The following is a 113,042-nucleotide window of genomic DNA, read 5'->3' as shown; positions in this document are numbered from 1 at the left end:
GGATATCCCGGCCATTGGCAGCAATCTTTTGTGCGACCGGCGCACAATTGCCACGGTCTGGAAGCATCGTTTTCGTCGCCCGGAGTAGACTGCATGACTGAGCCCGGCCCGGATCCTGAACAGGCTCGCCAGGAATCCGGTAATGCCTCCGTGCACGTTTGCTATCGTATCCCCGCCGCACGATTGCCCGCGATGAATCAGCACGGTTGGCGCTAGAATGGCTTTCATGAAGATCAAAGTCGCCACCTACAATATCCACAAGGGCGTTTCCTACCGCAGCAAGCCACGCGTGCTGGCGCTCAAGCAGGCCATCGCGGCATTCGATGCCGACCTGATCTTCCTGCAGGAAGTGCAGGGCCAGCATGACCGCATCGCCGCCCGCTTCGGCGAAGAGCGCCATGGAGCGAAGCACTGGCCAGGGGGCGGCCAGCACGAATTCTTCGCCGGCGAATCGCACCAGTCCGTCTATGGCCTGAACGCGCAATACGACCATGGCCACCATGGCAACGCGCTGCTGTCGAAGCACCCCATCGCCAAGTGGACCAATACCGATATTTCCGACCATGCCTACGAGGCGCGCGGCATCCTGCACTCGATCGTTGAAACGCCGAAAGGCGTGGTGCATTGCTATGTGATCCACTTGGGCCTGTTCGAGCGCAGCCGCGTGCGGCAGGTGGAAGCGCTGATCGATGCGGTGAACCTGTCCGCACCCAACAACGAGCCGGTGATCATCGCCGGCGACTTCAACGACTGGCGCAACACGCTGAGCGCCAAACTGCGCAAGGCCCTGGGCGTGGTGGAGGTGTTCGACGAAATCGGCGCCGGTTCGAGCCTGGGCGACCTGGTCCGTACCCTGGCCCGCAGGCAGGCGGCGGTCCACCCGGCCCGCACGTTCCCATCCGCCTTGCCCTTCTTCCGCCTGGATCGTATCTACGTTCGCGGCTTCGAGGTAGAATCGGCGCAGGTCCTGCATGGCCCGATCTGGGCCAAATTGTCGGACCATGCACCGCTCGTCGCTACCCTGAAACTGTTATAGCGTTATGCGCCCTGTCGATTTCATCGCCGACAACGAAGTCAGACTCCTGCACTGCGGTACCGAATTCTTCCCCGGCCTGATGGAAGCGATCGATGCCGCGCAGTATGACGTCTATTTCGAGACTTACATCTTCGCGGACGATGAAACGGGGCAGGCCGTGCTGGCCGCGCTGATGCGCGCGGCGCAGCGGGGTGTCACGGTGCGCATGATCACCGACTGGTTCGGCACCGGTGCCGGGCGGGTCAACCGCATGCATGCGCAGCTGCAGGCCGCCGGCGTCGAGCACCGCATCTTCAATCCCTGGTTCAAGCGCGGCGTCTCGCGCACCCACCGCAAGATCTGCGTCGTCGACCGCTGCATCGCCTTCGTGGGCGGCATCAATATCAACGACGACATGTTCTGCGATTACGACCACAGCATCAGCCTGTCCGCGCCGCGCTGGGACTTTGCCGTGGCGGTCAAGGGGCCGCTCGTGGCGAATATCCACAAGGAAGCCGTCGCGCAGTGGCGCCGCCTGGGCAAGATGCCGCTCACCGAGCGTATCGGCCTGTACCAGGAAACGCGCCGCGCCAACAAGGCGGCCGCCGAAGCCAGTACCACCGTGCAGGCGGGCTTCGTGGTGCGCGACAATTTGCGCAACCGTCACACTATCCAGCGGGCCTACCTGAAGGCGATGGGTGCCGCCAAGAAAAGCGTGCTGCTGGCGAACCCATATTTCGCACCCGGCCGCAAGTTCCGGCGCGCGCTGTCGCAAACGGCGCAGCGCGGCGTGCAGGTGACACTGCTGATCGGCGTGGGCGAGCACTGGCTGCAAGATGCCGTGGCGCACTCGTTCTATCCCAAGCTGCTCGCTTCCGGCGTGCGGCTGGTGGAATATCGCAAGACCCAGCTCCATGCCAAGGTCGCCGTCATCGACGACGAGTGGGCCACGGTCGGTTCCTCCAACGTGGACGGGCTGAGCCTTTTCTTGAACCAGGAAGCGAACGTCGTGATCAAGGATGCCGCCTTCGCCAAGGACTTGCGCAAGCATATCGATGCGGCCGTCGCCGAAGGCGTGGAAGTCCACGCCCACGAGTTCGAGCACATCGGACGCTTCCGCCGCATCGGCTACGAGATCGCCTACGTGGTGTATCGGACGCTGATGCGCATTTTTGCAGTGGGAAAATATGCCTGATGAAAGCTTGAAATACGCATGGATAACGTAAGGATCGACAAATGGCTGTGGGCCGCGCGCTTCTTCAAGACGCGCAATCTTGCCATCGACGCGATCGACAGCGGCAAGGTCAAGGTCAACGGCGACCGGGTGAAACCGGCGCGGGTCGTGAAACTGGGCGAGAAGCTGCACATCGATAACGGCTCGGACGAATGGGACGTGCTGGTGGTGGGCATCTCGGACAAGCGGCAGGGTGCCCCCATCGCCCGTACCCTGTACGAGGAAAGCGAGGAATCGATCGCCCGGCGCATCAAGGAGGCCGAACGGCGCAAACTGTTCCACGAACCGGCCGCTGACCTGAAGGGCCGCCCCACGAAGCGCGACCGGCGCATCCGCGACCAGATCGACCACGGCGAATAGTTGCCCGGAAAAGTGCCTACGGCGATCCGTCATACCCCCTGTTTCCACGGAAACTGTTGCTTCAAAAATGGGGTACGTCCCCATTTTTTAGGAAATTATTGCCGAAAAAATGGGGTACGTCCCCATTTTTGAAGCAACTTCTGTGATTCTTAATTTGCCTGTCAACCCCCGCGCGCAACGCCGGGCGCAAAATAGAACGCCACCTCTAACGATCCCGTTTGACATTTATCCAGCCCTGGATAATAGTACGAGCGTTCGTAATTTTTTTCACACGGAGCAAACCGGCCGGGGGAAAATCAAAGTTCCTTTCTCCCATGAAGCCGGATGCCAAAGTGAGTAATTTAGCCATCAATACCTCGACAAAATTCATGCGCAAGGGCGAAATGACCCGCGCCGCCATCCTGGACGTGGCGTTGGACCTTGCCAGCCGTGACGGGCTGGAAGGGCTGACCATCGGCCTGCTGGCGGACCGGATGAACATGAGTAAATCGGGCGTATTCGCCCACTTTGGTTCGCGTGAAGATTTACAGCTGGAAGTGTTGAAGCTTTACCACCGCCGTTTTGAGCAGGAAGTGTTCTATCCCGCCATCAAGGAACCCCGCGGCTTGCCGCGCCTGCGGCTGATGTTCGCGCAGTGGGTCAAGCGCGTGTCGATCGAGATCGCGTCGGGCTGCATCTACATCAGCGGCGCCGTCGAGTATGACGACCGCCCCGGTCCGATCCGCGAAGCGCTGGTGGCGATGGTGAGCGCATGGCAGGGCGCCCTGTTGCGGGCGGCCGAGCAGGCGATCGAATGCGGTCACTTGAAAGCGGGTACCGATGCGCAGCAGCTGGTCTACGAGATGTATGGCCTGATCCTGGCCGTGCACCACGATGCCCGTTTCCTGCGCATTCCCGGCGCCGTCGATCGCGCCACGGTGGGCTTCAACCGCCTGATCGAAAACTATCAGTCTTAAACCTGGCCGCATCCACAAGGTGCGGCAACCAATCACACTTAGCCTTAGTCGCAGGAGATAAACATGGGTCAATACGTCGCGCCAATCCGGGATATGCAATTCGTTCTGCATGAGTTCCTGAAGGTGGAAGAGCAGCTGAAGGAACTGCCGGCCCACGCCGAGACCGATGCCGACATCATCAACGCGGTGCTGGAAGAAGGCGCGAAGTTCACGTCCGAAGTGCTGTTCCCGCTGAACCATTCCGGCGACCGCGAAGGCTGCCACCACGACGCGCAAGCCAAGACCGTCACCACGCCGAAGGGCTACAAGGAAGCGTACAAGCAGTACGTGGAGGGTGGCTGGGCCGCGCTGGCGTGCGATCCGGAATACGGCGGCCAGGGCCTGCCGGTGGTGCTGAACAATTCGTTCTACGAGATGCTGAACTCGTCGAACCAGGCATGGACCATGTACCCGGGCCTGTCGCACGGCGCCTACGAGTGCCTGAAGGAACACGGCACCGACGAGCAGAAGGCAACGTACCTGCCGAAGCTGGTCTCCGGCGAGTGGACCGGCACCATGTGCCTGACCGAACCGCACTGCGGCACCGACCTGGGCCTGCTGCGCACGAAGGCACTGCCGAACGACGACGGCTCGTGGACGATCACCGGCAACAAGATCTTCATCTCGGCCGGCGAGCACGACATGTCCGAGAACATCCTGCACCTGGTGCTGGCCCGCGTGCCGGACGCACCGGAAGGCTCGAAAGGCATCTCGCTGTTCCTCGTCCCGAAATTCCTGCCGGACGGTAACGGCGGCATCGGCGAACGCAACCCGATCTTCTGCGGCGCCATCGAAGAAAAGATGGGCATCCACGGCAACTCCACCTGCCAGATGAACCTGGACGGCGCGAAAGGCTGGATCATCGGCCAGCCGAACAAGGGCCTGAACGCCATGTTCGTGTTCATGAACGCGGCCCGCCTGGGCGTGGGCATGCAGTCGCTGGGCCTGACCGAAGTGGCGTACCAGAACGCGCTGGTCTATGCAAAAGACCGCCTGCAGATGCGCTCCCTGTCGGGCGTGAAGGCGGCCGACAAGCCGGCCGACCCGATCATCGTGCACCCGGACGTGCGCCGCATGCTGCTGACGGCGAAGGCGTTCGCCGAAGGCGCCCGCGCGCTGACCAGCTATGTGGCGCTGCAGATCGACCGCGAACTGAACCACCCGGACGAGGAAGTGCGCAAGGAAGCCGCCGACGAAGTGGCGCTGCTGACCCCGATCGTGAAGGCCTTCATCACCGACAACGGCTGGATCGCCACCTCGGAAGCGATGCAGGTGTTCGGCGGCCACGGCTACATCGCCGAATGGGGCATGGAACAGTATGTGCGCGACGCGCGCATCAACATGATCTACGAAGGCACGAACACGATCCAGTCGCTCGACCTGCTGGGCCGCAAGATCCTGATGGACAACGGCTCGAAGCTGCGCAAGTTCGGCGAGAAGATCCGCGCGTTCGTGGAAGACAACGGCACCGATGAAGCGATGTCCGAATTCGTCACCCCGCTGGGCGACCTGGGCGAAAAGGTCACCAAGCTGACGATGGAAATCGGCATGAAGGCCTTCCAGAACCAGGATGAAGTGGGCGCCGCCGCCGTGCCTTACCTGCGCGTTGCCGGCCACCTGGTGTTTTCGTACTTCTTCGCGCAGATGGCCAAGATCGCGCTGGAAAAGCAGGATTCGGATGACAAGTTCTACAAGGCCAAGCTGGCGACCGCACGCTTCTACTTCGGCCGCCTGTACCCGGAAACCGCCATGCTGATCCGCCAGGCACGCTCGGGCGCATCGAACCTGATGGCGCTGGACGCCGACCTGTTCTAACAAATCAAGGAACAAGAAATGACGAACTTCAGTGTGAAAAAAGTCGCCGTGCTGGGCGCCGGCGTGATGGGCGCGCAAATCGCCGCCCACTGCGTGAACGCCAAGGTGCAGGTCGTGCTGTTCGATTTGCCTGGAAAAGAGGGAACGCCGAAGAATGGCATCGTCCTGAAGGCCATCGAAGGCCTGAAAAAGCTGTCGCCGGCACCGCTGGGCGACAAGGAAGACGCGTCACTGATCCAGGTCGCGAACTATGAAGACAACCTGGACCAGCTGGCCGACTGCGACCTGATCATCGAAGCGATCGCCGAGCGCCTGGACTGGAAGCACGACCTGTACAAGAAGGTGGCCCCGCACATCGGCGCCAACGCGATCTTCGCATCGAACACGTCCGGCCTGCCGATCGAGCAGCTGGCGCAAGGCTTCGACGCGGACCTGAAGGCGCGCTTCTGCGGCGTGCACTTCTTCAACCCGCCGCGCTACATGCACCTGGTGGAACTGATCCCGACCGAGGCGACCCGCCCGGAAATCCTGGACCAGCTGGAAACCTTCCTCACGTCCGCGCTGGGCAAGGGCGTGGTGCGCGCGAAGGATACGCCGAACTTCATCGCGAACCGCGTGGGCATCTTCGGCATGCTGGCCACGATCCATGAAGCCGAGAAGTTCGGCCTGTCCGTGGACGTCGTCGACGACCTGACCGGCGCGAAGCTGGGCCGCGCCAAGTCCGGCACGTTCCGCACGGCGGACGTGGTGGGCCTGGACACGATGGGCCATGTCATCAAGACGATGCAGGACAACCTGAAGGACGATCCGTTCTTCAGCGTGTACAAGACCCCCGACGTGCTGGCGAAGCTGATCGAGAAGGGCGCGCTGGGCCAGAAGACGGGCGGCGGCTTCTACAAGAAGGTGGGCAAGGATATCCAGCGCCTGGACTTCGCCACCGGCGAATACGTGGCCGGCGGCGGCAAGGCTGCCGACATCATCGCCCGCATCCTGAAGGAAAAGGATCCGGTCAAGAAATTCAAGGCGCTGCGCGAATCGACCAACCCGCAAGGCCAGTTCCTGTGGGCGATCTTCCGCGACGCGTTCCACTACATCGCCTACCACCTGGACTCGATCGCCGACAATGCGCGCGACGTGGACTTCGCCATGCGCTGGGGCTTCGGCTGGAAAGTGGGCCCGTTCGAAACGTGGCAGGCCGCCGGCTGGAAGCAGATCGCCGAATGGGTGAAGCAGGACATCGAAGAAGGCAAGGCACTGACCGACGCACCGCTGCCGGCATGGGTCTTTGACGAAAAAGTGGCCGAGAAGGGCGTGCATACGCCGGAAGGCTCGTACTCCGCCAAGTCGAACAGCTATGTGCCGCGCTCGAACCTGGCCGTCTATGAACGCCAGGCATTCCGCGCACCGGTACTGGGCAGCGGCGACACCGACCCGTCGAAAGCCGGCACCACCGTGTTCGAAGACAACGACGTGCGCCTGTGGCACTCGGGCGACGACGTGCTGGTGATCTCGCTGAAGACCAAGATGCACGTGATCGGCCAGGGCGTCATCGACGGCCTGAAGCGCGGCCTTGCCGAGGCGGAAAAGAACTTCAAGGGCCTGGTGATCTGGGGCACGGATGCGGCCGAAGGCGGCGCGTTCTCCGCCGGCGCCGATCTGCAATCGGCCCTGCCGACCTTCATGGCCGGCGGCGCCAAGGCGCTGGAACCGCTGATCAGCGACCTGCAGAATACGTTCATGGCGTTGAAATACTCGAACGTGCCGGTGGTGGCCGCTGTTGCGGGCCTGGCGCTGGGCGGCGGCTGCGAGCTGGCGCTGCACGCTTCGCGCCGCGTGGCGTCGATCGAGTCGTATATCGGCCTGGTGGAAGTGGGCGTGGGCCTGATTCCGGCCGGCGGCGGTCTGAAGGAAGCGGCGGTACGCGCCGCCAAGGACGCCAAGGGCAACGACATCCTGCAATTCCTGAAGACGGGCTTCATGAACGCGGCCACCGCGAACGTGTCGAAATCCGCACTGGAAGCGAAGGCGATGGGTTACCTGAAGGAAGACGACATCATCGTCTTCAACCCGTATGAACTGCTGCACGTGGCGAAAGTGACGGCGCGCGCCATGTTCGATTCCGGCTACCGCGCACCGCTGCAGCGCCCGGTCACGGTCACCGGCCGCTACGGCTGGGCCACGATCCGCGGCCAGCTGGTCAACATGCGCGACGGCGGCTTCATCTCCGCACACGACTACAAGCTGGGCGACATGATCGCCGAGATCGTGAGCGGCGGCGACATCGACCAGGGCAGCGTGGTCAGCGAGCAGTGGATCCTGGACCGCGAACGCAAGGCCTTCCTGGAACTGCTGAACCACCCGAAAACGCAGGAGCGGATCATGGGCATGCTGCAGACCGGCAAACCGGTACGCAACTAAGCCGCCCACCTAAAGGACGAACAACATGAGCAAACAACTTCAAGACGCATACATCGTCGCCGCGACCCGCACCCCGATCGGCAAGGCGCCGCGCGGCGTGTTCAACAAGACCCGCCCGGACGACCTGCTGGTGCACGCGATCCGCGGCGCCATGGCCGCCGTGCCGAACCTGGACCCGGCCCTGATCATCGACGCGATCATCGGCTGCTCGTTCCCGGAAGCGGAGCAGGGCTTCAACGTGGCCCGTAATGCCGTGGTGCTGGCCGGCCTGCCGAACACCGTGGGCGGCGTTACCGTCAACCGCTACTGCGCATCGGGCATCACCGCGCTGGCGATGGCGGCGGACCGCATCCGCGTGGGTGAAGCCGACGTGATGATCGCCGGCGGCGTGGAATCGATGTCGATGGTGCCGATGATGGGCCATCACCCGTCCATCAACATGGACACGTTCAAGGATGAAAACGTGGGCCTGGCCTACGGCATGGGCCTGACTGCCGAAAACGTGGCCAAGCAGTGGAAGATCTCCCGCGAAGACCAGGATGCGTTCGGCCTGGAATCGCACCGCCGCGCCATCGCCGCCCAGCAGGCCGGCCTGTTCAAGGACGAGATCACGCCGGTGGAAGCCATCACCCGTACGCCGGACCTGAAGACCGGCGAGATCAAGGTCGGCAAGCGCCTGGTCGAGAACGACGAAGGCCCGCGTGCCGACGCGTCGATGGAATCGATGGGCAAGCTGAAGCCGGTATTCGCCGCCAAGGGCTCCGTGACGGCGGCCACGTCGTCGCAGATGTCCGACGGCGCCGGCGCGCTGATCGTCGTCTCCGAAAAGATCCTGCGCGAGCACAACCTGACCCCGCTGGCCAAGTTCTCGTCGTTCGCCGTGCGCGGCGTGCCGCCGGAAATCATGGGCATCGGCCCGAAGGTGGCGATTCCCGCCGCACTGGCCGCTGCCGGCATCACGCAGGAACAGCTGGACTGGATCGAACTGAACGAAGCGTTCGCGGCGCAGGCGCTGGCCGTGATTCGCGACCTGAATCTTGATACGAGCAAGGTCAACCCGATGGGCGGCGCGATCGCGCTGGGCCATCCGCTCGGCGCGACCGGCGCTATCCGCGCCGCGACCGTCGTGCACGCACTGCGCCGCAACAACCTGAAGTACGGCATGGTCACGATGTGCGTGGGTGCCGGCATGGGTGCGGCGGGCATCATCGAGCGCGTGTAATCCACACGGCAGGCATGAATTGACAAGGGCGCCGCGGACACAATCCCGGCGCCCTTCATCATTGCGCCGTCAATATCACAACAAAGGAAAGAGACAATGGCAATCGAAGTCACCAAGGCAGACGGCATTCTCACGCTGGCGTTCAACCGCATCGAGCGCAAGAACGCCATCACCTCCGCGATGTATCAAACGCTGGCCGATGCGATCAACGCCGCGCAGGACGATACCGAAGTACGCGCCATCCTGCTGGCCGGCAAGCCCGAAGTGTTCACGGCCGGGAACGACCTGGAAGACTTCATGAAGACCACCCGCGCCAACGACGGCGTGGCCTTCGGCGACCGCCCCGTGTTCCAGTTCATGCGCGCGCTGTCCGGTTCGGCCAAGCCGGTCGTCGCGGCCGTGGGCGGCCTGGCGATCGGCATCGGCACCACCTTGCTGATGCACTGCGACCTCGTGTACGCCGCCGACAGCGCGAAATTCTCCGTGCCGTTCACGCAGCTTGGCCTGTGCCCGGAATTCGGCTCGTCGCTGCTGATGCCGCTGGCCGGTGGCCACGCGCGCGCCGCCGAGAAGCTGATGCTGGGCGAACCATTTGGTGCGCAGGAAGCTTATGACATGGGCATCGTATCGAAAGTGCTGCCCGCCGCCGAGGTGCTCGACCACGCGCGCGCGCAGGCCGCCAAGCTGGTGGCACTGCCCGCCGCATCGATCCGCACCACGAAGCGGCTGATGACCACGTCGCGCAAGGCACAGCTGGAAGCGATCATCGCCGAGGAGAGCAAGTTGTTCTTCGAGATGCTGCAGGGCGCGGAAGCAAAGGAAGCCTTCACGGCGTTCTTCGAGAAGCGCAAGCCGGACTTCACGAAGTTCGCCTGAAGCTCGCCGGAGTTCGCCGCCGGCCGGGTAGGTATCCAAGCCGGGCCGGCGGTTTTCCGGTGTTGCCCTTGCGGCGGTGCAGTGCCGCCAGGCCTGCCCCTGTGCCGACAAGGCGCGGATAACGGTAGGGGATTGATCTTGCTTAATAACTGAACTATCGGCGAAAAGTGCTGCGGAAATTATCGGCTGCCGTGTAAAAGTTCCCGACAATAACTATTAAGTGGGAAGCCAGGCCGGCGGATGCCTATTTTTTCCTTGCGCCGCGAAGTCGTGTGCCGCATGCATGCCTCATCCATATATACTCGGCTGCCCGGGCAGTCGTTGCGCCCGCCACCTTCTGACGGACCGCCGTGCCCATTGCCCCCGACCAATTCGATTACGAAGCCGCCTTGCGCGGCTGCGCGCGCGGCGACCGGCAGGCATTGCGCAGCCTGTACGACCAGGAAGCGCCGCGCCTGCTGGGCGTGGCCTTGCGCATCGTGCGCGAGCGCCAGGCGGCGGAAGATGTGGTGCACGATGCCTTCGTCAGTATCTGGACAAAGGCCGGCACGTTCGACGCGGCGCGTGGCGCGGGCCGCGGCTGGATCTACAGCATCGTGCGGTACCAGGCGCTCGATGCGATCCGTGCCGGCACCCGCGAAGTCCTCGTCGATGACGAAGAAGCGCTGGATGCCATCGATCCGGAAGCTGCCGTGCACATTGCCGACGCCTTCGAACTGCGCCAGGATCTCGGTCGCCTGGAACATTGCCTTACCCAGCTCGATGCCGCGAAGCGCAACAGCATCCTGTATGCCTATGTGGATGGCTGCTCGCACAGCGAGATCGCCGAGCGCCTCAAGTCGCCGCTGGGCACCGTCAAGGCCTGGATCAAGCGCGGCATGAACGCGCTGCGGGAGTGCATGGTATGAGCCCGATCCGCGATCCCCACGAGCTGGCCGGCGAGTACGTGCTGGGCACGCTCTCCGCCGCACAGCGCCGCGAAGTCGAACAGGCATTGCCGCATGACGCGGCACTGCGCGCGGCCGTCGAATACTGGGAACAAAAGCTGCTGCCGCTGGCGGCGCTTGCCGAGCCGGTCGAACCATCCGCCGCGCTGTGGGCGCGCATTGAGCGCAGCGTGGCTCCGGCCCCGGCACCGGCGCGGAATGTGCCGGCCAAGGCCCGCTGGTGGGACAAGGTCACGCTGTGGCGCGGGCTGGCCGCCGGCGGCTTCGCGGCCGCCGCCATCATGGCGGCGGTGGTGGGCGTGCGCATGCAGGCGCCGCTGGCGCCCGACTATATGGTGGTGCTGGCCACGCCGCAGAATGCCGCGCCGGGATGGGTGATCCGCGCCACCGGGCCGCAGACGATCCGCCTCGAACCGCTGGTGAAGACAGCCGTGCCGGCGCAGCGCGCGCTGCAGCTGTGGACCAAGGCCGATGGCTGGAAGGGCCCCGTATCGCTGGGCCTCGTCACGCCGGGCAAGGCGGTCGACGTGAGGCTCGACAAGCTCCCGCCGCTGCAGCCGAACCAGCTGTTCGAGATCACGCTGGAACCGGAACAGGGTTCGCCGATCGGGCGTCCGACGGGGCCGATCCTGTATATCGGCCGTGCCGTGAAAGTGATGTAGGTACCGCCTCGGTCACTGCGCCGGATCGCCGTGTCGTGCGATCCGGCGCAGTGACCGGTCCTGGCCGATCCTGGCCATCGGCCGCGCCGCCAGGGAATGGGGCGCGGCCAGTCTCCCGCTTACTTGATCACGATGGCGATGTCGCGCAGGCCCGGCACGCCATTGCCGATCACGGAGGTGGCCGGCGTGGCTGCGCCATTGACCGGCGTCGCGGTGCCCGACATCAAGTCGACGCGGTACAACGTGCTGGGGCCCGTGGCGGTCGTGCGCAGCGCCGCCAGCACCAGCCCGTTCCCGCCGCCGGCGATATCGAACCCGGCATCGCCGGCCACGTCCACGCCCAGCCGGCCCACATCCACCAGCGTCCCGTCGTTCGGCGGCGTCTGCATCGCCAGCACGTCGGTGGCGCTGTCCAGGTCATACAGGATCGTCGTCGCCGTGCCGGCAATGCTGTTGTTGTAGGCGGCGGCGGTGATCGTGGCCGCGCCGCTGGCGCGGTTGATGGCACCGTCGGTCGTCGTCGCGCCGGTATCGACGTTGATGCGCAGGCTCTGGCCCGTGTTGCCGATCACGCGCAGGCGGTCCGCCACCGGGTTGAAGTCGACGGCGAACGCCGTGCCCGCGATCGCCGAGTAGGGCGCCGTCGTATCGGCCGCATCGGCCATCAGCGTGGCTTTCGCGGTGGCCGCGCCCGTGGCCGGATCGATCGTCACGATGCGCGCGGCGGAAGTCAGGCCATACAGCATGCCATCCTTCGGGCGCACATCGATGCCCAGCAGCGTTTCGCCGCTGTTCAGGCCCGTGATCGCCACCGTGGTGTCGATCGTGTTCGGGGTCGCCACCTTGAAGGCGACCAGGCGGTTGTCGTCCGTGAGGCCGTGCACCATCGGCACTGCGGCCGGGCGCAGCGCGATGCCGCGGATCTCTTCGGTCCCGCCCACCGCGCCCACCAGCATGGCCGGGGTCGCCGTGGCCGCCAGGTTGATGCTGTACAGGTTGCGGGCGCCGCCCACTGTGCCAACCATATAGCCCATGTTCGTGCGCGCATCGATATCGAACCCGTTGGCGCTGCCCGTGTCCACGCCCAGCGGCACCGGCGTGGCCAGCGTGCCGTTGTTCGGCGGGTTCTGGATGTACAGCATGTCCGTGACGGTATCGAGTGCATACAGCGTGGTGGTGCCGGTGCCCGCGAAGGAATTCGTGTAGGCCGATGCGGTGATCTGCGTGGTGGCCGCGCCGCCATTGATGGCGCCATCGGTGGTGGTGGCGCCGGTATCGACGTTGATGCGCAGGTTCAAACCCGTATTGGAGACGATGCGCAGCCGGTCGGCGACCGGGTTGAAGTCCACGCCGAAATCGGTGCCGGCCAGCGCCGTGAACGGTGCCGTGGTATCGGCCGCATCGGCCATCAGCATCGACTTCAGCGTGGCCACGCCGCTTTCCGTGTCGATCGTGTACAGCCGGCCGGTGGAGCCCACGCCATACAGCTTGCCGTCCGCCGGGCGGTAATCGATGCCGAGCAGGTTTTCGCCGCTCTGCAGGCCGGAGACCGTGGCGGTAGTGCGCACCGTGCCCGGCGTCTCGCGGTTGAACGAAATCAGCCTGTTGCTGGCGGTCAGGGCAAACACGTCGCCCGGAGCGACCGGCACGCCCGGCGTCGGCGTCTGGGGCGGGACGCCGGTATCGTGGTCGCTGCCGCCACCGCCGCAGGCGGCCAGGGTCAGGGCGATCGAGGTGGCAAGGGCAAGCGTGGAAAGCTGGGGTCGGTTCATGATCGGTCCTCGGTAGTTGTGGGCTCAACAGCTGCCGGGATGGCAATGTTGTGCGTGTACTACGCGCGGGCAGCCCGATTGGATGCAGGCGGCGTGAATTATTTTTGCAAGCGATAATGGCTGAGCACCGGGCCGGTGCCGCGCAGCAAGTCGATGCGCGATCCGAACATCCTGGCCGAGGCGGCCAGCACCAGGTCTTCGCCAGCCGCGGGCAAGTCCAGCATGGTGGACGTGGCCCGCGCCAGCACGGGCACTTCTTCGGGCAGCGGTACCCCGCTGTCCACGAACACGCCGTCTTCGGCCGAGCCGGCAACGGTGCGTATGCGCCGGGCAGCGCGATAGGCGCTGAACCCCCAAAGGCTGTTCACGCAATGCAGCGCGAGCGACATCACTTCGCCACCGGGGAACAGGTGCAGCACGGTTTCCCGGAAATCGGGCCGCAGGCTGCGATTGACGCGCGACCAGGCATTGCCATGGATGAGCGCCCCGGCCAGGTCGGCGTGACAGATCAGCACACCGCCGGGGTAGGCGCCGACGCACATGCTGTCGTCTTCCGGATACAGGGCGTTCCACAGGCTGACTTCGCCGGCATGGCGGTAACCGTCGACAGCGATCGCGCGCTGCAATTGCGCTGCGCGCTCCGGAGCGTTGTCCATGTCGGCGCCAAAGCTGCCCGGCCGGTTCGTGACGCACACGATGGACAACTCCCAGCGCAGCAGGCCGTTGCCGCGCATTACCCCGCGTCTCCGCCCGTATCGGCGTCCTCGGGCACCGACGTATTCACGGCCGGCGCGTCATGCCCGGCGCGGTGCGCCGCGAGGGCGCCCAGCACGATAGGGTCGAGGCCCTCGCCACGTGCCGTATCCATGTGCAGGTAAAGCCGGCTGCGCATGCGCGGCGCCCAGTAGCGCTGGATGTGCTGGGCGATGCCCGTCTGGGCTTCCTCGCGGTCGGGGAAGGAAGCATAGAAACTGCCGATCTGGTTGGCCATCGTGACCAGGTTGTCGATGTTCATCCGCGCACCTCCAGCAGGGCATCGTCCGCCCCGTCCATGACCAGCCCCGGGTCGGCCAGCCCCAGCTGCGCCGTATTGAAGCGCCGGTACTCGCGCTGCCATTCGGAAGGCTGCTGCACCGGCATCACCTGCACGGCGGTCACCTTGTACTCGGGGCAGTTGGTGGCCCAGTCGGAGTTTTCGGTCGTGATCACGTTGGCGCCCGATTCGGGGAAGTGGAAGGTGGTGTAGACCACGCCCGGCTGCATGCGCTCCGTCACCAGCGCGCGCAGCACGGTCTCGCCGGCGCGGCTCTGGATGCCCACCCAGTCGTCGTCCCGGATGCCGCGCTCCTGCGCATCGTGCGGGTGGATTTCCAGCCGGTCTTCCGCATGCCACTGCACGTTCTCGGTGCGGCGCGTCTGCGCGCCCACGTTGTACTGGGACAGGATACGCCCCGTGGTCAGGATCAGCGGATACTTGCGCGTGACCTTTTCGCTGGTGGCCACGTATTGCGTGATGATGAAGCGGCCCTTGCCGCGCACGAACGCATCCACATGCATCGTCGGCGTGCCTTCCGGCGCCGCGTCGTTGCACGGCCACTGGATACTGCCCAGCTCATCGAGCCGGCGATAGCTGACGCCCGCGAACGTGGGCGTCAGCCGCGCGATCTCGTCCATGATCTCCGAAGGATGCCGGTAATTCATCGGATAGCCCAGCCGGTTCGACAGCGCCATCGTCGCTTCCCAGTCCGCCAGGCCGGCGCGCGGCGGCATCACCTTGCGCACGCGCGAGATGCGCCGCTCGGCATTGGTGAACGTGCCATCCTTTTCCAGGAACGAGGAGCCGGGCAGCAGCACGTGCGCGTACTTCGCCGTCTCGTTCAGGAAGATGTCCTGCACCACGATGCACTCCATCGCCGACAGTGCCGCCGTCACGTGCTGCGTATTGGGATCGGACTGCACGATGTCCTCGCCCTGGCAGTACAGGCCCAGGAAGCTGCCATCGAGGGCCGCATCGAACATGTTCGGGATACGCAGGCCCGGCTCGTCCTGCAGGGGCACGCCCCAGGCCTGTTCGAACAGGCCCCGCACGGTACTGTCGGAAACGTGGCGATAGCCGGGCAATTCGTGGGGGAAGGAGCCGATGTCGCACGAGCCCTGCACATTGTTCTGGCCACGCAGCGGATTGACGCCCACGCCTTCGCGGCCCACGTTCCCCGTGGCCATGGCCAGGTTGGCGATGGCCATCACGGCCGTCGAACCCTGCGCATGCTCCGTCACGCCCAGGCCATAGTAGATCGCCGCGTTGCCGCCGGTGGCATACAGCCGTGCCGCCGCGCGCAGTTCCGCAGGGGGCACGCCCGTCACGCTTTCCGTCGCTTCCGGCGAATTGGCCGGCTGGGCCACGAAGTCGCGCCACTGCAGGAAGGCGCGGTCCTCGCAGCGTTCTTCGATGAATGCCTCGGCCAGCAGGCCCTCGGTGACGATCACGTGGGCCAGCGCGGACAGCACGGCCACGTTGGTGCCCGGCCGCAGTTGCAGGTGGTGGTCGGCGCGCACGTGCGGCGACTTGATCAGGTCGATGCGGCGCGGGTCGATGACGATCAGCCGCGCGCCCTGGCGCAGTCGCCGCTTCATGCGCGAACCGAACACCGGGTGCCCGTCCGTGGGGTTGGCGCCGATCACAAGCACCACGTCGGTATGCTCGATCGACTTGAAGCTCTGCGTGCCGGCCGATTCGCCCAGCGTCTGCTTCAGGCCATAGCCGGTGGGCGAGTGGCAAACCCGTGCGCAGGTGTCCACATTGTTGTTGCCGAATGCGGCGCGCACCAGCTTCTGCACCAGGTAGCCTTCCTCGTTCGTGCAGCGCGACGACACGATGCCGCCGATCGCATCGCGGCCGTGTTTCGCCTGGATGCGGCGGAATTCCGATGCCGCGTAATCGAGCGCCTCGTCCCACGACACTTCGCGCCACGGATCGGTGATCTTCGCGCGGATCATCGGCTTCGTGATGCGGTCCTTGTGCGTGGCATAGCCCCATGCGAAGCGGCCCTTCACGCACGCATGGCCTTCGTTGGCCTTGCCGTCCTTCGCCGGCACCATGCGCACCACCTCGTTGCCCTTCATTTCCGCGTTCAGCGAGCAACCCACGCCGCAATAGGCGCAAGTGGTCGTGATGCTGTGCTCCGCCTGGCCCAGCCAGATCACCGACTTTTCCGTCAGCGTCGCCGTCGGGCAGGCTTCCACGCAGGCGCCGCACGACACGCACTCCGATTCCATGAACGCTTCGCCCTGGCCGGCCGACACGCGCGACTCGAAGCCGCGGCCGGAGATCGTCAGCGCGAACGTGCCCTGGGTTTCCTCGCAGGCGCGCACGCAGCGGTTGCAGACGATGCATTTCGACGAGTCGAACGTGAAGTAGGGGTTCGATTCGTCCTTCTTCAGCTTCAGGTGGTTGTCGCCCTCGTAGCCGTAGCGCACCTCGCGCAGGCCCGTCACGCCCGCCATGTCCTGCAGTTCGCAGGCGCCGTTGGCCGGGCAGGTGAGGCAGTCGAGCGGGTGGTCGGAGATGTACAGTTCCATCACGCCCTTGCGCAGCTGCTGCAGCTTGGCGGACTGTGTGCGCACGACCATGCCTTCCTCGGCCGGCGTGGTGCACGAGGCGGGATAGCCGCGGCGGCCGTCGATCTCCACGAGGCACAGCCGGCAGGAGCCGAACGGTTCCAGGCTGTCGGTGGCGCACAGCTTGGGGATATTGATGCCGGACAGCGCGGCCGCGCGCATTACCGACGTGCCGGCGGGCACGGTCACGCGCTGGCCGTCGACCTGCAGCGTGACGTAGTCGGTGATCACGGCCGGTGGCGGTGTGCCCAGGTCGCGGGCCAGGATGGTTTCGATCATCGTGTTCTCCTCAGGCGGCATGTTGCGAAGTGTCGGCCTGGCCGAAATCTTCCGGGAAGTGGTTCAGGGCCGACAGCACGGGATAGGGCGTCATGCCGCCCATCGCGCACAGCGAACCATTGAGCATGGTGTCGCACAGGTCGCGCAACAGCACCACATGTTGCGTGCGCTGCGTGCCTTCGCGGATCTTGTCGATCACCTCCACGCCACGCGTGGAGCCGATGCGGCACGGCGTGCATTTCCCGCACGATTCGATGGCGCAGAATGCCATCGCATAGCGGGCCAGCTTCGCCATGTCGGCCCGGTCGTCGTGCACCACGATGCCGCCATGGCCCAGCACCGCCCACAGCGCCGCGAAGGCTTCGTAGTCGAGCGGGGTGTCCCACTGCGACTCGGGCAGGTAGGCGCCCAGCGGCCCGCCCACCTGCACGGCCTTGATGGGCCGGCCCGACGCGCTGCCGCCGCCGTAGTCGTACAGGATCTCGCGCAGCGTGACGCCGAAGGCCAGTTCGATCAGGCCCCCATGCCTGATGTTCCCGGCCAGCTGCACGGGCAGGGTGCCGCGCGAGCGGCCCATGCCGTAGTCCTGGTAGTAGGCGGCGCCCTTGTCCAGGATGATGGGCACGGTGGCCAGCGACAGCACGTTGTTGATCACGGTGGGCTTGCCGAACAGCCCCGCCAGCGCGGGCAGCGGGGGCTTGGCGCGCACGATGCCGCGCTTGCCCTCCACGCTTTCCAGCAACGCCGTTTCCTCGCCGCAGATGTACGCGCCGGCGCCCTTGCGCACCTCGAGCTCGAACGCACGGCCGGAGCCCAGCACGTTCGCGCCCAGGTAGCCATGGTGGCGCGCCAGGGAAATGGCAGCTTCCAGCCGGGCGATCGCGTGCGGGTATTCGCTGCGCACATAGATGTAGCCACGCGCGGCGCCGACGGCGATGCCGGCGATCGTCATGCCCTCGACGAGCACGAAGGGATCGCTTTCCATGATGATGCGGTCGGCGAACGTGCCGGAATCGCCTTCGTCGGCATTGCAGACGATGTATTTTTCGCTGCCGGGCGCCTTGAGCACGGTGTTCCACTTGATCCCGGTGGGGAAGGCGGCACCGCCACGGCCCCGCAGGCCCGATGCGGTCACTTCCGCGACAATGGCCGCCGGGGCCATGTCGAGCGCCTTGCGCAGGCCACGATAGCCATCGTGGGCGATATAGTCCGCCAGCGAGCGGGGCTCGGTGATGCCGACGCGGGCGAACGTGAGCCGCTGCTGGCGCGCCAGGTAGGGAATCTCCGCCACGAGGCCGAGGGCGAGCGGATGGCCCGGCGACCAGGCGGCATCGAACAGCGCCGGCACGTCCGCCGCTTCCACCGGCCCGAAACCGAACCTGCCGGCCGGGGTTTCCACTTCCACCAGCGTTTCAAGCCACAGCAGGCCGCGCGTGCCGTTGCGCAGCACGCGGATGTCGAGACCGCGTCGCAGCGCCTCGGCGGCAATGGCCGCCGCAACCTCGTCGGCGCCGACCGCCAGCGCCGCGGAATCGCAGGGCACGTGGATACGCATCGTCGTCATACGGCCTCCTGTACGGTGCTTGCCTGAATGCTGCTTGCCTGAATGCTGCTCGCCTGCATTGCGCTTGTTCTCATATCGTCCGCCAGCACGCCGGCGACGAGCGCATCGAAGCGCGCCGGCGTCACGCGGGCGAACACGGCCTCGTTGATGGTCAGCGCCGGCGCGCTGGCGCACTGCCCCAGGCAGTACACCGGCTCCAGGCCGAACGCGCCATCGGCGCTGTGCCCATGCAGGCTGCAACCCAGCGCGGACTGCGCATGTTCGAGCAGCTGGTCCGCCCCCATGCTCTGGCACGCCTCCGCGCGGCACACCTGGATCACGCAGCGGGGCGGCGGCTCGCTGCGGAAATAATGGTAGAAGGTGATCACGCCATGCACCTCCGCGCGGGACAGGTTGAAATGCCGGGCGATCTCCGGCACGCGTTCCGGCGGAATGTAGCCAACGCCATCCTGCAGGCCGTGCAGCACGGGCAGCAGCTGGTCCTGGCGGTCGCCGAGGCGGGCGAACACGTCGGCCAGGATACCGTCGATGGCCGCGAGGGCGGCAGCGGTGACGGGAGCGGAAACAGGCGCAGGAACAGAAGCAGGAGCAGGGGAAACTGTGGCGGTGGGCATGGCGTCTCCTTGGTGAATGCATCCGCTTATGTTCGGGCTTGCATATGCGGCACATGTTTTATCGTGTAAATTCAGACTATCACCCTATAAACACGGCTTCAATAGGAAGGATTTTGCATATGCTCAAAGTCGAAATCCGGCCCGACTGGTTCCTGCGCGACGCGCGGGGAAACGCCACCGCGCTGCCTGCGCTGCTGTCCTTGCTGGCCGCCGTCAGCGAAACGGGCAGCATCAGCAAGGCGGCGGCCCAGGGCCGCATGTCGTACCGCCACGCCTGGGGCCTGCTGCAGCAGTTCAGCGAACAGTTCGGCGCTGAACTCGTGCACAAGGTGCGCGGGCAGGGTACCGTGCTGACCCCGCTGGCCGAGAAGCTGATGTGGGCGGACCGCCGCATCAATGCGCGGCTCTCTCCGCTCCTCGACAGCCTGGCGTCCGAGCTGCAGCAGGAGCTGGTGCGCGTGCTGGCCGCCGATGCGCAAGGCGTGCGGCTGACGGCATCGCACGGCTTTGCCGTGGCGGCGCTGGTGGCGCAGCTGCGCGACGAGGGCGTGACCGTGGACATCAATTACCGCAGCAGCACCGAGGCGGTGGCGGCCCTGGCCCGGGGCGAGTGCGACCTGGCCGGTTTCCACCTGCCGGTGGGGCGGTTCGAGGAGGCGGCCGCGGCGAGCTACCGCCCCTGGCTGAACGAAGAACGCCATGCCTTCCTGCACCTGGCCTACCGCGAACTGGGCCTGTTCGTGGCGCGCGGCAATCCGAAGGGCGTGACGGGGCTGGCCGACCTGGCACGGGACGACCTGCGCTTCGTCAACCGGCAGCAGGGCTCGGGCACCCGCGTGCTGCTCGAGCTGCTGCTGGCGGAGCAGGGGGTCGACCCGGCAGCCATCGTCGGCCACGACAGCGCCGAGTTCACGCACGCGGCGGTGGCGGCCTACGTGGCGAGCGGCATGGCGGACATCAGTTTTGGCGTGGAGACGGCGGCGCGCCGCTTCGGCCTCGAATTCATTCCCGTGTGCCGCGAGCGCTATTTCCTCGCCTGCGACAGGGCGGCGCTTGCCCAGCCCATGCTTGCCACGGTTGCCGCGGCGATGACCCACGACCGGTTCCGCGCCGCGCTGGCCGACCTGCCGGGCTACGATGGCGCGCTGGCCGGCACGCGCGCCGACCTGGCCGCGCTGTTTTTACCTGGCCAGGCTCTATCTGGCCAAACTTAACCGCGGTCAATGATCGGGCGTGTGCCGGGCCGTTATGATGGGTTGCATCCGACACAGGACAAATGATTGCCCGGGCTCATCGGGCAGCGCAGAATAGAAAAAAATCAGCCCATCAACCGAGGAGACCGGCATGAGCAAGGCTTTGGAAGGCATTCGCATTCTCGATTTCACCCATGTGCAGTCGGGCCCCACCTGCACCCAGCTGCTGGCCTGGTTCGGCGCCGACGTGATCAAGGTCGAACGGGCCGGCGAGGGCGATGCCACGCGCGCCCAGCTGCGCGACATTCCCGAGGTGGACAGCCTGTACTTCACGATGCTGAACCATAACAAGCGCTCGATGACGCTCGATACCAAGCAGCCGGCCGGCAAGGCGGTGCTGGAAACGCTGATCCGCGACTGCGATGTGCTGGTGGAGAATTTTGCGCCCGGCGCGCTGGACCGCATGGGTTTTTCGTGGGAGCGCATCAGCCAGCTGAACCCGCGCATGATCGTCGCCTCCGTGAAGGGCTTCGGTCCGGGACCCTACGAGGACTGCAAGGTGTACGAGAACGTGGCGCAATGCGCCGGCGGCGCCGCCGCCACGACCGGCTTCGACGACGGGCCGCCCGTCGTCACGGGCGCGCAGATCGGCGACAGCGGCAGCGGCCTGCACCTGGCGCTGGGCATCGTCACCGCGCTGTTCCAGCGCACCGCCACCGGCCGCGGTCAGCGTGTGCAGATCGCCATGCAGGATGCGGTGCTGAACCTGTGCCGGGTGAAGCTGCGCGACCAGCAGCGCCTGGCGCGCAATGGCGTGATGGAAGAGTATCCGCAATTCGCCACCGGCCAGTTCGGCGACTCGGTGCCCCGCGCCGGCAACGCGTCCGGTGGTGGTCAGCCTGGCTGGATCCTCAAGTGCAAGGGCTGGGAGAGCGATCCGAACGCCTACATCTACTTCATCGCCCAGGCCGCGGTGTGGCCGGCGATCTGCCGCGTGATCGGGCGTGAGGGGTGGATCAGAGACCCGGCCTACGCCACGCCGCGCGCCCGGCTGCCGCACCTGATGCAGATCTTCGCCACCGTCGAGGAATGGACGAAGACGCTGACGAAGTTCGAGGTCATGGACATCCTCAACCGCGACGACATTCCCTGCGGGCCGATCCTGTCGATGAAGGAACTGGCCGAGGAACCTTCGCTGCGGGCCACCGGCACGATCGTCGAGGTCGATCATCCGGAGCGCGGCCCCTACCTGACGGTCGGCAATCCCATCAAGCTGTCCGACAGCCCCACGGTGGTGCGGCGCTCGCCGCTGCTGGGCGAGCATACCGAGGAAGTGCTCGGCCAGCTGGGCTACGGCGACGAAGAGATCGCGGCGCTGCGGGCCGGGCGCGTCATCTGACACGGAGACATCATGGACAAGCCAGGCACGATGGTCATGTTCCATCCCGACTGCCTGGAGCATCTTCCAGGCCCCGGCCACCCGGAGTCGCCCGAGCGCCTGCATGCGGTGATGGGCGCGTTATGGAAACCGGAATTCACGGCGCTGGCGTGGCGCGAGGCGCCGCGCGGCACCCGCGAGCAGGTGCTGCTGGTGCATGACGCGGACTATGTCGATACCGTCACGGCGATGGCGCCCCGGCAGGGCGTGGTGCTGCTCGATGGCGGCGACACGGCGATGTCGCCCGGCTCGCTCGACGCGGTGATGCGCTGCGTGGGCGCCGCCTGCGCCGGCGTCGACGCCGTGCTGGCGGGGGAAGCCCTGAATGTGTTCTGCGCCACGCGGCCGTGCGGCCACCATGCCGAACCGGATCGGGCGATGGGCTTCTGCATCTTCAACCAGGTGGCGATCGCCGCCATGCACGCGCTGCATGCCCACGGGCTGGCGCGGGTGGCCGTCATCGATTTCGATGTCCACCATGGCAACGGCACGCAGGCCGCGTTCTACGACGAGCCGCGGCTGTTCTTCGGCTCCAGCCACCAGTCGCCGCTGTACCCGGGCACGGGCGCGGCGCACGAGCGGGGCGGCAGCGGCAACATCGTCAACGTGCCGCTGCCGCCCGGCTGCGGTTCGCAGGCATTCCGCAACAGCATGGCGATGCGGCTGCTGCCGGCCCTGCGCGCGTTCGCACCGGAGCTGATCCTCGTCTCGGCGGGCTTCGACGCGCACCGTCTCGACCCGCTGGCACAGCTGGCGCTGGACGACGAGGACTTTGGCTGGATCACGCGGGAAGTGATGGCGATCGCCGCGGACGTGTGCGCGGGGCGTATCGTTTCCGTGCTCGAGGGCGGCTACAGCGGCGCCGGCCTGGCCGGCGGCACTACCGAGCATGTGCGGGCGCTGATGGGCAACTGAGGACATCGAAGGCTGTCGCACCGCCAGTGCCGCCGGTGGCTGGCGCCATGCCGCCACCGGCAGGCCCGCCTCGCGGGCTGCCTCATCCTGCCGTCGGAATCAGCCGCCCGATCCACTCCGCGCCATCCTCGAGGAGGAACTGGCGGAACGCGTGGGCCACGGGCGGCAGGCGCTTTTCGCGGCGGTGCACCACATACCAGTTCAACATGAGCGGAAAACGCTCGGCGGGCACCACCACCAGGCTGCCTGCCGCCACCTCGCGGCCGATCGTATGCGCCGACAGGAAGCCCAGGCCGATCCCCGCGATCACGGCCTGCTTGATCGTCTCCGTGCTCTTGATTTCCATGGCCACCTGCAGCTCGTCGAGCCGGGTGCCGAATGCATCCTCCATCGAATGCCAGGTGTCCGAGCCGCGTTCGCGCACCACGAACGGGTGCCGCACCAGCTCGCGCAGGCCGATCGGCTCGCGGCCGGGCGCCGCCAGCGGGTGCTGCGGCGCGGCCACGATGACGTAGGGGTGGGGGGCGAACGCGTCGTTCTGCGTGTCGTGCACGGGCGGGCGCACCATCACGGCGAGATCGGTGCGGTTGTCCGACAGCTGCTCCAGCAATTCTTCGCGGTTGTGCACCGTCAGGTTCAGTTTCACGCCGGGATGGCGGCGCGCGAACGCCATCATCAGCTGGGGAAAGAAATAATCGCCGGCGCTGATCACCGCCACGTCCAGGCGGCCGCCGGCGATGCCGCGATGCTGGGCCATCGCCGTGTCGGCCTGCTCGAACTGGGCGATGATGGCGCGGCAATAAGGCAACAGCTCGGCGCCCGCCTGGGTCAGGTAGGTCTTCTTGCCGAGCTGCTCGAACAGCGTGGCGCCGGCGTGGGCTTCGAGCGTGCGGATCTGCGTCGATACCGCCGGCTGCGTGAGGTGCAGTTCCGTGGCAGCCCTGGAAAAACTCAGGTGGCGGGCTACCGCCTCGAAGATCTTCAGCTGGCGCAGTGTCGCATTCCGCATGGCGCTCCCGGTGGGATGTTGCAGGTGTGGTTGCAGGCAAGGTTGCAGCTATAAACGATGCTTGATGATTATCCCTAAAAACTTTGAATTTTGCTAATCATCCAGCATGCTTAATATGGACTTCTCGGTATCACGACAACGGAGGAGACCATGACGAACACCAGCGACGCCGCCGCGGCGCAACGCAATGCCTGGAATGCGGCCTTCCATGAACTGGACCTGCCCTGGTACTGGGAAGCGGGGTGCCGGTTGCCCGATATCGGCGCGGAGCGCGCCTGCATCCACGACTATCTGGCGCGCCACCAAGGGCACCTTCTCGCCGTCTACGACGCGGACTTCCTCATCGACGCGATCGTCGCCACCAAGGACCGCTGCGAAGAGCGCTGCCAGGCGGCCGGCAGCGATCCGGCGGCGGCGATCGACTGGCGCGAACTGCGCCAGCCGCAGATCGGCGTCTGATGTGCGACGTGTGTGCGGATGCTACTACTTGTAACGATTTTTTGATTCTTAACCGCGGTCAAGGAGTTGCGAAATATGTTCTTTCACAATCGGTTCATCTGTTGAACTTCAAATAAGGGATCGGGGCGCGGCCAAGCGGCCGTGGCCCGATCCAGGTTCCAGAGTCTTTCGGCAGCTTCCGCGCGGATCCACAGATTCATAGAGGAGACAACAACATGAGCCACCTACTGCACCGCAGCATCGCCAGGCACCGTTTGCGAAGCCCCATTCCGTTGCCGGGCGAGCCACCCGCCACGCGATCCGGCCACTGATGCAAGCACACAGCGGTACCCGCACAGGGATACCAGAACAGCGCTGAAAAACCAGATGGGAGACATTGCATGAAAACCGACGCACCGACCGCTATCGAAAGGCCAGCATCGTTCCGCTGGATGCAACTGATCATGGGCATCATCTGCATGGCCATGATCGCCAACCTGCAGTATGGCTGGACCCTGTTCGTCAATCCCCTCGCCGAAGCCCATGGCTGGACCAAGGCATCGATCCAGGTGGCGTTCACGATCTTCATCCTGACCGAAACCTGGCTCGTGCCGGTGGAAGGCTGGGCGGTGGACAAATGGGGCCCGCGCCCCGTGGTGCTGTTCGGCGGCCTGCTGTGCGCAATCGGCTGGGTGATGAACTCGTATGCCAGCACCCTGGCCGTGCTGTACATCGCCGCAGCCGTCAGCGGCATCGGCGCCGGCGCCGTCTACGGCACCTGCGTGGGCCAGTCCCTGAAATGGTTCCCGGACCGCCGCGGCCTGGCCGCGGGCCTGACCGCGGCAGGCTTCGGCGCCGGCTCGGCCGCCACCATCATCCCGATCTCGAACATGATCGCGGAACGCGGCTACCAGGACACGTTCCTGTACTTCGGCATCGGCCAGGGAGCGATCGTCATCCTGCTGGCACTGATGATGGTGCGTCCGCCCCACACCGCAAGCAAGGCCGTCAAGAAGAAGGTCAATCCGAACGTGCTGCAGACAACGGCCGACTTCAAGCCCTCGCAGATGGTGCGCACTCCGGTGTTCTGGGTGATGTACACGATGTTCGTGCTGGTCGCCGCCGGCGGCCTGATGGCCACCGCGCAAATGGGCCCGATCGCAACCGACTTCGAGATCGACGGCGTGAAGTTCAACGTCATGGGCATGGTCCTGCCGGCCCTGACGTTCGCCCTGGCGATCGACCGGGTGCTGAACGGGTTGACGCGGCCATTCTTCGGCTGGGTATCGGACCAGATCGGCCGGGAAAAGACGATGTTCATCGCCTTCGCACTGGAATCGGTGGGCATCATCCTGCTGTACTACTTCGGTCGTGACCCGATCATGTTCGTCATCCTGACCGGGCTGGTGTTCTTTGCCTGGGGCGAGATCTACAGCCTGTTCCCTGCCACCACGGCCGACACGTTCGGTACCCGCAACGCCGCCGGCAACGCCGGGCTGATGTATACGGCGAAGGGCACGGCATCGATCTTCGTGCCGATCTCGAGCATCATCACCGCCATGACGGGCAGCTGGGAAGCGGTGTTCTTCGTCGGCTGCGGCATGAACGCGGTGGCCGCCATCATGGCCTGGTGGGTACTGCGCCCGATGCGCAAGCGCTTCATCGAAGAGTCTTCCGGCATGGTCAGCGTGCATGACGACGACAAGGTCATGAGCGCCAGCGCCGGCACGGCCACCGCGGCCCGCATCATCACCTGATCCACGTTTCTCCTCGGGGTCCCGCGTGCGCCATCCGCGCGCGCGGGCTTCCCACGCCCTTATACCTGCTCGCCGCCATCCCACGGAGGCTTCCATGATCCAGCACTGGATTCGTTTCAGGCATCTCGATACCGTTCGCTTTGGTACCCTCGAGGGCGACAAGATCCGCGTCTTCAAGGGCGACATGTTCGACGCGCCGCAACGCACCGACATCGCCCTCCATCTTGCCGACGTCGAGCTGTACACCCCGGTCGTGCCGGGCAAGGTGCTGGCGATGTGGAACAATTTCCACGCTCTTGGCAAGAAGCTTGGCCTGCCGCCGCCGGCCGAACCGCTGTACCTGATGAAACCTCCCACTTCGTTCCTGGCGCCGGGCGGCACGATCCGCAGGCCGCGCTGCGAAGGCAAGGTGGCCTTCGAAGGCGAACTGGCGATCGTGATCGGCCGCACATGCAGCGGCGTCGCCGTCGAGCATGCGGCGGAGCACATCTTCGGCTACACCTGCGCCAACGACGTGACCGTGAGCGACATCATCGGCCGCGATCCCACCTTCCCCCAATGGGTGCGCGCCAAGGGCTTCGATACGTTCTGCCCGTTCGGCCCCGTGGTCGCCACCGGGCTCGATCCCGCGATGCTGGTGGTGCGCACGATCCTGAACGACGAGGTGCGCCAGGACTACCCGGTCAACGACATGGTGTTTTCCGTCGCCGAACTCGTCAGCCGCGTGTCGCAGGACATGACGCTGGAACCGGGCGACCTGCTGCTGTGCGGCACGTCGGTCGGTGTGGGCTCGATGCGGCCGGGCAGCACGGTCGTCGTGGAGATCGACGGCATCGGCCGGCTCAGCAACCGTTTCGAGTAAAACCAAGGAGCATATGATGAAGATCGCAGTGATTGGAGCGGGTGCCATCGGCGGCCTGGTGGGCGCGCGGCTGGCGCTGGCGGGCGAGGACGTGACCTTCCTCGTGCGCGGCGCGAACCTGGAGGCCATCCGCAACCGCGGCATCAGGCTGATCGAGGCGTGCGGCCAGGTGCAGGTGGCGGCCCGGGTGCGCGCCACGAACGACTATGCCGCGGCCGGGCCGCAGGATATCGTCATCGTCGCGCTGAAGGCGCACCAGGTGGTGGACGTGGCGGACAGCATCGGCCACCTGTTCGGCCCCGATACGGTCGTGGTGACGATGCAGAACGGCATTCCGTTCTGGTACTTCCATCGCCATGGCGGCGCGTTCGAAGGGCGCCCCGTGCTCAGCGTGGACCCGGCGGGCGTGCTGGCGCAGCGCATCCCGCCCGCGCGCATCCTCGGCTGCGTGGTCTACCCGGCCGCCGAGCTGGTGTCGCCGGGCGCGATCCGCCATATCGAAGGCAATCGCTTCCCGCTCGGCGAGCTCGATGGCAGCACCAGTGCGCGGGCGCGTGCCGTGGCCGCGTGCTTCGAACACGCGGGCCTGAAAGCCCCCGTGCTGGAAAACATCCGGGCGGAAATCTGGCTGAAGCTGTGGGGCAACCTCAGCTTCAATCCCATCAGCGCGCTGGCACATTCCACGCTGGTGGACATCTGCCAGCATCCACTGGCGCGCAACCTGGCGGCGAACATGATGCGCGAGGCGGAAGACGTGGCCGCCAAGCTGGGCATCGCCTTCCGCGTCACGCTCGATCGGCGCATCGAGGGGGCCGAAAAAATCGGCAAGCACAAGACCTCGATGCTGCAGGACGTGGAAGCGGGCAGGGGACCGGAGATCGATGCGCTGGTGGGCTCGGTGATCGAGCTGGCACGCCTGACCGATACGGCGACGCCCCATATCGACTCCGCCTATGCGCTCGTGAAGCTGCTGGAGCAGGCGATGGTACAGGCCCGGGGTGGCGTGCGGCTGCAGAAGGCCGTGGCCGCATAAGGGCACGCCGCCAGCGCGAAAAAAAACCGGGACAGCATGCTGTCCCGGCCTCGGTATCGCTGAAGCGATGTCCTGTTTTGTCGCGCTCTTACAGGCCCCAGGTATAGGCCGCTTCTTCGCGGTCCTGCTGCTGGTCGCTCAGTTTGTCGCGCACGTCCAGCTGGAACAGCGACAGGAGGAATTCACCCAGCGAAAAGCCGTTGGTTTGCTGCTTTGTACTATCAGTGAGACCGTTCATGTGCTGCTCCTTGAATGGTTGAAAGCGTGTATGCCTTTGATTATAAAGGCAGCACACCCCCGGTCCAATTGACGGCAGCCATATCTGTCATTCAATGTATGAATGACTGTCTATGAAAAAGCGCTCAAAAATAAGGCAAAAATATTTCTCGCTTGTTACAGAGAAACTGTTGCTTTTCAGATTTTCCCCTGGTGCTTCAAACGGCTCAGCGTTTCCGGCGACAGGTTCAGGTAGTAGGCGAGCTCCTTTTTCGGCAGCCGCTCGAACAGGTCGGGGAACTTGCGCATGAAGCGGTGCACGCGGCCCGGCGCATCGAGCAGGTGCAGCGTGATGGTGTGCGCCATGATGGCGCTCATCAGGTTCATCACCTCGTACTCGAAAGCCTGCTTCACCACGCTGTGGCTTTGCAGGAAATTCACCCACTGCGACAGCGGCATGCTGGCGACCCTGGCCTTCGTCATGCACACGATGCTGTAGGGCGTCGGCGTCTTCAGGCACCAGGCGGCGTAGCTCGTCTCGATGTCGCGTTCCGACGAGAAGCGCAGGATCATCTCCTTGGCCTCGTGGTTCGTCACCTGCCGCTTCAGGATGCCATCCAGGATGAAGTACTGCTGCATGTCGTACACGCCCTGGTTGAGGAGGAGGTCGCCCTTCTGGTGATTCGTCACCGTGAGGTAGGGCTCCAGTGCGGCCATTTCGCTGTCGCGCAATTCCTTGAGAACGATGTTCTGCTTGAGCTGGGCGCGAATGATGTTTCGTTCCGGGTGGTTGGCAATGAGCGTCATGTCGGGCCGTGGAACTGCATGAATTCACATCATGCGGTGAATCTTGACCGCGGTCAATGATTGAAACGATTGGCGCTGGCTATGATCAATTCCAGGCGATCCAGCTGGCCATGTCGCCCGAACCGACAGGCATCCCGACAATAACCGGAGACAATCATGACCCATAATGTATCGGTAGAAGTCACCGACGGCTTCCACCTCGTGATCGATGCGCTGAAGCACAACGACATCGATACGATTTTCGGCCTGGTCGGCATACCGATCACGGATCTCGCCCGCCTGGCCCAGGCCGAAGGCATGCGCTTCATCGGCTTCCGCCACGAGCAGAACGCCGGCAACGCCGCCGCCATCGCGGGCTACATGACGAAGAAGCCGGGGATCTGCCTGACGGTTTCGGCGCCCGGCTTCCTGAACGGCCTCACGGCACTGGCGAATGCCACCACGAACTGCTTCCCGATGATCCTCATCTCCGGTTCCAGCGAGCGCGAGATCGTCGACCTGCAGCAGGGCGACTACGAGGAGATGGACCAGCTGAACATCGCCCGCCCGCACGCCAAGGCGGCATTCCGCGTGCTGAAGGCGGAGGACATCGGCGTCGGCATCGCGCGCGCCATCCGCGCCGCCGTGTCCGGCCGGCCCGGCGGCGTGTACCTCGACCTGCCGGCGCAACTGCTGGCGCAGACGATCGAAGCCGGTCATGCCAAACGCTCGCTGATCAAGGTAGTCGATGCGGCGCCGCGCCAGCTGCCGGCCCCCGACTCCGTGGAGCGCGCGCTGGCGTTGCTGAAAGAGGCGAAGAAGCCGCTGATCCTGCTCGGCAAGGGAGCCGCCTATGCGCAGGCCGATGCCGACATCCGCGCCTTCGTGGAACGCACCGGCATTCCTTACCTGCCCATGTCGATGGCCAAGGGCCTGCTGCCGGACACGCATGCGCAATCGGCATCGGCCGCCCGCTCGTTCGTGCTGGCCGAGGCGGATGTGGTGGTACTGGTCGGGGCCCGCCTGAACTGGCTCCTCTCGCACGGCAAGGGCAAGACGTGGGGCAAGCCGAAGCAATTCGTGCAGATCGATATCGCGCCCACGGAAATCGACAGCAACGTGGCGATCGCCGCGCCGCTGATCGGCGACATCGGTTCCTGCGTGGGCGCCTTGCTGGCGGGCCTGGACAGTGCCGGCATCGACAAGCCCGACGCCGAATGGCTCGGCGCGATCGCCCAGAAGAAGGAACAGAACACGGCGAAGATGGCGGCGCTGCTGGACAGGAATCCCGACCCGATGAACTTCCATAGCGCGCTGCGCGCCATCCGCGACGTGCTGAAGGACTACCCGGATATCAACCTCGTCAACGAAGGCGCCAACACGCTCGATTTCGCGCGCAGCATCATCGACCAGTACCAGCCGCGCAAGCGCTTCGATTCCGGCACGTGGGGGATCATGGGCATCGGCATGGGCTTCGCCATCGGCGCCGCCGTCACCAGCGGCAAGCCGGTGGTGGCGGTGGAGGGCGACAGCGCCTTCGGCTTTTCCGGCATGGAGCTGGAAACGATCTGCCGCTACCAGCTGCCCGTCACCACGATCGTCTTCAACAACAACGGCGTGTACCGCGGTACCGACGTCAATCCCACCGGCGGCGCGGACGTGGCGCCCACCGTGTTCGTGAAGAATGCGCGCTACGACAAGATGATCGAGGCGTTCGGCGGCATCGGCTACCACGCCACCACGCCCGAGGAACTGACGCACGCACTGGCCGAGGCGATCGCCGCCGGCAAGCCGGCGCTGATCAACGCCGTCATCGATGAAACAGCCGGTACCGAAAGCGGGCGCCTGACGAACCTGAACCCGCAAAGCGCCGCCAAGAAGTAGAGCGCCCTGTAAGCCGCCACCACATTGAATTGCCACGACGCCGGCATCACCCGTGCCGGCGCGGGGACCGCTACGCCCTCAGTTATTACCTCAGTAACAACACTAACAAGGAGACCGCACCATGAGCAAGCCACTGGAAGGTATCAAGATCATCGACTTCACGCACGTCCAGGCCGGCCCCGCCTGCACGCAGATGCTGGCCTGGTTCGGCGCCGACGTCATCAAGGTGGAGCGGCCCGGCGCGGGCGACGTGACCCGCTCGCAGCTGCGCGACATTCCCGGCGTCGACGCGCTGTACTTCACGATGTTGAACAGTAACAAGCGTTCGCTGACGCTCGACACTAAGACGGCCGACGGCAAGGAAATCCTGACGAAGCTGATCAAGGAATCCGATGTGCTGGTGGAGAACTTCGGTCCCGGCGCACTGGATCGCATGGGCTTCACGTGGGAGCACATCCGCTCGCTGAATCCCGGCATGATCGTCGCCTCCGTGAAAGGCTTTTCCGACGGCCACCACTACGAAGACCTGAAGGTGTACGAGAACGTGGCGCAGTGCGCCGGCGGCGCGGCATCGACCACCGGCTTCGACGACGGTCCGCCGACCGTCAGCGCCGCCGCCCTGGGCGACAGCAACACGGGCATGCACCTGGCCATCGGCATCCTCACGGCGCTGCGCTCGCGCGACGTGACGGGCCGGGGGCAGAAGGTGGCCGTGTCGATGCAGGACAGCGTGCTGAACCTGTGCCGCGTGAAGCTGCGCGACCAGCAGCGCCTGGACCGCGTGGGCTACCTGGAAGAATATCCGCAATATCCGCACGGTACCTTCTCCGACGTGGTGCCCCGCGGCGGCAATGCCGGCGGTGGCGGCCAGCCGGGCTGGGTGCTCAAGTGCAAGGGCTGGGAAACCGATCCGAACGCCTACATCTACTTCACGATCCAGGGCCACGCCTGGGCGCCGATCTGCCGCGCGATCGGCAAGGAGGAGTGGATCGACGATCCCGCCTACATGACGGCCCAGGCGCGGCAGGACAAGATCTTCGCCATCTTCGGCACCATCGAGGAATGGCTGAAGGACAAGACCAAGTTCGAGGCGGTGGACGTGCTGCGCAAGTTCGACATCCCGTGCTCGCCCGTGCTGTCGATGAAGGAGATCGCCAACGATCCGTCGCTGCGCGCCAGCGGCACGATCGCCGAGGTGGACCACAAGGAGCGTGGCAAGTACCTGACGGTGGGCAGCCCGATCAAGTTCTCCGACCTGAAGGTGGAGATCAAGGGATCGCCGCTGCTGGGCGAGCATACCGACGAGATCCTCGAGTCGCTCGGCTACAGCCAGAACCAGATCGCCGCGCTCCACGAACAGCGCGTCGTCTGACCCCGGGTCGGCTTTTTCGGTTCTTCCCGTTCGCGCGCCTGCCACAAGCAGGTGCGCATTTTTTCTTCGAGGAGCTCACATGACAACCGGGATCGACTTCGAACAACTGGTGCGCGGCATCGGCGACGGCGTCATCGTCTGCGACGCGGCCGGCGCGATCACATTCTGGAACGACGCGGCCACGCGCATCTTCGGCTTCACGGCAGACGACGCGCTGGGCCATTCGCTCGACCTGATCATTCCCGAGCGCCAGCGGCAGCGCCATTGGGACGGGTATCACAAGACCGCGTCGACCGGCGAAACCCGCTACGGCAACGACCTGCTGCGCGTGCCCGCGCTGCACAAGGAAGGCAAGCCGCTGTCGATCGCCTTCACCGTGGCGATGCTGTACACGCCTGCCGGCGCCGTGTCGTCGGTCATCGCCGTGGTGCGCGACGATACCGCGCGCTGGAGCGAAGAACGGACATTGCGGGCCCGCGTGCGGGAGCTGGAGACGGCCGCGCGCGCGGAGCCGGTCGCTTCCTGAACGATCAGGGCGCCGTGGCGGTGACGTCCCAGCACGCCGCCGTGTAGCGCACGCTGTCGCCGTCGACGAACGGCGCGAAGGCCGCCACGGCCTGCGGCACGATCGCCGCGCGTTCGGCGGCATCGAGCTGCGGCAGCGCGCGGCCCACGGGGCCCATCATCGTGGCATAGCGGGCCAGGTCGCGTTGCGGGAAAACGCACGGCACGTCGCGCGGATCGATGCGAATGTCCCGCCAGCCGGCAGCGGCGAGGATGTCATGCACGCGCCGTGCATCGGCGAACGAGAACTGCCCCGGATCGTCCGCCTTGCGCGGCGGCGCCGGCGGCAGTTGCGTGCCCACGGCACGCTCGGCGGCGGTCATGAACGGGTTTTCCTCCGCCGCGCGCCAGGCGAAGAAGCGCAGCGTGCCGCCGCTGCGCACCGCATGCCGCAGGTTCGCGAACGCGGCCACCGGATCGTCGAAGAACATCACCCCGAAGCGGGACACGAGCGCATCGAAGCTGCCTGGCGCGAAGCTGTACTGCCGGGCATCTGCGCACACGAATTCGGCCGGCACGCCCGTGGCGGCGGCGGTGTCCCGCGCCACCGCGATCATCGGCGCCGAGATGTCGATGCCGGTAGCGTGCCCCGTGCGGCGCGCCAACGCGAGCGTGGCGCCACCGGTGCCGCAGCCTGCGTCCAGCACCCGCTGGCCGGTGCCGAGCCCTTCCACCATTAACGTCTCGATATTGCGGAACATGTCATCGAGCAGTTCGCGCAGGTCGACCCATGCATTGCCCGACGGGCCATTCCAGTGTTCTGACTGGGAAACGGGAATTGCATCCATCATGCCTCCTCCATTCGGTGACCCACCATCATGCCACGCTGGCGCGGTCCGGCGAGCCAGGCTACGCACGCGCCGCATATCGATATACCGCGACCGCCTGAGGCACTTCCCGCATTAGCAAAACCGAAACGATTCGTTTCCACGTCCGGACCCCGTCGATACCATTCTTGCATCGTCATCACCTGTCATGACAGGGAAAACCAGACATGCAAGGACACCGCACATGACCCCTTTCCGGGCCCTCGAATCCTCCGCCGCGCCGCTGTACTCGCAAGTGCGCGAACGCCTGCGCGAGCGGATCGCCGACGGTACCTATGAGCCCGAGTCGCGCCTGCCGGCCGAGAGCGAGATCGGCGCGATCTTCAGCGTCAGCCGCATCACGGTGCGCCAGGCGCTGGCCGACCTGCAGCACGAAGGCCTGATCGTCAAGGTACCCGGCAAGGGCACCTTCGTGGCCCAGCCCAGGCCGAGCCAGGACCTGGCGCGGCTGGAAGGCTTCGGGGAGGCGATGTCGCGCCGCGGGCATACCGTCGTCAACCGCGTGCTCAGCCACCTGACGGTACAGGCGGAAGCCCACGTGGCCAGCCGGCTGCAGGTGCCGGCCAGCGCGCGGGTCACGGAAATCCGCCGCGTGCGCCACGTCGACGATGCGCCGGTGTCGTACGAGATCACGTACCTTCCCACCCGCATCGGCGACCGGCTGCGCGGCGAGAACCTGGCCGAACGCGACATCTTCCTGATCCTGGAAACGGATTACGGACTGGCGCTGTCGCATGCGGACATCCAGATCGGCGCGATCGCCGCCGACGCCGGGCTGGCGGCGGCACTGGAACTGGCGCCGGGCACCGCGCTGCTGCGGATCGAACGCCTGACCTGGACGGCCGATGGCATCCCGCTCGATTTCGAATACCTGTACGTGCGCGGCGACGCATTCCAGTACACGCTGCGCCTGCCGCGCCGCACCCCAACAACCACTGAGGGAAATTGAATATGGAGACAATCGAACAAACCGTCGACGTGCTCGTCATCGGCGGCGGCACCGCCGGGCCGATGGCCGCCGTCAAGGCGAAGGAAGCCAATCCGGCGCTGCGCGTACTGCTGCTGGAAAAGGCCAACGTCAAGCGCAGCGGCGCGATCTCGATGGGCATGGATGGCCTGAACAACGCCGTCGTGCCGGGCTTCGCCACGCCCGAGCAGTACGTGAAGGAGATCACGGTCGCCAACGACGGCATCGTCAACCAGAAAACCGTGATGGCCTACGCCCGGAACAGCTACGCGATGATCGAGGAGCTGGACCGCTGGGGCGTGCGCTTCGAGAAAGATGAAACGGGCGACTACTCGATGCGCAAGGTGCACCACATGGGTACCTATGTGCTGCCGATGCCCGAAGGGCACGACATCAAGAAGGTGCTGTACCGCCGCCTGAAACGCACCCGCGTCGAGATCACCAACCGCCTGGTGGCCACGCGCCTGCTGCTGGCGGAAGACGGCAGCATCGCCGGCGCAATGGCGTTCGACTGCCGCACCGCGGACTTCCACGTGATCCGCGCGAAGTCGGTCGTGCTGGCCACGGGCGCGGCGGGTCGCCTCGGGCTGCCGGCGTCGGGTTATCTGTTCGGCACCTATGAAAACCCGACCAATGCGGGCGATGGCTACAGCATGGCGTACCACGCCGGCGCGGAACTGTCGGGGATCGAGTGTTTCCAGATCAATCCCCTGATCAAGGACTACAACGGCCCATCGTGCGCCTACGTCACCGGACCGTTCGGTGGCCATACGACCAATGCCAAGGAAGAGCGCTTCATCGAATGCGACTACTGGAGCGGCCAGATGATGCAGGAGTTCTACAACGAACTGCAGGGCGGCAACGGCCCCGTGTTCCTGAAGCTGAACCACCTGGCCGAGGAAACCATCCAGACGATCGAGACGATCCTGCACACGAACGAACGTCCGAGCCGGGGCCGGTTCCACGATGGCCGCGGCACCGATTACCGCCAGCAGATGGTGGAAATGCACATCTCGGAAATCGGACTTTGCAGCGGCCACTCGGCATCCGGCGTGTGGGTCGATGAAAATGCCCGCACTACCGTTGCGGGCCTGCATGCCGCCGGCGACCTGGCCTGCGTGCCGCACAACTACATGCTGGGTGCCTTCGTCTACGGCAAGCTGGCCGGCGAAAGCGCGGCCGCCTACTGCGAAGCGAACGAGTTGCCGGCGGTGGACGCGGCACAGGTCGAGGCGGAGCGCGAGCGCGTCTGGGCACCGCTGCACCGCGAGGACGGGCTGCCGCCGAACCAGGTCGAGTACAAGCTGCGGCGCATGGTCAACGACTACCTGCAGCCGCCGAAGGTCACGAAGAAGATGGAGATCGGCCTGCAGCGCTTCGAATCGATCCGCCAGGACCTCGACCGCATCCAGGCGCGCAATCCGCACGAACTGATGCGCGCGATGGAAGTGCATGCGATCCGCGACTGCGCCGAGATGGCCGCGCGCGCTTCGCTGTACCGCACCGAGAGCCGCTGGGGCCTGTACCACAACCGCGTCGACTACCCGCAGCGCAACGACCAGGACTGGTTCGTGCACGTGCAGCTGCAAAAGCAGGATGGCGAAATGGTGTGCTTCAAGCGCGCGATCGAACCTTACATCGTGCCGCTGGAAGACAAAGAAAAAACCGCATACCAACGGCTTCGGGTTGCCCAACCCCTGGCCGCATAAGGAGAAGCAATGCCCACCACGATCAACATCACCAGCGTGCCCGTCACCGTGGACGCCGACAAGTGCATCGCCCACAAGGGCTGCACCGTCTGCGTGGACGTGTGCCCGCTCGACGTCCTGGCCATCGACCTGTCGAAGGGCACTGCCTACATGAAGTTCGACGAATGCTGGTACTGCATGCCTTGCGAGAAGGATTGCCCCACCGGGGCGGTACACGTCGATATCCCTTACCTGCTGCGCTGACTCTCGCCATAGCTTCTTGGAGAACAAAAAATGACATTGTCCAGACACCTGATCGGTCTTTCCCTTGGACTTTCCCTGTCCATCGCCTTCGGTGGCGCCAGCGCCGAAACGATCCGCGTCGCCATCGGCACGCAGGACACCACGATCAACTGCGCCACCGGCGGCCTCTTGATCCGCGAGCTGAACCTGCTGCAGAAATACCTGCCGAAGGACGGCAAGTACAAGGATGCCAAATACGACATCGTGTGGAAGAACTTCACGTCCGGTGCGCCGCTGACGAACGAGATGGTAGCGGGCAAGCTCGATATCGGCTCGATGGCGGATTTCCCCGGCTCCTTCAACGGCGCCGCGCACCAGAAGGCGGGCAAGAAAAGCATTTTCGTCACCGTGCTGTCCGGCAGCACGCTCGGTTCGGGCAACGGCATCGTCGTGCCGAAGGGATCCAACGTGCAGTCGCTCGCCGAACTGAAGGGCAAGACGATCTCGGTGCCGTTCGCATCGACCGCGCACGGCATGCTGCTGCGGGCCGTGAAGGCGCAGGGCTGGGATCCGGAAAAAGACGTGAACATCACCACGCAGGCGCCGGAAATCGCCGGGTCTGCCCTGCAAAGCAACAAGATCGAAGCGCACGCCGATTTCGTGCCGTTCGCCGAGCTGTTCCCGCACCGCGGCTATGCGCGCAAGATCTTCGATGGTTCGCAGGCCAGGGCGCCCACGCTGCACGGCAGCCTGGTGGATTCGGCCTACGCGAAAAAGTACCCGGAAATCGTCGTGGCTTACCTGCGTGCCGCCCTGGAGGCGGACCGGCTGATCGCCGCCGAACCGGAAAAGTACAGCGAGCTGATTGCCAAGGTCACCGGCATCGAAGCGGAAGTGAACTACCTGTTCCACGGCCCGGTGGGATTGCAGACGCGGGACTTCACGTGGAAGCCCGAGTACCGCCAGGCGGTGGCCACGTCGATCCAGACGCTGCGCCTGCTCAAGCGCACGGAAAGCGACATCGACGTCAACAGCTTTATCGACGACTCCTACCTGCGCACGGCGTTCAAGCAGTCGAACCTGGACTATGAAAAAGCGCTGAAGAACTACGCCAAGCTGCCGCTCTCCGCCAAGGACGCGGTGAGCGGCAAGCCGATCGCGGACTTCAGGCAGCTCACGCAGATCTGGGTGCAGGGCGAGCCGCTGGTGCGCCACTATGCGAACGCCGATACGGCCTTCGCGGAACTGCGCAAGCTGAAAAGCGGCGGCAAGAAGGTACGCACCGTGTATGCGCACGACCAGGGCACGGGCCTGAAGCTGCTGGCGGCCGATGCGTGGTTCGTCGTCAAGGGCAAGGAAACCGGCGCGTTCCTGCTGAAGGCCGATGCGGACGCGTGGGCGAAGAAGAACGGCGGCCAGGTCGTCGATTACGACAAGCTCAAGGCCGGTACGGTCATCTGATCGGAATCATCGTGAACACGACCGCATCGAAAACCCTCCGCGCGATCGTCGGATTGCTGTCGATCGCCGCCTGCGTGGCCGCCTGGCAGGTGGCCGCGTCGAAGCAGGCCGACCTGGGGCTCGTCACGTTCCAGAACGTGCCGGCACCCGTCGACGTGGTGGCCGCGGCGAAAGACCTGATCGAATCGCCGAAGCTGTCGCAGCACCTTTCCGCCAGCGTCTACCGCGTGTTCTCCGGCTTTGCCGGTGCTGCGGCGATCGGCATCCTGCTGGGCCTCGTCATCGGCCGCTCGCGCTGGATCGAGGATGTGCTGATGCCGCCGCTCGAAGTACTGCGTCCCATTCCCGCCGTGGCGTGGATTCCGCTGGCGATCCTGATGTTTCCGTCGTCCGAGGCGTCTATGGTGTTCATCACCTTCATCGGCGCGCTGTTCCCGATCCTGCTGAACACGATCCATGGCGTGGAAGCCGTCGACCAGCGGCTCGTCGCCTCGGCCCGCAGCCTGGGGGCAGGGCGGTGGAGCATCTTCGCCGAAGTGATCCTGCCGGCCGCCGCGCCCAGCATCGTCACGGGCCTGGCGATCGGCATGGGCACGGCGTGGTTCTGCCTGGTGACGGCGGAGATGATCTCCGGCCAGTTCGGCATCGGCTACTACACGTGGGTGTCGTACACGATCCAGAACTACCCTGAAATCGTGGTGGGCATGCTGCTCATCGGTGCCATCGGCATGGGCAGCAGCGTGCTGGTGAAAAGAATCGGCAACCTGTTCCTGCCTTGGTACCTGATGACGAGGACGAAATCATGAACCGTGAATCAATCGCTGAACTATCGCTGATCGAAGAACGCGCCCTTGAGGATGGTGCATTGGGCGGCATCGACATCGAGCACCTGACGATCCGCCTGGGGCAGGGCAAACAGGCGTTCGACGCCGTGCAGGACGTATCGCTGCACATCCGCCCGGGCGAATTCGTCTGCGTGCTGGGGCCGTCCGGCTGCGGCAAGTCCACCCTGCTGGGCGGGCTGGCCGGGCACTGGCAGCCGAGCGGCGGCACGATCCGCGTCGATGGCGATACCGTCTCGGGCCCGCACCCGGACCGCGGCCTCGTGTTCCAGCACCACACGCTGTTCCCGTGGAAGAAGGTGCTGGACAACGTGGCGTTCGGGCTGAAGATGAAGGGCGTGGGCCGCGCCGAACGGCACCAGCGGGCGCGCGACATGCTGAAACTCGTCGGCCTGGAAGGCTTCGAGGACCGCTATCCGGTGCAGCTCTCGGGCGGCATGCAGCAGCGCGTGGAAATCGCCCGCGTCTTGATCAACGGCCCGCGCGTGATGCTGATGGACGAGCCGTTCGGCGCCCTCGACGCGCAAACACGCCTGAAGATGCAGGAACTGCTGCTCGACGTGTGGAGCCGCGTGAAGACGACCATCGTCTTCATCACCCACGACATCGATGAAGCGCTGTTCCTGGCCGACCGCATCCTCGTGATGAGCCCGCGCCCGGGCCGCATCATCGACGAAATCCGGCTCGATTTCCCGCGGCCGCGCAGCGCGGACCTCGTCACGTCGCCGCAATTCACCGCCTATAAACGCCATTGCCTGGCGCTGCTGCACCCGCACGCGAACATCGTGCCGCTCGACCGCCTCAGTCCATTGGGCCCCGCAGGTTCGGGCAGCACGGCACCCCATCATGCATAAAGGAACAAACAAGTGACCAATTACGACGACCCCGAACTGGCTGGCATCGCCGCACGGCTGCGCGAGCCGGATGCCACCGTGCGCCGCATCGCCGTGCTGGCGCTGGCGGATTTCGATGGCGACGAGCACCTGCCGCTGCTGGTCGCCGCGCTGGAAGATTCGTCGGCCGATGTGCGCGCCGAAGCCGCGCGGGCGATGGAAGCGTTCGAGACGCCGGAAAGCGTGGCCGGCGTGGCGCGCCTGCTCGAAGACGACGACGACGATGTGCGCGATGCCGCGGCGCAAAGCCTGGCGCAGCTGAAGCTGGCGTCGTCGGCCGTCGCGCTGCTGCCATCCCTGGCCAGCGACGACAGCTTCGTGCGTGCCGCCGCGCTGCGCGCCGTGCGCGAATTGCGCGCCCCGGAAACAGCCGCACCGGCGCTGGCCGCGCTGGACGATGCCGATCCGCTGGTGCGGCGCGAAGCCGTGTCCGTGCTGGGCTGGCTGAAACATGCCGACGCCTTGCCGGCGCTGACGAGGCTCGCCACCGGCGATTCCCATTCCGACGTGCGCCGCGCCGCCGTGGGTGCGCTGGGTGCCGCCACCGGCGATGCCGTGCTGCCGGCGCTGCTGTCCGCGCTGCGCGACGCCGCGTGGCAAGTGCGCGAGGAAGCCGCCGCCACGCTGGGCAAGCTGCGCCTGCAGGGTGCCGCCGCTGCCCTGATCGTGGCCCTGGACGACCCCTACTGGCAAGTACGCCTGCGCGCGGCGCGCAGCCTGGGCCGGCTGCGCAGCCATGACGCACTGCCGGCGCTGATCGCCGCGCTCGCGCACACGATCAGCAACCTGCGCAAGGAAGCCGCGCTGGCGCTGGGTGAAATCGCCTCGCCGCTGGCCTTGCCCGCCTTGCGCGAAGCGGCCAGCGATCCGGACCCGGAAGTGCGCAAGTCCGCCCGGCTGGCGCTGCAGCAGACCGAGGCGGCGGCATGAGCATCGAACATATCGAAAACCGTGCGCGCGCCGGCATTCTTGCGGTGCGCTGGAACGATGGCGGCGAGCGCGAATTCACGCACGCCGAACTGCGCGCCGCCTGCCCATGCTCCGGGTGCCGCGCGCTGCGCATTGCCGGTGCGGTCGTCGAAGCGCCGGCTGCCGTCCGGCTGACCGCCATCGAACCGGCCGGCACGAATGCGCTGAACCTGGGTTTCAGCGACGGCCATGCGCGGGGTATTTATCCATTCAGCCTGCTCGCCGAACTCGCAACAGTCCACTGCTGACCTCGTGTCCACCCTGGGGCCAGGCCTCGAATCGGACACGAACTCCGGCGTAGAAAAGGTTTGCAACGGCCGGGCGCGTGTCCACTTCCGGGCCTGGCCCCATGGTGGACACGGGCTCGACTGCTGGTTGTCATGATGTCGGGAGGCGACAGGCGGAGACTGCCCTGTCGCCAACGCCGCGTTCAGGTCGCCAGTGCGCGCAGCACCAGCCCCGTGATGTACGCACAGTACGTACCCAGCGCGTAGCCGAGCACCGCGAGTAGCACGCCGACGGGCGCGAGTGCCGGGTGGAAGGCACTGGCCACGACGGGCGCGGACGCGGCACCGCCGACGTTGGCCTGCGATCCCACCGCCATGAAGAACAGCGGCGCGCGGATCAGCTTTGCCACCAGCAGCAGCAGGCCGCCGTGCACGCAAATCCAGATCAGGCCGAGCAGGAACAGCCATGGCCGCTCGACCAGGGCGGACAAGTCCATCTGCATGCCGATCGTCGCCACCAGGAAGTACACCATGGCCGAACCGATGGTCGAGGCGCCGGCGCCTTCGAGGCTGCGCGCCCGGGTAAAACTGAGGAGCAGGCCGAACGTGGTGGCGAAGACGACCATCCAGAAGAAGGCCGACGTGAGGCTGTAGTCCTTCAGGTTCCATTCGGCCGGCAGGCTGCCGATCCATTGCAGCACAGGGCCGGTCAGCGCGTGCGACAGGCCGGAAACCCCCAGGCCCACGGCCAGGACGATCATCACGTCGGCCAGCGATGGGATGCGCGCATGCGTGGCCTGGTAGCGTTCGATGCGCGCCTTGACGGCGTTGATCGCGGAAAGGTCGGCACCGGTCCAGCGGTCGAACGCATCGGAGCGCCCGGCCAGGAACAGCAGCACGGCCGTCCAGATATTGGCGACCAGCACGTCGACGGCCACGAACTGGCCGAACACGTTGGCATCGACCTCGAACACTTCCTTCATGGCCGCCTGGTTGGCGCCGCCGCCGATCCAGGCACCGGTGATCGTGGTCAGGCCGCGCCAGGTCTCGCCGGCCACCGTTTCCGGATGGATGAGGCGCATCGCTTCGAACGACACGACCGCGCCCAGCATGATGCCGGCGGTACCGGTCAGGAACATGATCAGCGCCTTCGGGCCGAGCCGCACGATGGCGCCGAAATCGGTGGCGATGCACAGCAGCACCAGGGCGCCGGGCAGCAGGTAGTCGCGCGCCATCGGATACAGCTTCGAATGGCTGCCGTCGATGATGCCGAGCGTGTTGAGGATCGCCGGAATCAGGTAGCACAGCAACAGCGCGGGCACGTAGGTGTAGATCTTTTTCCAGACGCCGTCGGTGCGCGACGAAGTCCAGAAAACGAGGCCGAGGATGGTGGCGAGTATGCCGAGCACGACGGCATCGTTGGTAACGAGGGGAAGGCTGGTCTGCATGGAATTGTTATCAGGTTGTCGTGGCTTCGGCGGCGGCGCCCGGATAGGGCACCGGCAAAGGCGCTGCGCGCTGGACTGTGGGACTGTGTCCGCGAGCAACGGCATTCTACAGGCGCCGCGGCGCGGTATACTCAAGTTGCCCACTACTTCCGACCACCATGGCACCAAACAGCGACAAGCCCGCCGACAGCGCCAGCGCCGTCTTCGACGCCATCCATGAAATCATGCACCTCTACCGCGCGCAGCAATATCGCGAACTGCGTGCCGGGCCGCACGACGTCACGCACATCGAAGCCAAGGTGCTGGGTTATTTCGCCCGCCACCCCGGCGCCACGCAGAGCGACCTGGTCGCCCGTTCCGGCCGCGACAAGGCGCAGCTGGCGCGGCTGGTGCGTGGCCTGCGTGACAAGGGCTGGCTGGAAGCAACAGTGGACGAAGCGGACCGCCGCAGCACGCGGCTGCACGTGACCGAAGCGGGCAGGGCGCTTGCCCGCAACCTGCAGCGCAGCGGCGAACACCTGGCCCAGGCGGCGGCCGCGGGGCTCGACGAGGCGGAACGCCGGCAGTTGCTGGCGTTGCTGGAGAAGGTACGGGTCAGCTTCGACGCGCAAGCGTAAAGGGTCGGTGCAAGGGCCGCTACGAGGGCCGGTGCAAGCGGCAGTGCAAGGGGCAGCGCAAGGGTCAGCGCAAGGGTCAGCGCAAGGGTCAGCGTAAAACCATGGCCAGCGTGGCGGTAGCGCAAGCCACGACCGCGGCGGCGGCGGCCGTATGCCGCGCATGCTGCGCCGCATAGGTCATCACGGCCACCGAGCCCCATGCCGCCACCGACAGCACGCCGCACCACAGCACGATCGCCTGGCCCGTGTCGCGTACGGCCAGGCAGCACCATAGCGAAACGACCAGCGCGGTGCTGCCGCCCAGTTGCAGCAGGCGGCGCAGCGTGGGCGCCGGCATGCTGCCGCGCCCGTGGATGGCTTCCCAGTGCCGGTCCATGGCCAGGCCCAGCCCGCCGAAGCCGGCGGCGGCGGCGCCCAGCGCGGCGATGGTGAAGAAGATGGCGGCACTCATGCGTTGCTCCCGGCGAGTTCAGGTTTGTTCGGCGCGGCCCGGGCGGCTTTCGGCGCCTTCTCCTTGCCGAGGTAATGGCTGCTGTACAGCAGGAAGGCACCCAGCAGCAGCGTGACGATGTCGAAGCCTGCCACCGCCCAGAGGCCCTGGGCAACGCTGGTACCGAGGTGCGCGCCGCCGGTGGCGCCGTTCAGCAGCGGCAGCAGCGCGAACGCCAGGCCGCCGAGTGCCAGCTGGATGCGCCACATCGGGCGTCCCGGTTTCACCAGCGAGGCAATGGCCGCGATGCCCCAGGCCGTGAAGAACCAGCGGATCTCCGCTTCCGGGCGCTGCGCGATGCCTGTCTCGATCAGCCGGTTCGCCCAGAAATACACGGCCATCGCCAGCGGCAGGCCGGCCACGGCGCCGATGTTCAGGCCATCGACGAGGCGCAGGGAAAAACCGGTCTTGCCGGCACGGGCCTTCAGGTGCTTCGGGCGCTCCTTCACGGCCCACAGCAGCAGGCCCGTGGCCACCATCAGGCAACCGGCCAGGCCGCAGGTGAAGAACAGCCAGCGCATGAACGGATCGGCGAAGCGGGCCACGTGCAGGCCGTACATCACGCCGCGGGTATCCTTGGCCGCGCCGGCGTGACCGGCCGGTGCGGAGACCACGCGGCCGGTCACACCGTCGAAGACGATCGTGGGCACGTCGTAGCTGATCGCGTGGCCGGTCTGCTGCGTGATCGACACGGTGGCGTTGGCATCGTTCGGGAATGCGACCGTGACGCGGCCTACCGATGCGCCGTTCCAGGTGCGCGACGCCTGCTCGACCATCGGCGCCAGCGGTGCCAGCGGCGCAGGCTTGCGGGCCGGCTTCGCGTCCGACGGCGGGCTGTTGAACAATTCGGAGAAGAACGTGTCCTGCTTGTCCTGGTACACGGCCTGTATGCCCTGCGGGAAGTACATGAACATCAGCGTCAGGAGGCCCGTGTACGTGATCATCAGGTGGTAGGGCAGCGCCAGCACGGCGGACACGTTGTGGAAGTCCAGCCACGAGCGCTGGCCCTTCTTCGGGCGGAACGTGAAGAAATCCTTGAAGATGCGCTTGTGCGTGACGATGCCCGACAGGATCGCCACCAGCATGAACATGGCGCAGAAGCCCACGATCCAGCGGCCCCAGATCGCCGGCATGTAGTGCAGGTCGAAATGCAGGCGGTACAGGAATTCGCCGCCGCGCGTTTCGCGCGGGGCCGACAGTTCGGCACCCGTGGCCGGGTCGAGCGTGAGGCTCTTGAAGTTGCGCCGGCGTCCGCCGCCTTCGCCCGGGGGCGGCTTGGCGTTGTAGCTCACGCGCAGGCCGGGTTCGCGCTCGGTGGGCAAGGTGATGAACCAGCGCTGCGACTTCGGCGCCTTGTCCTGCAACGTCTGAACGGCATTGGCCACGGCCACCGCCTGTGGCACGGCCGCATGCGCCACGCCGTGCAGCTCGGGCTTCATCCACAGCGTGATCTCGTCGCGGAAGTAGCTGGCGGTACCGGCCGCGAACACCATGAACAGCACCCAGCCCACCAGCAGGCCGGACCACGTGTGCAACCAGGCCATCGACTGGCGGATACCTTCCTTCATGCTGCCCCCTTCGACAGCAGCACGATGGCGGCCGGCAGCGCACCGGCCAGCGCGAGGCCGGCAATGGCACGCAGCGCCGTGCGGGCGCCGAAGCACCACATTGCCGCGCATGGGTAGATCACCAGCGCCGTCATCGTCGCCGTCAGTGCGGCCTCCACGCGCACGGTGGGCAAGGTCTGCGCCAGCGCCGACGCCCACACGGCCGACAGCGCATAGCCGCCGAAGATCGCGGCCAGCGCGCGCATGGCCACGCCGGTGCGGTAGCGCCAGCCGGGGCCGGGCTTGCTGGGTTTGGCGGCGGGCGTCATCGTTGATTGTGCTTGCATGGCTGGCTTGTCAGGTGGCGCGTGTCGGCATGACGGACATGCGGATCTTTCGGAGGTGCGTTCTGAATACAAATGAGAACTATTCTCAATTATGACAAGCTTAAACCGAATATGCAAGATCGGAATCCACGCTGAATTTGGTTGACCAGGTCAACCAATAGGCGCCAGAATAGGGGACTTTATCAACTAATTGGGGGCGCAATGGATGAGCGGGTGGATAGTCCAGTCAATGAGGCGGCAGTGAGCCGGGTGCGGCGCGTGCGCCATGAACTGAAGCGGCGCGATGTCGAGGTAGCGAAGGTGGCGCCGCTCGGCGCGCACTTCGTGGCGGTGACGTTCCGCGGCGAAGACCTGGCGGACTTCGTTTCCGCGTCATTCGACGACCATGTGAAATTCATGTTCGACGATGCTTCCGGCGAGCCTGTGCGCCGCGATTACACGCCGCGCCGTTATGACCAGGCCGCGCGTGAACTGACGATCGAATTCGCGCTGCATGGCGACGGCAAGGCTTCAACATGGGCGCGGCAGGCGGTCGTAGGGCAGCGCGCCACGATCGGCGGCCCGCGCGGATCGATGATCATCCCGGCCGACTACGGCTGGCACCTGCTGGCCGGCGACGCCACTGCGCTGCCGGCGATCCGGCGCCGCATGGAGGAGCTGCCGGCGGGCGTGCGCGCGATCGTCATCGTCGCGTGCGAGGAGGAACTGACGCTTGCCAGCGCCGCCCAGCTCGACGTATGGCGGGTGGCCGATGGCGCTGCGCTGGTCGATGCGATCCGCGCCATGCCGCTGCCGGACGGCGACGCATTCGTGTGGTTTGGCGGCGAGGCGGCGATCGCTGCGCAGGTGCGCGACGTCGTCCATGGCGAAAAGGGCTTCCCGCGCACCGCCAGCCGGATCTCGGCCTACTGGAAGCAGGGCGCTTCCGCTCACCACGAGGACTTATGATATTTGGCGCGCGGCATGCTCCGTTGTTGCATGCCGGCCGAAGCGCGGCCCGGCCAGCACCCGCATCGCCACGTCGCGCGGCACCCCGCATTCGAGCATGAATTCCAGCGCTGGCGTTACACCGTCGGCCATCGATACCTTCACGCCCGTCTCCACGCACCGCGCCATGCGCCAGTCGGCACGGGCTTCGTCGTAGACTGTGTCGTCCATGGCTGCCTCCGTTCTGTCCGGTTGCAGCCATCATACCAATTCCGCGACTTGGCACGATTACTTCAGAAACTACATTAACTTTTGGCGGATTGCTGAGTCGCGCGGCCACAACTCGGCGATACAGGAATGTTCCCGGAACACCGGTGACAGACACTAATGCCGTTCAGTCAGTGCTTGGCCCGCATGTTGATCCGCATGCAGACATCCCAAAAGCAAAGGGCTAGGGTCAGACCCGGCGGGTCTGACCCCGGAATCTGCCTCTGGGTTTGGCTTATCTGAACTACATCAGAACGCGTGCTTGATGCCGGTGATGATGCCAGTCTGCATCAGGCCGGTGCCGACCGAGCCGCCGGCGGAGAGGGCGACGGCGGCGGTGCCGTCGTTGTCGATGCGGCCGCCGGCCACGTAGACGGCGGTGCGCGTCGACAGCAGGTACGTTGCGCGGAGCAGCGCCTGCCTGGTGTCGTTGCCGGTGGCGCGGTAATCGAGCTTGCCGACCTGGCCGTCGACCACGAGCAGCGGGGTCACGTTGTAGGCGGCGCCCAGGTAGTACAGCCGGCTCTTCGGCTGCGTGGCCGACCCCTCGTTCTCGCGCAGCAGCACACCGCCGCCCACCTTCCAGTCCGCGCCTTTCACCAGGCCGGCCACGTGCAGGCGGCTGTCCGTCTTGTCGCTCGTGTTCAGGCCATTGGCCGCCGTGGCGCTGCCATGGATGCGGTCATAGGCGGCTACGACCGCCCACATGGGGCGGTCGTAGCGCACGAGCGCGGACCACTCGCGGCAGGCTTGCGCATCGGTCGCCGATTCGCCGGCGCAGTTGGTGCCCGACGCACCGCCGGCGGCCGACGTGTCGCGCCCCAGGCTGTACGTGGCGCCCAGCGTGACACCGTTGAACGTGCCCTTGTAGGCAATGGAATTGTCGCTGCGGCCGTTCGGCACCGCCGGATCGAGGGCGCCCAGGCCGTACTGCGACGGACCGAACACGTCGACGTCGAACGACGACACGTACAGCATGTTGTAGTTGCGCCCGATCGTCACCTGGCCCCAGCTGCCGGCCAGGCCCACCCACGCCTGGCGGCCGAACAGCCGGCCACCCTGGTTCACGGTGCCGGAATCCGGCGCAAAGCCGTTTTCCAGCGTGAAGATGGCCTTCAGTCCCCCGCCCAGGTCTTCCGACCCCTTGAAGCCGATACGCGACGGGAACATGCCGCCACCCAGGCTCGGGCTGCGCGTGACACCGTTGCCGGCCGCGTCCGCGTTGGTGTAGTGCTCGACGGCGCCGTCGATCAGTCCATAGACTGACATGGAACTCTGCGCCTGCGCCGGCAACGTGGCGGCCATCGAGCACGCGGCGATGGCGGTGGCGATCAGGGTTTTTTGCATGGTGTCTCCTCGATTGAATCGGATGGTTGTTCGTGCAGGATGAGCAGTGCCGCGCCCCGGCCGAAGAGAGGCGGCACCGCATGGATCAGGGGAGCGGGCCGTGGGCCCGCGTTCGAAAGATCAGGATGTCGGCTTGTTCCAGTCGGCGTCCCTGGCGGAACCGCCCACCGAGTACAGCGCCTGCGTGTTGCGCGTCTTCTGGAAATCCTCCAGCGACTGGCCGCGCATCGCCGCGTAGATGTGCAGGTTCGAGACGCCGACGGCGGCGCCCAGTTTCTCGAGCAGGAAGAAGATCACGCCGTAGCGGACCATCGCCTGCCAGTCGCGTGCGGCGATCATTTGCCGTTCGATGTCCGTCAGGCCCGCGTCGTCGTACGTGGCTTCCGGCGCTTCCTTGAAACGGGTGCGGAATTCCGGCTTGATCAGCTGGTGCAGGTACTTGTTGATGCGGTAGGCGCGCGAGCTGGTCTCCAGCGTGAACGGGTAGGTGCCTTCCAGCTCCTCGGCGCCCTTCGTCTGGTGCGAGATGTGTTCGCGGTGCCGCTCGATGGCCCGCTGGTGCAGCGCCGGGTCCACCGCCACGGCGTTCTCGTAGATCGACACGGCGATGCCGGTCATCGATGGCAGGTAGTACTCGCGGTGCAGGCACTCGATCTTGCCGGCCATTGCGCCGCGCATGATCATCCACATCACCACCTCCGCGCTTTCCCACCCGCCCAGGCGGGCGAAGTCGGCGTGCGTCAGGTCCAGCAGCGCTTCCGGATCGGCCTCGAACATGTCGAGGAAGCGGCTGTCCCACTCGGTGTTGTTGAAGCCTGCGCGCTCACCATGTACCTGGTGCGACAGGCCGCCGGTGGCCACGATCGCCACGTTCAGCTCTTCCGGGAAGCTTTCGATGGCACGGCGCAGCGCCTGGCCCAGCTTGTAGCAGCGGCGGCCGGACGGCACGGGAAACTGCAGCACGCCCACCTGCAGCGGCACGATGCTGCCGGGCCAGGCACCGGTTCCTTCCTTGCCGTCGTGCGGCCACATGATCGACAGCGGCGAGAAGCAGCCGTGGTCGAGCGGCTTGTCCTGGAAGAACGACATGTCGAATTCGTCGGCCATCAGCGACTGGCCGATGTGCTGCGCCAGCCCGGTGTGGCCGGCGATGGCCGGCAGGTCGCGCGCACCGCCGCCTTCGTCCGCCGGTTTGTATTCGTTGCCGATGCCCAGCGCGAACGCCGAGTAGTGGTCGAAGAAGAACGATGTCACGTGATCGTTGAAGATCATCAGCAGCACGTCGGGCTTTTTCTCCGCGAGCCATTGCTGCACCGGCTCATAGGCCTTGAAGATCGGGGCCCAGACGGCGTCGTGCTGCTTGTTCGTGTCGAGTGCGAAGCCGATCGTGGGAGTGTGGGACGACGCGATCGCGCCGATGATGTTAGCCATGATTGTTCATTCCATTACAGTGGTTCAGGCCACGAGGGTCGGGACAACAAGGTCAGGCGATAGCCTGGCGTTTCTTGCCCAGCGTGGCCGCGATGATCGCGATGGCGGCAATGGTGGCCGGAATCGCCAGGATCGAGATGACGGACGAGAAGCCCCAGCCCATCGTCAGCAGCATGCCGCCCAGGAAGGAGCCGGAAATGCTGCCGAAGCGGCCGATGCCCAGCATCCAGGACACGCCGGTGGCACGCACCGCGGTCGGGTAGCACGATGGTGCGAAGGCGTTCATGCCGGTCTGCGCGCCGCTCATGCAGAAGCCGGCCAGCAGCACGAACACGGCGAACAGCGACGATTGCACGCCGGAGGATGCCAGCATCAGGATGAAGGCGGCGCCGCCAATATAGGCGCTGGCGATGACCTTGTTGGGCACCCAGCGGTCCATGAAGTAGCCGACGAACAGCGCGCCCACGGTGCCGCCCAGCTGGAACAGCGCGGTGATGTTGGCGGCGCGCTCGATCGGCAGGCCGGCATCCTTGATCAGCGTGGGCAGCCAGCCGCTCAGCAGGTAGATCACCAGCAGGCCCATGAAGTACGTGGCCCACAGCGACAGTGTCGTCTTGCGGAACTGGCCGGACAGCAGGGCCTTGGCCGGCGCCGTTTCCTTCACGGCCTGTTCGCTGTTGGTGTAGGCGGCTGCCTGTGGAATGTCCTTGCCGCAGACGCGGCGCAGCGTGCCGGCGATGCGCTCGGCCGGGAATTTCCGGGTTACCAGAAACTGCGTCGATTCCGGCACGAGCCACAGGTAGAACGGCAGGCAGGCCAGCGGAATCGCGCCGCCCACCATCAGCACCGTGCGCCAGCCGTAGTCGGGCAGGATCGCGGCCGCGCCGAATCCCACCAGCGCCGAACCCAGATTGAAGCCGGTGAACATCACGGCCAGCAATGTACTGCGCGATTTCTCCGGCAGGTATTCGGACAGCAGCGTGGTCGTCGTCGGCATCGCCGCGCCCAGGCCCAGGCCTGTCAGGAAGCGCAGCACCGATAAGGTAATGACATCGGTGGCGAAGCCGCACAGCAGGCTGAACAACCCGAACCAGAAGATCGAGGACATCAGCAGTTTCTTGCGGCCGTAGCGATCCGACAGCGGGCCGACGAGCAGCGCGCCGATGGCCAGGCCGACCGGCGCTGCGCTCATCACCACGCCGAATGCCGCTTTCGAGATGCCCCATTCCTTCGTGATGGCGGGTGCGAGAAAGCCCATGATGGCCACGTCCATGCCGTCGGTGGCCACGATGAGGAAGCACAGGACCAGCAGCAGCCACTGGTAGCCGCTCATGCCGCGGCCGTTGATGGTAGCCCGAACGTCGAGCGATTGTACGGTATTCATTAAGTCTCCAGTCGATAAACACCTGTTTTGGTTGGGGCGCCGCATGTGGCTGCGCATGCCGGCCCCGTTATGCTCCTTATGAATATGGGGCATCACTGCACGACAAGTGTACTTTTTGGAGGCATGGCAAGTATTGCCTTTACCTGCCGCAGCGTTGCAATCTGCTTATCGACGAACGGCGACAGGTGTAACGGAACGTGTCTGGCGGTCCCGCCCAGTTTTGCTGCGGGCACGTCGCCACGATGCAACGCGTGGCAATTCGATAGATTTCAAATAGGAACTATCTGTTAACATATGGAATCTTCGTGCCCATTCTTTTTCCATGCGACGCATTGTCTTTCTTTGTCTTGCCACACTGCTCGGCGGCTGCGCGACGCCTTACCAGGAGGACGGCCAGCGCACGATCACGGGTGGTCATGCGAACGCGAAGGGACCCGGCAAGCTGGAATTCGTGGCATTTTCCGGCAACGGATTCACGTCGCCGCTGCTTGCCCAGCACTACGCGCTGTACCGCTGTGCCGAACTGGCGCGCGATCGCGGCAAACCATATTTTGTATTGTTCGAATCGCTACAAACCGCTGCGCAGGGCCGGCCGGGGTGGGTGCCGCGCGTGGGGCAGGTGATGGGCAAGCCCGCCGCGACAGCGTTCGTGCTGTTGCTGGACACCCCAGGCCCCGGCGCCCGCGCCACGCGGGACGTGCTGGCCGAACTGGCACCCGTCATTGCAACCGGCAGCATTCACATGACAGGGAGCGATCGGTGAAACGATTATGGAAGCCGGCTTGTGCCGGGGCCACCCTCGCCGCCGTGCTGGCCGGCTGCGCATTGCCGCCCTATGCGCCGGCCGCGGGAGAACAGACGGCGCAAGTCACGCTGTTCCCTGGTGGCGATGCATGGATGTGCGCCGGCGGGCAGCGCTATTCGCTGCGCATGACCGATAGCGCGGCACCGGGCGTGCCGGTGCCGGCGGGCCGGCGCATCACGCTGGGTACTCACCTGGCCTACCAGGGCAACAACAGCATCGCGTCGTGCCAGCCGGCCGTCAGCGTCGCGGCGGCGCCGGGCAGCGTGCTGGTCCTGTATGCCGGCGTCGGCGCCGGGCGCTGTTTCATCGAGGTCGTGCGCGCGGATGCGACAACCGAAACGGGTGTCGCAGTCGAGCCGACCGTCGGTGCGCCCTCCTGCTGAATCGAATTTATCTCAACGCCAACTGAATCATGCATAAAATCCTCCTGCTCACCGCCTTCGCACTCGCACTGACCGGCTGCGTCCACCATCCCACCCTGTCCACCGACAAGTTCCCCGCGCCACGCTCCGTGGCGATCGTGCAGCCCCCGCCGATGCACAACGCGGCGCTGATCTCGCTTGCCGGGCTGGCGCCTGATTTTCACTTTACGCAGACCGCCGATTACTTCTTCGAAGTGGATCCGAATGCGCCCGCGTCGCCATCGCAGCAGTATTCGATCGATGGCCGCGTTACCCCCGCCATGCCGCACAACGTGGGCACGCAGATGGGCCTGATCGGCGCGCTGATCAACGGCAATGCCGAGGATACGCAGCGCAAGGCCGAGCAGTTCCATGCGGAAGTGACGAAGCGCTTTCCTCAACTGGACCTGCGTGCCGAGGTCACCGAACAGCTACGCCAGCGCTTCCTTGCGCGCGGCATCCAGGCCACGGTCCTCAAGGATTCGGCCAATGTGCTGCCGCGTCTGCGCTGGCCGGCACCGGGCGTGAACGCGATCGCCTTCCCGGTCGCCCCCGGCCCATTGCCCACGGTGGATGCGGACATCGTGCTGCAAGTCAGCCCGGTCGCCTTCTACGCCGCGCCGGGCCCGATGAACAACTACCGCGTACGCGCGACGATCGGGGTGGCTGCCTATGACGGGCGCACGAAGCAGTTCCTCGGCATGCAGGCATTCCGCTACAACCCGGATGCATGGCGCAATGAGTTCACCACCTATAGTGGCCTGGTCGACGGCATTCCGGTGGCCGTCGACGCGATGCGCGAGGGACTGATGTCGCTGGTGCCCGAGATCGTCGATACGGTCAGCAAGCAACAGCGCTGATTTCCCGCAACCCGTTCAGCGCCAGCGCGCGCTGGCGGTGTCGATCTCGGCCAGCAGCGCGCCGGCGCCGGGCGACAGGTGGGCGCCGCGCCGGGTGATCAGCCCGATGCGGCGTTCGAGTCCTGCCATGTCATAGGGCAGTACCGCCAGCTGGTTCGTGGCGATTTCGTGATGCAGCTGGTGCGCCGAGAGCACCGTGAGCATGTCGCTTTCCACCAGCAGGCCGCGCAGCAGCGCCAGGTCGCCCGTTTCCACGGCCGGCTGCGGTGTCGCCACGCCGCGGCTGCGGAAAAAGGCTTCCAGCGATTCGCGCAGTGGCGTGCCGGCGCGCGACAGCACCCATGGCCAGCCGGCCAGGTCGGCATCGCTCACGCTGTGCCTGCCGGCCAGCGGATGGCCGTGGCGCGCCACCAACGCCACGCGGTCCTCGATCAGCACGCGGTCGTCGAACGCATCGCCGGCACCGGGGCGCAACGCACCCACGATGAAGTCGACACGCCCCGACAGGAGCCCGGCGGTGAGCTCCTCGTACGGGCTCTCCAGCGAGCGGATGCGCAGCCGCGGATGCTTCTGCAGCACGGCCGCGATGGCCGCCGGCAGCAATTGCGAACGCGCCAGCGGCAGCGCACCGATGGTGACGACGCCTTCCACTACCCCGGCCAGCGCGGCAATGTCTTCGGGGATATGCCGCAGTTCGGCCAGCACCCGCTCGAAACGCTCCACCCAGCGGCGCCCCGCGTCGGTCGGCACCATGCCGTGCGCCGTGCGCAGGAACAGCGGCTGGCCCAGCATGTCTTCCAGGCGCGCGATCGCCTGGCTGACGGCCGATTGCGACGTGCCCATCGCATGGGCCACCGTGGGCATGTGGTGCACTTCGGCCAGCAGCGCGGCGGCGCGCAGGCGGCGTTCGTTCAGCAGTGCTTCGATGCCGCCCACATTGCCGCCGCCCACATTGCCGCCGCCCGCATTGCCGCCACCCGCATTGCCGCTACCCTTGTCACCCGTCCTGCGCATGCGCAGCGCATCGTCGCGCACATCGCGCAATTCGCCTTCGATGCGTTCCGCGCGCAGCTTCGCCAGCTGGCCGGCCGCCGTCAGCAGCATGCCGCGCCCCTTGCGCTCGAACAGCAGCACGCCCAGGCTCGCCTCGAGCGCCGTGACGGAGCGCGCCACGGCGGACGACGCCCGGAACAGCGCATCGGAAGAGCGGCGGATGCCTCCGGTGGCGGCGACGACGGAAAACGCGTGCAGGTGGCGCAGGCTGACAGTTGGCATGGGCGTGTAAAAACAAGTCGATAAGAGAATTAGAACAAAACGCCCGGCACAACGCAACCACGCGGATGGCGCTCGCACCGATACTGGCCGGCATGACAACCGATCGCCCATCCATCATGGAATACGCTCCTTCCGACCTGCGCGCCGTGCCCTGCATGCTGATGCGGGGCGGCACGTCGCGCGGTCCGTTCTTCATCGAGTCCGACTTGCCGGCCGATCCGGCGGAGCGCGACAGGCTGCTGCTTGCCGCCATGGGTTCGCCCGATCCGCGCCAGATCGACGGCCTGGGCGGCGCGCACCCGCTGACCAGCAAGGTCGGCATCGTGCGCCGCAGCACCACGCCGGGCGTGGACCTCGATTTCCTGTTTGCCCAGCTGCAGCCGGATGGCGACACGGTGGACGTGACGCCGAACTGCGGCAACATGCTGGCCGCCGCGCTGCCGTTTGCGCTGGAACGGGGCCTGCTGCAGGCAGGCGACGGTTTTACGACCGCGCGCATCCTCGCGCTGAATACCGGCATGCAGTGCGATGTGACCGTGCCCACACCGGGGCGGCGCCTGCAATACACGGGCACCGCGCGCATCGACGGCGTGCCGGGTACCGCAGCCCCCGTCAGCATCAGCTTCCTCGACACGGCCGGTTCCGTGTGCCCGTCGCTGCTGCCGAGCGGCCGCGTGCTCGACCGTATCGACGTGCCCGGCCTGGGCACCGTCGAGGCCACGCTGATCGACAACGGCATGCCGATGGTGCTGGTGCGCGCGGGCGACTTCGGCATCACGGGCAGTGAAGGGGTGGCCGAACTGAATGTCCACGCAACGCTGAAGGAAAAGCTCGAAGCGCTGCGCCTGGCCTGCGGTCCGCTGATGGGCCTGGGCGACGTGAAGGCGAAGAACTACCCGAAGATGTGCCTCGTGGCGGCGCCGGAGGAGGGCGGAACGGTCGCCACGCGCTGCTTCATCCCCCACGTGTGCCATGACTCGATCGGCGTGCTGGCGGCCGTCACCGTCGCTACCGCCTGCGTGCTGGAGGGCTCCATCACGCAAGGCATCGCCACCGTGCCGGCCGGCCGTACGAAAGCCGTGTCGGTCGAACACCCGACCGGCGAATTTTCCGTCGAGCTGGACGTCGACGGCCAGCAGGTCACCCGCGCCGCGCTGCTGCGCACCGCCCGTCCGATCATGCGCGGCGAGGTCCTGATCCCCGACCCGTCCTGATACCGGCACAATCAAGAGGAACACGAAATGAAGCAACCACTGATCATCGATTGCCACGGCCACTACACGACGGCGCCGAAGGCGCTGGAAAACTGGCGCAACGAGCAGGTCGCCAGCCTGAACACGCCGGAACTGGGACCGCGCGTGTCGGACCTGAAGATCTCCGACGACGAGCTGCGCGAAACGATCGAGACCAACCAGCTGCGCCTGATGAAGGAGCGGGGTTCGGACCTGACGATCTTTTCACCGCGCGCCAGCTTCATGGCGCACCATATCGGCGACTTCAACACGAGCGCCACCTGGGCCGCGATCTGCAACGAGCTGTGTGCACGCGTGGCGCAGCTGTTTCCCGATCACTTCGCAACCGCGGCGATGTTGCCGCAGTCGCCTGGCGTGGACCCCGCCACCTGCATTCCCGAGCTGGAAAAATGCGTGAAGGAGTACGGTGCCGTGGGCCTCAACCTGAATCCGGATCCGTCCGGCGGGCACTGGACTTCGCCGCCGCTCTCAAGCCGCCACTGGTATCCCATCTACGAAAAGATGGTGGAATACGACATCCCGGCGATGATCCACGTCTCCACCAGCTGCAACGCGTGCTTCCACACCACCGGCGCGCACTACCTGAATGCCGACACCACGGCCTTCATGCAATGCCTGACCAGCGACCTGTTCAAGGATTTCCCGACCTTGAAGTTCCTGATCCCGCACGGCGGCGGCGCCGTTCCGTATCACTGGGGCCGCTTCCGCGGACTGGCCCAGGAAATGAAAAAGCCGCCCCTGGCCGAGCACCTGCTGGAGAACATCTTCTTCGACACCTGCGTCTACCACCAGCCGGGCATCGACCTGCTGACGAAGGTGATCCCGGTGAAGAACGTGCTGTTCGCTTCCGAGATGATCGGCGCCGTACGCGGCATCGATCCGGAAACAGGCAACTATTACGACGACACGAAACGCTACATCCAGGCCGCGAACCTCACCGACGAGGAGCGCCTGGCGATCTTCGAAGGCAATGCGCGCCGCGTGTTCCCGCGCCTGGATGCGCAGCTGACTGCCAAAGGACAATAAGAGGAAATGCGCATGACCACACCAATGATGAACCAGCTCGGCATCGTGAAGCGCAACATCGAGCGGGCCGACCCGGCCGTCGTCGAACAATTGTCGAAGTTCGGCAGCGCCACGGTGCACGAGGCGATGGGCCGCGTGGGCCTGCTGAAGCCCACCATGCGCCCCATCTGGCAGGGCGCCGAAGCGACGGGCAGCGCCGTCACCGTGCTGCTGCACCCCGGCGACAACTGGATGATGCACGTGGTGGCCGAGCAGATCCAGCCGGGCGACATCGTGGTGGCCGCGATCACGGCCGAGTGCACGGACGGCTACTTCGGCGACCTGCTGGCCACCAGCTTCCAGGCGCGCGGCGCGAAGGCGCTGGTGATCGACGCCGGCGTGCGCGACGTGAAATTCCTGCGCGAGATGGGTTTCCCCGTGTGGAGCAAGTGCATCAGCGCCAAGGGCTGCATCAAGTCCACGGTCGGTTCCGTCAACATCCCCGTGCTGTGCGCCGGCGCACTCGTGAACCCGGGCGACGTGATCGTGGCCGATGAAGACGGCGTCGTCGTCGTGCCGGCGCTCGACGCGCCGCGCGTGGCGGACGTGGCGCAGAAGCGCGAAGACCTGGAAGGCGAAAAGCGCGCGAAGCTGGCCAGCGGCGTGCTGGGGCTGGACATGTACAGCATGCGCGAGCCGCTTGCCGCAGCCGGGTTGACGTACATCGACTGACCTGTTTTACTGCCGAGCTCGGGTCCCCGTGCCAGGCAGCCGGACTATAGTCCGGCAACACGGGCTCAGCGGCATGCGGGGGCTGTGCCTTTACAGGATGCGCGAGCCATTTGCGGCAGAAGGATGAACTAAATCGACTGACCTGTTTTACTGCCGTGCCCGTGTCTCCGTGCCAGGCAGCCGGACGATAGTCCGGCAACACGGGCTCAGCCGCTGCGGGTGGCGAGGAACTCTCCCTTGCCCACCGGGATCAGGCTGCACGCGAAGCCGTCGTCCTGCACGGCCTGCATGAAGGATTCCATCTCGTCCGCGTGCGAGACGGCGTTGTCGACGACCAGCAGGCCGCGCGGGCGCAGCACGCGCCGGATCTCCGGCCACCACCCTTCATACTACGTACGGTCCGAATCGAGGAAGACCAGGTCGTACGCCGCATCGCCGGCCACGCGCAGCACCTCGCCCGCGTCGGTATTCAGCGCATCGATCCGCGCGCGCAGGCCGGCGCGCATGAAGTTTTCCAGCGCCATCGCATACTTGGCGTCGAGCAGTTCCACCGTCGTCACCTTGCCACCCTCCGTGCCGAGCGCATCGGCCAGCCACAGTGTCGAGTAACCGTTCGACGTGCCGATTTCGAGGATGTCGCGGGCCCGCGTCGCGCGCACCAGCACGGCCAGGAATTCCCCCGTGTCGCGCGTGATGTTCAGCATGCGCTGCGCGCGGGCCGGGTCGCCGCGCCCGATGCCGTCATCGTTCTCGGCACTGAATCGTTCGATCTCTTCCAGCAGCAGGTTCAGGTCGGCATTCATGCGGGCTCCTTTGGAATGGTGCCGTCATGCTGCCAGAATTCCGGAAGGGATGGCAACGCGGGAGCGGCCCGCTCCGTCACTCCGGCGCCGTCAGGAACCCGTCGCCGATATCGATCGGATCGAAGCCCGCCCCGAACACCTCGCGCCGGGCACTGACGAACAGTCGCGCCGCCACCAGCCGGGCATCCGGGTCGCGGCCTTCGGCGCGCAGCGCTTCCCACCACAGCGCGGCCACGCCGGCCACGTGCGGGCAGGCCATGCTCGTGCCGCTCCACGTCTGCAGGCCGCCGCCGGGGAAGGCACTGGTGATGTCCACCCCGGGGGCGCTGATCCGCGCCATCGTGTTCGAGAAGTCCGCCACCGCCAGGGCGGTGCCGCGCTGGCCGATCGCGGCCACCGACAGCACGTCGTCCGCGGCGGCCGGCAGCGAAGCGGCCACGCGGAATTGCGCATCGACTTCGCGGCGGCTTTCGTTGCCGGCCGCGGCCACCACCAGCGGTTCCGTATCCAGGCCGCCCTGCGCATCCATCATCGCCATCACCGCATCGAAGATGCGCAGGTTGTCGCGGTAGGCTTCCAGCGCCTGCGAGGTGGCGATGTCGACCGGCATGCCGCTGTCGACGAGCTGGGCGACCATGCCCGGGAAATCGAAGCCCAGCGACATCGAGATGATGTGCGCCTTGTTCTGCAGCGCCCAGGTCATGCCGTTGACCAGCATGTCGGTGCTGCCCGAGCCATCGTTGCCCAGCACCTTGCCGATCAGCGCGCGGGTGACGCCGCGTGCCACGCCGATGCGGCCGCCCCCGTCCCGGCCGAAGATCGTGCCGGCGCAGTGCGTGCCATGGCCGAACGCGTCGCCATCGCCATCGCCGCTGAAATCCTGCTGGACCAGGGTCACGCCGCTGAACGCCGGATGCGCGGCATCGATCCCCGTGTCGAGCACCGCCACCGTGACGCCCGCGCCGGTGAAGCGGCTCCGGTCGGCGCCCACGGCCGCGATGCCCCAGCTGGATCCTGCGGCGGCCGGCCGCGCATGCAGCGGTTCGATCAGCCGCGTCGGCATGGCCGGCGCCACGACCTGCACTTCGGGTTCCGCGCGCAGTTGCGCCGCTTCGCGTTCGTTGACCCGTTCCACCGTCACGGTCGGCTTCGCGCCGGAATGCAGCATGCTGGACATGCCGCCACGCAACGTTGGGCGGACGGCACTGCGCAGCACGATGTAGTTTTTCATGGTTACCCCCTGGTTTCCGCCCGCGGAACGCGGACACAATCACCAGTGTAGGGATGGCGCAAACGATCTGAGCCTGCTGATCGCGGGCGCTTTGATAATGATCAATGCCGGTGTTGGGAATTGCTGTATCCGGCCGCTGTCGCGGCCGGAAGGAATGTGGTGCCGGTATATTTCCCGACCGCCGGCGCCGGTAGTGACGGCTTGCGCCGCCATGTTGCCCCTCTCCACAGAAGCAGGCGTATTCTGCCGCTCGAATGTGACAAGCGTTTGACCTGTGTCCGGTTGCCCGGTCTAATACCGCATGACCACCGAATCCCTCCTGCGCCAGGCTGTCGCGCACCACCAGCGCGGCGAACTGGCCGAAGCCGATGCGCTGTATGCGCAAGTCCTGCAATGCGACCCCGCCAGTTTCGATGCGCTGCACCTGTCCGGCGTGATCGCGCGCCAGCGTGGCAATGCGCAGCGGGCGCTCGAACTGATCGGCCGCGCGATCGCGCTGGACAGCACGCGCGCGATCGCCCACTGCAACTACGGCGCCGCGCAGCAGGATGCCGGCAGCGACGAGGCGGCGCTGGCCAGCTACGAACGGGCGCTGGCGCTGCAACCGGCTTATCCGCTGGCGCTGTGCAACCGCGCCAATGCGCTGCGCCGTCTGGGCCGCCTGGACGCAGCGCTGGATGGCTACGCGGCCGCGCTGGCGCTGTCGCCGCGCTATCCGGAAGCGCTATGCAACCGCGCGCTGGCATTGCAGGAGCTGGGCCGGCACGATGAAGCGCTCGACGGCTTCGCGGCCGCGCTCGACGCCCGGCCAGGGTATCCGGAAGCGGTCAACGGCGCTGCCGTGTCGCTGCTGGCCACCGGCGACGCCGACGGGGCGCTGCAGGGCTTCGACCGCGCACTGCAATTGCGGCCCGGTTATGCCGAAGCCTGGTGCGGGCGCGCCGGGCTACTGCTGCATGGCGGGCGGCTCGAAGCGGCGCTGGACAGCTGGCACCGCGCGCTGGCGGCACGCCCCGGCTATGCGCGGGCGCAGCTGGGGCTGGCGAACACGCTGCGTGCGCTGGGCCGGCACGAGGCGGCGGTCATCGCTTACCGGCAGGCGAAGAAGCTGGGCGCCGATGCCGCCGCGGTCGACTACTTGCTGGCGGCGCTGGGCACCGGCACCGCGCCGCCGGCGTCGCCGCCGGAGTACGTGGCGGCGCTGTTCGACGGCTACGCGCCGCGCTTCGAACGGCACCTGGTCGATGAACTGCGCTATCGCACACCGGAGCTGCTGGTGCGGCTGCTGGAGGAGCACCTGCCCGCGAATGCCCGGTCGGATGCCGAGCTGGATGTGCTGGACCTCGGGTGCGGCACCGGCCTGTGCGGTCCGCTGCTGCGGCCGTTCGCGCGGCACCTGGCCGGTGTCGACCTGTCGCGCGCAATGCTGGCCCGGGCCCGGGCGCTGGCGGTCTACGATGACCTGGCGTGCGCCGGCATCGTGCCGTTCCTGGAAGGCGGCGGCCGGCGTTGGCATGTGCTGGCCGCCGCCGATGTGCTGGTGTATGTCGGCGATCTCGATGCGCTGTTCGGTGCCGCGCGCCAGGCGCTTGCCGAGGGCGGCGTGTTCGCGTTCTCGGTCGAGGCGCTGGAGGAGGGCACGTATGCGCTGCGCCCCTCCGGCCGCTACGCGCATGCCGCTCCCTACCTGCGCGGCTGCGCCGCTCGCCATGGCTTCGCGGTGCGCGCGCTCGATCCCTGCACGCTGCGGCAGGACAGCGGGGTGGACGTGGCCGGGCTGCTGGTGGTCATGGGAGCGACTTGAAAAGCGCGCCATGCCCGGCCAGCAACGCCGCGATGGCGGTGGACAATTCGTCGAGCACCGCGGTTGCCTGTTCGGCGCTGCCATCCTGCGCGCCGGTCTCGAAGCACAGCGCGGCGATGTCGGGTGCCGCCCACACCTGCGCCTTGCCGGCGGTGGATACGAACGGGTGAGCGGGCATGTCGGCGGCACCGGCGGCCGTGCAGGCGGCGGCCAGCACGAATGGAAGGAACCGGCGCATCATCCGGGAAGCCATACGTATTGCAGGTACACCCACGACTTGACGGGTTCGCCGCGATCGCGGCCGGCCTGGAAGCGGCATCCGGCAATGGCTTCGCGTGCCGCTTCGTCCAGCGCCGGATGGCCGCTCGATTTACGTACCTGCGAGTCGAGCACGTTGCCGGTTGCGCCGACCAGCACGGCCAGCGTGACCGTGCCGCCTTCCTTCGCTTCGCGCGCTCCCTTCGGCCACGCCGGCTTGGCGCAGCCGTTGAAATCGGCGGCGCCGCGCTGCTGCGGCTTGTCGACGATGACGTTTTTTTCGGCCCGTGCCTGCCCTGCGATGCATGCACCGGCCAGCGCCAGCACCGGCAGCATGGCGGCCAGCGAGGTGACAGTGGTGGTGGCCGTGCTGGAAGGATTGTGCCGGCGCGCGGGGCGCAGCAATCGGGTAACGATCGTCATCGGGTTTTGATATCGGTTGCGGCGGATGGGTTCAGGGCATGCCTCGGTTGCTGCCGACCTGGTCAGGCGTGTTCGCCCGGCCGGGGAATCAGGTTCAGGTGCACGTGGATGCGAGCCGCCAGTTCGGCTGGCAGGAAGGGCTTGCTGACGAAGTCGACACCGCCGATCGACAGGCCGTGGATGCGGTCTTCGGCCGATTCGGTGCCGCTGACGAAGATGACCGGGATATCCTGCGTGGCCGGGTTGGCCTTCAGCAGGCGGCAGCACGCATAGCCATCCATGTCGGGCATGCGCACGTCGAGCAGGATCAGGTCGGGATGCCGGTCGAGCGCGAGGCGGTAACCTTCGGCACCGTTGAAGGCAACACAAACGCGGTAGGGCAACTCGCTGAGCAGGTCGGCCAGCATGCGCTGCTCGAATGCGGAATCGTCCACGATCAGGATATTGCGCACGGTGGCGTCGGTCGTCAGGTACATAAAATAGCGGCGAATGGCGGCGGCTCTGGACTGCAGATATTATGCGCCGGAATTAAATAAAAAATATCGCGATCCGCGAATTTCAATCACTTTTTCTCACGTTGCAAAAGGCGAGTCGTGCACGGGGTGCATACCCTTGCGCATAAAGTTGAGCATATTGCGAAAAAAATGGCTCTTTTATCCCGTCGGTGATTATTCGATAGTTTGTTGGACCCTTTTTCAGGGTAAAACGTCACCTATGTTGCGCTTGTTCGTTTTTTAATGTGCACAAGTGGGAGGAATAATGAAACATACCGATTTTGGCCAAATGCCCTGTCCGATCGCGCGCAGCCTCGGCAAGGTTGGCGAATGGTGGAGCATTCTCATCCTGCGCGACGCGTTTTACGGGCTGACCCGGTTCGACGAGTTTGAAAAAAGCCTGAAGATCGCCCCCAACATGCTGACCCGGCGGTTGGCGGGGCTGGTGGCGGGAGGACTGATGGAAAAGCGGCAGTACAGTGCCCGGCCGCCGCGCTATGAGTATCTGCTGACCGAGAAAGGTCGCGCGTTCAAACCTGTCCTGCTGGCGTTCGTGGGATGGGGGAATGAACACCTGGCGCCGGAAGGTGCCAGCCTGCTCGTCGTGCACCGGGAAACCGGCCAGCCGGCCGAGCAGATCCTGATGGACAAGGTCAACGGCCGCGCGATCAGCGACGAGGATTATGTGTTCGCACCGGGCCCGGCGGCGCCGGAAGTGATGCGGGCGCGGCTGCGCGAAGTCAGCCAGCGCGTGCCGTTCATCAAGCATCCGGGTGGCAATGGCGCCGGCAACTCCGGCCATAACCAGCCACAGTAAGCCGTCGTCGACGGATAACAGGTAACGGGCTTCGGGCGCCGGCCGCTTCGCGCGGCCGGCGCCTTTTTGCTGGTCCCGTCTCTTTCCCGCGTCACTCTCCGCCATTGCCCCTAATGTGCGGCTCCACGGCACGTTCCGCCGTAAAATGCCTATCCAAATTCATAATAAGCATAACGTTCCTGAAAGCGGACTCTGTCTTCGTTGTTTGTTAACTGTAACCCTACGTAATTCCGAGAAACATCAACAACCGCAGGGAGAATGCTATGAACAAGGCAAGGATGTGGAAGAGCTACCTGGGCGTGCCGCTGCTGGCCGTCCTGATGAGCATCGGGTCGGCCCATGCGCAATCGCTGGCGAAAGCCGACGAAAAGGCGCTGAAGGACATGGCGATCGCCAACATGGCCGAGGTGGAAACCGCCAAGATCGCGCTGCAGAAATCGCAGAATGCCGAGGTGAAGGCGTTTGCCCAGCAGATGGTGGACGACCACACGAAGGGCCTCGATGAGGTGAAGGCCGTGGCGCAGGCCAAGAACGTGACGCTGCCGAGCGAGCCGGATGCGAAGCACAAGGCCATGGCGAAGAAACTGCAGGCGATGTCCGGCGAGAAGTTCGACAAGGCCTATCTCGACATGGCCGGCGTGAAGAGCCATAAGGAAGCACACGCGCTGGTCGTCAAGACGCAGTCGAACGCCAAGGATGCCGACGTGAAGGGCCTGGCCGCGAAACTGCAACCCACGATCGACCAGCACATGGGCCACGTGGAAAAGCTGGCGTCGAACATGAAGGGCATGAAGGCCGGCACCGCGATGGGCGCTTCGGGCACGGGCGGTACGGGCGGCTCGTCCATGCCGCAGGCCAAGGACAAGGTCGGCACCCAGCAGCAGTCGAGCGGCAACACGGACAGCCCGGCCAACCCGGCGAATCCGACGACCAACCCGCCGGCAAAATAACACGCCGTTGCGGCAACGAAGCCCGGTGCGCGTACCGGGCTTTTTTCAGCCCAGCGCCATCACCCTTCCGGCTCGATCGGCGGCTCGATGGTGATCTCGGTCTTCAGCGAGTTCGCGATGTAGCACTTGTCGTGCGCTTCGTGGTGGATGGCGGCGATTTCTTCCTCGCTCGGCCAGCCGCCGGCAAACACGATCTCCGGGCGCAACGTGATGTTCGTCATCGCCATCCGGCCGGCCCCATCCTTTTCCAGAAGGCCGACCGCGTTGTCGACGTAGCTTTCCACGACATGGCCCCGCTTCGCCGCGATCGACAGGAAGAACAGCATGTGACAGCTGGCGGCCGCCGCGACGAGCGCCTCTTCCGGATCGACGTTGTCCGCCACCGACATCGGCAACGGCACCGATGCCGGCGACGACGATGCCGGCACGCGCAGGCCGCCATCGAAGCCCCATTCGTGGGCGCGGCTGTACTTCTGGTCCAGGAAGGGCTGGCCGTTGCGCTGCCATTCCAGTCGTGCTTCGAATTGCATGGGATCCTCCGCTCGGGTTGCGATGCCATGAGTGTAGCGCGCCGGCCAATTGGCCGACGTCCCGCCGGGCAGCGCCCTATAATCGCCGGCAAGAGGAGAACGCATGCAACTTATACTCACCGCGGGTTTCATCCTGCTGATCGTCATCTGGGGCGTGCTGGCGCCCGACGCGATGGCCGCGCAGTTCGACACGCTGCTGGCCGCCATCACCCGCAATTTCGGCTGGCTGTACCTGTGGCTGGTGCTCGGCCTCGTGCTGTTCGCACTGTTCCTGGCGTTCAGCCGCTATGGCAACCTGAAGCTGGGCGGCGAGGATGAAACACCCGAGTTTTCCACGAAGAGCTGGTTCTCGATGCTGTTCGCGGCCGGCATGGGCATCGGCCTCGTGTTCTGGGGCGTGGCCGAGCCGATTTCCCATTTCAACGTGGCGCCGCCGCCCGGCATCCGGCCCGGCACGCCGGAAGCGGCCAACGCCGCCATGCGCCATGCGCTGTTCCACTGGGGCGTGCACCCGTGGGCCGTATACAGCGTCGTCGCTCTGGCGATCGCGTTCTTCCTGTACCGCCGCGACGGCCGCTCGCTGATCAGCACCGTCACCGATGCGCTGCCGTGGCACTGGCCGCGCAAGATCGGCGGCCTTGTCAACGGCCTGGCGGTGATCGCCACCGCCTTCGGCGTGGCCGCCTCGCTCGGCATGGGCGCACTGCAGATCAACAGCGGGCTGACCTCCGTGTTCGGCCTGCCGAACACGGAGGTAACGCAGGTGGCGATCATCGCCGTCGCCACCGCGCTGTTCATCGCCTCGGCCGTGAGCGGCGTCGAGAAGGGCGTGCGTTTGCTGTCGAATGTCAACATGATCCTGGCGGCGCTGCTGGCGCTGGCCGTATTCCTTGTCGGACCAACCATCGTCATCGTCGACACGCTGACCAACACGGTGGGGACTTACCTGTCGGAATTCGTGCGCATGAGCCTGCGCATGACACCGTTCCGCGACACCAACTGGGTGGGCGGCTGGACCATCTTCTACTGGGCATGGTGGGTGTCGTGGTCGCCGTTCGTGGGCCTGTTCATCGCCCGCGTGTCGCGCGGGCGCACGATCCGCGAATTCATCATCGGCACCGTGGCGGCACCGTCGCTGGCGGCGTTCCTGTGGTTCTCGATCTTCGGCGGCACCGCGCTGTACATGGAAGTGTGGCAGCACGTGCCGCTGTCCGAGGCGGTCAAGGCCGATGTGTCGACCGCGCTGTTCCAGATGTTCGAGGCGCTCCCCGGCGGCGCGGCGATGTCGGTCGTGGCCACCGTGCTGGTGCTGGTGTTCTTCGTCACGTCGGGCGACTCGGCGGTGCTGGTGCTGAGCATGATGAGCACGGGCGGCAACCCCGAGCCTGCCGCGCGCGTGAAGGTGATCTGGGGCATACTGATCGCCGGCATCGCCCTCAGCCTGCTGCTGGCCGGCGGCCTGAAGGCCGTGCAGACGGCCACCATCGTGTTCGCGCTGCCGTTCACGGTGGTGATCGTGATGATGGCGTGGTCGTTGTGGCTCGCGGTGCAGCATGACTGGGACGAGGAAGAACGGCGCGAACGGGAGCTCAAGCGCAAGCTGCGGCAGATGGCGGGGCAGTAGGATCCACCGGCAGGCACTATACTGCGGGTCTTCCGCCAACGCCTGAGACCCGCCATGAGCGACCCTGTCCGCTGCACCTGGGCCAACCCCGCCAACCCCCGCTACATCGCCTACCACGACGAGGAGTGGGGCGTGCCGTGCCACGACGAGCGCCGGCTGTTCGAGATGCTGAACCTCGAAGGCGCACAGGCCGGACTGTCGTGGGAAACCATCCTGAACAAGCGCGATACCTATCGGGCCGCGTTCGATGGCTGGGACCCTGAGCTCATCGCCGCCTACGGGCCGGGCAAGGTGGCAGCGCTGCTGGCCGATCCCGGCATCGTGCGCAACCGCCTGAAGGTGGCGGCCGCCATCACGAACGCGCAGGCCTACCTGCGGCTGCGCGAAGAAGGGCAGACGCTCGACGGCTACCTGTGGGGCTGGGTGGACGGCAAGCCGGTCTGCAACCACATCGCCACGCCTTCGGACCGTCCCGCGAAGACGGCGCTTTCCGACCGCATCTCGAAGGACCTGGCGAAGCGTGGCTTCAAGTTCGTCGGTTCCACCATCGTGTATGCCTACCTGCAGGGTATCGGCATCGTCAACGACCACGATGCGGCGTGCTTCCGGCATGCGGAGTGCCTGCGCCTTGGCTGACCGCGTCATGCTCGACCTCGCGTTCGACGAGGAGCGCCTGGCCGCCGCCCGCGCGGCGGGCGGCACGCTGCACTACATCGTGGTGGCGACGGCATTGCCAGCCGTGGCAGACCCGGCGCTGGCGGCATGCTGGCCGCTCCCGCTTCCGGGCCTGCACCGGATCGAGCTCGACGGCGGCCGCACGGTCGTCGACATCGCGCTCGGCGACCCGGAGGCGCTGCTCCCGGAAATCACCGCGAGGGTCGACGAATTCCATGCGCCATCGCCGCAGGCGCCGCTGCGCGCGCTGGCCCGGCTCGCGGTGCCCGGCGCGCGGCTCGTCACGGTATCGGGCGACGAAACGTGGAAACGCGGCCTGCGCGCCGCCGGCTTTTCGTGGGATGCCGACACCGATCCCCTGCAGGCGCGCTACACGAGCCGCAAGCCGCAGCCGCCGCGGCCTGCGCCGCCGGTGCGCAGCGCCGTCGTCATCGGCGCCGGCGTGGCGGGCGCCGCCGCGTGCGAGCGCCTGTGCGCGCATGGCTGGGACGTGACACTGGTCGAGCGGCACGATGGTCCGGCACAGGAGGCATCCGGCAACCGCGCCGGCATCTTCATGCCGCTGCTGTCGCGCGACGACAATATCCCCACGCGGCTGACGCGCGCGGCGTACCTGTACGCATTGCGCCGCTGGCAGGCGCTGGGCGGCATGGCGACCGATGGCAGTGCCCCGATCCTTGGCCAGCAGTGCGGCGTGCTGCAACTGGCGCGCGATGCGCAGCACGCGGCATTGCAAAAGGACGTGGCGGATGCATGGCGTTATCCATCGGAGTATGTGCGCTGGCTCGACGACGGACAGGCATCCGCGCTGCTCGGTGCCGCCACGCCGCATGGCGCCTGGCTGTTCCCGCAGGGCGGCTGGGCCAATCCGGCCTCGGTGTGCCGGGCCATGCTGGCCGCGTGTGGCGATCGCCTGAAACGCGCGTTCCATGCCCAGGCGCTGGCGCTGGAGCGGACTGGCGACGGATGGCTGGTGCGCGGCGCCGATGGCAGTGTGCTGGCCGAGGGCGCGCACGTGATCGTCGCCAACGGTGCCGGCGCGATGGCGCTGCCCCAGACGGCGCCGCTGCCGCTGTACACGATGCGCGGCCAGGTCACGCACCTGGCTGCGGATACGTTCGCCGCGCTGCCGATGGTGGTGTGCCGCGAGGCTTACCTGACGCCGGAGATGGATGGCATCGCCAGTGTCGGTGCCACGTACGACCGCACGTCGGACTGTGAGGCCGACCGCGCGTTGTGGCCGGCCAGCCAGCAGGAAAACCTGGCGCGGGCGCGCGAGATCCTCGGCGCCGGCCGCGTGCCGGATGCGCCGCCGCTGGCCGGCCGCGTGGGCCTACGCTGCATGGCGCCGGACCGGCTGCCGCTGGTGGGCGCGCTGCCGGATTACGCGGCGCCCGGCCAGCCCGAGCGGCTGCGCGACGTGGCCCGCCATCCCGGCCTGCATGCGCTGCTCGGCTACGCATCGCGCGGGCTGATCTGGGCGCCGCTGGCCGCCGAGTTGCTGGTTTGCCAGCTTGAAGGAGTGGCATCGCCCGTCGAGGCATCGCTGGCCGGTGCCCTCGATCCGGGCCGCTTTTTGCTCAAATCGCGCCGTAAAACTGTCGCAATCTCGCCATAACGCCCCGGTAAACCGTGGATTCATGCGGCTTCGCAGCTATAATTGCCTTACTGAAACTTTTGCGGAGTAGTGATGGAAGATCGAGGCGGCTCGCCCGAGCTGTTCGTGTTCCTGGCTTCCACGGTGCACGACATGAAGAATTCGCTCAGCGTGCTGGGCGGAACGCTGGAAAGCCTGCTGGCCAGGCAGGATGCCGGTCGGGACAGCGCCCAGGACGCCTCGTACCCGCAGATGGCGCACATGCTGTACCAGACGCGCCGGCTGTCCGACAACCTGATGCAGCTGCTGGCGCTGTACAAGGAAGTGGGCAAGCCCACGTATCCGTTCGAGCCCGTGACGGTGCCGCTGGGCGAGCTGGTGCATCAGGTGGCCAGCCAGTCGCGCGTGCTGCTGGACGCAAAAGGCATCCGGCTCGACCTGGATTTTCCGCCCGAGCTGCTGTGGACGCTGGACGAGGATCTCGTCATCGGCGTGCTGTGCCACGCGATCAACAACGCGGTGCGCTACACGCGCGACCGCATCCGCCTGGCGATCGCCGAGAACGACGGCATGCTGGAATTCCGTGTCGAGGACAACGGCATGGGCTTCCCGCCATCGATGATCGAGGCGGGTGGCGTGGTGGGGCAGGGTGTGAATTTCCTGACCAACAGCAGCGGCCTGGGCCTGTTCTTCGCCAGCGAAGTGGCAAAGATGCACCGGCGGCGCCAGCGCGGCGGCGGGGTGCGCCTGGAAAATGGCGGCCTGCTGGGCGGCGGCTGCTTCGTGCTGACGTTGCCGTAGGTAGCGCCATGTCCAGCACCTACATCACGGCCAGCGGCGCTCCGGTGCCCGAAATCTCCGGCGTGGACTGGAGCGAGAAGCGCTATCTGATCGTCGACGATTTCGTCGGCATCCGGCAGTTGCTGCGTGAATCGCTGCGCAATATCGGCGCCCGCCACATCGACCAGGCGTCGAGCGGCGGCGAGGCGATGACGCTGCTCGGGCGCACCCATTACGACGTGGTGCTGTGCGACTTCAACCTGGGCGAAGGCAAGAACGGCCAGCAGGTGCTGGAAGAGGCGCGCGTGCGCAACCTGATGGTGCCCAGCAGCGTGTGGCTGATGGTGTCGGCGGAAAAAAGCGTGGAAGCCGTGATGGGCGCGGCCGAGCACCAGCCGGATGCCTACATCATCAAGCCGATCACCGAGGGCGTGCTGCTGACGCGCCTGAACCGGGTGTGGCACAAGAAGCAGGTCTTCCACGGGATCGACGCCGCCTACATCGACAAGGATTACCTGCGCGCGGCGCGGCTGTGCGACGAGCAGATCGCGCGCCACCCGGTGCACGAGATCGACCTGATGCGCATGAAGGCCACGCTGCTGCTGAAGGCGGGCGAGCCGGACAAGGCGCGCGTGGTGTATGAGAAGCTGCTGGAAGAACGCGAATACAACTGGGCGCGCGCCGGTCTCGGCAAGATCCGCATGGCGAACGGCGACCATGAGGCGGCACTGCAGATGTTCCAGGCCGTGATCTCGGAAAACCGCTTCTATATCGACGCCTACGACCAGCTGGCGGCCGCGCTGGAACTGATGGGGCGGCACGAGGATGCCTGCGGTGTGCTGGAAAAGGCGGCCAGGCTGTCGCCCAATTCGGTGCTGCGTCAGCGCAGCCTGGGCAATGCGGCGCTGCGTATCGGCAACGTGCAGCTGGCCGAACATGCGTTTCGCAAGTGCCTGGTGATCGGCGAGTATTCGATCCGCCGCACCGTCGATGCCTACCTGGGCATGGCCCGCGTGTGCGGCATGAAGAACGATACGAAGGAGGCCTTGCGGCTGCTGGCCATCGCCCAACGCGATTTCCCCGGCGAGCTGGTGGAACTGCGCAGCAAGGTCACCGAGGGTCTCGTCTACCACGAGAGCGGCGATTTCCGCAGGGCGCGCAAGTCGGGCGACCAGCTCGAAGCCATGCTGGAAGGAGAAACGAAGCGCCCGCACACGGCCACCTGCATCGAGATGGCCACGCTGCTGTTCGCGGTGGGCGTCAAGGAGGCGCCGGTGGCGCTGCTGTGCCACGTGGTGCGCAACAACCACGACAATGCTTTGCTGATCGACGAAGTGCAGAAGATCTTCGACAAGGCACGCATGGGCGAAGAAGGCACGGAACTGATCGCCGCGGCGCGCACGGAAGCCGCGGAGATGATGAACGAGGGCGTGCTGCTGTGGAAGACCGGCCGGATCGACGAAGCGGTGGCGTGGATGCGCACATCGCGCGAACGCCTGCCGGACAATATGCGCATCCTGTTCAATTCCGCGCAGATGCTGATCAACCACATGCAGCAGCAGGGCTACGACGAAGAGCTGATGATCGAGGCCAACGGCGTGCTGATGCACGTGGATGCGCTGGCGCCGGGGCAGCAGCGGTTTGCGCAACTCGTCGAACAGCTGCAGGAACTGATTCCGCGGCGCGAAGCGCCGCCCGCTGGCGACGTTGAAAATCCCGCCGGCGGGGAAGCGGCACCGGCGGCGTAGCGTTACTCCTTCTTCGGCAGCGGCTTGCGCACCGATGGCTTGCGGGCCGCGCCGGCCGCATCGGGTTTCGTTTCCGGCTCCGCTTCCGTTGCCTCGTTCGCACGTGGCGCCGGACCGCCGGCACTATCCGGCGAGGGTGCGGGCTTCACGTCCGCCGTCATCGCGGTATTGACCGCCTGCGTGAACTGCTCCTGCAGCATGTTCCACCAGATGGCGGGGTTGGCCATCTGCGCGGCGGCCGCCGCGGCCAGGTCGGGCTTCGGCGGCGCTGCTTCGGCCGGTTTCGCTTCCGCCTTCACTTCCGGCTTCACTTCCGGCTTTGCTTCAGCCCTCGGCGGTGCGGGCGGTGCCGGTTTCGGCGTGGTCCGTGCCGGTTCCTGATGGCCGAAGAACGCGGCCGCATAGGGGTTCGCTTCGAACAGCGACTTTTCCGCACGCCCCGGTTTTTGCTGCATCGAATCGGCCAGGCTCTGGCCCATCGACTTCAATGTGGCAATCGTCCCGCGCTGCACTTCCAGCGCCTGGATACTGCTGCGCAGCATCGTGCCGTTCAGGTTCAGCCATGCTTCCACGGCTTTCAGGTCGGCGATCTTCTTGTCCAGTTCATCCAGCGACAGCGTGGGCGCGGTGATGCCGGGCACGCCCATGCTGCCCCACAGCGATTTCACGAAATCCAGCGTATCCGTCATCACGGCAGCGCCGGGAATGTTGGGCATTTGCGGTGTGCTCATGGTCTGTCTCCAAAGCTTGGGTGGGTATCGTCGGGCCTTAGCGTAGCAGATTTGACACCATCGTCGGCAAAAACCGGAACGGTTTAGACTAGAGGGCATGACGATCGTTTCCTTTCTTTCGCGGCGGCGCCGCGCACTGGTGCTGTGCGCGGCCACGGTGGCGCTGCATTACGTGACGATCGGCTGGCTCGCGGCGCGCATCGGCACGGCCGGCACACCGGAAGAACAGGTGCCGAAGCAGGTGCCGATGACGGTGAGCGCCCAGTTGCGGCCCGCGCTGCCCGCGCGCGTGGCCAGCGTGCAGCGGCAGGCGGATGCCCCGGCACCTGCCCGTCCACGCCCGCCCGCGCGTGCTCCGGCACGGATTGCCGTTCCCGCCGACCCGGTTCCCGCGCCCGAGGCCGAGCCCCTGGCCGAACCGCTGCCGGCCACCGTCGCGGCACCCGTACCGGTGGATTTGCTCGCCGCACCGCAGCAAGCCGGCGCTGCGCCGCCGGCACCCGCAGTAGAATCACCAGCCGGGCCGCCGGCCGCCCCGGCCGCGACCGCCGAGCCGATGGCGGGCCGGCGCTTCCGTGTCGACCTGCCGCCCACTGCCAGCTTCGAGCTGGACGTGAAACGCACCGATGCGGATGGCACGCAATGGAGCGGCAGCGCGGACATGCGCTGGCAGACCGATGGCAGTACGTACAAGGTGGCGCTTGAAGTCGGTGTCAGCATGCTGATCGCGCGCGTGGGGCTGCTGGAGCTGGCCAGCGAAGGCACGATCGACGATGCCGGCATTGCCCCGCGCAAGATGACGGAAAAGCGGCGCAGCCGCTCGATGACGGCCACGCACTTCGACCACGAGGGCGGGCGCATCACGTTCTCGGCCAGTACGGCCGCGGTGCCGATGGTGGCCGGCGCGCAGGACAAGGCCACGGTGCCGTTCCAGCTGGCCGCGATCGGCCGCGGCGACGTGAACCAGTTCGGCAGCGATATCGATATCCAGGTCGGCGAAGACCGCGAGGCCACCGTATACCGCTTCGTGCTGGTGGGCGAAGAGGAGCTGGAAACGAAGATGGGCCGGCTCGTGACATGGCGGCTGGCCCGGCCGCCGCGGCCCGGCAGCTACAACGCGCGGCTCGATATCTGGCTCGCGCCCTCGCTGGACTGGTACCCCGTGCAGATCCGGAATACGGAACGCAGTGGCGCCGTGACGACGCAGACCGTCACCAGGATCCTGCGCCCGGAACGCCGGACAGCGGAAAACTGAAAAGGAAACACATGAAACACATCCTGCACTGTGCCGCGCTGGCGGCTTCGTTCGCCGCGGCCGGCTTGGCCGCCGCCCAGGACGACCACCCGAGCGTGAAATACAGGTTCGACCTGCCGCCGTCCGCGGAGCTGGCCTACACGGTGAAGGCCAGCAGCCATGGCATCCCGCTGTCCGGCACCGGCACCATCGCGTGGCAGCAGGGCGGCGGCAAGTACACGCTCGTGACGGAGGCACGCTCCGGCATGTTCGGCAAGGTGCTCGAATACCGCAGCGAAGGCGCGGTCGATGCCTGGGGGCTCGCGCCGGACACGTATTACGAAAAGCGCCTGCGCAAGGGAGGTGGCACCACGACCTTCAACCGCGACGCGAAGGCCATCGACCTGGCCGACAGCGACAACACGGTACCGATCCACGGTGGCGAACAGGACCGCAGCAGCGCCCCCTGGCAACTGGCCGCCATCGCCCGCGCCGCCCCGAAGAAATTCGTTCCGGGTTCTGAATGGAAGTTCTACGTGGTGGGCCGGCGCAGCGCCGAGACGTGGAGCTTCAAGGTCGTCGGCACCGACACGATCAAGACCGGCGTGGGTGAGCTGAAAGCCGTCCACTTCAGCAAGGCGCCGCCGAAAGGCAAGGGCCAGCAGGTGGACTTGTGGCTGGCACCCTCGCTGGAATGGTACCCGGTGCGGCTCGTGTTCATGGAGGAGGACGGGGATTCGTTCGAGCAGTTGCTCGAAAAAGTGACGAAAAAATAACCGCCCGCAAAACTGGGGACGTACCCCTGTTTTGAGGCAATACGACGCAAACGCCGAGGGTATTTGGTATCTTTTCGACAATATTTCTTGAAAACCAGGGTCTGTCCCCGGTTTTGCAAATGGCTAATTTGCTGGCAGGAACTGGTATACTCACGTCCCCGCCTGAGTTCGCAAGCCTTCGAGGTTTAAGCAGCAAGGCGCCCAGAACCCCGGAGCGCAATGAGTATGACCGCACATGCGACAGCCAGCGCAGCCTTGGCTGCCGAGAACAATCCCAACGAGCAGGAACAGGCACTGCAGGCGCATTTCCAGCCCAATGTGTCCGTCGACGAGATCGAGCAGGTTTTCCACCTGAAGCGCGCGCAGCCGCTGCTGCAGGTGTTTACCGCCTTGTTCCACGGCGGCTTCGAGAGCGTGCTGGTGCGCCTGCTGGTGCTGCGCGAGCTGGCCAACGACGCCACCGTTTCCGCGTTTTCCCGCGCCGACATCAACACGCGCCTGGCCTACCTGCTGCCGGAAAGCCTGGAAACGGTGCTGATGCGCCTGCGCACGAACGGCCTGCTGGCCTGGGATGCGCAGCAGGGCGTTTACCGCGTGACGCCGATGGCGCGCAACGTGCTCTCGTCCATCGACGGCCTGCTGACCCTCGGGCAGCAGGACGACGATGCCGGCATGAGTTTCCTGCTGTCGCAGGTGGCCGGTGCGCAGGCCGTGGGCGGCGTGACCAGCGAACAGCTGCAGCACCTGCTGGGCCGCCTGACCGACCTGACGGAGGAATTCCGCGACGCGATCGCTTCCGGCTCCGAATTCCAGTTGCGCGAATCGCAGGCCAAGTGGCATACGGCGTGCGACTGGGTGGAGAAGGGCTCCGAGATCCTGCGCGCCATCACCAGCGACGAGAACGCCGATGCGGCCACCCATCGCGCCGCGCAGGCGATCGGCCGCGCCCAGAGTTCGCTGCTGAACATGCAGGGCATGTTCTCGCGCGCGCTGAACCAGATCGAGCGGCAGCGCGTGCACCTGGGCCAGTCCGGTCTGTCGACCACCGACATCAAGCGCTGGCTGCTGGCGCACCAGGACCTGGCGTCGCTGGCCGAGGATGCGATCGAGCAGCCGGTCAAGCCGCTGTTCATCACGCCGGCCGAGATGATCGACGTGGCGGAAACGGAACTGCTGACCGAGCGCGTGGCCACCGCCGTTTCCGGCCTGCCGTCCGGCGAGGATGCGCCGCTGACCGTGAACGAAGACCAGGTGATGCAGCGCGAGCTGGACGACTGGCTGGCGCGCCTGTCCGATTTCGCCACGCTGAACAATTTCCCCAGCATCGCCGACGAATCGCCGAAGGGCATCAAGGTGCATGAAGCGCTGCTGCCGGCCAGTTTCGCGGTGGCGTCGTACCGCGCCTCCATGCTGCCGCTGCTGGGCGACGAAGGCGAGGCGAGCCTGCAGGGCGCCACGGCCGAACTGGCGCGCCTGCCGCTGCAATTCGCGCCCACCGACATGATGGTGCAACTGGACGACATGGAAGTCGCGGCGATGACGCTGGCGAACCTCTCCCTCGATTTGAAAGACAACGGCAAGGCCGCGAGCTGACTATGAACGACGATTCCCAAATCCTGATCGCGCGCCTGCTGACGCATCAGACCCTGCGCCGCGACGACAAGCTGGTGAAACGCGCGCTGTCCGACGAGCTGTTCCGCCAGGAGGTGGACGCGCGCCTGCTCGCCACCGGCCTGAAACTGCTGGACAACGTCTACGCCGACCACGTGACCCTGGCGCTGCACCGCGCGATCGAGCCGAAGATCTTCGGCGCGCGCGATACGTGGCAGAACAATAATTTCGGCCTCGCGCGCGACGGCGTGGCGCTGCTCGTCGTGCTGTGGGCGCTGATCATCCTGCCCAAGCGCGAACGGCAGGAGACCCACCAGCACGCGGACGACAACCAGGACGACATGTTCGGCAGCGAAAAGCCGGTGCCGCGCGCGGAAGACACGTCGATCGGCATCCCGTACAAGGCGCTGCTGGCCGACTTCGGCGACAAGCTGGGCAAGAAAACGCGCATGGACATGAACCTGGGCATCCTGTCGAAGCTGGGCTTCATCGAGCGCCGTGGCGACATCCTCGTGGAAGGCCCGCTGCTCGACCTGCTGATGGATACCGACCTGCTGAAGGAGCGCATCATCAGCGGCGCGCTGGCCGACGTGTTCAAGCGCGCGCCGGCGCAGGTCGTGCACATCCCGCGCGCCGTGCTTGCCGCAGCCAACGACACCGCCAACAGCGGGGCGGCCGAACCCGCCGCCGAAGACGAAGTGGCCGCCGCCATCCGCGACGCCGCCGCTTCTGCCAGCAATACCGCCAACGACACCGAGAACCGGAGCTGACGCATGTTTCACATCAAATCGCTGGAACTGGTCCACTGGGATTACTGGCAGCGCATCAAGAACATCCCGCTGGACGCCAAGATCATCACGATCGCCGGCCAGAACGGCTCGGGCAAGACCACGCTGCTCGATGCGCTGCGCACGCTGTTCGGCCTGGATTGCTCGATGGGCCGCACCTACAAGCACTATGCGCGGCACTCCGGCCAGCAGAACGCCTGGCTGCGCGCCGTCGTCGATAACCGGGCCCAGGGCCGGCAGCTGTCGAACCGCCCGTTCCGTTCCAGCGGCTTCTTCTCCGAGGATGAAGTCACGCTGTTCTGCCAGATCCAGAAGAACGGCGGCGACTGGAAGCGCCAGTACCTGATGCGCCCCGGGAACGTCGAGATCGAGGAAGTGACGGAAGCGAACGACTGGCTCGGCGTGGAAAACTACCGCAAGCGCCTCGCGAATGCCGGCCTGTCGCCGGCGATGGCGAAAGTGCTGGCGCTGGAGCAGGGCGAAACCGACAAGCTGTGCGAATACGCGCCGCGCCAGTTGCTGGACCTGGTGTTCCAGGTCTTCGGCGACAAGGAAGTGCTCGACGCCTACGACGAGGCGAAGCGCCACCAGCGCGATACCGAGGAAGAACTGAAGCGCTTCGAGGCGGAACTGGATGGGTCGCGTGCGAACCTGGAAGGCCTGCGCCTGCGCGTGGCCAACTACCACCAGTGGGAAACGCTGCACAAGGAACGCCGCAACCTGCAGGAAGAAGTGCTGCCCACGCTGGAATACCACGAGGCGCGCGAGAAGGCCAACAACATCGGCCGCCAGCTGCGCGAGGCGAAGAAGCCGCTGGCGCAGGTGGACCAGCAGATCGCCGATAAACGCCGCGAGGTGGAACGGCAGGCATTGCTGCTGCAGGAAGCGCAGCAGCAGGAAACGGTGCTCGAGCAGGAGTCGACGGTGCTGCAGACGCGCCTGTCCGCGCTGAACGCGAAAATCAAGCCCCTGGACAGCCTGATCGAACAGAAGTCGCGCCTGCAAAAGCTCGCCGCCGAAGCGGGGGCCGACATCGCCGACGTGGCCAGGCAGCTGGAGGAAAAGGAAGCGGAACTGGCGCGCCTGCGCGCGGCCCGCGACACGGTCGCGTCGCGCATCGCGGCCGACAAGGCCACCATCTCCGCATTGCAGGGCAAGACGGCGATGCCGGAGCCGGACAACGTGCGGCAGATGCGCCGCGTGCTGCGCGATGCGAACATCCCGCATGCGATGCTGTCCGACATCGTCGAAGTGACGGATCCGAAATGGCAGGGTGCCGTCGAGGGCGTGCTGGGCGGCTATGCTTCGGTGGTGCTGCTGGAGAATGCCTCCGACGCGGCGGCGGCCTACCGCCTCGCTGAAAAGGAGCGCTACCGCCACTTCATCGTGCCCGAATGCGTGAAGGCGCACGAGCCGAAGAACGACAGCCTGCTGTCGGTGGTGCGCTTCACCGCGCGCGCGCCGGAATGGCTGATCGAACAGCTGTCGCGCATCACCCGCGTGGATTCGGTGGAGCAGGGCGCGAAGCTCGGCAACATCGAGGAATGGATCACGCCGGACGCGTACCACAAGGAACGCCGCGGCGGCCGCTCGCTGTTCGTGGAAGTGTCGCGCTACCGCTTCGGCTCCGCCGGCCGCACGCAGCGCCAGGAAGCCATTGCCCGCAACCTGCCGTCGCTGGAAGCGGAAGAAGACAAGTTCACGCTGCAGATCAGCAAGCTGGCCGCCGAAACCAGTGCGCTGAAGGCGCGCGTGGCCGGTGTCGACGCGGTGAAGGAACTCTCCGCCCGTGCGGACGAATTCGACGAAGCCGCGCGCGCTTCGGTGCCGCTGCGTTCCGAGCGGCTCGAAGTGGGTTCGCGCCTGGGCGAGCTGCAAGGCCTGATGAAGAACGCGACCGTGGCGCGCACGCGTGCCGACGGTGCGTGGAATGGCGCGCGCATGGCGCTTTCCGAAGCGGAAGCGGGCATGCGCCTGAACTACAAGCGCCAGCTCGACCAGCGCTCCGACCACGCCCGCGCCCTGCTGGCGCTGCGCCGGCAATGGAAGCACCTGCCGGCCGGCTGGCGCCGCCCGGCACGCCGCCAGGCGGTGGTGGCGCAGCACGTCAACGCGCACCAGGTCGATTTGCGCATCGCCAGTCTGCAGGCCAGCCTGGCGCGCGACGACTGGGAACTCGACGCCACCGTCATCGACCAGTACGCGCGACTCAACGAGCAGCTGTCGTCGCGCAAGAGCGAGACGGAGGAACGCCGCTACCAGAACAACCGCGCGATCGAAGCCACCGGCAACGCGCGCGGCGCGTATATCGAGCGGCTGCGCTACACGATCAAGCAATACACGAAGAACATCAAGGAGCTGGGCGAACTGGCCAAGATCGAAGTCAGCGCCGACCCGGTGAAACTGGAAAACGACGACCTGCTGCTGGCCCAGGCCGGCCTGCATGTGCGCTTCAAGTTCGACGGCAAGGGCGTGATCGGCATGAACGACGGCGAAGCCTCCGGCGGCCAGCAGGTGATGAAATCGCTCGTACTGCTCATCGGCCTGCTGAAGTCCGACGAAGGCTCCGGCGGCTTCGTCTTCATCGATGAACCGTTCGCCCACCTGGACATCCGCAACATCCAGCTGGTCGGCGAATTCCTGAAGAACACCGACGCCCAATACCTGATGACGACCCCGCTGACGCACAACACGGACGTCTACGACCCTTCCGAACTCACGCTCATCACGAGCAAGAAAAAGAAGGACACCCAGTGGGCGCAACCGATCTTCGTCCTGCAACGCAAGAAACCCGAAGACAAAGCCGCTGCCTGACGCCAATATTGCCTGAAACCGGGGGCAGACCCCGGTTTCAGGCAATATTTCCTAAATTCGGGGTCTGACCCCGGTTTTTGGCAACTTGATGCAGTCAACGCAGCTTGATGTCCACCACCGTCGGATCTTCCTTCACTTCGATCGCCGCATCCTCGAACTTCGGCGGGCCGAACATGGCGGCGGGGGCGCGCGACATGCCCCAGCTTTCGTTCGGGATGCCCAGCACGCGGTCGAGCTCGCCGTTGTCGTTGGCGTCCTCGTAGGCCAGCACGGCGAAGGTGCCGGGCGGGACGTCGGATACGGTCACCTTGGTCGTGCCGGGTTCGGCGGGCACGGAGGCGGTGTAGGCGCACTGCTTCAGGAAGCGCTCGCGGTCGCACACGGCCACGCTGACCTTGCCCTTGCCGGTCACGTTTTCCACCGTGATGTCGACCGTCGCCGCGCCAGCCGGTGACAGCGCGGCGCAGTACAATGCCGCAGCGCAGAGGAAGGCCTCCCAGGCGGATCGGTTTATCGGCTGCATGCAAAATCCTTTCGTATTCGCAATTCGAACCGGGCCGTCCGCGGCGCTGCCGGCCGGGCCCTTGTGGTAATCTCGACAACTCCGAATCCTGCTGGCAGAACCTTCATGCTGTTCAACGCCCTCATCGTCGTCGTCACCGTCATCGGCATGGAGCTGTTCTCCATCTTCGCGCACAAGTACGTGATGCACGGCTTCGGCTGGGGGTGGCACAAGTCGCATCACGAACCACGCACGGGCTGGTTCGAGAAGAACGACCTGTACGCGGTGTTCTTCGCCGGGATCGCCATCGCGCTGATCTACGCCGGCACGCGCGGCCATCACCCGCTGGAATGGATCGGTGCGGGCATGACGGCCTACGGCATGCTGTATTTCGTCGCCCACGACGGCCTGGTGCACCAGCGCTGGCCGTTCAAGTACGTGCCGCGCCGCGGTTACCTGAAGCGGCTGTACCAGGCCCACCGCATGCACCACGCGGTGCAGGGCAAGGAGGGCACCGTGTCGTTCGGTTTCCTGTACGCGCCCCCCGTGGACCGGCTCAAGCGGCAGTTGCACGCGTTGCACCAGGGCCGGCCGCAAAGGCGCGCGGCCGCTGCCACAACGTTGCCGGACGAACCGCCGGTCGCCGGGAACGAGAGCCGAAGCGCGAGCTGACGGCCACCGCGCCGCCCTTCGCCAGCAGCCATAGTTTCATCGCCTTCGACGTGCCCACCCGCTCATCCCACGCGCGTGCCCCGCGCCGCTTCACTTCGATGCCGATCTGCCGGTACACGTAGTGCGCGGTGGCGATCGCCCACGCCGAACGGAGCGGCAGCGCGGCGATGCCGTCGGTGGCCGAGGCGTAATACGGTTCCGCATGATCGACCAGCCGGGCCGCCACTTTCGCCAGCGCGGCGCGGTGCCGCGGCGATGCGATCTCGCCGGGAGCGATGCCCGCTTCGCGCAGCCACTGCGCCGGCACGTACACGCGGTCGATGCCGGCATCGTCGACGATGTCGCGGGCAATGTTCGTCAGCTGGAATGCCAGCCCCAGGTCGCACGCATGGTCGAGCACCGCTTCATCCTTCACGCCCATGATCGATGCCATCATCAGGCCGACGACACCGGCCACGTGATAGCAATAGCGCAGCGTGTCGTCGATGGTGTCGTAGCGCTCCCCGTGCACGTCCATGGCGAAGCCGGCCAGATGGTCGAACGCGAACCGCGGCGGGATCGCGTGGCGCAGCGCCACTTCCTGGAAAGCGGCGAACGCCGGGTCACGCATCGTTTCGCGCTCGTATGCGCGCTGCGTCAGGTCTTCCAGCGTGGCCAGGTGGCGCGCCGCTTCCTCCGGCGTGGGAGCGGCGCCGCCGAAGCCGAGCTCCTGGCCGTCGACGACGTCGTCGCAATGCCGGCACCACGCATAGAGCATCAGCACGCTGCGCCGCGTGGCCGGGTCGAACAGCCGCGCCGCGGCGGCGAAGCTCTTCGAGCCCACGTTGATGGTGTTGGTGGCGTGGTCCAGCAGGGCGCCATCGTCCTGCGCGGTCATGCTGCCGCTCCTTCGAGCATCAGTCCCGCGGTGGCCTTGGCCGATCCGATCACGCCCGGCACGCCGGCCCCGGGGTGTGTGCCGGCGCCCACCAGGTACAGGTTGGCCAGTTCGGCATCGCGGTTGTGCGGCCGGAACCAGGCGCTTTGCGTGAGGATCGGTTCCAGCGAGAAGGCGGAACCCACGTGGGCATTGAGTTCGTCGCGGAAGTCGAGCGGGGTGAAGATGCGGCTGGTGACGAGCTGGCTGCGCAGCCCCGGCATGTAGTGCCGCTCCAGGTAGTCGAAGATGCGGTCGCGGTAGCGCGGGCCTTCGACGGTCCAGTCGATCGGCGCGTTGCCCAGGTGCGGTACCGGCGCCAGCACGTAGTGGCTGCCGCAGCCGGGCGGCGCCAGCGACGGGTCGGTGACGCACGGCGCGTGCAGGTACAGCGAGAAATCGTCGGCCAGCTCGGACCCGCCGAAGATCTCCTGGATCAGTTCCTTGTAGCGCGGGCCGAAGCACACGGTGTGGTGCTGCAACTGGGCGTGATGGTGGTTCAGGCCGAAGTACAGCACGAACAGCGAATTGGAAAAACGCTTCTTCTTCAGCGCCTCGGCATGCGCGGGACCGCGCGGGTGCTGGCCCAGCAGCGAGGCATACGTGTGCACCACGTCCGCGTTCGATGCCACCGCGTCGGCGGGGAAGAAGCGGCCGTCCTGCAGCCGCACGCCGCTGGCGCGCGCGCCCGACGTTTCGATCTGCGCCACCGGCGCGTTCAGCTCGATGCGCCCGCCGATATCCTCGAACAGCCGCACCATGCCGTTGACGAGCGCGCCGGTGCCGCCGCGCGGGAACCACACGCCCCATTGGCGTTCCAGCGCGTGGATCAGCGTGTAGATCGACGATGTGGCGAAAGGATTGCCGCCCACGAGCAGCGAGTGGAACGAGAACGCCTGGCGCAGTTGTTCATCCTGGATGAAGCGGGACACCAGGCTGTACACGCTGCGCCAGGCCTGCAGCTTCGCCAGTTGCGGTCCGGCCTGGATCATCGAGCGGAACGACAGGAACGGTACCGCGCCCAGCTTGATATAGCCTTCCTCGAACGTGGCTTTCGAATAGGCGAGGAAGCGCTGGTAACCCTGCACGTCCGCCGGGTTGCGGGCATGGATCTGCCGGTCGAGCGCTTCCTGGTCGTTGGCATAGTCGAACTTGCTGCCGTCTTCCCAGCACAGCCGGTAGAACGGCGCCACGGGCAGCATGTCCACGTAGTCGGCCATCTTCTTTCCGGCGGCGGCGAACAGTTCCTCGATGGCGGACGGGTCGGTGATCACGGTGGGGCCGGCATCGAAGACGAAGCCCTGGTCTTCGTACACATAGGCGCGGCCGCCCGGTTTGTCGCGCTTTTCCAGCAGCGTGGTCTGGATGCCGCTGGCCTGCAGGCGGATGGCCAGTGCCAGGCCGCCAAAGCCGGCGCCCACGACCACGGCGGTTTTCGTTCGGTTCATGCGGGTGTCCTGATGGTTCGGTTGATGCGGGAATGGATCTGGCCGGGGTGGATGCGCAGTGCCGCGTCGACCGCGGCCCCCACCGGTACCGGCGGCTTGCCGGTCAACACGCGCGCCATGTCTGCCAGCGTGGGCCGGCCGGCGTAGAAGCGGGCGACGAGGCCGGGCGGCAGCGTGTAGAAGCGCTGCATCACGCGCCAGCGGTTTTCCGGCTCGCCGGCCAGGAACAGCATGCGGTTCAGCAGCCGGAAGAAGCGCTGTCCGCGCCATGCGACCTGCGCTTCCTGCCGGATCGCCGCGAACAGTGCCGGCGCATCGAGCGCCGGCAACTGCGCGATGCGTTCGGCCAGCCGCACCGCGTGCGGCAGCGAATAGCCGGTGGTCGGGTGGAACAACCCCGCGCGCAGGCCCGTGCAGGGCTGGCCCGCCAGGTCGTTCCAGTAGCCATCCACGTCGCCGGCCAGCACGATGGGCAATGAACCATGCTCCTCGCGCAGCACTTCGGCGATGCGCCAGCCGCGCGCGGTGGCGTAGGCGGCGATGTTGTCGCGCAGCCGCTCGGGTTCCCAGGCGGCCGTGTCGACATAATGCGTGTCTTCGATGAGCAGCCGGTCGGGACCGAAAGGCAGCAGGTAGACGAAGCGGTAGCCGCCCTGCTGGGCCACGCCGGCATCCATGATCACGGGCCGCGACAGGCCGTGCGGCGCATGCAGCCGCACTTCCTGGCCGAGGAACGTCTGGTAGCCGAGCGCCAGCCGCTCGCTGGGCCGCATGCCGCGGCCGTCGATGACGGCGCGCGCTTCCAGCAGCTCGCCGCCGGCCAGGCGCACCGTGGTCGGCGTCACTTCGTCGATCCGCACGCCCAGGTGCAATGCGGAACCCAGCGCGGGTTCGATCACGCGGGCGAAATCGCCCGACGCGATGCTGGCATAGCCGCTGTCCAGCGTGCGGGAGTAGTCGGGGAAGACCACGTCGTAGCCGGGCCATTGCGCGCTGATGAGCGGCGCGAGCCATGCCCGCTGTGCCGCGTCGAGATCGCCGTCATGGAACGACCATGTGTGGTTGCCGCCCAGCGCTTCGCCCTGTTCCAGCAGCAGGATGCGCAGTTCGGGGCGTTGCGTGCGCAGGCGCCAGGCCAGCAGGCCGTTGGCAAGGCCGCCGCCGGCCAGGATGACGTCGAAGGACTTCATGCCGAACGCGCCAGCAGCGGGTCCGTTGGCTGCGCGCGATCCAGGCCGAGCGCCGCTTCGATGATATCGATGGCGCGGCGCGTGCCGCCGGCGCGCGCCACGTTGCCGGCCAGTGTGTCCAGCCGGGGCTTGAACGATGGCTCGTCCAGCAGGTGTCGCAGCTTCCGGGACAATTGCCCGGCCGTGGCAAAGCGCGGCGACGCCAGCAGGCCCACGCCGGCATGCCGCACGCGCGCCGCGGAGCCGGGGTGGTCGAACGCGATCGGCAAAGCCAGGATCGGCGTGCGTGCCTCGATCGCATCGAGCACCGTGTTCACGCCCGCGTGCGAGATCACCGCGTCGGCCCGCGCCAGCGCCTCACGCTGCGGCGCGAACGCGCAGACCCACGTGGCGCCGGCGCGTTCCAGTTCGCGCGACTGCCGTTCATCCAGGCCGCCGCAGTGCGCCGCCAGCAGCTGCACGCCCGCCGAGCGGCACGCTTTCGCGATGCGCAGGAACAGGCCGAGCCGGTGGCCCTGCATCGTGCCGAGCGAGGCGAACACGAACGGCCGGTCGGCGGCAATGGGCGGCAGCGGCTGCTGCACGACTTCCTTGCGGGCGGCCGAACGGAACGGCCCCACGTGATGGAAATGGGCGGGCAATGCGCGGCGCGGGAATTCATAGCCTTCCACCGTCTGGCTCACCTGCGCCAGCGGCGACAGGCATTCGTGCAGGCCGTCGCGCGCGGCCAGGCCGAAGCCGTGCGCATGGCGCTCGATCGTGCGCCGGTGCGGCGTCATCATCCAGTCGTAGACACGGGTGCTGCCTTCATACATGCGCAGCGATCGCTCGTCGGTGCCGTAGGCGAACGGCATAACGGGCAGCGGGATGCCGGGTTCGCGGTTGACGGGCAGCGCGCAGGCGACGGAAACAAACGGCATGCCGAGCGCTTCCGCGACGAGGCCGCCGGCCGCTTCCATCTGGTCGCAAACGAGGAAATCGACGCGCTGCGCTTCCAGCGCTGCAGGCAGTTCGCGGCACAGCATGTCGGTACTGGCGGCCATGTCGTCGATCACACGGCGCAATCCGAGCGGGCTGCCGGGATTGGCGGCGCGGCGCATCACGGCGGCCAGCGTGCCGGGCGGATGGCTGGCGGCGCCCAGCGCATGGAAGCCGAGCCGGCTGTCGGCCAGGTGGGCGCCGGCATCGGCCTGCTGGAAGTACGTGACGCGGTGGCCGCGTGCGACCAGTTCCAGCGCCAGTGCGGCGAGCGCATTGAAATGGCTGTAGAACGCCGGTGCCACCACGCCGAAATGTGCCATCGGTATGCTCCGTGCCGTGGCTCAGCCGGCGCGGCTGTCGAAGCCGGCCTGCGTGGCGCCGTTGACCGCGGACGATCCGTACAGGTGCGGCCGCGGTGCCTGCCTTGGCTGGGGTGCGTGCGCGGCGAACATGCGCTGCACGAAGCGGCGCGTGCGCTGCGCGCCGGCCAGCGCTTCGCCGAGGTGGCGTTCCACGTCGCGCAGGTGCTCGGCAAGGCGGCGCTGCGCCTCGTCGGCGCCATACGTGTTCAGCAGGGTTGCCTTGCCCAGGTCGAGCCCCGTGTCCTTGCCGGTAACGGCGCTGTCGGTGCCGGGCAGGTCCTGGAAATCGTCGCGGATCTGGAACGCGTGCCCGGCCGCCAGCGCAAAGGCGCGCAGCGAGCGGCCCACGCAGTCGTTCGCTTCGGCCAGCACGGCCGCCATGTCCACGGCGGCCCCGAGCAGCAGGCCGGTCTTGCGTTCGTTGGTGGTGGCGATCGCCTCGGCGGAGCGGCCGGCGCCGCCATGCAGGTCTTCATACTGGCCGCGCACCAGGCCTTGCGCGCCGACCGTTTCCGCCAGCGTGGCGACGAGGCGGCCACGTGTGGCGGACGCGATGCCCGGCGCGGAAGCGAGGATGCCGAACGCGCGGCTCAGCAGTGCGACCGAAGCGAGGATGGCGACATCTTCGCCGAACTGGCGGTGCAGCGTTGGCAGGCCCCGGCGCAGGGTAGCGTTATCCATGCACGGCATGTCATCGAGGATCAGCGAGGCGGCATGCACGATCTCGACGGCGCAGGCCACGTCGATGACGGCCGGCGACGAGCATTCGAGGTCCGCCGCCACCAGCATCAGCAGTAACGGCCGCATGCGTTTGCCGGAACCCAGCACGGCGGCGCGCATGGCGGCCGCCAGGCGGTCGTTGCGGTCGCCTTCGGCGGCAAGCAGGTGGCCCAGGCGTTCATCGAGCGCATTGCGCATCGCTTCGAGTTCCGCGGCCGAATGCTCGTGGCCGGACTCGTGGCCCGGCCCGGAGAACCGTCTTTTCTGGCTAGTCATGCCCGCTTCCTTCGTCATGTCCCGATGGGTCATGATAGCGGAAAGGCGTTAGGAATCAGACAATATCTTCAATCGTGCGGTCGTCCTGGACAATAGCGGGTCAATAGTCACTGGTCGTCTGGCGACTGCCGTATCACTTTCCCAAATGGCGCCGTACGGCGCCGATCGTGGGGCCAGCGGCGCTGATTGCATCGGCCAGCTCTTGTTGTGAAACGCCCAGTTCGCGCGTCCAGTAATTGACCTCCCATGCTTCCGCGAGGTTGATCCGGCTGCGGTCCTGGGCATTTTGCAGCAGTGGCCCGGCCGCTTGCGCGGCGGACGGTGCGGGCCGGACGGAATGGGCAGCGGGGACGGCACCCGGCTGCAGGCCAAGAGGGCGCAGCAGCTTTTCAACGGTGGACAGGGTGGGGCTGGTGGTTTCGCGCTCGATATCGGCCAGCGCCCGTGCCGACACTCCGCAAAGGTTGGCATACTCCGCGATCGTGAACCGCAGCGTGGTGCGGATCTTCCGGATCACGGCGGGAATCGGCGTGGAGGGTGCCGCTGCCAGTTCCTCGGCGAGCGCCCGGCGTGCCGTCTGGGACTCGGCTGTCGACAATGGCCTGTAACGCTTGTCCATCAGAGTTTCTCCAACTGCCGGAGAGCTTTTTCCCACGTCTTTGCCAATGGCGCCAGGAACCGCTCTTCGATACCGAGCGACCTTGCGCAATCGAAAAGGCCGGACAATGGTGCTGTCAGCGTGGCGACGCCCGCCCTGACCAGGCGGTTGTCGAGAAGCGCTGCATCGCTTGCTTGGTCGATTGCGCTGGACCAATCGGGCGAGCCGCCATCGTCCCGTTCCCAGCGGATCCGGCGCGCAATGCCATCCGGATGCAGCCACATCGGTGCAAAGTCGAAGACAGGCGTCAGGCCGACGGTGCCATCGGGCTTGCGATGAATCGCCGTGTTGCGCGCGTGATTGTCCTTGTTGCCAAGGACGACGCTGGCGATATCCCGCTTGATGTATTCGATGACTTCGCGTACCGGATCGCTCGCTACCTCGCCCAACCGCCGGCATACCTGGTTATGTGAAGGCACGCCGCCGAAACCCGTGATACCGCACAGGGATGCAACGCTCTCCTGGCCATACCGGATCACCTGGCGACCCGATACGTGCCTGTCGAAGCGAGGTATGAAAAGTGCCCGGCCGCGCAGCGTCAGCTCTGCATGCACATGCAAACCGAGTTCTTTCGCTAGCTGCATGTAGGGCGCCTCAAGGCGCAGGATGTCGGCGAGCGCGGGATCCGTGCCTCGTCCGAACTTGACGATGAAATGCTGGTCCGCCTGCTCATCCGGCAGTGTGTGGTCAAGGTAATAGAGGCCGTCCGATGCGCGCGTCAGCAAGATTTTCGGCCACTCGCCCTGGATGCCCGAGGAACCGGCAAGGAAAAGGCCGTGTTGTGCGAGATACTCATTGAAATCGCCCGCGCGCGACGCGACTTCATCCATGGTGAATCCGTAAGGTGCGGCACCCGACCGCTCCAGGGTCCATTGGTATGCTTCTTTTACGCGCACATTACCGATCGGGTTGCCGGCACCGGCACATAACAGGTACCAGTCGGCGCTCGCCCCGGCCGACGCTGCATGATGCAATTGTCGGAGCAGTTCCGCGCGCCCGTATCCTTGGGGCAAGAGGTCAATCACGAATGGTGGCCACGTGGCCATCGACTGGTTTTGAAAATCGACTGGGGCCGACACGGAAAGTGCCGCCGCATCTCCCCGCCCCAGGTAATTGGCGGCGTACTCCACCAGATATTCCAGGTATGTATGCGCGTCTACCCCATGGTTGACATTGCCAGTGAGCGTCATCAGGGCTGCGTCCCGCCAGGACCCGTCGAGAAAAATCTGGAGTGTGCAGGTAGTGTTCATTTAGGCAGAAGAATAGCATTAATAAGAGATGTCACGCCTTTTTAGTGCTATTAAAATGCCTAACTATACTGAGCCTTATACGACTCCACATATCCATTGGAAGACTTGTTTGACAGACTGCGCATTTTGGTCTTTAATTTCTGTAACAACAGAAAAAAGAGAAAATATGAACCTGAGTCCAACTGAACAGGAGTACGTGCTCTGCCGGGGCGAAGTAGGGACGCGCCGAGGCATCAAACGCACGGTGGCACCAATCCACGCGCTGCTGGTTCCGGCGCCCACGCACGCTGGCAAGTCAAAGGAGTTCCGCGATGTCAACTGAAGCCCTGCATTTCGGCTCCCCCGGCCAGACCGTGCTCGTCACCGGTGCCACGGGCTTCGTCGGCCACCAGCTGGTGGCGGCGCTGCTGGCCGATGGCCAGCATGTGATCGCCATGAGCCGCGACACCGCGCGGGCCGCGCGCCAATTCGGCAGCGGCGTGCGCACCGTGATGACGGTTGCCGAACTGCCGGCTACCGAAAGAATCGACATCGTCGTCAACCTGGCCGGCGCCCGCATCCTCGGCCCGCGCTGGACGAGGAAACGCCAGGCCACGCTGCGCGCCAGCCGCGTGGGCCTGACGAACCGCGTGGTGGACTGGATCGCACAGGCACGGCACAAGCCGCGATTGATGCTGTCCGGTTCCGCGATCGGCTACTACGGCGTGCAGCCGCAGGGCGCATCGACGCCGTTGACGGAAACGGCGCCGCCGCAGCCTGTCTTCATGTCGCAGCTGTGCCAGGAATGGGAAACGGCGGCGCAGCGTGCGGCGGAGCACGGCGTGCAGGTGGCCACGACCCGTTTCGGGCTGGTGCTGGGCCACGGCGGCGCGCTGCCAATGATGCTGTTGCCGGTGAAGCTGGGGGCCGGGGGCCCGATGGGCGGTGGCCGGCAGGCGCTGTCATGGATCCACGTGGCCGACCTGCTGCGTGCGCAGGCATGGCTGGCGCAGCGCAGCGAACGCGAGAGCGTGCACGGCGCGTGGAACTTCACCGCGCCGCAATGCGTGACGCAGCGGGAATTCATCGCTACCGCGGCGCGGCTGCTGCACCGCCCGGCAATCCTGCCCACGCCGGCCTGGCCGGTGCGCCTGCTGCTGGGCGAACAGGCGGACCTGCTGGTGGAAGGGCAGTGCGTGGTACCGGCCAGGCTGCAGCACGAGGGCTTCCAGTTCCGCTATCCGGCGCTGGAAGGGGCCTTGGGCGATCTGCTGTAATGCGGGGGCGCCGCCGTCAGGCCGCCCGGCGCTGCGAGACCGATACCTGCAGCGTGGCGAGCAGTGCATTGGCCTTCGCCAGCGATTCCTGCGCGCGCACATGACCCAGGTCGCCGGCACGGCGGCGCTTGTCGCGATAGCGCACGCACATGTCCAGGGCCTCGCGCCTGCCCTGCGCCGCATCGGCGGCCGTGACGATGTCCGCCTTGCGCAGCGTACTGGCCACGAGCCCGAACAGGTCGGACGGCATCGGAGGGCGGCTCAGTACATCCGCGCTGGAGGCAAAGCCGCTGGCCAGCGCCAGTTCGCCCATGTAGGCCGCATCCGATTCGATCCGTATGGAGCCGCCCGGGATCAACATGATCAGCGGCGCATAAGGCGCCAGACCCGGCAGCACATGGTTCGGGAACACGGTGGCCTGCCAGGCGGTGTTGGCGAGCAGCGCGTAATGGCGGTGGTCGCGCACCGGCGTAAAGCGGGCTTGCCGGAACGGTACGATGTCGACCTTGCCGCGCTGGCTGCCGGTCGCATCGCCCGCCACGTCGACATGCAGCGTGCCGAACAGGAAGGCGCCGTGGAAGTGCGTGCCGTGCAGCACGCCCCACACCAGCCGCATGCTGCCGCCGTGGGCCTGGAACGCATCCAGCGCGCCGAACCCTTCCGCAGCCTGGGGCGGCAGCGTCCCCGCGTCGAGCTGGCGCATGGCCTCGCGTACCGCCTGCGTGATCTCCATGGCCTGGCCGCGCGGGTAGGGCTGGCCAAGCCGGGCAGGGCTGCGCGCCGCAAGCTCGGGGTCGATCCGGGCCCGCAGTTCTTGCATCAGTGCCCGCAGCGCCGGCAATGCCGGCAGCAGGTAGCGTTCGGTCAGGGTCTGCTGGAGCGCGTCGGCAATGCGCGGCTCGTTGGACAGCAGGGGAGGAAAAGACAAATCATGCAGCGGGTTCATTCGAGCTCCGGCAGGGGCGGCTGCGCGCGGCGCCAGCGCAGCATGCCGATGGAAAAGGTGGCAAGATAGCCGGCCAGCAAGCCGAACGCAACGCACGACAATGGATGGCGCAGCACCATCTCGCGCGTGATCAGTTGCGGGAAATCGGATTGGCGGTTCATGTACAGTTCGACGCCGATCTGCAGCACGCGCGCGGCGAACAGCATGCAGACGAGGATGCCGAAGCGTTCGTAGGGCTTGAAGTAGTAGCGCCGGCCGACGGTCTCGAAGCGCGTTTTCTTCAGCGTGAAGAAGCCCAGCCAGCCACCACCCAGCACGCCGGCGCTCAGCGAGGCCAGGGCCGGCGCGTCGTCGTGCAGCGAAGCGGTGGCGCCCAGCAGCATCAGCGGGAACAGCACTGCGCCGGTCCAGTGCTTCCACATCAGCGATTCCTGCCGCGCGAAGAACGGGCGCAGGCGCAGGTAGACCCGCCAGATCAGCAGCGGAATCAGGATCAGCAGGGCCAGGGTGGTCAGTTGCATGGATCGATCAGGTCGGGAAAACGGAAATTGTAACGCTGCGGCGCGATTCCGGGGGGCGTGATAGGGTGATCTTCCAGACAACAGGAGGAATCATGGACCGATTCATGGAGCGTGCAACCGCGCCGATCCACGCGCACCGGGCGCCGGACTTGCCGGTGCCGGTCGACGAACCAATGCCCGATCCGCAGCCGAATCATCCACATCATCCGGATGCGCCGGTGGAGCAGGACGATCCGGTGCCGGACCGGAACCCGGAGTAGATCCGGAGTAGAAGAACCAGGCGCCGTGCAAAGCCCGTAAGAACCGGTGTCGGACACCATTTTCCTTGAAAATGGTGTCCGACACCAATCGCATCAACGTCGCGGGTTCAGTCGAACGCCCAGGTGTACAGCACATCCAGCGCGTTGTTGGTCCCGGTCTGGAACTGCAGCGTGATCCGCTGGTTCAGCTTATAGCGCAGCTTGACCAGCGACGTGGCGCTGCCGGCGCCCTGTTCGAAGCCGAGGTAGGCGCGCGACGACAGCTTCTTGCCCACGGTGACCACGGTGTTTTCCAGGCCGGTGGCATTGCCGCTGCCCTGCGAAACGCCCAGTTCGTCCAGGCCAACCTTGTTGGCGAAGCTGCCGCCGCCCTTGCCGCCGAACAGCGCGCCGGCGGCCGTGCCGAGCAGGCCCATCTCGTTGCCCTGCATGTCGTCCATGCCGTGGCCCAGCACGAGCCACGACAGCTTCTCGCTGTCCGGCACGGAAGGGGTGGACACCAGCCGCGCGGTCGGCGCCAGCGCGGTGCCGCGCACTTCAACGCCGGCTTCCACGTTGGTATCCGACAGCTCCGTGCCTTCCGGCCGCTTGCGCACGGCCAGGATGTTCAGGCCCGGGTTGTCGTATGCGCCGGTGAAATTGATCACGCCGCGCTCGATCGCCAGCTTCTGGCCATAGGCGGCATAGGTGCCGCTGGCCACGCGGATGCTGCCGTTGATGCGCGGCGGGCGGCGATCGGCGATCCGCACATGCACGCCACCCGCCAGGTAGGCATCGAGTCCCTTGCCCTTCAGGCGGAAATCGTTGCCCAGGTCCGCTTCCAGGTCCACGTTCAGCGGCATCGCCTGCGCCGTTTCCTTGATCGTGGGCTTGGTGCGGCCGAGGATCACCACGTCGTCGCTGATCGTCGGCGAATTCTCGTCCGGCAGCTCGATGTCGGCGCGGTCGGCGCGGAACTTGCCGTTCAGCTGGAAGCGCTTCGCATCGCGTATCACCTCGCTGGTACCGGACAGCACCAGCGTGCGGTCGGGCCGCGACAGCGCCTCGAGCTTGTCGGCCGTCAGCTTCAGGTTCATCGTCATCTCGTTGCCTGCCAGGCGCGCCCAGCCTTCCGCATCGGCGCGGCCGGTGCGGCCTTCCAGGTGCAGCTTCTGCAGCGTGAGCCGGTCGCCGGCCACCTGCGCCTGCAATTGTCCATTGCGCAGGCGGACACCCTGGTCGGCCCAATTGATCACGAGGCCGGTGCCGCTCACGTCGCCGTTCAGGGCGGGATTGGCGACCGTGCCGCTGCCGGCGATGGCCGCTTTCAGCGCGCCTTCCAGTTCCAGGCCTTCCATGCCGGCCAGCGGCGACATCCACGCGATCGACGGCACGTCCACGCTCGCCGTCACGGCCAGCGGGCTGTCGCCCGGGATGCGGCCGTCGCGCAATTGCGCGGTGGCGTCCAGCGCGATGCGGCCGGCGCGCGTGCCGGTCATGCCGGCCTGCACCTTCAGGGTGTTGCCTGAAACGTTCACGCCGGCCTGGAGCTGGGAGAGCCCCAGCGGCAGGGGCTTCGCGCCGCCCGTCACCGTGATGTCGCCCTTTTCGCGGAACACGCGCACCGAGCCGTCGAGGGCCGGTGCAGAAGGTGTGGCACCAGCGGCTGTGGCAGGCAATGTCATGTCCAGGCCCCAGTTGGCACCCAGCGTCAGGTCGCTGACGACGCGGCCGCGCCAGGCGTCGGACAACTGCGCGAGATACGTGGCGGGCACGCCGGCCGCCGTGCCGCGGCTGCGCCAGCGGGGGCCGTTCTTTTCCAGGTTTTCCACGCGCAGGCTGCCTTCCGGCAGGCCGATGACGGCGGTGGACAGCGCGATGCGTTGCGGTGACGCCAGGCCCGTCACGCCGCTGCCTTTCGGTGCCGCGATGATCAAGGGGGCGGGCGATTGCAGGGTCAACGCGAAGCGGCCGCGGTTCTGCAGCGTGTCGATGCTGCCGGTCCACGTGTCGTTGGCCCAGCCGCCCCTGATGCGCAGCGCCGCGTCGAAGTCCGGGTTGGCGGCGGACAGCGCGATCGTGTGCGCCGCGCTGGTACCGCTGCTTTGCAGCCGCGCGCGGTCGATCGAGATCGCCGGCGAGCTGTAGCCGGTCACGTTCACGTCCGCCACCAGCGCATCGGCGTTGCCGAGCGTGCCGGTGGCCTTGATCGCACGTACCTGGTGCTGCGTCATCAACCGCAGCGAATTGCCCTCGATGCCGAACGACAGCATGGGTTTCTGCATCGTGCCGCCCAGTGTGCCGGTACCGCGCAGCACGCCGCCGAAGCCGGCGCCCAGGCTGGACAGTTGCGGCGCATCGAGCTTCCAGTTCAACCGGTCGGCCGGTGCGCCGAACGCGCCCTTCGCCTGCAGGCTGTTCGGACCCAGGCGCAGGTCCACATCGGCATTGTCCACGTGGCGGTGGTCCGCCGTCAGCTTTGCATGGCCGGTCAGCGGCGCGTCGACCAGCGTCGACGGCGCGAAGTCGAGGTTCATATTGGCGCGCCAGTCGGCGGCCAGCCGCGCGTTGCCGGAGAACGTGGCGTTCAGGTTGCCCGCCGGCGCGGAGGCCGCGAATGCCGCCGGGTTCACGCGCCGCGCGCTGCCGGACATGGTCACTTCCGGCGCCTTGTCCTTGCCCGCCAGCGCGAACTGGCCGGAGGCGCGGATCACGCTGTCCAGTGCGCGCACTTTCGCGCCCGTCAGGCCAAGGCCGCGTGCTTCGACATCGAAGCTGGTGCGCGGCGCCGCATAGCCACCGGTGGCCACGCCGCTGCCGGCAACCGCGCCGGCCAGGTCGCCGCGCAAGGCGGCGAGGTCTTTCGCGTCGACCTTCCAGTTCAGCTTTTCGGCCGGCAGGCCGAAGTCGCCGCGCGCCTCGATCGTGTTGCGGCCCATCGCCACGTTGGCGGCGATGTTCGTCAGGTGCTGCGCATCGGCGTTCAGCTTGCCGCTGCCCGAGAGCTTCTGGCCCGCGAAAGTCGACGGCCGGATCGTGAACCCGACGGCGGCGTTCAGCTCGGGCACCAGCTTGCCGGCCACATTGGCCACGGCGTTCAGGTCCGCTTTCGGGAAGTCGCCCAGCGCGGCCGGATCGAAATGATCGACCGTGGCCGCCGCCTTGAAGGCGCGGTCGTCCGCCAGGCTGGCCTGGCCGGTCACGCCGATGCTGCCGCGGCCCGCCTGCAGGCGGGCGCGCTCGATCGTGACCAGCGTATCTTTCAGGTTCGCGTGGGCGTCGAGGCGCATGTTCTTCTCGGCCAGCGCGACGTCGAACGTCTGCACGGTGCCGGCGCCGCTGCCCGAACTCTTCGCCGACACGTCGCCGGCGATCGCCGTTGGGTTGGCGGCGCTGTGGAGATGGCGCAGGTCGATACGGTCCGTGTGCAGCCGGATGTCGGCCGTTTCGATGCCGCCGTCCGTTCCCGTGCGTTCCACGCGGCCCGTGCCGGTGAAGCGGCCGGCGTTGCCCAGGTCGATCAGCAGGTTGTCCAGCGTGGCGGTCGTGAGGTTGCCGCCCAGGCGCGCCGTGACGGCCTTCAACGGCAGCAATTGCTGGTCGATCGGGCCGGGGGCCGCGGTATTTTTCAGCTCGAGCAGGCCGCTCACCTGCTGCTGCGTGCCGATATCGGCCTTCACGCGCAAGTCCAGGCTGGCCTTCGGCCACGCCGACTGGAAGCGCGAAGGATCGACGCCATAGGCCCGGATATCGGCTGCGCGCAGCGGGATTTTCTCGAACGGCGTCAGCGTGACCGTGCCGTCGCCGTTGGCGTTCGGCGACGTGCCCTTGATCCCCAGCGTCATCAGCGACAGGTTGCCGGTGGCGGCCACCGCCAGTTGCGCGGAGGGCTGGTCCGGGGCGATGTGCACTTCGGTCAGCGCGGCCTTGGCCTGCACCTTGAACGGTTTTTGCGCGCCGATCGTGCCGTCGGCCGCCACGCGGCCGAACGGTGTCACGGCGCTGGCGCTGGTGAGCTGCCATTGCGTCTTGTCGCCATACAGCTTGGCGCGCACGTCGGTGACCTCGGTGCGGGTGCCGGTCAGGCCCACCATGGTCAGCTTCAGCAGTTGCGCGTCGTCGACCGCGATGCGGAACGGCGGTGCCAGCGTTTCCGGCAGCGTGGTGGGGCTGTCGTCCTCGCCCGTGGTCTGCATCAGCACGGACTGCACGCGCAGCTGGCTGATCTCGATGCCGGACGAGAAGAACTGCAGCGGCGACCAGTCGATGTCGATGTTGTCGGCCGTGATCGTGCTGGTCTTGCCCTTGTAGACGACGCGGCCGATGTGCATGTGGTTGTACAGCGAGCCGGTGACGCCGGTGATCGTGATCGCGCCGCCGCTGGCCTTCGCCACGCGTTCGGCGATCTGCTGCAGCGTGGTTTCGCGGCCCAGCAGCCAGATCGCGCCGCCCAGGACGACAACGGTGATGCCGGTGCCGATCAGCGTGCGGCGCAGCCAGCGGCGCTCCTTGCGGGGCAGGGGCGCATTGTCACCGTCATGGCCGGCCGGGTTGTCGGGGGTGTTGATATCGTCGGCCATCAGAACGTGAATCCAAGTGAGAAGTGCAGGCGAGCCTTGCGCGTCGCGTGACCGAAGGCCACGTCGACATTGATCGGGCCCACCGGGCTCTTGTAGCGGGCGCCGACGCCATAGCCGGATTTCGGGTGGATCTCGGACAGCGAATCGGCGGCATTGCCGGCGTCGTAGAACACGGCGGCGCCCCATGTGGGGCGGAACCAGTACTGGTATTCGGCACTGGCGGTGGCCAGGTAGCGGCCGCCCACGGTGGCCAGGCCTTCCTGCACGCCCAGCTCCTGGTACGCGTAGCCGCGCACGGAATTGTCGCCACCGGCGCGGAACAGGTAGGTGGCGGGCACGCCGTCCTTGCTGCCCGAACGCAGCGCGCCGATCTCGCCGCGGAAGATCAGCAGGTTTTTCGCATCGAGCGGCCGGTAGGTGATGCCGCGGGCCGTGACGCGGATGAATTTCTCATCGGTCAGGATCGGCAGCAGCGCGCCGCCGGCCGTGGCGTTCAGTACGTAACCCCTGGTGGGGAAGATCAGGTTGTCCAGCTTGCGCCACGTGACGGCATAGGTGATCGGCAGGCTCATGGCATGGGTCGATGACGTTTCCGATGTCGCCCCGGCGACCGTGCGGCTCTCGTTCAGGTACTCGGCCGAAATGCTGCGTTCCAGCAGCGGCGTGCCCCAGGCGCGCTTGGCGTAGACGGAAGCGGTGCGCGTGATCTCGCCTTCGATATCGTTGCGCTCCAGCGCGGCGCCGAAGCTGTCGTTGTAGCCATCGGCCGTGGTGGGAAAGTAGAAGTCGCCGCGCGCCGTCTGCTTTTTCTGCTCCACCGTCAGCGCGCTTTTCAGGCGCAGGTGCCAGATCGCCAGGTCGTCATAGGCAAGCGATGTGCGGCCGCCCGTGTTGGTGGAAAAACCCACGCCCACGCTGACGTTCTTGCGCTTGTTTTCCACCACATGCACCAGCAGCGGCACCGGCGGCAGCGTGGCCGGTTGCGGCGCGCCGGCGCTTTGCTCGGCCTGCGCTTCCTGCCGCTCGCCGATCAGCGTATTCAGGTCCGCCGTCACTTCCACGTACGAGAAATAGCCGGTGTCCTGCAGTTTCGACTGGAATGCCTGCAGCTCTGCCTCGCTGTACAGGTCGCCCGGCTGGATCTTGTTGAGGTTACGGATGATTTCTTCCGGATAGCGTTTCAAGCCGTCGATCCGGATTTCGCCGAAGCGCATCTCCGGACCACTGTCCAGCGCCACGCGCAGCAATGCGCGTTTCGTGTCGGGATCGACGGTGGCCACGCTTTCCGTCATCTGCGCGCGCGGGTAGCGGGTCTGCACCACGGCGCGCAGGATCGCGCGCTTGGCGCTTTCCCAGTCGGCCTGGCGGAACACCTGGCCTTCGGCCAGCGGCCAGCTTGCCTTCAGCGCTTCCTTGTCGAACGGCGATTCGGGATTCGATGCAAAGCCATTCAGCACGATTTCAACGGAACCCACCAGTACCGGTTCGCCGGGCGTCACGTCCACGGTTACTTGCGGCGATGTGCCGCTCTCGTCCAGCTGCACGTTGACGGTGGGGGAGTAATAGCCTTCGGTGGCGAGCAGCGTGTTGGCCTGTGCCGGCGTGGTGCGCACCATGCGGCGCAGCTGTTCGATGTCCGTGCGCGGGTTGCCGCGGTATTTCAGCAGGTCGAGGTTTTCTTCCAGCAGCTCGTCGAGGTCGCCCGGCGCGTTGATCCGGACATTGTATTGCAGCCCCTCCGCCGCATAGAGCGCCAGCGGCGCCGCGAGCGCCGCCACGCAGGCCAGCCGCATTACATTTGTGACGAGTTGTGCCAAAATTCGTGATCCCGGTGATGGATGAATGGTTGTTATCGGGCCGATGTTACCGGATCGGTAAAAAAGATGGCGTACTAATAAGATTTTTGATTGTTTTGAGAAGGAAGCGATGATGACAAGCGATGCCGCCCTGGTGCTGTTCTCCGGCGGACAGGATTCCACCACTTGCCTGGCCTGGGCCCTGGACCGCTACGAACGGGTCGAAACGATCGGCTTCGACTATGGCCAGCGCCACGCGATCGAGCTGACGATGCGCCCGCAATTGCTGGCAAAACTGCGTGCGCTGCGGCCGGACTGGGATGCGAAGCTGGGCGAGGACCACATGATCGACCTCGGGCTGATTTCGCAGCTGTCGCATACGGCCATGACGGAAGAAATCGAGATCACGATGCAGGCCAATGGCTTGCCGAATACCTTCGTCCCCGGCCGCAACCTGATGTTCATGATGGTGGCGGCCACGCTGGCTTACCGCCGCGGCATGAACGTGCTCGTGGGCGGCATGTGCGAGACGGATTTCTCCGGCTATCCGGACTGCCGCGACGACACGATGAAAGCCTTGCAGGTGGCCCTGAACCTGGGCATGGATACCCGCAGCAAGCTGGAGACGCCGCTGATGTGGCTGGACAAGGCGCAAACGTGGGAGCTCGCCGAAGACCTGGGCGGCCAGGCGCTGGTCGACCTGATCCGCGCCGATACGCACACGTGCTACAAGGGCGAGCGCGGCGAGCTGCATGACTGGGGATACGGCTGCGGCGAATGTCCCGCCTGCGCGCTGCGGGCGCGGGGCTATCACAACTACGTTGCCGGCAAGGCGGCGTAAATGACAAGGGCCGCGATCGCGGCCCTTGCTTTTCGTGCTTGGCGGCTCAGACCGCCGCTTCCTTCATCGCCGCGCGCTGCCGGCCACGGCGATTGAAATACCACACCAGGCCGATGACGATCGCCAGCGGCAGCAGCAGCGGCGACAGTGCGGCGGCCAGCGCCACGCCCACCGCGGCCAGGCCGAACACGACCAGCACGCCCAGCCCGGCAAACAGCAGCCCCACCAGGATGGCCACGCAAAGCACGACGACGGCGCCGACCAGCAACCCGCCGCCCGCCAGCAGCACGCCCAGCACCCAGCCGAACGGCCCGCCGAACTCGTCGCCGTCGACGTTCACGTGGAAGTCATGGCCCCACGGGGAATCGAAGGCATTGCAGGCTGCGATGAACAGCAGTACGAGGATGGTGACGGTGAGAAGCTTCTTCATGTGTGCTCCAGGGGAGTGGCAGTGGCGATGAAGGGACTTTACGCGGGCATGCCTGGAGAAGCGGTGTGAAAGCGACGAACGGTGGAATTGGCGGGGTGAACGGAGAAGAACCGGAGCCAGACCCCAAAACCGGTAACAGACACCAGTTCTTTTGAAACATTCCAAATTAATGGGTGTCTGTCACCGGTTTGTCACCGGTTTGCCCCGGCCGGCCAGGTTAAAAACTGTGCCGCATCCCGAACGACGTGGCCGAAACATGCGCCCCGGCCAGCGAATCCGCCAGCCCCTTCACGCCATTGATCGCGAAGTCGTACGCGGCATTGCCCTCGTTGCGCAGCCGCGTGTGGTACGCATACACGGTGGTGCGCGGCGAGAACGTGTATTCGTAGCCGGCGGTGGCGTGCACGGCGCCCGTGTCGGCGCCGCCGCGCACGAAGCCGACGGTGCCGCTGCCGTGCCCATCGCCGGCCTTGCCCACGCTGGCACGCAGGCCGTGCCGCCCGGCCTGGTGATTCAGCGACACGTACAGCGCGTTGCGCGCCAGCCGGCTGGCGGGCAGCTCATATTCGAGGCGCTCGGCGACCAGTGCCAGCCGGGTGGTGCCGAACAGGTAGCCGACGGCCGCCTTGCTGCCGGTGTCCACGGTGCCGGGGCCGTGGTATTCGTGGTGGCGTTCATGGGCCAGCGCGATGTAGAGCGGGCCTGCGTCATGGATCAGCGCCAGCGACAGCAGCGAGGGCTTTGCCCCGTTCGCCGGGCGCTCTTCCGCCAGGCCGTGCGAGGCACGCAGCGTCCAGCCGCGCCAGCGCGGCGACCACCAGTGCACGCTGTTGGCCTGGCGGCGGTCGAACGATGCCACATCGGTCACGTTGTCCGTCGACGACGCCGCGCCGTTGGCGAGGATGCTCATGTAGCCCGCCGTGGTCGGATAGAACGGATCGAGGCTCGACGTGGCGCCGTTGTATGCCGTGGTCCAGTGGCCGGCGAACACCGTGCCGAACGCGCCTTCGAGCCCCACGCGCGTGTCGCGCCGGGCGATTTCGCCGGCACCGGTATCCGGCGCCAGCGTGCCTTCGACCTGGAACAGCGCCTTCAGGCCGCCGCCCAGGTCTTCGGTGCCCTTGAAGCCCAGCACCGAGCGGTTGTTGACCATGCGTTCGATACGGGCGCCGGGCGCGCGGGCAGATTCCAGCGACACGTTGAGGCGGCCATAGACCTGCACCTGGGCATGGGCGAAGGGTGTGGCCGCGGCACAGGCAGACAGGGTAAAAAGGCGGATCAGGGTGGATGTCTTCATGGCCGCCATTGTCCGGTGGTCCGGCAGGTGCGGCATCCCCCATACGTGGCGGCCCCAGGGCTCCCATTTTTCCCTCCGGAGCTGCTATAGTACTGGTTATTCATACAGTAATTTGCCGAGAGGACCCATGGAAGATCTGATCGAGGAAAAGTTGATGGAACAACAGGAACAAGAGGAACATCGCGGCCAGCACGAAGAGCACGAAGAACCCGAGGATGCGCTGATCCAGGAAGCCCGCGTCTGGCAGGGCCAGGGCTGGACCGCCCGTGTCATCAAGAACGATGACGATGAAGGCTGGGCCGTGGCGATGATCAAGGATGGCGAACCGGAACCGGCGCTGGTGGGCCCGTGGACGATGGGCCGGGACAAGAAAAACCCCAAGCCGCTGGACATCTCCGCTTTCCACACGCTGGTCAAGACCGCCAACGAAGTGATCCGTCGCCATGAGCAGCAACTGCATGCGCGGCTGCACAAATCCGTGCGCGTCACCACGGAAGAGGGGGCGGCGATCACCGTGAAGCTGGTCATCACGCCCGACGAGGATGAACCGTTCGCCACGCTGACCGCCATCGACGAATACGGCGAGGAGCTGGCTTCCGTGCGCACGCGCCCGGATTACCGGCTCTCCGTCACCAGCGCCACCGACTGGATCGAAGGCGGCTACCGCAAGCCATGAAAGCGTAGCCTGCGGATCTGTTGCATTTTGATCCGGGCACTGGCCCGCGGCGAGCGTGCCTGTTATATTTCCTGATTGCATTTATTTACCTCAGGAAATTCGATGGAAGATCGCCTTCGCCGCCTCGAAGCCGTCCAGGCCGTGCTGCTGGAAATCGGGCAGCTGTCCACCCGCTGTACCGATATCGTCCAGTTCCTGCGCGCGGTGCACGGTGCGCTGGGCCGCATCATGTATGCGGCCAATTTCTACGTGGCGCTGAACGACCGCGACGGCGAACCGAACGCGGTGCGCTTCGTGTACTACGTCGACGAAGCCGATGCGTCGCCCGATCCCGATGAAGTGACGCACCTGGCGTCGCCGGACGAGTCGCCCACCGCATGGGTGATCCTGAACCGCCGCTGCCTCGTGATGACGGCGGCCGAACACATCTCGCGCCGGCAAGTGGCCGCCTTCGGCGAAGGCACGGTCGCCGAGCACTGGATCGGCTGCCCGCTGATGGACCAGAATCACCAGCCGCTGGGCGCGATCGTGATCCAGAGCTACGACAGCCGGCATACCTACAGCGAGGAAGACCAGGCGCTGTTCGCGCTGGTCGCGAACCAGGTGTCGTCCGCGCTGCAGGGGCTGCAAAGCATGGACCGGCTGGAGCGCGCCGTGCAGGAACGCACGCTGCGCCTCGACCAGGCCAGGGCGTCGCTGGAACGGCAGAACACGGCGCTGAACGATGCGCTCACGCAGCTGCAGGATGCGCAGTCGGAACTGGTGCGGCAGGAGAAGCTCGCGTCGCTCGGGCGGCTGGTGGCCGGCGTGGCGCACGAGATCAATACGCCGCTGGGTATCTGCGTGACGGCCACGTCGCACCTGGTGCAGGAACTGAAACTGACGCGGGAAGACCTGGCCGAAGGCCGGCTGGACGAGGACGGCCTGAACACGTTCTTCGACACGATCGACCAGTCGCTGCGGATCATGACCTCCAACACCCAGCGTGCCGCGGCGCTCGTGCGCAGCTTCAAGCAGGTGGCGGTGGACCAGTCGTCGGAAAACATCCGCCACTTCAACCTGGCGAAATACGTGGCCGAAGTGCTGCTGTCGCTGCAGCCCAAGCTGAAGGGCAAGCCCGTGAAGGTGGAAGTGGACTGCCCGGCGGACATCCACCTGGACAGCTTCCCCGGCGCCGTGTCGCAGATCGTCACCAACATGATCGAGAACTCGCTCGTGCACGGTTTCGGCGAAGACCAGCCGGGCACGATCCGCATCACCGGCCGCGCCGATGGCGACCACGTCGCGTTCGACTACAGCGACGACGGCATCGGCATGGACCAGGACCTGCTGGGCCAGCTGTTCGACCCGTTCTTCACCACCAAACGCGGCAGCGGCGGTTCGGGGCTGGGCGCGCACATCCTGTACAACCTCGCCACCGGCCCGCTGGGCGGCACCATTAAGGTCAGCAGCGCACCGGGCATGGGCCTGCATTACAAGCTGCGGTTCCCGAGGGACCAGCGCAAGCGCTGACCCAGAACGCCTCCAAGCATGAACTCGTGTCCACCTTGGGGTCAACCCCATTTTCGGACACGGGCTCAACCTTACGACGCCAAGGTGCAGCCGAGCTCGTGTCCACTTTCGGGGTTGACCCCAGGGTGGACACGAACTGAGCCGTAATCGGTCCGGCAGTCCTAGTCCGGCAGCCTTGCCGTAATCGCCAGCGCTTCGTCCACATTCTCGACCAGCAGTTCGACGAACCGCGGATCCAGGTGCTTGCCGGCTACCTCGCGCAGGTGAGCGATCACGCGGTCGACCGGCCAGGCATCCTTGTAGACGCGCTTGTGCATCAGTGCGTCGAACACGTCGGCCACGGCGACGATGCGGGCGTAAAGGTGGATGTCCTCGCCCTTCAGGCCCTGCGGGTAGCCGGTGCCGTCGTATTTTTCATGGTGCTGGTGGGCGATGACGGCGGCGGCCTTCAGGATCGGGCGCTGCGAACCGTCGAGGATCGATGCGCCCACGGCCGGGTGCTGCTTCATGATTTCCCATTCGTGCGCATCGAGCTTGCCGGGCTTGAGCAGCACGGCATCGGGCGTGGCGATCTTGCCGATGTCGTGCATCGGCGCGGCGTGCTTGAGCACCGCCGTTTCCTCCTCCGGCATGCCGGCCGCCGTGGCCAGCAGGTGGCACACTTCGGCCATGCGGCGCACGTGGTTGCCCGCTTCGTGCGAGCGCGATTCAACGACGTCGCCAAGGCGCATGATCAATTCGGCCTGGGTGTCGGTGATCTCCTGGCTCAGCAGGATATTGTCGAAGGCGATCGCCACGTCGCTGCAGAAGATTTCCAGCAGCTTCGTGTCGATCTCGGAAATCTCGTCGACGCCTTTCAGCACCAGCAGCGATGCCTTGCCGCTGTGGTTCGGGAAGTAGCCGACATACGTGTCGCCTTCCAGCTTCGAGATGCGGTTGCGCTCCGCCGCCTGCAACTGGGCGATCAGGTCCGGCGTCAGCAGGGTCTCCTCGCCGATCTGCGCCAGCACCTCGAAATCGCCTTCGCCGGCAATGGCGGTGGCGCCACGCAGGCGCAGCAGCATGCTGTGTTCCAGGCGCAGTAGCGCTACCACCTGTTGCAGCAGGCCGCTGGCGAAGTCCTTCAGGTTGCGCTGCTTGAAGATGTGCGTCGATGCCGCGATGACCCGTTCCAGGCCCTCGCGGTAGTGCACCTGCTGCTGGCGCGCTTCTTCCACTTTCATGATGTCGCGGTAGGCGCGCAGCGCGGCGAACGTGGTCGTGAACAGCTTGGTGCGGTCCAGTTCCGTCTTTTCCTTGTAGTCGTTGATGTCGTAGTCGACGATCACGCGTTCTTCCGGCGCCTGGCCCGGCTGGCCGGTGCGCAGCACGATGCGGGTGAACTGGTTGTCCAGGTCTTGCCGCATCCAGCGCGCCACTTCCAGGCCGCTGTCCTCGCGCTCCATCACCACATCCAGGAACACCAGGGCGATATCTTTTTCGCGCGACAGCACTTCCTTGGCTTGCTGGCCGCTGTATGCATGCACGAACGTCAGGGCACGGCCATCGAGGCGAAAGCGGGCGAGGGTCAGCTTCGTGATGTCATGGATGTCGGGCTCGTCGTCGACCAGCAGGATTTTCCAGGGCGGCAGTTTCGGCGTTGCGGTAGACAGAAAGGACATGGCGACTAATTCACGATAAGGAACAAGGTTCCGCGCATGTTCGGGGCGCGGGCATGCCGATTGTATGCGCCGTCTTGCGTATTAACAACAGGAAATAGAATTTGCGCTACGGCTTTACAACACCGGCCCGTGCCGTTTCTGGCACCGCTCGCACCAGAACGTGCGCCGCTTTGTTTTGCCGAGGTGCGCCTTGTGCAATGCAATATTGCAGCGTGGGCAAATCCGCTTGGTGTGGGCGAGCCAGTGCTGCTTCAGCACGAAGGCCTTTTTCCATTCGAGGAATTCGAAGCTGTACTGGCGCGCTTGCTTCACGAGTTCGCGCAATTTCGCGGCAGGCAGCGCGCCGACCGTGGAAGCCGGATGGATCTTCAGCCGGAACAGCACCTCGTTCTTGATGATGTTGCCCACACCCGAAAATACTGTCTGGTCAAGCAAGGCGTCGCATACCAGGGTATCGGGCATCGCGCGCAATTTCTTCAGCGCCGCAGCCGGCTTCCAGGCATCGGCCATCACGTCCGCCTGCCATTCGTAGGCCTTGTCGAGATCTCCCTCGATCAGCTGCACCGCGCACGTATAGAAATTCAGCTCGCCACCTTCGTCGAATGCCAGCCCCAGCCGCTCGGGGCTGCCTTCCTTGCGTTCGTCGATCCGGTAACTGCCGAACATCAGGAAATGGATGCGGATGGTGAACAGCGGCAGTTCGATGAGGAAATGCTTGCCCCAGGTGCGCAGCGACAGGATCGGCTGGCCGGGCAATTCGTCGAACGGCACCACCTTGCTGTTGCCGTGCGCCGCGGCGATCGTGCGGCCTTCGAACGGCTGCGCCAGTTCTTTCAGGATAACAAGGGAAGGGCCTTCGGGCATGCTGCGCTCCACGTGAAGTCAGGCGTCCAGTGTGTGCCCGCCCCGGCGGAAGCGCAGTTAGGCGACGCACAGAAAACGGTGGTCGGTACCGGAAGCAGGAACAGGGACGGACCGGAGCGCCGTGCCCCCCTACCGCCTCCCTTTTTTGTAGCAACAAAAAAAAGCCGCACACGGCGCGAGCCGGGTGCGGCGAAGGATCGCGCCGTGAGCACGACGCATCAGGACTCCGTTGTGCGGGCTTGCCGCCCGCGGGCCCCCATCAGGAGACGGTCGCCGTGTGGCGAAAGATGCCAGCATGGTAGTTGCGATCTGTTACAAGGTCGTGACAGGGGAAACGATCCATTTACATCATCGGCGTATAGTCAAAGCTTATTTTTGAAAGGAACAGATCATGCGACTGCAAGCACGCACCTGGCTGGCCGCGGCGCTGCTGGCGGCGGCGGGCGCCGCCAATGCCGGCGTCACGGTCGATTACGTGAAGCCGGAAGAATTTCTCGACATGCCGCGCTCGCCGCAAGACCGCGAGCAAGTCCTGAAGGAAATGACCCGGCATTTCAACAAGCTGGCGGAAGACTTGCCTGCCGGGCAAAACCTGAAAATAACCGTGACCGACATCGACCTGGCCGGCCGCGAAGAACCACGCCGCTGGGCGATGGACGACATCCGCATCATGCGCGGCGGTGCCGACTGGCCGACGATGAAGCTCAGCTATACCTTGGAGCAGGACGGGCAGGTCGTGCGCAGCGGCGAGGAATCGCTGAAGAACATGATGTACCAGCAGCGCATCAACCGGCATTTTTCCAGCGATGCGTTGCGTTATGAAAAGCAGATGATCGACGACTGGTTTCAGAAATCAATCGTGGGGTCGCAGGTAAGCAGCAGATGAGCAGCAGATGAGCGGCGGATGCGCGGCAGATGCGCGGCAGGTAGCAAGACCAGCCTGCCGCGGCCGGGCCGGGCAATCCGCCCGGGCCAGCCACCCCGCTTCAGTGCACCCGGCTCAGTGCACTTGACTCAGTCCACCCGGCTCAGTCCACCCAATTTACGCGCGGGAACTTGGCCCGGAAATCGTCGGGCATCGGCACCACTTCCTTCAACCGGTAGTTGAAGAACACAAAGCCGTACTTCGCCATCGCGATCAGCGTGCCGTCGGCCGGGCGGGTGATGCGGAAGATGATGTCGCCGCCATACTTGTTGAAGTCCATCACGCCCACTTCGAACAGCAGCTGGTCGCGGGCATGGGCTTCGGCGCGGTAGGTGGTGGCCAGGTCGGTCACGATGATGCCGCTGCCGTCGCTTTCCGTTTCGCGCACGCCGTATTCATACAGGAACCGCGCGCGTGCCTCGGAGATCATCGAGATCATCGAGTCGTTGGAAAGGTGGTTGCCGTGGTTGATGTCGGTGACGCGCACCGACATCTGCGTCGAGTAATCGAACTGGTCTTCGGGAAATGCGAGCTTGAGTCTGGCCATGGTCAGCGGCGCCCGCGCGGGCGCCCGGAGGTAAAGATTTATTGTAGCGCGCTCGCCGGCGCGGTTAAAGGTTCTCGGAAAGGAACAGCAGCGTATTGCCGTGCGCTTCCACGGCCGAGCGCTGGTGATAGCTGCCCCGATGGGAGCAGTTGAAGCCATGCTCGGCTTCCGGATAGACATGGATTTCCACGTTGTCGCGGTCGCCGAAGCGCTCCGCGATGCTCTTCACGGCCTCCGCCGGGATATGGCTGTCCTTGCCGCCGAAGTGCATCAGCAGCGGGACCGCGACGTTGTCGGCCTTGTCCAGCGCGTTCTGGATGCCGCCGCCGTAATACGCCACGGCCGCGTCGACATTGCCGGCCGCGGCGCTCAGGTAGGACAGCAAGCCGCCGAAGCAATAGCCGATCGATGCCACTTTCTGGTCGCCGGCGATGGCGCGCAGTGCGCGGATCGTCGCGGCCACGTCCGCCACGGCCTTTTGCGTGTCCGTCGCGCCCTTCAGCGCCACGGCCTTCTTCCAGTCCGTTTCGTCGTAGGTCAGCTCGATGTGCGCGCCCTGGCGCCAGAACAGGTCCGGTGCCAGCACCACGTAGCCGTCGGCCGCATATTGCTCGGCCACGCTGCGGATGTGCGCGTTGACGCCGAAGATTTCCTGGATCAGCACGATGCCGGGGCCCGTGCCGCCGCGCGGCAATGCCTGGAAGGCCTGGAAAGTGCCGTCATCGCCCTGAATGTCGATCCATCTCGTATCGCTGTCCAATCTGTTCTCCTGTGTGAGGGGTTGCATGCTGTCCAGCCAATAAGTATAAGCCGGCCAACACATTGCGTGGCGCGCTACAGTCGGGCGTGGAGCTGACTCCAACCGTGCTACTCTTGTCTCCCGTCCAACCTGATTTGCAGAGGTGGCCCGAATTAGTGACAGGACTGTTCATGCGCGGGCCAGGAATGCACGGCGATATGCGCCAGCACTGCTGGCGTTGCTGTGTGGACTCGGCCTGACGGCGCTGCTCTTTGCCGGTATCAGCCGGCTCGAGCAGGACCGCCTCGTGCTCACGTTTACACAACGCGCGCACGTGAGGGTGTTTGCGCTGTCCGAAGGCATCACCAACGTCATCGACAGCCTGCGCAGCGTGAACCAGCTGTTCGCCAGCCAGCCTGCCGTTTCCCGCGATGAATTCCGGCGCTTCGTCGAGCCGCTGGGCAAGCGCTATCCCTTCGTGGTCGGCATCAGCTACCTGCGCTTCATCGACGATGCCGGGCGCCCGGCGTTCGAAGCACGGTTGCGACAAGTCCTGCCCGGGGCGCAAGTGACGGAACTGCGCGGCGATCGCCTGGTGCCGGCTGCGCGGCGCCCACGGTACCGCGTGATCGAGTATGTCGAGCCATTCGGCGCCAACGTGGCCGCGCTGGGCCTGGACACGATGTATTCGGGCGACGAAACCGGCCGCCAGCGCGCCTACGATACCGGCCAGCCAACGGCCAGCCGGCTGACCACGCTGGCACAGCTGCCGCGGCCGCTGCCGGGCATGGTGGTGGCGATGCCCGTGTACCGCTTCGATGCCCCGCTCGACAGCGTGGCCGCTCGGCGCGCGGCGCTGGTGGGGGAGACCTCGGTTGCCATCGATCCGGGTGCGATGGTGGCGCACGTATTGCAGCCGTCCGGGCTGACCCATGCGCTGCGCGCGCGCGACCAGCGCCTGCAGCGGGTGGGGCTGCATGTCTATGCGGATCCGCGTGAGTCGCCGGAAAACCTCGTCCACCACTTGCCGGCGCCGGAACTCGACCAGCCGGCCGTGCTGCCGCCGCTTTCCTGGCTGTATCCGGGCCCCCCCGCGCCGCTGAAGGTCAAGATCGACGTGGCCGGCCGCACCTGGCACGTGGTGGCGGACATGGATGGCAAGGTCGGGCTGGCCGACCACCTGGCATCGCTGTCCGCGCTGGCGCTGGGCGTGGTGATGACCTTGCTGGGCACGGCCTGGGTGCACACGCTGGCCACGCGCAACCGCACGATCCGGGTGCAGGTGGAAGAACGCACCGCCCAGCTGGCCGAGGCGAACCGCTCGCTGCTGCTGCGCGACCGGGCGATCGAATCCTCCACCAACATGATCATGATCGTGGAGGCGGGCGCCGGCAACCCGATCGTGTACGTCAACCCCGCGTTCGAGCACCAGACCGGCTATACGCGCGACGAAGTGCTGGGCCAGGGCCCGCGCCTGCTGTGCCGCGACGACCTGGGCCAGCCGGGCATGCTGTCGATCCGTGCCGCCATCCGCGAGCAGCGCGACGGCCACGCGGTGCTGCGCAATTACCGCAAGGATGGCACCCTGTTCTGGGTTGAAAGTTATGTATCGCCGGTGCGCGACGAGCGCGGCGTGGTCACCCACTTCGTGTCGATCCACTACGACATCACGGCCATGAAGGCCTACGAAACGGAGCTGCAGCACCAGTCCACGCACGATGCGCTGACCGGCCTGCCGAACCGCCAGCTGCTGGTCGAGCGGCTGCACGAGACGATCGGCCAGGCGATGCACGAGGGGCATGGGCTGTGGGTCGTGTCGCTGGACCTGGACCGCTTCAAGTTCACCAACAGCCGGGTGGGTCACCGGGGCGGCGACCGCCTGCTGCAGGTGGTGGCGGCGCGGCTGCAGGCGGTGCTGCGGCCCGGCGACACGCTGGCCCGGCTGGGCGGCGACGAGTTCGCGCTGACGCTGCTGCCGGAGAAGGGCGAGCGGCGTCCGCGTGCCGAGCAGGTGCAGCGGCTGCTGGCCGCGCTGGCCGCGCCGCTCGTGCTCGACGACAAGGAGCAGTTCATTTCCGGCAGCGCCGGCGTGGCCGTCTGCCCCGAGGACGGCACCGACGCGGCCGTGCTGATCGAACGCGCCGATATCGCCATGTTCCGCGCCAAGGAAATGGGCGGCAACAATTACCAGTTCTACACCACGGCCATGCGCGAACGACTGGGTGAACGGGTGCAGATGGAAACGGCGATGCGCCGCGCGCTGGAGCGCCGCGAATTCGTGCTGTATTACCAGCCGCAGGTGGATATCGCCAGCGGGCGCATCGTGGCGATGGAGGCGCTGGTGCGCTGGCAGCATCCCGAACTGGGCATGGTGGCCCCGGCCCGCTTCATTCCGCTGGCCGAGGAAACAGGCATGATCCTGCCGCTCGGGGCATGGGTGCTGGAGAGCGCCTGCCGCCAGCTGGTGGAGTGGCAGAGCGAAGGCCGGGAATACCTGCGCGTGGCCGTCAACGTGTCGGCCCGGCAGATGGCCGAGCAGGATTTCGTGCAGAGCGTGGCGCGCGTACTGGAGGAAACGGGGCTCGATCCGGTATCGCTTGAACTGGAACTGACGGAAAGCGCCGTGATGAACGATGTCGAGCATGCGATCGAGGTGATGCGCGCGCTGAAGGGCCTGGGCGTCAAGCTGGCGATCGACGATTTCGGCACCGGCTACTCGAGCCTGGCGCACCTGAAGCGCTTCGCGGTGGACGTGCTGAAGATCGACCAGGCCTTCGTGCGCGACCTCACGGTGGATCCGGACGACGCCGCGATCGTCACCACGATCATCGCGCTGGCCGCGAACCTGAACCTGCAGGTGATCTCGGAAGGCGTGGAAACGCTCGACCAGCTGTCGTTCCTGCGCGAGCACGGCTGCTCGCAGATGCAGGGCTACTACTTCAGCCGCCCAGTGCCGGCCACCGCCATCGGCACCGTGCTGGACGAGAACGAAGCCCAGCTCGCCGCCGGCAGCGGCGCCCCGCTGGGCGTGGCCACCTGACAAAACTGGGGACGTACCGGAACGCCGGACCGCCCTGTTTCAGGGCAACTATTCAAGGCATATTTCTTGAAAACCAGGGTACGTCCCCAGTTTGTTCATTGGGAAAGCGCGCCCAGCAACGCCTTGTGGAACCCGGCCGGATCCTCGATCTGCGGCGCGTGCCCCATGCCGGGGAACTCGATTAGTTTCGCCCCCGGGATGCGCTTGACGGTTTCCTTGCCCAGCACCTTGTAGTTGCCGATCTTCGCCTTCACTTCCGGCGGCGCGATGTCGCTGCCGATGGCGGTGGTATCGCCGTCGCCGTTCATGAGGATCGTGGGTACCTTCAGTTGCGGGAACTCGTGGACCACCGGCTGCGTGTAGATCATGTCGTAGATCAGCGCCGAATTCCACGCCACCAGCCGCTGGCCGGAGCCGGCATTCAGGCCGGCCAGCATGTCCACCCATTTTTCATATTCGGGCTTCCAGCGGCCCATGTAGTACGTGTTCTTTTCATACGTGCGCACGCCGTCGGCCGTCAGCTTCAGCTCGCGCTCGAACCACTGGTCCACGGTGCGGTAGGGCACGCCGAGCTGCTTCCAGTCTTCCAGGCCGATCGGATTGACCATCACCAGATGCGACACATTCTGCGGATACATCAGCGCGAAGCGGGTGGCCAGCATGCCGCCGGTCGAGTGGCCCACCAGGACCACCTTGTCGACGCTGACTTTCTTCAGCAGTTCCATCGTGTTGGTGGCCAGCTGCTGGAAGCTGTACTGGTAGTGGGGCGGCTTGGTGGAGGCGCAGAAACCCACCTGGTCCGGCACCACCACGCGGTAGCCGGCCTGCGACAGCGCGGCGATCGTGCCTTCCCACGTGGCGCCGCAGAAGTTCTTGCCGTGCATGAGCACCGCCGTGCGACCGTTCGCCTTGCCGGCGGGTTTGACGTCCATGTAGGCCATCTGCATCGTCTGGCCCTGCGAATTGAAGCGGAAGTGCTGGACGGGATACGGATAGCGGAAGCCCTGCAGTTCGGGGCCATAGGCGGCACCCGCAGCCGCGGCGGCGCCGGGCAGGGCGCTGGCGCCGAGCGCCAATGCCAGGAGAATCGAAGTCGACAGTTTGGACATGCGTAGTTCCTGCAAATAAGCTGCGAAATAAAATGGGTCAATGCTGGCCGCTTGCCCTTGGCAGGGGCCCGCAACCGGTGAATATAGCGGAAAAACGGCTGAGCTGACGCCGGTCGGCCGTCATCCGTGAGACGGCCTGCGCGCGGACAGGGTAAACTACGGCCTTTCCTGTCGCATTGGGCGATTCGAACAATAACTTATCGCGAGTGCCGCAATGACCGCTACACCCCTGCTATTTTCCGACCTGAACCTGTCCGCCCCGCTGCTGAAAGTCTTGAGCGACGTGGGCTACGAAGCGCCTTCGCCGATCCAGGCGCAGACGATCCCCCACCTGATGGCCAACCGCGACGTGCTCGGCACCGCGCAAACCGGCACCGGCAAGACCGCCGCGTTCGCGCTGCCGATCCTGTCGCGCCTCGATATCCGCCAGACCGCGCCCCAGGCGCTGGTGCTGGCGCCCACGCGCGAACTGGCGATCCAGGTGGCCGAAGCATTCCAGCGCTATGCCGCCAACATCCCGAACTTCCACGTGCTGCCGATCTACGGCGGGCAGAGCTACGGCCCGCAGCTGTCCGCGCTGCGCCGCGGCGTGCACGTCGTCGTCGGCACGCCGGGGCGCGTGATCGATCACCTGGACAAGGGCTCGCTCGACCTGTCGAAGCTGAAGACGCTGGTGCTGGACGAGGCCGACGAGATGTTGCGCATGGGCTTCATCGACGATGTCGAGCGCATCCTGAAGGAAACGCCCGCATCGCGCCAGACCGCGCTGTTCTCGGCCACGATGCCGTCCGCGATCCGCCGCATCGCCAACACCTACCTGCGCGACCCGGCCGAAATCACCGTGGCCGCGAAGACCACCACGTCCGAAAACATCACCCAGCGCTACTGGCTCGTTTCCGGCATGCACAAGCTCGATGCGCTGACCCGCATCCTCGAGGCGGAGCCGTTCGACGGCATGATCATCTTCAACCGCACGAAGCTGGGCACCGAGGAACTGGCCGAGCGCCTGTGCGCCCGCGGCTTCTCGGCCGCCGCGATCAACGGGGACATGCAGCAGGCCGCGCGCGAGCGCACCATCGGCATGCTCAAGGAAGGCAAGATCGACATCCTGGTGGCCACCGACGTGGCCGCGCGCGGGCTGGACGTGGAACGCATCAGCCACGTCGTCAACTATGACGTGCCGTACGATGCCGAAAGCTACACGCACCGTATCGGCCGCACCGGCCGGGCCGGGCGCAGCGGCGAGGCGATCCTGTTCATCACCCCGCGCGAGCGCAACCTGCTCAAGACCATCGAACGCGCCACGCGCCAGCCGATCAAGCAGATGGACCTGCCCACGCTGCAGGCGGTCAACGACGTGCGCATCTCGCGGTTCAAGGACCAGATCACGGCCACCCTGGCCGAAGGCGGCCTGGAACAATTCCAGTCGCTGATCGCCGATTACGAACGCGAGCACGATGTGCCGGCCAACGAGATCGCCGCCGCGCTGGCCATGATGGCACGCGGGAATTCGCCGCTGCTGCTGGACAAGAAGGCGGAAAAGGGCTGGCACGAAGATGGCCGGCCGGCCGCTCCACAGCGCGAAGAACGCGCACCACGCGCCGATCGTGGCGACCGTGGCGATCGCGGCGATCGCGGCGACCGGTTCGAGCGTCCGGAACGCGGCGAACGCCCGGCTTACCCGAAAAAGGAGCGCATTGCCCGCGAACCCGAGCCGGGCATGGCCACGTACCGCATCGAAGTGGGCTACGAGGATGGTGTGAAGCCGGGCAATATCGTTGGCGCGATTGCCAACGAAGGCGGCGTCGACTCGAAATTCATCGGCCGCATCGAGATCTTCGAGGATTACACGGTGCTCGACATGCCCGCCGACCTGGCGCCGGACGTGCTGGACACGCTGACCCAGGTGCGCGTGGCTGGCCGGCCGATGCGCATCCGCCGCGACGGCGAACCGGCTGCCCAGGCTGCCGCCCCGGCAGCGAAACCCGCGCCAAAAGCCAAAGTGGAGCGCGAGGAACGGCCGGTGGCGCCGAAAGCCCCGCGCGAGGAACGGCCCGTGGCACCGAAAGGCCTGGATGCCGTGGTGGCCGATGCCGTCAGCGAGGACGAAACCCCGAAGAAAAAGAAGCGCGAGCGGGCACAGGATGGCCTGGCCATGCGCGCCTATCGCATCGAAGTGGGCACCCAGCACGAGGCCACCCCATCGAACATCGTTGGCGCGATCGCCAATGAAAGCGGGCTGGAAGCGCGCTATATCGGCCGCATCGAGATCTTCGAGGACCACACGGT

Annotated in this window: 104 protein-coding genes (1 of these 104 only partly in view); 58 read left to right on the top strand and 46 right to left on the bottom strand. The window is 66.1% G+C overall.

Features of this window, described 5'->3' with window-relative positions:
- Positions 1–226: 226 nt before the first annotated feature.
- From ACY65G_RS17360 to ACY65G_RS17315, 10 genes are all read left to right on the top strand, one after another.
- The gene (locus ACY65G_RS17360; protein WP_464998570.1) at positions 227–1,036 is read left to right on the top strand and encodes an endonuclease/exonuclease/phosphatase family protein; all 810 of its coding nucleotides are present in this window, start codon (positions 227–229) and stop codon (positions 1,034–1,036) included.
- Positions 1,037–1,040: 4 nt separating this feature from the next.
- Positions 1,041–2,210: a cardiolipin synthase ClsB gene (gene clsB / locus ACY65G_RS17355; RefSeq protein WP_464998569.1), complete on the top strand. Its 1,170-nt coding sequence runs from the start codon at positions 1,041–1,043 to the stop codon at positions 2,208–2,210.
- A gap of 18 nt (positions 2,211–2,228) precedes the next feature.
- A complete protein-coding gene (locus tag ACY65G_RS17350; protein ID WP_130186434.1) occupies positions 2,229–2,609 on the top strand; it encodes an RNA-binding S4 domain-containing protein in 381 nt (126 codons plus the stop codon).
- Positions 2,610–2,977: 368 nt separating this feature from the next.
- The gene (locus tag ACY65G_RS17345; protein ID WP_130190311.1) at positions 2,978–3,565 is read left to right on the top strand and encodes a TetR/AcrR family transcriptional regulator; all 588 of its coding nucleotides are present in this window, start codon (positions 2,978–2,980) and stop codon (positions 3,563–3,565) included.
- A 63-nt stretch (positions 3,566–3,628) separates the two neighbouring features.
- Positions 3,629–5,419: an acyl-CoA dehydrogenase C-terminal domain-containing protein gene (locus ACY65G_RS17340; RefSeq protein ID WP_130186433.1), complete on the top strand. Its 1,791-nt coding sequence runs from the start codon at positions 3,629–3,631 to the stop codon at positions 5,417–5,419.
- 18 nt (positions 5,420–5,437) lie between these two features.
- A complete protein-coding gene (locus ACY65G_RS17335; RefSeq protein WP_464998568.1) occupies positions 5,438–7,837 on the top strand; it encodes a 3-hydroxyacyl-CoA dehydrogenase/enoyl-CoA hydratase family protein in 2,400 nt (799 codons plus the stop codon).
- A gap of 25 nt (positions 7,838–7,862) precedes the next feature.
- Positions 7,863–9,059, top strand: coding sequence for an acetyl-CoA C-acyltransferase (locus tag ACY65G_RS17330; RefSeq protein WP_464998567.1), 1,197 nt, complete (start codon positions 7,863–7,865; stop codon positions 9,057–9,059).
- A 96-nt stretch (positions 9,060–9,155) separates the two neighbouring features.
- Positions 9,156–9,935, top strand: coding sequence for an enoyl-CoA hydratase (locus tag ACY65G_RS17325; RefSeq protein ID WP_464998566.1), 780 nt, complete (start codon positions 9,156–9,158; stop codon positions 9,933–9,935).
- 350 nt (positions 9,936–10,285) lie between these two features.
- Positions 10,286–10,843: a sigma-70 family RNA polymerase sigma factor gene (locus tag ACY65G_RS17320; RefSeq protein ID WP_464998565.1), complete on the top strand. Its 558-nt coding sequence runs from the start codon at positions 10,286–10,288 to the stop codon at positions 10,841–10,843.
- Complete coding sequence (locus tag ACY65G_RS17315) at positions 10,840–11,544, top strand: anti-sigma factor (RefSeq protein WP_464998564.1); 705 nt, start codon at positions 10,840–10,842, stop codon at positions 11,542–11,544. The genes ACY65G_RS17320 and ACY65G_RS17315 overlap by 4 nt, the downstream gene beginning before the upstream one ends.
- A gap of 119 nt (positions 11,545–11,663) precedes the next feature.
- Here the strand turns inward: ACY65G_RS17315 and ACY65G_RS17310 are convergent, their stop codons facing one another.
- From ACY65G_RS17310 to ACY65G_RS17285, 6 genes are all read right to left on the bottom strand, one after another.
- Positions 11,664–13,316: a DUF4394 domain-containing protein gene (locus tag ACY65G_RS17310; RefSeq protein ID WP_464998563.1), complete on the bottom strand. Its 1,653-nt coding sequence runs from the start codon at positions 13,314–13,316 to the stop codon at positions 11,664–11,666.
- A 98-nt stretch (positions 13,317–13,414) separates the two neighbouring features.
- Positions 13,415–14,050 carry a DUF6928 family protein gene (locus ACY65G_RS17305; protein ID WP_464998562.1) on the bottom strand — a complete coding sequence of 212 codons (636 nt, stop codon included), beginning with the start codon at positions 14,048–14,050 and terminating at the stop codon, positions 13,415–13,417.
- Positions 14,050–14,331, bottom strand: a complete 282-nt coding sequence (locus ACY65G_RS17300; protein ID WP_464998561.1) for a formate dehydrogenase subunit delta — start codon at positions 14,329–14,331, stop codon at positions 14,050–14,052. Before ACY65G_RS17300 ends, ACY65G_RS17305 begins: the two co-directional genes overlap by 1 nt.
- Positions 14,328–17,213 carry a formate dehydrogenase subunit alpha gene (gene fdhF / locus ACY65G_RS17295; protein WP_464998560.1) on the bottom strand — a complete coding sequence of 962 codons (2,886 nt, stop codon included), beginning with the start codon at positions 17,211–17,213 and terminating at the stop codon, positions 14,328–14,330. The genes ACY65G_RS17300 and fdhF overlap by 4 nt, the downstream gene beginning before the upstream one ends.
- 10 nt (positions 17,214–17,223) lie before the next feature.
- Complete coding sequence (locus tag ACY65G_RS17290; RefSeq protein ID WP_464998559.1) at positions 17,224–18,777, bottom strand: formate dehydrogenase beta subunit; 1,554 nt, start codon at positions 18,775–18,777, stop codon at positions 17,224–17,226.
- Positions 18,774–19,391, bottom strand: coding sequence for a formate dehydrogenase subunit gamma (locus ACY65G_RS17285; RefSeq protein WP_464998558.1), 618 nt, complete (start codon positions 19,389–19,391; stop codon positions 18,774–18,776). Before ACY65G_RS17285 ends, ACY65G_RS17290 begins: the two co-directional genes overlap by 4 nt.
- A gap of 119 nt (positions 19,392–19,510) precedes the next feature.
- Here ACY65G_RS17285 and ACY65G_RS17280 point away from each other — a divergent pair, with 119 nt between their 5' ends.
- The 3 genes from ACY65G_RS17280 to ACY65G_RS17270 all read left to right on the top strand — a co-directional run bounded on the left by ACY65G_RS17280 (position 19,511) and on the right by ACY65G_RS17270 (position 22,937).
- Positions 19,511–20,605, top strand: a complete 1,095-nt coding sequence (locus ACY65G_RS17280) for a substrate-binding domain-containing protein (protein WP_464998557.1) — start codon at positions 19,511–19,513, stop codon at positions 20,603–20,605.
- A 130-nt stretch (positions 20,606–20,735) separates the two neighbouring features.
- Complete coding sequence (frc, locus tag ACY65G_RS17275; RefSeq protein ID WP_464998556.1) at positions 20,736–21,983, top strand: formyl-CoA transferase; 1,248 nt, start codon at positions 20,736–20,738, stop codon at positions 21,981–21,983.
- A gap of 12 nt (positions 21,984–21,995) precedes the next feature.
- On the top strand, positions 21,996–22,937 hold the full coding sequence (locus tag ACY65G_RS17270) for a histone deacetylase family protein (protein WP_464998555.1): 942 nt from the start codon (positions 21,996–21,998) through the stop codon (positions 22,935–22,937).
- 82 nt (positions 22,938–23,019) lie between these two features.
- Here ACY65G_RS17270 and ACY65G_RS17265 read toward each other — a convergent pair whose 3' ends face one another.
- Complete coding sequence (locus ACY65G_RS17265) at positions 23,020–23,946, bottom strand: LysR substrate-binding domain-containing protein (RefSeq protein ID WP_464998554.1); 927 nt, start codon at positions 23,944–23,946, stop codon at positions 23,020–23,022.
- Between the two features lie 150 nt (positions 23,947–24,096).
- Here ACY65G_RS17265 and ACY65G_RS17260 point away from each other — a divergent pair, with 150 nt between their 5' ends.
- The 4 genes from ACY65G_RS17260 (at position 24,097) to ACY65G_RS17245 (ending at position 28,036) form a co-directional block, all read left to right on the top strand.
- Entirely contained in the window at positions 24,097–24,405 is a 309-nt protein-coding gene (locus ACY65G_RS17260) for an HAD family hydrolase (RefSeq protein ID WP_464998553.1), read from the top strand.
- Between the two features lie 380 nt (positions 24,406–24,785).
- Positions 24,786–26,141 (top strand): oxalate/formate MFS antiporter, encoded by a 1,356-nt coding sequence (gene oxlT, locus ACY65G_RS17255; protein WP_464998552.1) that lies wholly within the window; start codon positions 24,786–24,788, stop codon positions 26,139–26,141.
- Positions 26,142–26,235: 94 nt separating this feature from the next.
- Entirely contained in the window at positions 26,236–27,003 is a 768-nt protein-coding gene (locus ACY65G_RS17250; protein WP_464998551.1) for a fumarylacetoacetate hydrolase family protein, read from the top strand.
- A 16-nt stretch (positions 27,004–27,019) separates the two neighbouring features.
- A complete protein-coding gene (locus ACY65G_RS17245) occupies positions 27,020–28,036 on the top strand; it encodes a 2-dehydropantoate 2-reductase (protein WP_464998712.1) in 1,017 nt (338 codons plus the stop codon).
- An 88-nt stretch (positions 28,037–28,124) separates the two neighbouring features.
- Here the strand turns inward: ACY65G_RS17245 and ACY65G_RS17240 are convergent, their stop codons facing one another.
- Both ACY65G_RS17240 and ACY65G_RS17235 read right to left on the bottom strand, forming a co-directional pair.
- Positions 28,125–28,274 carry a hypothetical protein gene (locus tag ACY65G_RS17240; RefSeq protein WP_464998550.1) on the bottom strand — a complete coding sequence of 50 codons (150 nt, stop codon included), beginning with the start codon at positions 28,272–28,274 and terminating at the stop codon, positions 28,125–28,127.
- A 176-nt stretch (positions 28,275–28,450) separates the two neighbouring features.
- Positions 28,451–29,059 carry a Crp/Fnr family transcriptional regulator gene (locus tag ACY65G_RS17235; RefSeq protein ID WP_464998549.1) on the bottom strand — a complete coding sequence of 203 codons (609 nt, stop codon included), beginning with the start codon at positions 29,057–29,059 and terminating at the stop codon, positions 28,451–28,453.
- A gap of 156 nt (positions 29,060–29,215) precedes the next feature.
- Here ACY65G_RS17235 and oxc point away from each other — a divergent pair, with 156 nt between their 5' ends.
- The 3 genes from oxc to ACY65G_RS17220 all read left to right on the top strand — a co-directional run bounded on the left by oxc (position 29,216) and on the right by ACY65G_RS17220 (position 32,820).
- Positions 29,216–30,922 (top strand): oxalyl-CoA decarboxylase, encoded by a 1,707-nt coding sequence (oxc, locus tag ACY65G_RS17230; protein WP_464998548.1) that lies wholly within the window; start codon positions 29,216–29,218, stop codon positions 30,920–30,922.
- A gap of 121 nt (positions 30,923–31,043) precedes the next feature.
- The gene (gene frc, locus ACY65G_RS17225; RefSeq protein WP_464998547.1) at positions 31,044–32,294 is read left to right on the top strand and encodes a formyl-CoA transferase; all 1,251 of its coding nucleotides are present in this window, start codon (positions 31,044–31,046) and stop codon (positions 32,292–32,294) included.
- Between the two features lie 79 nt (positions 32,295–32,373).
- A complete protein-coding gene (locus ACY65G_RS17220; RefSeq protein ID WP_464998546.1) occupies positions 32,374–32,820 on the top strand; it encodes a PAS domain-containing protein in 447 nt (148 codons plus the stop codon).
- Positions 32,821–32,824: 4 nt separating this feature from the next.
- Here ACY65G_RS17220 and ACY65G_RS17215 read toward each other — a convergent pair whose 3' ends face one another.
- Positions 32,825–33,649, bottom strand: coding sequence for a class I SAM-dependent methyltransferase (locus ACY65G_RS17215; protein WP_464998545.1), 825 nt, complete (start codon positions 33,647–33,649; stop codon positions 32,825–32,827).
- A gap of 220 nt (positions 33,650–33,869) precedes the next feature.
- Here ACY65G_RS17215 and ACY65G_RS17210 point away from each other — a divergent pair, with 220 nt between their 5' ends.
- Genes ACY65G_RS17210 through ACY65G_RS17175 form a run of 8 tightly spaced genes read left to right on the top strand, consistent with a single transcriptional unit; the run spans position 33,870 to position 40,996 of the window.
- On the top strand, positions 33,870–34,634 hold the full coding sequence (locus tag ACY65G_RS17210; protein WP_464998544.1) for a GntR family transcriptional regulator: 765 nt from the start codon (positions 33,870–33,872) through the stop codon (positions 34,632–34,634).
- Positions 34,635–34,636: 2 nt separating this feature from the next.
- Entirely contained in the window at positions 34,637–36,361 is a 1,725-nt protein-coding gene (locus tag ACY65G_RS17205; RefSeq protein ID WP_464998543.1) for a fumarate reductase/succinate dehydrogenase flavoprotein subunit, read from the top strand.
- A gap of 9 nt (positions 36,362–36,370) precedes the next feature.
- On the top strand, positions 36,371–36,604 hold the full coding sequence (locus ACY65G_RS17200) for a 4Fe-4S dicluster domain-containing protein (protein WP_130186406.1): 234 nt from the start codon (positions 36,371–36,373) through the stop codon (positions 36,602–36,604).
- Positions 36,605–36,634: 30 nt separating this feature from the next.
- Positions 36,635–38,044, top strand: a complete 1,410-nt coding sequence (locus tag ACY65G_RS17195; RefSeq protein WP_464998542.1) for an ABC transporter substrate-binding protein — start codon at positions 36,635–36,637, stop codon at positions 38,042–38,044.
- Between the two features lie 11 nt (positions 38,045–38,055).
- Entirely contained in the window at positions 38,056–38,850 is a 795-nt protein-coding gene (locus ACY65G_RS17190) for an ABC transporter permease (RefSeq protein ID WP_464998541.1), read from the top strand.
- A complete protein-coding gene (locus tag ACY65G_RS17185; protein ID WP_464998540.1) occupies positions 38,847–39,740 on the top strand; it encodes an ABC transporter ATP-binding protein in 894 nt (297 codons plus the stop codon). Before ACY65G_RS17190 ends, ACY65G_RS17185 begins: the two co-directional genes overlap by 4 nt.
- A 12-nt stretch (positions 39,741–39,752) precedes the next feature.
- Positions 39,753–40,709 (top strand): HEAT repeat domain-containing protein, encoded by a 957-nt coding sequence (locus tag ACY65G_RS17180; RefSeq protein WP_464998539.1) that lies wholly within the window; start codon positions 39,753–39,755, stop codon positions 40,707–40,709.
- Positions 40,706–40,996 (top strand): DUF971 domain-containing protein, encoded by a 291-nt coding sequence (locus ACY65G_RS17175; RefSeq protein ID WP_464998538.1) that lies wholly within the window; start codon positions 40,706–40,708, stop codon positions 40,994–40,996. The genes ACY65G_RS17180 and ACY65G_RS17175 overlap by 4 nt, the downstream gene beginning before the upstream one ends.
- Positions 40,997–41,178: 182 nt before the next feature.
- On the opposite strand, the gene ACY65G_RS17170 is transcribed toward ACY65G_RS17175, so the two are convergent.
- Positions 41,179–42,423 carry a DUF819 family protein gene (locus ACY65G_RS17170; RefSeq protein ID WP_464998537.1) on the bottom strand — a complete coding sequence of 415 codons (1,245 nt, stop codon included), beginning with the start codon at positions 42,421–42,423 and terminating at the stop codon, positions 41,179–41,181.
- A 158-nt stretch (positions 42,424–42,581) separates the two neighbouring features.
- Between ACY65G_RS17170 and ACY65G_RS17165 the strand changes: the two genes are divergently transcribed.
- Entirely contained in the window at positions 42,582–43,040 is a 459-nt protein-coding gene (locus tag ACY65G_RS17165) for a MarR family winged helix-turn-helix transcriptional regulator (RefSeq protein WP_464998536.1), read from the top strand.
- Positions 43,041–43,128: 88 nt separating this feature from the next.
- On the opposite strand, the gene ACY65G_RS17160 is transcribed toward ACY65G_RS17165, so the two are convergent.
- The 3 genes from ACY65G_RS17160 to ACY65G_RS17150 are packed head-to-tail and all read right to left on the bottom strand — an operon-like array spanning position 43,129 to position 45,424.
- Positions 43,129–43,491, bottom strand: coding sequence for a DUF3325 domain-containing protein (locus tag ACY65G_RS17160; protein ID WP_464998535.1), 363 nt, complete (start codon positions 43,489–43,491; stop codon positions 43,129–43,131).
- On the bottom strand, positions 43,488–45,098 hold the full coding sequence (locus tag ACY65G_RS17155) for a PepSY-associated TM helix domain-containing protein (RefSeq protein ID WP_464998534.1): 1,611 nt from the start codon (positions 45,096–45,098) through the stop codon (positions 43,488–43,490). Before ACY65G_RS17155 ends, ACY65G_RS17160 begins: the two co-directional genes overlap by 4 nt.
- On the bottom strand, positions 45,095–45,424 hold the full coding sequence (locus ACY65G_RS17150; protein ID WP_464998533.1) for an iron transporter: 330 nt from the start codon (positions 45,422–45,424) through the stop codon (positions 45,095–45,097). Before ACY65G_RS17150 ends, ACY65G_RS17155 begins: the two co-directional genes overlap by 4 nt.
- A gap of 213 nt (positions 45,425–45,637) precedes the next feature.
- On the opposite strand from ACY65G_RS17150, the gene ACY65G_RS17145 reads away from it, so the two are divergent.
- Entirely contained in the window at positions 45,638–46,372 is a 735-nt protein-coding gene (locus ACY65G_RS17145) for a siderophore-interacting protein (protein WP_464998532.1), read from the top strand.
- Here ACY65G_RS17145 and ACY65G_RS17140 read toward each other — a convergent pair.
- The 4 genes from ACY65G_RS17140 to ACY65G_RS17125 all read right to left on the bottom strand — a co-directional run bounded on the left by ACY65G_RS17140 (position 46,367) and on the right by ACY65G_RS17125 (position 50,780).
- Positions 46,367–46,582 (bottom strand): hypothetical protein, encoded by a 216-nt coding sequence (locus ACY65G_RS17140; protein ID WP_464998531.1) that lies wholly within the window; start codon positions 46,580–46,582, stop codon positions 46,367–46,369. The genes ACY65G_RS17145 and ACY65G_RS17140 overlap by 6 nt on opposite strands.
- Before the next feature lie 285 nt (positions 46,583–46,867).
- Positions 46,868–47,965 (bottom strand): porin, encoded by a 1,098-nt coding sequence (locus ACY65G_RS17135; RefSeq protein WP_464998530.1) that lies wholly within the window; start codon positions 47,963–47,965, stop codon positions 46,868–46,870.
- Between the two features lie 120 nt (positions 47,966–48,085).
- Complete coding sequence (locus tag ACY65G_RS17130) at positions 48,086–49,396, bottom strand: gallate dioxygenase (RefSeq protein WP_464998529.1); 1,311 nt, start codon at positions 49,394–49,396, stop codon at positions 48,086–48,088.
- Positions 49,397–49,448: 52 nt separating this feature from the next.
- Complete coding sequence (locus ACY65G_RS17125) at positions 49,449–50,780, bottom strand: MFS transporter (protein ID WP_464998528.1); 1,332 nt, start codon at positions 50,778–50,780, stop codon at positions 49,449–49,451.
- Between the two features lie 322 nt (positions 50,781–51,102).
- Between ACY65G_RS17125 and ACY65G_RS17120 the strand changes: the two genes are divergently transcribed.
- From ACY65G_RS17120 to ACY65G_RS17110, 3 genes are read left to right on the top strand one after another with little or no spacing between them, the layout of a single operon-like run.
- Entirely contained in the window at positions 51,103–51,543 is a 441-nt protein-coding gene (locus ACY65G_RS17120) for a CC0125/CC1285 family lipoprotein (RefSeq protein WP_464998527.1), read from the top strand.
- Complete coding sequence (locus tag ACY65G_RS17115) at positions 51,540–51,968, top strand: hypothetical protein (protein WP_464998526.1); 429 nt, start codon at positions 51,540–51,542, stop codon at positions 51,966–51,968. Before ACY65G_RS17120 ends, ACY65G_RS17115 begins: the two co-directional genes overlap by 4 nt.
- 29 nt (positions 51,969–51,997) lie before the next feature.
- Positions 51,998–52,846 (top strand): hypothetical protein, encoded by an 849-nt coding sequence (locus tag ACY65G_RS17110; protein ID WP_464998525.1) that lies wholly within the window; start codon positions 51,998–52,000, stop codon positions 52,844–52,846.
- 15 nt (positions 52,847–52,861) lie between these two features.
- Here ACY65G_RS17110 and ACY65G_RS17105 read toward each other — a convergent pair whose 3' ends face one another.
- A complete protein-coding gene (locus ACY65G_RS17105; protein WP_464998524.1) occupies positions 52,862–54,121 on the bottom strand; it encodes a LysR family transcriptional regulator in 1,260 nt (419 codons plus the stop codon).
- 92 nt (positions 54,122–54,213) lie between these two features.
- On the opposite strand from ACY65G_RS17105, the gene ACY65G_RS17100 reads away from it, so the two are divergent.
- Genes ACY65G_RS17100 through ligK form a run of 3 tightly spaced genes read left to right on the top strand, consistent with a single transcriptional unit; the run spans position 54,214 to position 57,111 of the window.
- A complete protein-coding gene (locus ACY65G_RS17100; RefSeq protein WP_464998523.1) occupies positions 54,214–55,335 on the top strand; it encodes a 4-oxalomesaconate tautomerase in 1,122 nt (373 codons plus the stop codon).
- 39 nt (positions 55,336–55,374) lie between these two features.
- Positions 55,375–56,400, top strand: a complete 1,026-nt coding sequence (locus tag ACY65G_RS17095) for an amidohydrolase family protein (protein WP_464998711.1) — start codon at positions 55,375–55,377, stop codon at positions 56,398–56,400.
- 27 nt (positions 56,401–56,427) lie between these two features.
- On the top strand, positions 56,428–57,111 hold the full coding sequence (gene ligK / locus ACY65G_RS17090) for a 4-carboxy-4-hydroxy-2-oxoadipate aldolase/oxaloacetate decarboxylase (RefSeq protein ID WP_464998710.1): 684 nt from the start codon (positions 56,428–56,430) through the stop codon (positions 57,109–57,111).
- 206 nt (positions 57,112–57,317) lie between these two features.
- On the opposite strand, the gene ACY65G_RS17085 is transcribed toward ligK, so the two are convergent.
- The 3 genes from ACY65G_RS17085 to ACY65G_RS17075 all read right to left on the bottom strand — a co-directional run bounded on the left by ACY65G_RS17085 (position 57,318) and on the right by ACY65G_RS17075 (position 59,145).
- On the bottom strand, positions 57,318–57,470 hold the full coding sequence (locus ACY65G_RS17085; protein ID WP_464998522.1) for a hypothetical protein: 153 nt from the start codon (positions 57,468–57,470) through the stop codon (positions 57,318–57,320).
- Between the two features lie 30 nt (positions 57,471–57,500).
- Entirely contained in the window at positions 57,501–57,914 is a 414-nt protein-coding gene (locus tag ACY65G_RS17080; protein WP_464998521.1) for an O-methyltransferase, read from the bottom strand.
- 76 nt (positions 57,915–57,990) lie between these two features.
- Complete coding sequence (locus ACY65G_RS17075) at positions 57,991–59,145, bottom strand: S8 family peptidase (protein ID WP_464998520.1); 1,155 nt, start codon at positions 59,143–59,145, stop codon at positions 57,991–57,993.
- A gap of 301 nt (positions 59,146–59,446) precedes the next feature.
- On the opposite strand from ACY65G_RS17075, the gene ACY65G_RS17070 reads away from it, so the two are divergent.
- Positions 59,447–60,949 carry a tetratricopeptide repeat protein gene (locus tag ACY65G_RS17070; protein WP_464998519.1) on the top strand — a complete coding sequence of 501 codons (1,503 nt, stop codon included), beginning with the start codon at positions 59,447–59,449 and terminating at the stop codon, positions 60,947–60,949.
- Here ACY65G_RS17070 and ACY65G_RS17065 read toward each other — a convergent pair.
- The 3 genes from ACY65G_RS17065 to ACY65G_RS17055 form a co-directional block, all read right to left on the bottom strand.
- On the bottom strand, positions 60,933–61,190 hold the full coding sequence (locus tag ACY65G_RS17065; protein ID WP_464998518.1) for a hypothetical protein: 258 nt from the start codon (positions 61,188–61,190) through the stop codon (positions 60,933–60,935). The two genes, ACY65G_RS17070 and ACY65G_RS17065, sit on opposite strands and share 17 nt — an antisense overlap.
- On the bottom strand, positions 61,187–61,630 hold the full coding sequence (locus ACY65G_RS17060; protein WP_464998517.1) for an energy transducer TonB: 444 nt from the start codon (positions 61,628–61,630) through the stop codon (positions 61,187–61,189). Before ACY65G_RS17060 ends, ACY65G_RS17065 begins: the two co-directional genes overlap by 4 nt.
- A gap of 62 nt (positions 61,631–61,692) precedes the next feature.
- Positions 61,693–62,106, bottom strand: a complete 414-nt coding sequence (locus ACY65G_RS17055) for a response regulator (protein WP_464998516.1) — start codon at positions 62,104–62,106, stop codon at positions 61,693–61,695.
- Between the two features lie 283 nt (positions 62,107–62,389).
- Between ACY65G_RS17055 and ACY65G_RS17050 the strand changes: the two genes are divergently transcribed.
- On the top strand, positions 62,390–62,941 hold the full coding sequence (locus ACY65G_RS17050) for a winged helix-turn-helix transcriptional regulator (RefSeq protein ID WP_464998515.1): 552 nt from the start codon (positions 62,390–62,392) through the stop codon (positions 62,939–62,941).
- Positions 62,942–63,204: 263 nt separating this feature from the next.
- On the top strand, positions 63,205–63,891 hold the full coding sequence (locus ACY65G_RS17045) for a DUF4142 domain-containing protein (protein ID WP_464998514.1): 687 nt from the start codon (positions 63,205–63,207) through the stop codon (positions 63,889–63,891).
- A gap of 59 nt (positions 63,892–63,950) precedes the next feature.
- On the opposite strand, the gene ACY65G_RS17040 is transcribed toward ACY65G_RS17045, so the two are convergent.
- Positions 63,951–64,421 (bottom strand): OsmC family protein, encoded by a 471-nt coding sequence (locus tag ACY65G_RS17040; RefSeq protein ID WP_464998513.1) that lies wholly within the window; start codon positions 64,419–64,421, stop codon positions 63,951–63,953.
- A 103-nt stretch (positions 64,422–64,524) separates the two neighbouring features.
- On the opposite strand from ACY65G_RS17040, the gene ACY65G_RS17035 reads away from it, so the two are divergent.
- The 5 genes from ACY65G_RS17035 to ACY65G_RS17015 all read left to right on the top strand — a co-directional run bounded on the left by ACY65G_RS17035 (position 64,525) and on the right by ACY65G_RS17015 (position 70,845).
- A complete protein-coding gene (locus ACY65G_RS17035; RefSeq protein ID WP_464998512.1) occupies positions 64,525–66,045 on the top strand; it encodes a BCCT family transporter in 1,521 nt (506 codons plus the stop codon).
- Between the two features lie 54 nt (positions 66,046–66,099).
- Complete coding sequence (locus ACY65G_RS17030) at positions 66,100–66,681, top strand: DNA-3-methyladenine glycosylase I (RefSeq protein ID WP_464998511.1); 582 nt, start codon at positions 66,100–66,102, stop codon at positions 66,679–66,681.
- On the top strand, positions 66,674–68,338 hold the full coding sequence (gene mnmC1, locus ACY65G_RS17025) for an FAD-dependent 5-carboxymethylaminomethyl-2-thiouridine(34) oxidoreductase MnmC1 (protein WP_464998510.1): 1,665 nt from the start codon (positions 66,674–66,676) through the stop codon (positions 68,336–68,338). Before ACY65G_RS17030 ends, mnmC1 begins: the two co-directional genes overlap by 8 nt.
- A 72-nt stretch (positions 68,339–68,410) precedes the next feature.
- Entirely contained in the window at positions 68,411–69,118 is a 708-nt protein-coding gene (locus ACY65G_RS17020; RefSeq protein ID WP_464998509.1) for a sensor histidine kinase, read from the top strand.
- A gap of 8 nt (positions 69,119–69,126) precedes the next feature.
- Complete coding sequence (locus tag ACY65G_RS17015; protein WP_464998508.1) at positions 69,127–70,845, top strand: response regulator; 1,719 nt, start codon at positions 69,127–69,129, stop codon at positions 70,843–70,845.
- A gap of 2 nt (positions 70,846–70,847) precedes the next feature.
- Here the strand turns inward: ACY65G_RS17015 and ACY65G_RS17010 are convergent, their stop codons facing one another.
- On the bottom strand, positions 70,848–71,576 hold the full coding sequence (locus tag ACY65G_RS17010) for a PhaM family polyhydroxyalkanoate granule multifunctional regulatory protein (protein ID WP_464998507.1): 729 nt from the start codon (positions 71,574–71,576) through the stop codon (positions 70,848–70,850).
- A gap of 97 nt (positions 71,577–71,673) precedes the next feature.
- Here ACY65G_RS17010 and ACY65G_RS17005 point away from each other — a divergent pair, with 97 nt between their 5' ends.
- The 5 genes from ACY65G_RS17005 to ACY65G_RS16985 all read left to right on the top strand — a co-directional run bounded on the left by ACY65G_RS17005 (position 71,674) and on the right by ACY65G_RS16985 (position 78,799).
- A complete protein-coding gene (locus ACY65G_RS17005; RefSeq protein WP_464998506.1) occupies positions 71,674–72,831 on the top strand; it encodes a DUF3108 domain-containing protein in 1,158 nt (385 codons plus the stop codon).
- 11 nt (positions 72,832–72,842) lie between these two features.
- Positions 72,843–73,586, top strand: a complete 744-nt coding sequence (locus ACY65G_RS17000) for a DUF3108 domain-containing protein (protein ID WP_464998505.1) — start codon at positions 72,843–72,845, stop codon at positions 73,584–73,586.
- A 225-nt stretch (positions 73,587–73,811) separates the two neighbouring features.
- The gene (locus ACY65G_RS16995; protein WP_464998709.1) at positions 73,812–75,179 is read left to right on the top strand and encodes a hypothetical protein; all 1,368 of its coding nucleotides are present in this window, start codon (positions 73,812–73,814) and stop codon (positions 75,177–75,179) included.
- Positions 75,180–75,181: 2 nt separating this feature from the next.
- Entirely contained in the window at positions 75,182–75,967 is a 786-nt protein-coding gene (locus tag ACY65G_RS16990) for a hypothetical protein (RefSeq protein ID WP_464998504.1), read from the top strand.
- Positions 75,968–75,970: 3 nt separating this feature from the next.
- The gene (locus ACY65G_RS16985; RefSeq protein ID WP_464998503.1) at positions 75,971–78,799 is read left to right on the top strand and encodes an AAA family ATPase; all 2,829 of its coding nucleotides are present in this window, start codon (positions 75,971–75,973) and stop codon (positions 78,797–78,799) included.
- Positions 78,800–78,893: 94 nt separating this feature from the next.
- On the opposite strand, the gene ACY65G_RS16980 is transcribed toward ACY65G_RS16985, so the two are convergent.
- Entirely contained in the window at positions 78,894–79,322 is a 429-nt protein-coding gene (locus ACY65G_RS16980) for a DUF2141 domain-containing protein (RefSeq protein ID WP_464998502.1), read from the bottom strand.
- A 105-nt stretch (positions 79,323–79,427) separates the two neighbouring features.
- On the opposite strand from ACY65G_RS16980, the gene ACY65G_RS16975 reads away from it, so the two are divergent.
- A complete protein-coding gene (locus ACY65G_RS16975; protein ID WP_464998501.1) occupies positions 79,428–79,973 on the top strand; it encodes a sterol desaturase family protein in 546 nt (181 codons plus the stop codon).
- Here ACY65G_RS16975 and crtB read toward each other — a convergent pair.
- From crtB to ACY65G_RS16940, 7 genes are all read right to left on the bottom strand, one after another.
- Positions 79,858–80,850, bottom strand: coding sequence for a 15-cis-phytoene synthase CrtB (crtB, locus tag ACY65G_RS16970; RefSeq protein ID WP_464998500.1), 993 nt, complete (start codon positions 80,848–80,850; stop codon positions 79,858–79,860). The genes ACY65G_RS16975 and crtB overlap by 116 nt on opposite strands.
- Positions 80,847–82,337, bottom strand: a complete 1,491-nt coding sequence (locus ACY65G_RS16965; RefSeq protein ID WP_464998499.1) for a phytoene desaturase — start codon at positions 82,335–82,337, stop codon at positions 80,847–80,849. The genes crtB and ACY65G_RS16965 overlap by 4 nt, the downstream gene beginning before the upstream one ends.
- Positions 82,334–83,527 carry a lycopene beta-cyclase CrtY gene (gene crtY / locus ACY65G_RS16960; protein WP_464998498.1) on the bottom strand — a complete coding sequence of 398 codons (1,194 nt, stop codon included), beginning with the start codon at positions 83,525–83,527 and terminating at the stop codon, positions 82,334–82,336. The genes ACY65G_RS16965 and crtY overlap by 4 nt, the downstream gene beginning before the upstream one ends.
- Entirely contained in the window at positions 83,524–84,828 is a 1,305-nt protein-coding gene (locus tag ACY65G_RS16955; RefSeq protein ID WP_464998497.1) for a glycosyltransferase, read from the bottom strand. Before ACY65G_RS16955 ends, crtY begins: the two co-directional genes overlap by 4 nt.
- A gap of 21 nt (positions 84,829–84,849) precedes the next feature.
- Positions 84,850–85,866, bottom strand: coding sequence for a polyprenyl synthetase family protein (locus ACY65G_RS16950; protein ID WP_464998496.1), 1,017 nt, complete (start codon positions 85,864–85,866; stop codon positions 84,850–84,852).
- A 133-nt stretch (positions 85,867–85,999) separates the two neighbouring features.
- Entirely contained in the window at positions 86,000–86,485 is a 486-nt protein-coding gene (locus ACY65G_RS16945) for a DUF3606 domain-containing protein (protein ID WP_464998495.1), read from the bottom strand.
- The gene (locus ACY65G_RS16940) at positions 86,485–87,714 is read right to left on the bottom strand and encodes a type II toxin-antitoxin system HipA family toxin (protein ID WP_464998494.1); all 1,230 of its coding nucleotides are present in this window, start codon (positions 87,712–87,714) and stop codon (positions 86,485–86,487) included. The genes ACY65G_RS16945 and ACY65G_RS16940 overlap by 1 nt, the downstream gene beginning before the upstream one ends.
- Before the next feature lie 371 nt (positions 87,715–88,085).
- Here ACY65G_RS16940 and ACY65G_RS16935 point away from each other — a divergent pair, with 371 nt between their 5' ends.
- Positions 88,086–89,030: a TIGR01777 family oxidoreductase gene (locus ACY65G_RS16935; protein WP_464998493.1), complete on the top strand. Its 945-nt coding sequence runs from the start codon at positions 88,086–88,088 to the stop codon at positions 89,028–89,030.
- Positions 89,031–89,046: 16 nt separating this feature from the next.
- Here ACY65G_RS16935 and ACY65G_RS16930 read toward each other — a convergent pair whose 3' ends face one another.
- Positions 89,047–89,976, bottom strand: a complete 930-nt coding sequence (locus ACY65G_RS16930; RefSeq protein ID WP_464998492.1) for a hypothetical protein — start codon at positions 89,974–89,976, stop codon at positions 89,047–89,049.
- Positions 89,973–90,497, bottom strand: a complete 525-nt coding sequence (locus ACY65G_RS16925) for a CcdC protein domain-containing protein (protein WP_464998491.1) — start codon at positions 90,495–90,497, stop codon at positions 89,973–89,975. The genes ACY65G_RS16930 and ACY65G_RS16925 overlap by 4 nt, the downstream gene beginning before the upstream one ends.
- Before the next feature lie 92 nt (positions 90,498–90,589).
- On the opposite strand from ACY65G_RS16925, the gene ACY65G_RS16920 reads away from it, so the two are divergent.
- Positions 90,590–90,757 (top strand): hypothetical protein, encoded by a 168-nt coding sequence (locus tag ACY65G_RS16920; protein WP_464998490.1) that lies wholly within the window; start codon positions 90,590–90,592, stop codon positions 90,755–90,757.
- Between the two features lie 107 nt (positions 90,758–90,864).
- Here the strand turns inward: ACY65G_RS16920 and ACY65G_RS16915 are convergent, their stop codons facing one another.
- Positions 90,865–95,316 carry a translocation/assembly module TamB domain-containing protein gene (locus tag ACY65G_RS16915; RefSeq protein WP_464998489.1) on the bottom strand — a complete coding sequence of 1,484 codons (4,452 nt, stop codon included), beginning with the start codon at positions 95,314–95,316 and terminating at the stop codon, positions 90,865–90,867.
- On the bottom strand, positions 95,316–97,109 hold the full coding sequence (locus ACY65G_RS16910) for an autotransporter assembly complex protein TamA (RefSeq protein WP_464998488.1): 1,794 nt from the start codon (positions 97,107–97,109) through the stop codon (positions 95,316–95,318). The genes ACY65G_RS16915 and ACY65G_RS16910 overlap by 1 nt, the downstream gene beginning before the upstream one ends.
- A 133-nt stretch (positions 97,110–97,242) precedes the next feature.
- On the opposite strand from ACY65G_RS16910, the gene queC reads away from it, so the two are divergent.
- Positions 97,243–97,953 carry a 7-cyano-7-deazaguanine synthase QueC gene (gene queC / locus ACY65G_RS16905; protein ID WP_464998487.1) on the top strand — a complete coding sequence of 237 codons (711 nt, stop codon included), beginning with the start codon at positions 97,243–97,245 and terminating at the stop codon, positions 97,951–97,953.
- Positions 97,954–97,999: 46 nt separating this feature from the next.
- On the opposite strand, the gene ACY65G_RS16900 is transcribed toward queC, so the two are convergent.
- Both ACY65G_RS16900 and ACY65G_RS16895 read right to left on the bottom strand, forming a co-directional pair.
- Positions 98,000–98,383 (bottom strand): hypothetical protein, encoded by a 384-nt coding sequence (locus ACY65G_RS16900; RefSeq protein ID WP_464998486.1) that lies wholly within the window; start codon positions 98,381–98,383, stop codon positions 98,000–98,002.
- A 217-nt stretch (positions 98,384–98,600) separates the two neighbouring features.
- On the bottom strand, positions 98,601–99,680 hold the full coding sequence (locus ACY65G_RS16895; RefSeq protein WP_464998485.1) for a porin: 1,080 nt from the start codon (positions 99,678–99,680) through the stop codon (positions 98,601–98,603).
- Between the two features lie 154 nt (positions 99,681–99,834).
- Here ACY65G_RS16895 and ACY65G_RS16890 point away from each other — a divergent pair, with 154 nt between their 5' ends.
- Both ACY65G_RS16890 and ACY65G_RS16885 read left to right on the top strand, forming a co-directional pair.
- Positions 99,835–100,356, top strand: a complete 522-nt coding sequence (locus ACY65G_RS16890; RefSeq protein ID WP_464998708.1) for a hypothetical protein — start codon at positions 99,835–99,837, stop codon at positions 100,354–100,356.
- 102 nt (positions 100,357–100,458) lie between these two features.
- Entirely contained in the window at positions 100,459–101,868 is a 1,410-nt protein-coding gene (locus tag ACY65G_RS16885; protein ID WP_464998484.1) for an ATP-binding protein, read from the top strand.
- Between the two features lie 161 nt (positions 101,869–102,029).
- On the opposite strand, the gene ACY65G_RS16880 is transcribed toward ACY65G_RS16885, so the two are convergent.
- Positions 102,030–103,529, bottom strand: coding sequence for an HD domain-containing phosphohydrolase (locus ACY65G_RS16880; protein ID WP_464998483.1), 1,500 nt, complete (start codon positions 103,527–103,529; stop codon positions 102,030–102,032).
- Positions 103,530–103,643: 114 nt separating this feature from the next.
- On the bottom strand, positions 103,644–104,393 hold the full coding sequence (locus ACY65G_RS16875; protein WP_464998482.1) for a DNA-formamidopyrimidine glycosylase family protein: 750 nt from the start codon (positions 104,391–104,393) through the stop codon (positions 103,644–103,646).
- A 391-nt stretch (positions 104,394–104,784) separates the two neighbouring features.
- On the opposite strand from ACY65G_RS16875, the gene ACY65G_RS16870 reads away from it, so the two are divergent.
- The gene (locus ACY65G_RS16870) at positions 104,785–105,279 is read left to right on the top strand and encodes a DUF3016 domain-containing protein (RefSeq protein WP_464998481.1); all 495 of its coding nucleotides are present in this window, start codon (positions 104,785–104,787) and stop codon (positions 105,277–105,279) included.
- 142 nt (positions 105,280–105,421) lie between these two features.
- Here ACY65G_RS16870 and ACY65G_RS16865 read toward each other — a convergent pair whose 3' ends face one another.
- Together ACY65G_RS16865 and ACY65G_RS16860 are read right to left on the bottom strand one after the other, a co-directional pair.
- Positions 105,422–105,865 carry a thioesterase family protein gene (locus ACY65G_RS16865; protein ID WP_464998480.1) on the bottom strand — a complete coding sequence of 148 codons (444 nt, stop codon included), beginning with the start codon at positions 105,863–105,865 and terminating at the stop codon, positions 105,422–105,424.
- A 64-nt stretch (positions 105,866–105,929) separates the two neighbouring features.
- Positions 105,930–106,652: a dienelactone hydrolase family protein gene (locus ACY65G_RS16860; protein WP_464998479.1), complete on the bottom strand. Its 723-nt coding sequence runs from the start codon at positions 106,650–106,652 to the stop codon at positions 105,930–105,932.
- Between the two features lie 190 nt (positions 106,653–106,842).
- On the opposite strand from ACY65G_RS16860, the gene ACY65G_RS16855 reads away from it, so the two are divergent.
- A complete protein-coding gene (locus ACY65G_RS16855; protein ID WP_464998478.1) occupies positions 106,843–109,644 on the top strand; it encodes a bifunctional diguanylate cyclase/phosphodiesterase in 2,802 nt (933 codons plus the stop codon).
- Positions 109,645–109,739: 95 nt separating this feature from the next.
- Here ACY65G_RS16855 and ACY65G_RS16850 read toward each other — a convergent pair whose 3' ends face one another.
- Positions 109,740–110,753, bottom strand: a complete 1,014-nt coding sequence (locus ACY65G_RS16850) for an alpha/beta fold hydrolase (RefSeq protein WP_464998477.1) — start codon at positions 110,751–110,753, stop codon at positions 109,740–109,742.
- 214 nt (positions 110,754–110,967) lie between these two features.
- Between ACY65G_RS16850 and ACY65G_RS16845 the strand changes: the two genes are divergently transcribed.
- Positions 110,968–113,042, top strand: the 5' portion of a protein-coding gene (locus ACY65G_RS16845; RefSeq protein WP_464998476.1) for a DEAD/DEAH box helicase. Its footprint extends 175 nt past the window's final position; 2,075 of the gene's 2,250 nt are visible here — the first part of the coding sequence; the start codon lies at positions 110,968–110,970; its stop codon lies beyond the right edge, outside the window.

The organism is Pseudoduganella sp. jia 12, assembly GCF_055502675.1.
This window is presented reverse-complemented; position numbering and strand designations above follow the sequence as displayed.

Excerpts from the sequence above, each read along its gene's own strand:
- ACY65G_RS17360 (WP_464998570.1), top strand. The coding sequence starts at position 227 with ATGAAGATCAAAGTCGCCACCTACAATATCCACAAGGGCGTTTCCTAC.
- clsB (WP_464998569.1), top strand. The coding sequence starts at position 1,041 with ATGCGCCCTGTCGATTTCATCGCCGACAACGAAGTCAGACTCCTGCAC.
- ACY65G_RS17350 (WP_130186434.1), top strand. The coding sequence starts at position 2,229 with ATGGATAACGTAAGGATCGACAAATGGCTGTGGGCCGCGCGCTTCTTC.
- ACY65G_RS17345 (WP_130190311.1), top strand. The coding sequence starts at position 2,978 with ATGCGCAAGGGCGAAATGACCCGCGCCGCCATCCTGGACGTGGCGTTG.
- ACY65G_RS17340 (WP_130186433.1), top strand. The coding sequence starts at position 3,629 with ATGGGTCAATACGTCGCGCCAATCCGGGATATGCAATTCGTTCTGCAT.
- ACY65G_RS17335 (WP_464998568.1), top strand. The coding sequence starts at position 5,438 with ATGACGAACTTCAGTGTGAAAAAAGTCGCCGTGCTGGGCGCCGGCGTG.
- ACY65G_RS17330 (WP_464998567.1), top strand. The coding sequence starts at position 7,863 with ATGAGCAAACAACTTCAAGACGCATACATCGTCGCCGCGACCCGCACC.
- ACY65G_RS17325 (WP_464998566.1), top strand. The coding sequence starts at position 9,156 with ATGGCAATCGAAGTCACCAAGGCAGACGGCATTCTCACGCTGGCGTTC.
- ACY65G_RS17315 (WP_464998564.1), top strand. The coding sequence starts at position 10,840 with ATGAGCCCGATCCGCGATCCCCACGAGCTGGCCGGCGAGTACGTGCTG.
- ACY65G_RS17310 (WP_464998563.1), bottom strand. The coding sequence starts at position 13,316 with ATGAACCGACCCCAGCTTTCCACGCTTGCCCTTGCCACCTCGATCGCC.
- ACY65G_RS17305 (WP_464998562.1), bottom strand. The coding sequence starts at position 14,050 with ATGCGCGGCAACGGCCTGCTGCGCTGGGAGTTGTCCATCGTGTGCGTC.
- ACY65G_RS17300 (WP_464998561.1), bottom strand. The coding sequence starts at position 14,331 with ATGAACATCGACAACCTGGTCACGATGGCCAACCAGATCGGCAGTTTC.
- fdhF (WP_464998560.1), bottom strand. The coding sequence starts at position 17,213 with ATGATCGAAACCATCCTGGCCCGCGACCTGGGCACACCGCCACCGGCC.
- ACY65G_RS17290 (WP_464998559.1), bottom strand. The coding sequence starts at position 18,777 with ATGACGACGATGCGTATCCACGTGCCCTGCGATTCCGCGGCGCTGGCG.
- ACY65G_RS17285 (WP_464998558.1), bottom strand. The coding sequence starts at position 19,391 with ATGCCCACCGCCACAGTTTCCCCTGCTCCTGCTTCTGTTCCTGCGCCT.
- ACY65G_RS17280 (WP_464998557.1), top strand. The coding sequence starts at position 19,511 with ATGCTCAAAGTCGAAATCCGGCCCGACTGGTTCCTGCGCGACGCGCGG.
- frc (WP_464998556.1), top strand. The coding sequence starts at position 20,736 with ATGAGCAAGGCTTTGGAAGGCATTCGCATTCTCGATTTCACCCATGTG.
- ACY65G_RS17270 (WP_464998555.1), top strand. The coding sequence starts at position 21,996 with ATGGACAAGCCAGGCACGATGGTCATGTTCCATCCCGACTGCCTGGAG.
- ACY65G_RS17265 (WP_464998554.1), bottom strand. The coding sequence starts at position 23,946 with ATGCGGAATGCGACACTGCGCCAGCTGAAGATCTTCGAGGCGGTAGCC.
- ACY65G_RS17260 (WP_464998553.1), top strand. The coding sequence starts at position 24,097 with ATGACGAACACCAGCGACGCCGCCGCGGCGCAACGCAATGCCTGGAAT.
- oxlT (WP_464998552.1), top strand. The coding sequence starts at position 24,786 with ATGAAAACCGACGCACCGACCGCTATCGAAAGGCCAGCATCGTTCCGC.
- ACY65G_RS17250 (WP_464998551.1), top strand. The coding sequence starts at position 26,236 with ATGATCCAGCACTGGATTCGTTTCAGGCATCTCGATACCGTTCGCTTT.
- ACY65G_RS17245 (WP_464998712.1), top strand. The coding sequence starts at position 27,020 with ATGAAGATCGCAGTGATTGGAGCGGGTGCCATCGGCGGCCTGGTGGGC.
- ACY65G_RS17240 (WP_464998550.1), bottom strand. The coding sequence starts at position 28,274 with ATGAACGGTCTCACTGATAGTACAAAGCAGCAAACCAACGGCTTTTCG.
- ACY65G_RS17235 (WP_464998549.1), bottom strand. The coding sequence starts at position 29,059 with ATGACGCTCATTGCCAACCACCCGGAACGAAACATCATTCGCGCCCAG.
- oxc (WP_464998548.1), top strand. The coding sequence starts at position 29,216 with ATGACCCATAATGTATCGGTAGAAGTCACCGACGGCTTCCACCTCGTG.
- frc (WP_464998547.1), top strand. The coding sequence starts at position 31,044 with ATGAGCAAGCCACTGGAAGGTATCAAGATCATCGACTTCACGCACGTC.
- ACY65G_RS17220 (WP_464998546.1), top strand. The coding sequence starts at position 32,374 with ATGACAACCGGGATCGACTTCGAACAACTGGTGCGCGGCATCGGCGAC.
- ACY65G_RS17215 (WP_464998545.1), bottom strand. The coding sequence starts at position 33,649 with ATGATGGATGCAATTCCCGTTTCCCAGTCAGAACACTGGAATGGCCCG.
- ACY65G_RS17210 (WP_464998544.1), top strand. The coding sequence starts at position 33,870 with ATGACCCCTTTCCGGGCCCTCGAATCCTCCGCCGCGCCGCTGTACTCG.
- ACY65G_RS17205 (WP_464998543.1), top strand. The coding sequence starts at position 34,637 with ATGGAGACAATCGAACAAACCGTCGACGTGCTCGTCATCGGCGGCGGC.
- ACY65G_RS17200 (WP_130186406.1), top strand. The coding sequence starts at position 36,371 with ATGCCCACCACGATCAACATCACCAGCGTGCCCGTCACCGTGGACGCC.
- ACY65G_RS17195 (WP_464998542.1), top strand. The coding sequence starts at position 36,635 with ATGACATTGTCCAGACACCTGATCGGTCTTTCCCTTGGACTTTCCCTG.
- ACY65G_RS17185 (WP_464998540.1), top strand. The coding sequence starts at position 38,847 with ATGAACCGTGAATCAATCGCTGAACTATCGCTGATCGAAGAACGCGCC.
- ACY65G_RS17175 (WP_464998538.1), top strand. The coding sequence starts at position 40,706 with ATGAGCATCGAACATATCGAAAACCGTGCGCGCGCCGGCATTCTTGCG.
- ACY65G_RS17170 (WP_464998537.1), bottom strand. The coding sequence starts at position 42,423 with ATGCAGACCAGCCTTCCCCTCGTTACCAACGATGCCGTCGTGCTCGGC.
- ACY65G_RS17165 (WP_464998536.1), top strand. The coding sequence starts at position 42,582 with ATGGCACCAAACAGCGACAAGCCCGCCGACAGCGCCAGCGCCGTCTTC.
- ACY65G_RS17160 (WP_464998535.1), bottom strand. The coding sequence starts at position 43,491 with ATGAGTGCCGCCATCTTCTTCACCATCGCCGCGCTGGGCGCCGCCGCC.
- ACY65G_RS17155 (WP_464998534.1), bottom strand. The coding sequence starts at position 45,098 with ATGAAGGAAGGTATCCGCCAGTCGATGGCCTGGTTGCACACGTGGTCC.
- ACY65G_RS17150 (WP_464998533.1), bottom strand. The coding sequence starts at position 45,424 with ATGCAAGCACAATCAACGATGACGCCCGCCGCCAAACCCAGCAAGCCC.
- ACY65G_RS17140 (WP_464998531.1), bottom strand. The coding sequence starts at position 46,582 with ATGGACGACACAGTCTACGACGAAGCCCGTGCCGACTGGCGCATGGCG.
- ACY65G_RS17135 (WP_464998530.1), bottom strand. The coding sequence starts at position 47,965 with ATGCAAAAAACCCTGATCGCCACCGCCATCGCCGCGTGCTCGATGGCC.
- ACY65G_RS17130 (WP_464998529.1), bottom strand. The coding sequence starts at position 49,396 with ATGGCTAACATCATCGGCGCGATCGCGTCGTCCCACACTCCCACGATC.
- ACY65G_RS17125 (WP_464998528.1), bottom strand. The coding sequence starts at position 50,780 with ATGAATACCGTACAATCGCTCGACGTTCGGGCTACCATCAACGGCCGC.
- ACY65G_RS17120 (WP_464998527.1), top strand. The coding sequence starts at position 51,103 with ATGCGACGCATTGTCTTTCTTTGTCTTGCCACACTGCTCGGCGGCTGC.
- ACY65G_RS17110 (WP_464998525.1), top strand. The coding sequence starts at position 51,998 with ATGCATAAAATCCTCCTGCTCACCGCCTTCGCACTCGCACTGACCGGC.
- ACY65G_RS17105 (WP_464998524.1), bottom strand. The coding sequence starts at position 54,121 with ATGCCAACTGTCAGCCTGCGCCACCTGCACGCGTTTTCCGTCGTCGCC.
- ACY65G_RS17100 (WP_464998523.1), top strand. The coding sequence starts at position 54,214 with ATGACAACCGATCGCCCATCCATCATGGAATACGCTCCTTCCGACCTG.
- ligK (WP_464998710.1), top strand. The coding sequence starts at position 56,428 with ATGAACCAGCTCGGCATCGTGAAGCGCAACATCGAGCGGGCCGACCCG.
- ACY65G_RS17080 (WP_464998521.1), bottom strand. The coding sequence starts at position 57,914 with ATGAATGCCGACCTGAACCTGCTGCTGGAAGAGATCGAACGATTCAGT.
- ACY65G_RS17075 (WP_464998520.1), bottom strand. The coding sequence starts at position 59,145 with ATGAAAAACTACATCGTGCTGCGCAGTGCCGTCCGCCCAACGTTGCGT.
- ACY65G_RS17070 (WP_464998519.1), top strand. The coding sequence starts at position 59,447 with ATGACCACCGAATCCCTCCTGCGCCAGGCTGTCGCGCACCACCAGCGC.
- ACY65G_RS17065 (WP_464998518.1), bottom strand. The coding sequence starts at position 61,190 with ATGATGCGCCGGTTCCTTCCATTCGTGCTGGCCGCCGCCTGCACGGCC.
- ACY65G_RS17060 (WP_464998517.1), bottom strand. The coding sequence starts at position 61,630 with ATGACGATCGTTACCCGATTGCTGCGCCCCGCGCGCCGGCACAATCCT.
- ACY65G_RS17055 (WP_464998516.1), bottom strand. The coding sequence starts at position 62,106 with ATGTACCTGACGACCGACGCCACCGTGCGCAATATCCTGATCGTGGAC.
- ACY65G_RS17050 (WP_464998515.1), top strand. The coding sequence starts at position 62,390 with ATGAAACATACCGATTTTGGCCAAATGCCCTGTCCGATCGCGCGCAGC.
- ACY65G_RS17045 (WP_464998514.1), top strand. The coding sequence starts at position 63,205 with ATGAACAAGGCAAGGATGTGGAAGAGCTACCTGGGCGTGCCGCTGCTG.
- ACY65G_RS17040 (WP_464998513.1), bottom strand. The coding sequence starts at position 64,421 with ATGCAATTCGAAGCACGACTGGAATGGCAGCGCAACGGCCAGCCCTTC.
- ACY65G_RS17035 (WP_464998512.1), top strand. The coding sequence starts at position 64,525 with ATGCAACTTATACTCACCGCGGGTTTCATCCTGCTGATCGTCATCTGG.
- ACY65G_RS17030 (WP_464998511.1), top strand. The coding sequence starts at position 66,100 with ATGAGCGACCCTGTCCGCTGCACCTGGGCCAACCCCGCCAACCCCCGC.
- ACY65G_RS17020 (WP_464998509.1), top strand. The coding sequence starts at position 68,411 with ATGGAAGATCGAGGCGGCTCGCCCGAGCTGTTCGTGTTCCTGGCTTCC.
- ACY65G_RS17015 (WP_464998508.1), top strand. The coding sequence starts at position 69,127 with ATGTCCAGCACCTACATCACGGCCAGCGGCGCTCCGGTGCCCGAAATC.
- ACY65G_RS17010 (WP_464998507.1), bottom strand. The coding sequence starts at position 71,576 with ATGAGCACACCGCAAATGCCCAACATTCCCGGCGCTGCCGTGATGACG.
- ACY65G_RS17005 (WP_464998506.1), top strand. The coding sequence starts at position 71,674 with ATGACGATCGTTTCCTTTCTTTCGCGGCGGCGCCGCGCACTGGTGCTG.
- ACY65G_RS17000 (WP_464998505.1), top strand. The coding sequence starts at position 72,843 with ATGAAACACATCCTGCACTGTGCCGCGCTGGCGGCTTCGTTCGCCGCG.
- ACY65G_RS16995 (WP_464998709.1), top strand. The coding sequence starts at position 73,812 with ATGACCGCACATGCGACAGCCAGCGCAGCCTTGGCTGCCGAGAACAAT.
- ACY65G_RS16990 (WP_464998504.1), top strand. The coding sequence starts at position 75,182 with ATGAACGACGATTCCCAAATCCTGATCGCGCGCCTGCTGACGCATCAG.
- ACY65G_RS16985 (WP_464998503.1), top strand. The coding sequence starts at position 75,971 with ATGTTTCACATCAAATCGCTGGAACTGGTCCACTGGGATTACTGGCAG.
- ACY65G_RS16980 (WP_464998502.1), bottom strand. The coding sequence starts at position 79,322 with ATGCAGCCGATAAACCGATCCGCCTGGGAGGCCTTCCTCTGCGCTGCG.
- ACY65G_RS16975 (WP_464998501.1), top strand. The coding sequence starts at position 79,428 with ATGCTGTTCAACGCCCTCATCGTCGTCGTCACCGTCATCGGCATGGAG.
- crtB (WP_464998500.1), bottom strand. The coding sequence starts at position 80,850 with ATGACCGCGCAGGACGATGGCGCCCTGCTGGACCACGCCACCAACACC.
- ACY65G_RS16965 (WP_464998499.1), bottom strand. The coding sequence starts at position 82,337 with ATGAACCGAACGAAAACCGCCGTGGTCGTGGGCGCCGGCTTTGGCGGC.
- crtY (WP_464998498.1), bottom strand. The coding sequence starts at position 83,527 with ATGAAGTCCTTCGACGTCATCCTGGCCGGCGGCGGCCTTGCCAACGGC.
- ACY65G_RS16955 (WP_464998497.1), bottom strand. The coding sequence starts at position 84,828 with ATGGCACATTTCGGCGTGGTGGCACCGGCGTTCTACAGCCATTTCAAT.
- ACY65G_RS16950 (WP_464998496.1), bottom strand. The coding sequence starts at position 85,866 with ATGACTAGCCAGAAAAGACGGTTCTCCGGGCCGGGCCACGAGTCCGGC.
- ACY65G_RS16945 (WP_464998495.1), bottom strand. The coding sequence starts at position 86,485 with ATGGACAAGCGTTACAGGCCATTGTCGACAGCCGAGTCCCAGACGGCA.
- ACY65G_RS16940 (WP_464998494.1), bottom strand. The coding sequence starts at position 87,714 with ATGACGCTCACTGGCAATGTCAACCATGGGGTAGACGCGCATACATAC.
- ACY65G_RS16935 (WP_464998493.1), top strand. The coding sequence starts at position 88,086 with ATGTCAACTGAAGCCCTGCATTTCGGCTCCCCCGGCCAGACCGTGCTC.
- ACY65G_RS16930 (WP_464998492.1), bottom strand. The coding sequence starts at position 89,976 with ATGAACCCGCTGCATGATTTGTCTTTTCCTCCCCTGCTGTCCAACGAG.
- ACY65G_RS16925 (WP_464998491.1), bottom strand. The coding sequence starts at position 90,497 with ATGCAACTGACCACCCTGGCCCTGCTGATCCTGATTCCGCTGCTGATC.
- ACY65G_RS16920 (WP_464998490.1), top strand. The coding sequence starts at position 90,590 with ATGGACCGATTCATGGAGCGTGCAACCGCGCCGATCCACGCGCACCGG.
- ACY65G_RS16915 (WP_464998489.1), bottom strand. The coding sequence starts at position 95,316 with ATGGCCGACGATATCAACACCCCCGACAACCCGGCCGGCCATGACGGT.
- ACY65G_RS16910 (WP_464998488.1), bottom strand. The coding sequence starts at position 97,109 with ATGCGGCTGGCCTGCGTGGCGGCGCTCGCGGCGCCGCTGGCGCTCTAT.
- queC (WP_464998487.1), top strand. The coding sequence starts at position 97,243 with ATGATGACAAGCGATGCCGCCCTGGTGCTGTTCTCCGGCGGACAGGAT.
- ACY65G_RS16900 (WP_464998486.1), bottom strand. The coding sequence starts at position 98,383 with ATGAAGAAGCTTCTCACCGTCACCATCCTCGTACTGCTGTTCATCGCA.
- ACY65G_RS16895 (WP_464998485.1), bottom strand. The coding sequence starts at position 99,680 with ATGAAGACATCCACCCTGATCCGCCTTTTTACCCTGTCTGCCTGTGCC.
- ACY65G_RS16890 (WP_464998708.1), top strand. The coding sequence starts at position 99,835 with ATGGAACAACAGGAACAAGAGGAACATCGCGGCCAGCACGAAGAGCAC.
- ACY65G_RS16885 (WP_464998484.1), top strand. The coding sequence starts at position 100,459 with ATGGAAGATCGCCTTCGCCGCCTCGAAGCCGTCCAGGCCGTGCTGCTG.
- ACY65G_RS16880 (WP_464998483.1), bottom strand. The coding sequence starts at position 103,529 with ATGTCCTTTCTGTCTACCGCAACGCCGAAACTGCCGCCCTGGAAAATC.
- ACY65G_RS16875 (WP_464998482.1), bottom strand. The coding sequence starts at position 104,393 with ATGCCCGAAGGCCCTTCCCTTGTTATCCTGAAAGAACTGGCGCAGCCG.
- ACY65G_RS16870 (WP_464998481.1), top strand. The coding sequence starts at position 104,785 with ATGCGACTGCAAGCACGCACCTGGCTGGCCGCGGCGCTGCTGGCGGCG.
- ACY65G_RS16865 (WP_464998480.1), bottom strand. The coding sequence starts at position 105,865 with ATGGCCAGACTCAAGCTCGCATTTCCCGAAGACCAGTTCGATTACTCG.
- ACY65G_RS16860 (WP_464998479.1), bottom strand. The coding sequence starts at position 106,652 with ATGCAACCCCTCACACAGGAGAACAGATTGGACAGCGATACGAGATGG.
- ACY65G_RS16850 (WP_464998477.1), bottom strand. The coding sequence starts at position 110,753 with ATGTCCAAACTGTCGACTTCGATTCTCCTGGCATTGGCGCTCGGCGCC.